General features: G+C 60.1%; 105 protein-coding genes, 1 pseudogene and 1 other annotated feature (2 of these 107 only partly in view). Of the genes and pseudogenes, 52 read left to right on the forward strand and 54 right to left on the reverse strand.

The window, feature by feature from the left end:
- The 7 genes from hisA to hisL form a co-directional block, all read right to left on the reverse strand.
- Window positions 1–642 carry the 5' portion of a 1-(5-phosphoribosyl)-5-[(5-phosphoribosylamino)methylideneamino]imidazole-4-carboxamide isomerase gene (hisA, locus tag AAIE04_RS03830; protein ID WP_004938806.1) on the reverse strand. The gene continues 96 nt to the left of window position 1, outside the view, so the window shows 642 of its 738 coding nt (coding positions 1–642); the start codon lies at window positions 640–642; its stop codon lies beyond the left edge, outside the window.
- A 5-nt stretch (window positions 643–647) separates the two neighbouring features.
- Window positions 648–1,238, reverse strand: coding sequence for an imidazole glycerol phosphate synthase subunit HisH (gene hisH / locus AAIE04_RS03835; RefSeq protein ID WP_063919082.1), 591 nt, complete (start codon window positions 1,236–1,238; stop codon window positions 648–650).
- On the reverse strand, window positions 1,238–2,305 hold the full coding sequence (gene hisB / locus AAIE04_RS03840; protein ID WP_198635507.1) for a bifunctional histidinol-phosphatase/imidazoleglycerol-phosphate dehydratase HisB: 1,068 nt from the start codon (window positions 2,303–2,305) through the stop codon (window positions 1,238–1,240). Before hisB ends, hisH begins: the two co-directional genes overlap by 1 nt.
- A complete protein-coding gene (hisC, locus tag AAIE04_RS03845; protein ID WP_015377255.1) occupies window positions 2,302–3,390 on the reverse strand; it encodes a histidinol-phosphate transaminase in 1,089 nt (362 codons plus the stop codon). Before hisC ends, hisB begins: the two co-directional genes overlap by 4 nt.
- Window positions 3,387–4,694, reverse strand: coding sequence for a histidinol dehydrogenase (hisD, locus tag AAIE04_RS03850; RefSeq protein ID WP_063919083.1), 1,308 nt, complete (start codon window positions 4,692–4,694; stop codon window positions 3,387–3,389). The genes hisC and hisD overlap by 4 nt, the downstream gene beginning before the upstream one ends.
- A 4-nt stretch (window positions 4,695–4,698) precedes the next feature.
- Window positions 4,699–5,598 carry an ATP phosphoribosyltransferase gene (hisG, locus tag AAIE04_RS03855; protein WP_015377256.1) on the reverse strand — a complete coding sequence of 300 codons (900 nt, stop codon included), beginning with the start codon at window positions 5,596–5,598 and terminating at the stop codon, window positions 4,699–4,701.
- Between the two features lie 71 nt (window positions 5,599–5,669).
- Window positions 5,670–5,796 (reverse strand) — a sequence feature (His leader region).
- The gene (gene hisL / locus AAIE04_RS03860; RefSeq protein ID WP_100396937.1) at window positions 5,772–5,819 is read right to left on the reverse strand and encodes a his operon leader peptide; all 48 of its coding nucleotides are present in this window, start codon (window positions 5,817–5,819) and stop codon (window positions 5,772–5,774) included. It overlaps the preceding feature by 25 nt.
- A 229-nt stretch (window positions 5,820–6,048) precedes the next feature.
- Here hisL and AAIE04_RS03865 point away from each other — a divergent pair, with 229 nt between their 5' ends.
- A complete protein-coding gene (locus AAIE04_RS03865) occupies window positions 6,049–6,873 on the forward strand; it encodes an SDR family oxidoreductase (protein WP_019454365.1) in 825 nt (274 codons plus the stop codon).
- Here the strand turns inward: AAIE04_RS03865 and AAIE04_RS03870 are convergent.
- Complete coding sequence (locus tag AAIE04_RS03870) at window positions 6,870–7,793, reverse strand: LysR family transcriptional regulator (RefSeq protein WP_063919084.1); 924 nt, start codon at window positions 7,791–7,793, stop codon at window positions 6,870–6,872. The two genes, AAIE04_RS03865 and AAIE04_RS03870, sit on opposite strands and share 4 nt — an antisense overlap.
- Window positions 7,794–8,042: 249 nt before the next feature.
- On the opposite strand from AAIE04_RS03870, the gene speB reads away from it, so the two are divergent.
- The 3 genes from speB (at window position 8,043) to AAIE04_RS03885 (ending at window position 11,352) form a co-directional block, all read left to right on the forward strand.
- Entirely contained in the window at window positions 8,043–8,975 is a 933-nt protein-coding gene (speB, locus tag AAIE04_RS03875) for an agmatinase (protein WP_498576535.1), read from the forward strand.
- A 77-nt stretch (window positions 8,976–9,052) separates the two neighbouring features.
- The gene (locus AAIE04_RS03880; RefSeq protein ID WP_498576536.1) at window positions 9,053–10,438 is read left to right on the forward strand and encodes a sodium:solute symporter family protein; all 1,386 of its coding nucleotides are present in this window, start codon (window positions 9,053–9,055) and stop codon (window positions 10,436–10,438) included.
- 104 nt (window positions 10,439–10,542) lie between these two features.
- Entirely contained in the window at window positions 10,543–11,352 is an 810-nt protein-coding gene (locus tag AAIE04_RS03885; protein ID WP_498576537.1) for a nitrilase-related carbon-nitrogen hydrolase, read from the forward strand.
- Window positions 11,353–11,415: 63 nt separating this feature from the next.
- Here AAIE04_RS03885 and corA read toward each other — a convergent pair whose 3' ends face one another.
- Together corA and AAIE04_RS03895 are read right to left on the reverse strand one after the other, a co-directional pair.
- On the reverse strand, window positions 11,416–12,399 hold the full coding sequence (gene corA / locus AAIE04_RS03890) for a magnesium/cobalt transporter CorA (protein ID WP_025920995.1): 984 nt from the start codon (window positions 12,397–12,399) through the stop codon (window positions 11,416–11,418).
- A gap of 11 nt (window positions 12,400–12,410) precedes the next feature.
- Window positions 12,411–12,830, reverse strand: coding sequence for a GNAT family N-acetyltransferase (locus AAIE04_RS03895; RefSeq protein WP_211129947.1), 420 nt, complete (start codon window positions 12,828–12,830; stop codon window positions 12,411–12,413).
- A 132-nt stretch (window positions 12,831–12,962) separates the two neighbouring features.
- On the opposite strand from AAIE04_RS03895, the gene AAIE04_RS03900 reads away from it, so the two are divergent.
- On the forward strand, window positions 12,963–14,063 hold the full coding sequence (locus AAIE04_RS03900) for a PQQ-dependent sugar dehydrogenase (RefSeq protein WP_019454616.1): 1,101 nt from the start codon (window positions 12,963–12,965) through the stop codon (window positions 14,061–14,063).
- 13 nt (window positions 14,064–14,076) lie between these two features.
- On the opposite strand, the gene AAIE04_RS03905 is transcribed toward AAIE04_RS03900, so the two are convergent.
- Both AAIE04_RS03905 and AAIE04_RS03910 read right to left on the reverse strand, forming a co-directional pair.
- Window positions 14,077–14,697, reverse strand: a complete 621-nt coding sequence (locus tag AAIE04_RS03905) for a glutathione S-transferase (RefSeq protein ID WP_019454615.1) — start codon at window positions 14,695–14,697, stop codon at window positions 14,077–14,079.
- 89 nt (window positions 14,698–14,786) lie between these two features.
- Window positions 14,787–15,443 (reverse strand): HAD family hydrolase, encoded by a 657-nt coding sequence (locus AAIE04_RS03910; RefSeq protein ID WP_019454614.1) that lies wholly within the window; start codon window positions 15,441–15,443, stop codon window positions 14,787–14,789.
- A 290-nt stretch (window positions 15,444–15,733) separates the two neighbouring features.
- Between AAIE04_RS03910 and AAIE04_RS03915 the strand changes: the two genes are divergently transcribed.
- A complete protein-coding gene (locus AAIE04_RS03915) occupies window positions 15,734–16,756 on the forward strand; it encodes an isopenicillin N synthase family dioxygenase (RefSeq protein WP_019454613.1) in 1,023 nt (340 codons plus the stop codon).
- 60 nt (window positions 16,757–16,816) lie between these two features.
- Here the strand turns inward: AAIE04_RS03915 and AAIE04_RS03920 are convergent, their stop codons facing one another.
- Together AAIE04_RS03920 and AAIE04_RS03925 are read right to left on the reverse strand one after the other, a co-directional pair.
- Complete coding sequence (locus AAIE04_RS03920; protein WP_019454612.1) at window positions 16,817–17,962, reverse strand: trans-sulfuration enzyme family protein; 1,146 nt, start codon at window positions 17,960–17,962, stop codon at window positions 16,817–16,819.
- Window positions 17,963–17,974: 12 nt separating this feature from the next.
- Window positions 17,975–19,342, reverse strand: a complete 1,368-nt coding sequence (locus tag AAIE04_RS03925; protein ID WP_309531064.1) for a pyridoxal-phosphate dependent enzyme — start codon at window positions 19,340–19,342, stop codon at window positions 17,975–17,977.
- 466 nt (window positions 19,343–19,808) lie between these two features.
- On the opposite strand from AAIE04_RS03925, the gene AAIE04_RS03930 reads away from it, so the two are divergent.
- Entirely contained in the window at window positions 19,809–21,014 is a 1,206-nt protein-coding gene (locus tag AAIE04_RS03930) for a serine hydrolase (protein WP_074054639.1), read from the forward strand.
- A 101-nt stretch (window positions 21,015–21,115) separates the two neighbouring features.
- Here AAIE04_RS03930 and AAIE04_RS03935 read toward each other — a convergent pair whose 3' ends face one another.
- The 3 genes from AAIE04_RS03935 to AAIE04_RS03945 all read right to left on the reverse strand — a co-directional run bounded on the left by AAIE04_RS03935 (window position 21,116) and on the right by AAIE04_RS03945 (window position 23,008).
- Window positions 21,116–21,607 (reverse strand): fimbrial protein, encoded by a 492-nt coding sequence (locus AAIE04_RS03935; protein ID WP_232094020.1) that lies wholly within the window; start codon window positions 21,605–21,607, stop codon window positions 21,116–21,118.
- Window positions 21,608–21,626: 19 nt separating this feature from the next.
- A complete protein-coding gene (locus tag AAIE04_RS03940) occupies window positions 21,627–22,598 on the reverse strand; it encodes a fimbrial protein (protein WP_235049938.1) in 972 nt (323 codons plus the stop codon).
- Window positions 22,599–22,678: 80 nt separating this feature from the next.
- Window positions 22,679–23,008 carry a hypothetical protein gene (locus tag AAIE04_RS03945; protein ID WP_019454607.1) on the reverse strand — a complete coding sequence of 110 codons (330 nt, stop codon included), beginning with the start codon at window positions 23,006–23,008 and terminating at the stop codon, window positions 22,679–22,681.
- 665 nt (window positions 23,009–23,673) lie between these two features.
- Here AAIE04_RS03945 and AAIE04_RS03950 point away from each other — a divergent pair.
- The 9 genes from AAIE04_RS03950 (at window position 23,674) to AAIE04_RS03990 (ending at window position 32,052) form a co-directional block, all read left to right on the forward strand.
- Entirely contained in the window at window positions 23,674–24,195 is a 522-nt protein-coding gene (locus AAIE04_RS03950; protein WP_019454606.1) for a fimbrial protein, read from the forward strand.
- Window positions 24,196–24,273: 78 nt separating this feature from the next.
- Window positions 24,274–24,810: a fimbrial protein gene (locus AAIE04_RS03955; protein WP_019454605.1), complete on the forward strand. Its 537-nt coding sequence runs from the start codon at window positions 24,274–24,276 to the stop codon at window positions 24,808–24,810.
- A gap of 46 nt (window positions 24,811–24,856) precedes the next feature.
- The gene (locus tag AAIE04_RS03960; RefSeq protein ID WP_498576538.1) at window positions 24,857–27,391 is read left to right on the forward strand and encodes an outer membrane usher protein; all 2,535 of its coding nucleotides are present in this window, start codon (window positions 24,857–24,859) and stop codon (window positions 27,389–27,391) included.
- Between the two features lie 81 nt (window positions 27,392–27,472).
- Window positions 27,473–28,237, forward strand: a complete 765-nt coding sequence (locus AAIE04_RS03965; RefSeq protein ID WP_019454603.1) for a fimbria/pilus periplasmic chaperone — start codon at window positions 27,473–27,475, stop codon at window positions 28,235–28,237.
- 74 nt (window positions 28,238–28,311) lie between these two features.
- The gene (locus tag AAIE04_RS03970) at window positions 28,312–28,950 is read left to right on the forward strand and encodes a fimbrial protein (RefSeq protein WP_019454602.1); all 639 of its coding nucleotides are present in this window, start codon (window positions 28,312–28,314) and stop codon (window positions 28,948–28,950) included.
- A gap of 50 nt (window positions 28,951–29,000) precedes the next feature.
- Window positions 29,001–29,555 (forward strand): fimbrial protein, encoded by a 555-nt coding sequence (locus AAIE04_RS03975; protein ID WP_498576539.1) that lies wholly within the window; start codon window positions 29,001–29,003, stop codon window positions 29,553–29,555.
- A 24-nt stretch (window positions 29,556–29,579) separates the two neighbouring features.
- Window positions 29,580–30,002 carry a YuaE family lipoprotein gene (locus tag AAIE04_RS03980; protein WP_019454600.1) on the forward strand — a complete coding sequence of 141 codons (423 nt, stop codon included), beginning with the start codon at window positions 29,580–29,582 and terminating at the stop codon, window positions 30,000–30,002.
- Window positions 29,999–31,390, forward strand: a complete 1,392-nt coding sequence (locus AAIE04_RS03985; protein ID WP_498576540.1) for an FKBP-type peptidyl-prolyl cis-trans isomerase N-terminal domain-containing protein — start codon at window positions 29,999–30,001, stop codon at window positions 31,388–31,390. Before AAIE04_RS03980 ends, AAIE04_RS03985 begins: the two co-directional genes overlap by 4 nt.
- Window positions 31,387–32,052 carry a response regulator transcription factor gene (locus AAIE04_RS03990; RefSeq protein ID WP_019454598.1) on the forward strand — a complete coding sequence of 222 codons (666 nt, stop codon included), beginning with the start codon at window positions 31,387–31,389 and terminating at the stop codon, window positions 32,050–32,052. The genes AAIE04_RS03985 and AAIE04_RS03990 overlap by 4 nt, the downstream gene beginning before the upstream one ends.
- Before the next feature lie 55 nt (window positions 32,053–32,107).
- On the opposite strand, the gene AAIE04_RS03995 is transcribed toward AAIE04_RS03990, so the two are convergent.
- The 4 genes from AAIE04_RS03995 to deoC form a co-directional block, all read right to left on the reverse strand.
- Window positions 32,108–33,475, reverse strand: a complete 1,368-nt coding sequence (locus AAIE04_RS03995; protein ID WP_004938700.1) for an L-serine ammonia-lyase — start codon at window positions 33,473–33,475, stop codon at window positions 32,108–32,110.
- Window positions 33,476–33,568: 93 nt separating this feature from the next.
- Window positions 33,569–34,867, reverse strand: coding sequence for an HAAAP family serine/threonine permease (locus AAIE04_RS04000; RefSeq protein ID WP_004938697.1), 1,299 nt, complete (start codon window positions 34,865–34,867; stop codon window positions 33,569–33,571).
- A 979-nt stretch (window positions 34,868–35,846) separates the two neighbouring features.
- Complete coding sequence (deoR, locus tag AAIE04_RS04005; protein WP_019454597.1) at window positions 35,847–36,611, reverse strand: DNA-binding transcriptional repressor DeoR; 765 nt, start codon at window positions 36,609–36,611, stop codon at window positions 35,847–35,849.
- A 152-nt stretch (window positions 36,612–36,763) separates the two neighbouring features.
- Complete coding sequence (gene deoC, locus AAIE04_RS04010) at window positions 36,764–37,444, reverse strand: deoxyribose-phosphate aldolase (protein WP_019454596.1); 681 nt, start codon at window positions 37,442–37,444, stop codon at window positions 36,764–36,766.
- A gap of 216 nt (window positions 37,445–37,660) precedes the next feature.
- Between deoC and AAIE04_RS04015 the strand changes: the two genes are divergently transcribed.
- A complete protein-coding gene (locus AAIE04_RS04015) occupies window positions 37,661–38,497 on the forward strand; it encodes an aldose epimerase family protein (RefSeq protein ID WP_498576541.1) in 837 nt (278 codons plus the stop codon).
- 39 nt (window positions 38,498–38,536) lie between these two features.
- Here the strand turns inward: AAIE04_RS04015 and ybjG are convergent, their stop codons facing one another.
- Both ybjG and AAIE04_RS04025 read right to left on the reverse strand, forming a co-directional pair.
- The gene (gene ybjG, locus AAIE04_RS04020) at window positions 38,537–39,142 is read right to left on the reverse strand and encodes an undecaprenyl-diphosphate phosphatase (protein ID WP_025159691.1); all 606 of its coding nucleotides are present in this window, start codon (window positions 39,140–39,142) and stop codon (window positions 38,537–38,539) included.
- Between the two features lie 5 nt (window positions 39,143–39,147).
- The gene (locus AAIE04_RS04025; RefSeq protein ID WP_197667417.1) at window positions 39,148–39,882 is read right to left on the reverse strand and encodes a phosphatase PAP2 family protein; all 735 of its coding nucleotides are present in this window, start codon (window positions 39,880–39,882) and stop codon (window positions 39,148–39,150) included.
- Between the two features lie 145 nt (window positions 39,883–40,027).
- Between AAIE04_RS04025 and AAIE04_RS04030 the strand changes: the two genes are divergently transcribed.
- The 6 genes from AAIE04_RS04030 (at window position 40,028) to AAIE04_RS04055 (ending at window position 45,431) form a co-directional block, all read left to right on the forward strand.
- On the forward strand, window positions 40,028–40,873 hold the full coding sequence (locus AAIE04_RS04030; RefSeq protein ID WP_498576637.1) for a 5'-methylthioadenosine/S-adenosylhomocysteine nucleosidase: 846 nt from the start codon (window positions 40,028–40,030) through the stop codon (window positions 40,871–40,873).
- 141 nt (window positions 40,874–41,014) lie between these two features.
- A complete protein-coding gene (eco, locus tag AAIE04_RS04035; RefSeq protein ID WP_004938683.1) occupies window positions 41,015–41,527 on the forward strand; it encodes a serine protease inhibitor ecotin in 513 nt (170 codons plus the stop codon).
- Window positions 41,528–41,959: 432 nt separating this feature from the next.
- Window positions 41,960–43,441, forward strand: a complete 1,482-nt coding sequence (locus tag AAIE04_RS04040; RefSeq protein ID WP_498576542.1) for a Tle-like phospholipase domain-containing protein — start codon at window positions 41,960–41,962, stop codon at window positions 43,439–43,441.
- Window positions 43,438–44,211 (forward strand): ankyrin repeat domain-containing protein, encoded by a 774-nt coding sequence (locus tag AAIE04_RS04045; RefSeq protein ID WP_498576543.1) that lies wholly within the window; start codon window positions 43,438–43,440, stop codon window positions 44,209–44,211. Before AAIE04_RS04040 ends, AAIE04_RS04045 begins: the two co-directional genes overlap by 4 nt.
- 89 nt (window positions 44,212–44,300) lie before the next feature.
- The gene (locus tag AAIE04_RS04050; protein ID WP_498576544.1) at window positions 44,301–45,044 is read left to right on the forward strand and encodes an ankyrin repeat domain-containing protein; all 744 of its coding nucleotides are present in this window, start codon (window positions 44,301–44,303) and stop codon (window positions 45,042–45,044) included.
- Window positions 45,045–45,296: 252 nt separating this feature from the next.
- A complete protein-coding gene (locus tag AAIE04_RS04055) occupies window positions 45,297–45,431 on the forward strand; it encodes a hypothetical protein (protein WP_255428167.1) in 135 nt (44 codons plus the stop codon).
- 88 nt (window positions 45,432–45,519) lie between these two features.
- Here AAIE04_RS04055 and AAIE04_RS04060 read toward each other — a convergent pair whose 3' ends face one another.
- A complete protein-coding gene (locus AAIE04_RS04060; protein WP_004938680.1) occupies window positions 45,520–47,208 on the reverse strand; it encodes an aspartate:alanine antiporter in 1,689 nt (562 codons plus the stop codon).
- Window positions 47,209–47,502: 294 nt separating this feature from the next.
- On the opposite strand from AAIE04_RS04060, the gene AAIE04_RS04065 reads away from it, so the two are divergent.
- Complete coding sequence (locus AAIE04_RS04065; RefSeq protein WP_074054629.1) at window positions 47,503–47,892, forward strand: inner membrane protein YbjM; 390 nt, start codon at window positions 47,503–47,505, stop codon at window positions 47,890–47,892.
- Between the two features lie 39 nt (window positions 47,893–47,931).
- Here AAIE04_RS04065 and AAIE04_RS04070 read toward each other — a convergent pair whose 3' ends face one another.
- A complete protein-coding gene (locus AAIE04_RS04070; RefSeq protein ID WP_004938676.1) occupies window positions 47,932–48,195 on the reverse strand; it encodes a GrxA family glutaredoxin in 264 nt (87 codons plus the stop codon).
- Window positions 48,196–48,426: 231 nt separating this feature from the next.
- On the opposite strand from AAIE04_RS04070, the gene AAIE04_RS04075 reads away from it, so the two are divergent.
- From AAIE04_RS04075 to rlmC, 9 genes are all read left to right on the forward strand, one after another.
- The gene (locus AAIE04_RS04075; RefSeq protein ID WP_074054628.1) at window positions 48,427–48,741 is read left to right on the forward strand and encodes a YbjC family protein; all 315 of its coding nucleotides are present in this window, start codon (window positions 48,427–48,429) and stop codon (window positions 48,739–48,741) included.
- 56 nt (window positions 48,742–48,797) lie between these two features.
- Window positions 48,798–49,700 carry a 30S ribosomal protein S6--L-glutamate ligase gene (gene rimK / locus AAIE04_RS04080; RefSeq protein WP_063919107.1) on the forward strand — a complete coding sequence of 301 codons (903 nt, stop codon included), beginning with the start codon at window positions 48,798–48,800 and terminating at the stop codon, window positions 49,698–49,700.
- Window positions 49,701–49,835: 135 nt separating this feature from the next.
- Window positions 49,836–50,315 carry a type III secretion system chaperone family protein gene (locus AAIE04_RS04085; RefSeq protein ID WP_019454584.1) on the forward strand — a complete coding sequence of 160 codons (480 nt, stop codon included), beginning with the start codon at window positions 49,836–49,838 and terminating at the stop codon, window positions 50,313–50,315.
- Window positions 50,316–50,722: 407 nt separating this feature from the next.
- Complete coding sequence (potF, locus tag AAIE04_RS04090; RefSeq protein WP_498576545.1) at window positions 50,723–51,832, forward strand: spermidine/putrescine ABC transporter substrate-binding protein PotF; 1,110 nt, start codon at window positions 50,723–50,725, stop codon at window positions 51,830–51,832.
- A 122-nt stretch (window positions 51,833–51,954) separates the two neighbouring features.
- Entirely contained in the window at window positions 51,955–53,088 is a 1,134-nt protein-coding gene (potG, locus tag AAIE04_RS04095) for a putrescine ABC transporter ATP-binding subunit PotG (RefSeq protein ID WP_498576546.1), read from the forward strand.
- Between the two features lie 24 nt (window positions 53,089–53,112).
- Window positions 53,113–54,075: a putrescine ABC transporter permease PotH gene (potH, locus tag AAIE04_RS04100; RefSeq protein WP_498576547.1), complete on the forward strand. Its 963-nt coding sequence runs from the start codon at window positions 53,113–53,115 to the stop codon at window positions 54,073–54,075.
- Complete coding sequence (gene potI / locus AAIE04_RS04105; protein WP_019454580.1) at window positions 54,072–54,917, forward strand: putrescine ABC transporter permease PotI; 846 nt, start codon at window positions 54,072–54,074, stop codon at window positions 54,915–54,917. Before potH ends, potI begins: the two co-directional genes overlap by 4 nt.
- A 104-nt stretch (window positions 54,918–55,021) precedes the next feature.
- Window positions 55,022–55,501 carry a YbjO family protein gene (locus AAIE04_RS04110; protein ID WP_025159686.1) on the forward strand — a complete coding sequence of 160 codons (480 nt, stop codon included), beginning with the start codon at window positions 55,022–55,024 and terminating at the stop codon, window positions 55,499–55,501.
- Window positions 55,502–55,570: 69 nt separating this feature from the next.
- Window positions 55,571–56,698 (forward strand): 23S rRNA (uracil(747)-C(5))-methyltransferase RlmC, encoded by a 1,128-nt coding sequence (gene rlmC / locus AAIE04_RS04115; protein WP_074054624.1) that lies wholly within the window; start codon window positions 55,571–55,573, stop codon window positions 56,696–56,698.
- Window positions 56,699–56,705: 7 nt separating this feature from the next.
- Here the strand turns inward: rlmC and AAIE04_RS04120 are convergent.
- From AAIE04_RS04120 to AAIE04_RS04155, 8 genes and pseudogenes are all read right to left on the reverse strand, one after another.
- A pseudogene (locus AAIE04_RS04120) lies at window positions 56,706–56,978 on the reverse strand (type II toxin-antitoxin system RelE family toxin); the annotation flags it as partial.
- Window positions 56,968–57,219 (reverse strand): type II toxin-antitoxin system Phd/YefM family antitoxin, encoded by a 252-nt coding sequence (locus AAIE04_RS04125; protein WP_498576548.1) that lies wholly within the window; start codon window positions 57,217–57,219, stop codon window positions 56,968–56,970. The pseudogene AAIE04_RS04120 and the gene AAIE04_RS04125, both read right to left, overlap by 11 nt.
- A gap of 104 nt (window positions 57,220–57,323) precedes the next feature.
- Window positions 57,324–58,058, reverse strand: a complete 735-nt coding sequence (gene artJ / locus AAIE04_RS04130; protein ID WP_498576549.1) for an arginine ABC transporter substrate-binding protein — start codon at window positions 58,056–58,058, stop codon at window positions 57,324–57,326.
- Window positions 58,059–58,257: 199 nt separating this feature from the next.
- A complete protein-coding gene (gene artM / locus AAIE04_RS04135) occupies window positions 58,258–58,926 on the reverse strand; it encodes an arginine ABC transporter permease ArtM (RefSeq protein ID WP_019454577.1) in 669 nt (222 codons plus the stop codon).
- The gene (gene artQ / locus AAIE04_RS04140) at window positions 58,926–59,642 is read right to left on the reverse strand and encodes an arginine ABC transporter permease ArtQ (protein ID WP_025159684.1); all 717 of its coding nucleotides are present in this window, start codon (window positions 59,640–59,642) and stop codon (window positions 58,926–58,928) included. The genes artM and artQ overlap by 1 nt, the downstream gene beginning before the upstream one ends.
- 9 nt (window positions 59,643–59,651) lie before the next feature.
- Window positions 59,652–60,383: an arginine ABC transporter substrate-binding protein gene (gene artJ / locus AAIE04_RS04145; protein ID WP_498576550.1), complete on the reverse strand. Its 732-nt coding sequence runs from the start codon at window positions 60,381–60,383 to the stop codon at window positions 59,652–59,654.
- 32 nt (window positions 60,384–60,415) lie between these two features.
- A complete protein-coding gene (gene artP / locus AAIE04_RS04150; protein ID WP_139285539.1) occupies window positions 60,416–61,144 on the reverse strand; it encodes an arginine ABC transporter ATP-binding protein ArtP in 729 nt (242 codons plus the stop codon).
- Between the two features lie 263 nt (window positions 61,145–61,407).
- Entirely contained in the window at window positions 61,408–61,950 is a 543-nt protein-coding gene (locus AAIE04_RS04155; RefSeq protein WP_498576551.1) for a lipoprotein, read from the reverse strand.
- Between the two features lie 159 nt (window positions 61,951–62,109).
- Here AAIE04_RS04155 and AAIE04_RS04160 point away from each other — a divergent pair, with 159 nt between their 5' ends.
- Window positions 62,110–62,433 (forward strand): heavy metal-binding domain-containing protein, encoded by a 324-nt coding sequence (locus tag AAIE04_RS04160; RefSeq protein ID WP_004928400.1) that lies wholly within the window; start codon window positions 62,110–62,112, stop codon window positions 62,431–62,433.
- Window positions 62,434–62,482: 49 nt separating this feature from the next.
- Here AAIE04_RS04160 and AAIE04_RS04165 read toward each other — a convergent pair whose 3' ends face one another.
- A complete protein-coding gene (locus tag AAIE04_RS04165) occupies window positions 62,483–64,009 on the reverse strand; it encodes a DUF3300 domain-containing protein (RefSeq protein ID WP_498576552.1) in 1,527 nt (508 codons plus the stop codon).
- A 187-nt stretch (window positions 64,010–64,196) separates the two neighbouring features.
- Between AAIE04_RS04165 and AAIE04_RS04170 the strand changes: the two genes are divergently transcribed.
- Entirely contained in the window at window positions 64,197–65,033 is an 837-nt protein-coding gene (locus AAIE04_RS04170) for an N-acetylmuramoyl-L-alanine amidase (RefSeq protein ID WP_498576553.1), read from the forward strand.
- Here the strand turns inward: AAIE04_RS04170 and AAIE04_RS04175 are convergent, their stop codons facing one another.
- Both AAIE04_RS04175 and AAIE04_RS04180 read right to left on the reverse strand, forming a co-directional pair.
- Complete coding sequence (locus AAIE04_RS04175; RefSeq protein WP_004928393.1) at window positions 65,034–66,044, reverse strand: 3-beta-hydroxysteroid dehydrogenase; 1,011 nt, start codon at window positions 66,042–66,044, stop codon at window positions 65,034–65,036.
- A 158-nt stretch (window positions 66,045–66,202) separates the two neighbouring features.
- Window positions 66,203–67,642, reverse strand: a complete 1,440-nt coding sequence (locus AAIE04_RS04180) for a DUF2867 domain-containing protein (RefSeq protein ID WP_211130023.1) — start codon at window positions 67,640–67,642, stop codon at window positions 66,203–66,205.
- A 150-nt stretch (window positions 67,643–67,792) separates the two neighbouring features.
- On the opposite strand from AAIE04_RS04180, the gene AAIE04_RS04185 reads away from it, so the two are divergent.
- Window positions 67,793–68,140 (forward strand): DUF1294 domain-containing protein, encoded by a 348-nt coding sequence (locus AAIE04_RS04185; protein ID WP_498576554.1) that lies wholly within the window; start codon window positions 67,793–67,795, stop codon window positions 68,138–68,140.
- A 28-nt stretch (window positions 68,141–68,168) separates the two neighbouring features.
- On the opposite strand, the gene ltaE is transcribed toward AAIE04_RS04185, so the two are convergent.
- The 5 genes from ltaE to AAIE04_RS04210 form a co-directional block, all read right to left on the reverse strand.
- Window positions 68,169–69,185, reverse strand: a complete 1,017-nt coding sequence (ltaE, locus tag AAIE04_RS04190; RefSeq protein WP_154746856.1) for a low-specificity L-threonine aldolase — start codon at window positions 69,183–69,185, stop codon at window positions 68,169–68,171.
- 75 nt (window positions 69,186–69,260) lie between these two features.
- Window positions 69,261–70,982, reverse strand: coding sequence for a ubiquinone-dependent pyruvate dehydrogenase (poxB, locus tag AAIE04_RS04195; protein ID WP_498576555.1), 1,722 nt, complete (start codon window positions 70,980–70,982; stop codon window positions 69,261–69,263).
- Between the two features lie 199 nt (window positions 70,983–71,181).
- Window positions 71,182–72,183 carry an NADH oxidoreductase gene (gene hcr / locus AAIE04_RS04200; protein WP_498576556.1) on the reverse strand — a complete coding sequence of 334 codons (1,002 nt, stop codon included), beginning with the start codon at window positions 72,181–72,183 and terminating at the stop codon, window positions 71,182–71,184.
- 55 nt (window positions 72,184–72,238) lie between these two features.
- On the reverse strand, window positions 72,239–73,888 hold the full coding sequence (gene hcp, locus AAIE04_RS04205; RefSeq protein ID WP_197667423.1) for a hydroxylamine reductase: 1,650 nt from the start codon (window positions 73,886–73,888) through the stop codon (window positions 72,239–72,241).
- Between the two features lie 181 nt (window positions 73,889–74,069).
- Complete coding sequence (locus AAIE04_RS04210; RefSeq protein WP_019454565.1) at window positions 74,070–74,966, reverse strand: LysO family transporter; 897 nt, start codon at window positions 74,964–74,966, stop codon at window positions 74,070–74,072.
- A gap of 187 nt (window positions 74,967–75,153) precedes the next feature.
- Between AAIE04_RS04210 and AAIE04_RS04215 the strand changes: the two genes are divergently transcribed.
- Complete coding sequence (locus AAIE04_RS04215) at window positions 75,154–76,812, forward strand: ATP-dependent endonuclease (protein WP_019454564.1); 1,659 nt, start codon at window positions 75,154–75,156, stop codon at window positions 76,810–76,812.
- 13 nt (window positions 76,813–76,825) lie between these two features.
- Here AAIE04_RS04215 and AAIE04_RS04220 read toward each other — a convergent pair whose 3' ends face one another.
- The gene (locus tag AAIE04_RS04220; RefSeq protein ID WP_498576557.1) at window positions 76,826–77,779 is read right to left on the reverse strand and encodes a VirK/YbjX family protein; all 954 of its coding nucleotides are present in this window, start codon (window positions 77,777–77,779) and stop codon (window positions 76,826–76,828) included.
- Between the two features lie 194 nt (window positions 77,780–77,973).
- Between AAIE04_RS04220 and macA the strand changes: the two genes are divergently transcribed.
- Together macA and macB are read left to right on the forward strand one after the other, a co-directional pair.
- Window positions 77,974–79,089 (forward strand): macrolide transporter subunit MacA, encoded by a 1,116-nt coding sequence (gene macA, locus AAIE04_RS04225; protein ID WP_019454562.1) that lies wholly within the window; start codon window positions 77,974–77,976, stop codon window positions 79,087–79,089.
- Window positions 79,089–81,035: a macrolide ABC transporter ATP-binding protein/permease MacB gene (gene macB, locus AAIE04_RS04230; protein WP_063919118.1), complete on the forward strand. Its 1,947-nt coding sequence runs from the start codon at window positions 79,089–79,091 to the stop codon at window positions 81,033–81,035. The genes macA and macB overlap by 1 nt, the downstream gene beginning before the upstream one ends.
- 87 nt (window positions 81,036–81,122) lie before the next feature.
- On the opposite strand, the gene cspD is transcribed toward macB, so the two are convergent.
- Window positions 81,123–81,344, reverse strand: coding sequence for a cold shock-like protein CspD (gene cspD, locus AAIE04_RS04235; protein WP_004928349.1), 222 nt, complete (start codon window positions 81,342–81,344; stop codon window positions 81,123–81,125).
- A 355-nt stretch (window positions 81,345–81,699) separates the two neighbouring features.
- On the opposite strand from cspD, the gene clpS reads away from it, so the two are divergent.
- Window positions 81,700–82,020 carry an ATP-dependent Clp protease adapter ClpS gene (gene clpS, locus AAIE04_RS04240; RefSeq protein ID WP_004928347.1) on the forward strand — a complete coding sequence of 107 codons (321 nt, stop codon included), beginning with the start codon at window positions 81,700–81,702 and terminating at the stop codon, window positions 82,018–82,020.
- A 27-nt stretch (window positions 82,021–82,047) separates the two neighbouring features.
- Window positions 82,048–84,327 carry an ATP-dependent Clp protease ATP-binding subunit ClpA gene (gene clpA, locus AAIE04_RS04245; protein ID WP_004928343.1) on the forward strand — a complete coding sequence of 760 codons (2,280 nt, stop codon included), beginning with the start codon at window positions 82,048–82,050 and terminating at the stop codon, window positions 84,325–84,327.
- 205 nt (window positions 84,328–84,532) lie between these two features.
- Here the strand turns inward: clpA and infA are convergent, their stop codons facing one another.
- From infA to AAIE04_RS04275, 6 genes are all read right to left on the reverse strand, one after another.
- Window positions 84,533–84,751: a translation initiation factor IF-1 gene (gene infA / locus AAIE04_RS04250; RefSeq protein WP_002211347.1), complete on the reverse strand. Its 219-nt coding sequence runs from the start codon at window positions 84,749–84,751 to the stop codon at window positions 84,533–84,535.
- Window positions 84,752–84,856: 105 nt separating this feature from the next.
- Entirely contained in the window at window positions 84,857–85,582 is a 726-nt protein-coding gene (aat, locus tag AAIE04_RS04255) for a leucyl/phenylalanyl-tRNA--protein transferase (protein ID WP_019454560.1), read from the reverse strand.
- A gap of 29 nt (window positions 85,583–85,611) precedes the next feature.
- A complete protein-coding gene (cydC, locus tag AAIE04_RS04260; RefSeq protein ID WP_498576558.1) occupies window positions 85,612–87,351 on the reverse strand; it encodes a heme ABC transporter ATP-binding protein/permease CydC in 1,740 nt (579 codons plus the stop codon).
- 2 nt (window positions 87,352–87,353) lie between these two features.
- On the reverse strand, window positions 87,354–89,120 hold the full coding sequence (gene cydD, locus AAIE04_RS04265; protein WP_498576559.1) for a heme ABC transporter permease/ATP-binding protein CydD: 1,767 nt from the start codon (window positions 89,118–89,120) through the stop codon (window positions 87,354–87,356).
- 240 nt (window positions 89,121–89,360) lie between these two features.
- Window positions 89,361–90,332 carry a thioredoxin-disulfide reductase gene (gene trxB, locus AAIE04_RS04270; protein ID WP_019454557.1) on the reverse strand — a complete coding sequence of 324 codons (972 nt, stop codon included), beginning with the start codon at window positions 90,330–90,332 and terminating at the stop codon, window positions 89,361–89,363.
- Between the two features lie 158 nt (window positions 90,333–90,490).
- Window positions 90,491–90,763 (reverse strand): hypothetical protein, encoded by a 273-nt coding sequence (locus tag AAIE04_RS04275; RefSeq protein WP_154746863.1) that lies wholly within the window; start codon window positions 90,761–90,763, stop codon window positions 90,491–90,493.
- A 223-nt stretch (window positions 90,764–90,986) separates the two neighbouring features.
- On the opposite strand from AAIE04_RS04275, the gene lrp reads away from it, so the two are divergent.
- The 5 genes from lrp to serS all read left to right on the forward strand — a co-directional run bounded on the left by lrp (window position 90,987) and on the right by serS (window position 98,809).
- Window positions 90,987–91,481: a leucine-responsive transcriptional regulator Lrp gene (lrp, locus tag AAIE04_RS04280; RefSeq protein ID WP_004928318.1), complete on the forward strand. Its 495-nt coding sequence runs from the start codon at window positions 90,987–90,989 to the stop codon at window positions 91,479–91,481.
- A gap of 120 nt (window positions 91,482–91,601) precedes the next feature.
- Window positions 91,602–95,246, forward strand: a complete 3,645-nt coding sequence (locus AAIE04_RS04285) for a DNA translocase FtsK 4TM domain-containing protein (RefSeq protein ID WP_498576560.1) — start codon at window positions 91,602–91,604, stop codon at window positions 95,244–95,246.
- Window positions 95,247–95,441: 195 nt separating this feature from the next.
- Window positions 95,442–96,053 (forward strand): outer membrane lipoprotein periplasmic chaperone LolA, encoded by a 612-nt coding sequence (gene lolA / locus AAIE04_RS04290; RefSeq protein ID WP_019454555.1) that lies wholly within the window; start codon window positions 95,442–95,444, stop codon window positions 96,051–96,053.
- A gap of 67 nt (window positions 96,054–96,120) precedes the next feature.
- Window positions 96,121–97,407: a replication-associated recombination protein A gene (locus tag AAIE04_RS04295; RefSeq protein ID WP_050439750.1), complete on the forward strand. Its 1,287-nt coding sequence runs from the start codon at window positions 96,121–96,123 to the stop codon at window positions 97,405–97,407.
- Window positions 97,408–97,516: 109 nt separating this feature from the next.
- Window positions 97,517–98,809: a serine--tRNA ligase gene (serS, locus tag AAIE04_RS04300; protein ID WP_019454553.1), complete on the forward strand. Its 1,293-nt coding sequence runs from the start codon at window positions 97,517–97,519 to the stop codon at window positions 98,807–98,809.
- 53 nt (window positions 98,810–98,862) lie between these two features.
- Here the strand turns inward: serS and AAIE04_RS04305 are convergent, their stop codons facing one another.
- On the reverse strand, window positions 98,863–99,228 hold the full coding sequence (locus AAIE04_RS04305; protein ID WP_498576561.1) for a DUF1801 domain-containing protein: 366 nt from the start codon (window positions 99,226–99,228) through the stop codon (window positions 98,863–98,865).
- Between the two features lie 163 nt (window positions 99,229–99,391).
- Between AAIE04_RS04305 and AAIE04_RS04310 the strand changes: the two genes are divergently transcribed.
- Entirely contained in the window at window positions 99,392–100,543 is a 1,152-nt protein-coding gene (locus AAIE04_RS04310; protein ID WP_025159681.1) for an MFS transporter, read from the forward strand.
- Between the two features lie 49 nt (window positions 100,544–100,592).
- On the opposite strand, the gene pflA is transcribed toward AAIE04_RS04310, so the two are convergent.
- The 4 genes from pflA to ycaO form a co-directional block, all read right to left on the reverse strand.
- Window positions 100,593–101,333, reverse strand: a complete 741-nt coding sequence (gene pflA / locus AAIE04_RS04315; protein WP_063919123.1) for a pyruvate formate lyase 1-activating protein — start codon at window positions 101,331–101,333, stop codon at window positions 100,593–100,595.
- Between the two features lie 280 nt (window positions 101,334–101,613).
- On the reverse strand, window positions 101,614–103,896 hold the full coding sequence (gene pflB, locus AAIE04_RS04320; protein WP_019454549.1) for a formate C-acetyltransferase: 2,283 nt from the start codon (window positions 103,894–103,896) through the stop codon (window positions 101,614–101,616).
- Window positions 103,897–103,943: 47 nt separating this feature from the next.
- On the reverse strand, window positions 103,944–104,810 hold the full coding sequence (focA, locus tag AAIE04_RS04325) for a formate transporter FocA (protein ID WP_498576562.1): 867 nt from the start codon (window positions 104,808–104,810) through the stop codon (window positions 103,944–103,946).
- A gap of 457 nt (window positions 104,811–105,267) precedes the next feature.
- Complete coding sequence (ycaO, locus tag AAIE04_RS04330; protein WP_498576563.1) at window positions 105,268–107,031, reverse strand: 30S ribosomal protein S12 methylthiotransferase accessory factor YcaO; 1,764 nt, start codon at window positions 107,029–107,031, stop codon at window positions 105,268–105,270.
- Window positions 107,032–107,179: 148 nt separating this feature from the next.
- Here ycaO and ansB point away from each other — a divergent pair, with 148 nt between their 5' ends.
- The 5 genes from ansB to rpsA all read left to right on the forward strand — a co-directional run.
- A complete protein-coding gene (ansB, locus tag AAIE04_RS04335; protein WP_063919126.1) occupies window positions 107,180–108,226 on the forward strand; it encodes an L-asparaginase 2 in 1,047 nt (348 codons plus the stop codon).
- Between the two features lie 302 nt (window positions 108,227–108,528).
- Entirely contained in the window at window positions 108,529–109,614 is a 1,086-nt protein-coding gene (gene serC / locus AAIE04_RS04340; RefSeq protein ID WP_025159680.1) for a 3-phosphoserine/phosphohydroxythreonine transaminase, read from the forward strand.
- 113 nt (window positions 109,615–109,727) lie between these two features.
- Window positions 109,728–111,014 carry a 3-phosphoshikimate 1-carboxyvinyltransferase gene (gene aroA, locus AAIE04_RS04345; RefSeq protein WP_063919128.1) on the forward strand — a complete coding sequence of 429 codons (1,287 nt, stop codon included), beginning with the start codon at window positions 109,728–109,730 and terminating at the stop codon, window positions 111,012–111,014.
- 266 nt (window positions 111,015–111,280) lie between these two features.
- Complete coding sequence (gene cmk, locus AAIE04_RS04350; RefSeq protein ID WP_025159679.1) at window positions 111,281–111,970, forward strand: (d)CMP kinase; 690 nt, start codon at window positions 111,281–111,283, stop codon at window positions 111,968–111,970.
- 184 nt (window positions 111,971–112,154) lie between these two features.
- On the forward strand, window positions 112,155–113,689 hold the 5' portion of the coding sequence (gene rpsA / locus AAIE04_RS04355) for a 30S ribosomal protein S1 (RefSeq protein WP_004928267.1). The gene runs 139 nt beyond the window's last position; only the first 1,535 of its 1,674 coding nucleotides appear in the window; it begins with the start codon at window positions 112,155–112,157; its stop codon lies off the right edge, out of view.

The raw sequence follows: 113,689 nt of genomic DNA on the forward strand, positions 1-113,689 counted from the left end.
CAGCTGGGCGATGTCGTCCAGATTGCCGATGCCGCCCGAAGCCTGAAAGGCCACCTGCGGATAGCGGCGGCTAATCTCCTGATACAGCGCCACATTGGAGCCGGCCAGCGTGCCATCGCGCGAAATGTCGGTGCACAGCACGTGCTTCAGGCCGTAGGGCAGGAACTGCTCCACCACCTGTTCCAGCGTGGCGTCGGAATCTTCCTGCCAGCCGCTGATGGCCACGCGTTTTACGCCCTGCGCATCGATGCGCACGTCCAGCGCCAGCACCAGTGCGTCGGCGCCATAGCGCTCGAACCAGCTTTGCACCAACTGCGGCTGTTTCACCGCGGTGGAGCCGATCACCACGCGCGTGGCGCCGGCCTCCAGCAGAGCGCTGACGTCCTGCTCGTTGCGGATGCCGCCGCCGACCTGCACCGGCACGTCAACCCCCGCCAGCAGCTTGCGCAGCAGCGGGATCTGGCGCGCGGCCGGATCCTTGGCACCGGTCAGATCGACCAGGTGCAGCACCTGCGCGCCCTGTTGTTGATAGTCCTGCAGGCGCAGCAGCGGATCGTTGCCGTAGTCGCGCTGTTGGCCGTAATCGCCCTGGTGCAAACGCACCACGTTGCCGTCGATCAAATCCAAAGCCGGAATAATCATGCTGCCTACATCTCCAGAAAGTTTTTCAACAGTTGCGCACCGGCTGCTCCAGAACGTTCTGGATGAAACTGCACGCCGAAGAAGTTGTCTTTTTGCACGGCGGCGGTGAAGGGCTCGCCGTAGTTCGCCTGAGCGATGGTGCTGGAGCATATCGGCATCGCATAGCTGTGAACGAAATAGAAGTAGGCACCGTCATCGATGCCGCGGAACAGATGGTGGCCCGCCTGCGCAGACACCTGGTTCCAGCCCATGTGCGGCAGCGGCAGGCCGAAGTCGGTCATCTGCTTCACCGGCGTATCGATGAGGCCGAGCGTGGTCACGCCGCCGTTCTCCTCGCTGCTGGTCGCCAGCAGTTGCATGCCGAGACAAATGCCCAGCACCGGCTGAGTGCAGGCCTTGATCAGCTCGATCAGATCGCGTTCGCGCAGCTGATCCATCGCCGCCTGCGCGGTGCCGACACCCGGCAGGAACAGCTTGTCGGCGCGCAGCACGATCTCCGGATCGCGGCTCACCTCCGGCTGATAACCCAGGCGCCGCACCGCGTAGGTGACGGAGGCCAGGTTGGCGCAGCCGGTATCCAAAATCACCACGTTCATCACAGCACTCCTTTCGAGCTCGGCAGGGTATTGCCTTCGACGCGGATCGCCTGGCGCAGCGTGCGGCCAAACACTTTGAACAGGCTCTCGACCCGGTGGTGGTCGTTTTTGCCCTTGGTCTTCAGGTGCAGAGTACAGCCCATGGTATAGGAGAGCGAACGGAAGAAGTGCTCGACCATTTCAGTGCTGAGATCGCCGACGCGCTGATAGTTGAACTCGGCCTTGTACTCCAGGTGCGGGCGGCCGGAGATATCCAGCGCGCAGCGCGCCAGGCATTCGTCCATCGGCAGCACGAAGCCGAAGCGGGCGATGCCGCGCTTGTCGCCCAGCGCCTTGTTCAGCGCTTCACCCAGCGCCAGACCGGTGTCCTCTACCGTGTGGTGATCGTCGATATACAGGTCGCCTTTGACGTCGATCTCCATGCGAAAGCCGCCGTGGGTGGCGATCTGATCCAGCATGTGGTCGAAGAAGCCGACGCCGGTTTTGATCTTGCTGCCGCCTTCGCGATCCAGCCAGACGTTGACGTCGATTTGCGTCTCTTTGGTCACGCGGTTAACCCGCGCGTGACGATCGCGCAGGGTCAGCTGGCGCACGATCTCTTTCCAGCCCAGCACGCCGCGCTGGTAGCGCAGCCCCTGAATGCCCATGTTTTCCGCCAGCTGCACGTCGGTCGGCCGATCGCCGATCACGTAGCTGTGGGCGGCATCCAACACGCCGGGTTCGAGATATCCCTTCACCAGCGCGGTTTTCGGCTTGCGGCAGTCGCAGTTGTCCGCCGGCAGGTGCGGGCAGATCAGCACATCGGCGAACTGAATGCCCTGCGAGCTGAGGATCTGCATCATCAGGTTGTGCGGCGGATCGAAGGTTTCCTGCGGGAAACTGGCGGTGCCGAGCCCATCCTGATTGGTGATCATCACCAGCTGATACCCCGCCTGCTGTAGCGCCAGCAGAGAAGGGATCACGTCCGGCTCGAGCGCCAGCTTGTCCAGGCGGTCAACCTGGAAATCTTCCGGTGGCTCGGCGATCAGCGTGCCGTCACGATCGATAAAGAGGATTTTTTGGCTCACATTGGCTCCTGGCGAGTCTGGTTGGCGCCGGGCAGGGCGGACAAGGCGTCCACCACGCGTTGACATTCGTCGCGGGTGCCTATGGTGATGCGCAGGCAGCCGGACAGCCCGGGCTGTTTGTTTTGGTCTCGTAAGATAATGCCCTGATCCCACAAGCTTTTAAACACATTACTTGAGGCGGTGAAGCGGGCCAGCAGGTAATTGCTGTCGCTGGCGAAAACCTGCTCGACGCAGGCGCATTTTTCCAGCTGTTGCTGCAGCCAGCTGCGGGTGGCTGCGATATCGGTGACGCGCTGACGCATGGTGCGGATGCCCTCTTCGCTCAGCGCCTGTGCGGCGATATCCGCCACCGGCGTCGAAAGCGGGTAAGGCGCGATCACCTTCAGCAGCAGGGCGATCAGATCTTCGTTGGCGAGCGTAAAGCCGCAGCGCAGGCCGGCCAGCGCAAAGGCTTTCGACAGCGTGCGCAGGATCGCCAGGTGCGGATAGTCGCTCAGCCAGCCCGCCACCGAAGCCTGCGGGCAAAACTCGATATAGGCTTCGTCCACCGCGACGATCGCCTTGCCTTTGGCCAGCTCCAGCAGGCTGCGCAGAGAGTCCGGGTCGATCAGGTTGCCGGTCGGGTTGTTCGGGCTGCAGACGTAGATCAACTTCACGTTGTCCAGGCTGTCTGCGATGGCGGGCAGATCCAGCTGCCAGTCCTCTTTGGCGGCCACGGTACGGCGCTCCACGCCAAAGGTTTCGGCGCTGACGGCGTACATGCCGTAGGTCGGTGGGCAGAACAGAATGGCGTCTTTACCCGGCTCGCAGAAGGCGCGGATCAGCAGCTCAATGCCCTCGTCGGCGCCACGGCTGACCAGCACCTGTTCTTTCTTCACCCCGGCGTAGGCGGCGTAGCGTTCGATCACCTGCGCCGGTTGGCACTCCGGATAGCGGTTGAAGGTTTGCGCGGTCAGCTGGAATTCCGGCGCGATCGGGTATTCGTTGGCGTTGAGCCACACATCGCCCTTACCGCCGAGGCGGCGCGCCGATTGATAAGGGGTCAGCTCGCGAACGTTGGCGCGCGCCAGTTTTTCGATGCTCATGCTTGCTCCTTCAGGGCGGCGACGCGCAGGGTCACGGCGTTCTTGTGGGCGATCAGCTGCTCGGCGGCAGCCAGCGTCTCGATGGTGGCGGCCAGGTTGCTGAAACCCTGCGGCGTCAGCTCCTGCACCGTCATGCGTTTTTGGAAGTCGGCCAGCCCCAGGCTGGAGCAGGTGGCGGTGTAGCCGTAGGTCGGCAGCACGTGGTTGGTGCCGGAGGCGTAATCGCCGGCGGACTCCGGCGACCAGTCGCCGAGGAACACCGAACCGGCGCTGGTGATGCCGTCCACCAACTCGCGTGCATTGCGGGTCTGAATGATCAGGTGCTCCGGGCCGTAGCGATTGCTGATTGTTACGCACTCTGCCAGATCGCGTGCCACGATCAGGCGGCTGCTTGCCAGCGCCTGGCGGGCGGTGTCGGCGCGCGGCAGCTCGGCCAGCTGGCTTTCCACCGCTTCGGCTACCGCCTGCGCCATCGCCGCGTCCGGCGTCAGCAAGATCACCTGAGAATCCGGGCCGTGTTCGGCCTGCGACAGCAGATCCGAAGCGACGAACGCCGGGGTGGCGCCGGCGTCGGCGATCACCAGCACTTCCGAAGGGCCGGCCGGCATGTCGATGGCCGCGCCGTCGAGGCGTTGGCTGATCTGCCGCTTGGCTTCGGTCACGAAGGCGTTGCCCGGCCCGAAGATCTTCGCCACGCGCGGCACGCTTTCGGTGCCGAACGCCAGGGCGGCGATCGCCTGCGCGCCCCCGACCTGAAACACTTCCTGCACGCCGCACAGCTGCGCCGCATACAGGATCTCATCGGCGATCGGCGGCGGCGAGCACAGCACCACCCGGCGGCAACCGGCGATGCGCGCCGGCGTCGCCAGCATCAGCACGGTGGAGAACAGCGGCGCCGATCCGCCGGGAATATACAGGCCGACCGAGTCGATGGGGCGGGTCACCTGTTGGCAGCGCACGCCAGGCTGCGTTTCGACGTCTACCGGCGGCAACCGTTGCGCGTTGTGGAAGGTTTCCACGTTGGCGACGGCCACTGCCATCGCCTGTTTGATGTCATCGCCCAGTCGGGCGCAGGCGGCGGCGATCTGCTCGTCGCTGACGCGCAGCGCGGCGACCTGCGCCTTGTCGAAACGGGCGCTGTAGTCGCGCAGCGCCCGATCGCCGTTGGCCTTCACGTTGTCGAGGATCTCGCTCACCGTGCGGGTGATGCTGTCGGAAGCGGCGATGGCCGGGCGCATCAGCAGCTCGGCCTGGCGTTCGGCGCTGCACGTTGCCCAATCGATCGGCGTGTTGAAGGTCGACATGGCGTTACTCCATCATCTTTTCAATCGGCAGCACCAGAATCGAGCTGGCGCCGAGCGCTTTCAGTTTTTCCATGGTTTCCCAGAACAGGGTTTCGCTGCTGACCATGTGCATCGCCACGCGGTTCTGCGCACCGGCCAGCGGCAGAATGGTCGGGCGTTCGGCGCCCGGCAGCAGCGCGACGATCTCGTCCAGCTTCTCGCTCGGCGCGTGCAGCATGATGTATTTGGATTCGCGCGCCTGGATCACGCCCTGAATACGGGTCATCAGGCGGTCGATCAGCTGCTGTTTGGCTTCCGGCATTTCGCCGTCGCGCTGGATAAGACAAGCTTTGGAGCGGTAGATTACCTCCACTTCGCGCAGGCCGTTGGCTTCCAGCGTGGCGCCGGTAGAGACCAGATCGCAGATGGCGTCGGCCAGACCGGCGCGCGGCGCCACCTCTACCGAACCGTTCAACAGACAGGATTTGAAGCGCACGCCCTGTTTGTCGAGGTATTGCTTCAGCAGGTGCGGGTAAGAGGTGGCGATGCGGGCGTCCTGCAGGCTTTGCGGGCCGGCGTATTCGGCGTCGAGCGGGGTGGCCAGCGACAGGCGGCAGCCGCCGAAATCGAGGCGGCGCAGGGTGAAGTAACGCGGGTCTTCACCCTGGGCGCGGCGGCTGAGCAGCTCTTCTTCCAGCACGTTCTCGCCGATGATGCCCAGATCGACCACGCCGTCCATCACCAGGCCTGGAATGTCGTCGTCGCGCACGCGCAGGATGTCGATCGGCATGTTCTCGGCGAAGGCGATCAGACGCTGCTGCTGCAGGTTGATCTTGATGCCGCAGCGCGCCAGCAGCTCCTGGGATTCATCGCTCAGGCGGCCCGACTTCTGCATTGCGATCCGTAAACGTGTCTTGTCCAGCATGGTAACCTCTGTTTAATCTGTAATTTTATGAATTTATTGTAAAAACTATTCTTTTCTGTCTGTCCGGAGCCAAAAAAAAACCCTCGGAAGAAATCTTCCGAGGGCTCTCTCTTGCGTTCTGCGCGCCACTGGAAGATTAACAAACCGTCTTCCAGCACTCATCGCCTGAAAGACTAGTCAGGGTGATGGTGATGATGGTGGTTGAACTGAACGCGTGTCATGGTGTTTTCTCTCAGCAAAAGTCGGTAAAAAACCGTATGCCAATTAAGCTAAACTATCCGCTGTCCGCCGTGCAACTCTTTTTTATCGTCATAAATTTAATTTATTGAAACAGGTTGGGTTATTAGCCATAGACGGCTTTACCTAACCTTAAGCCGGGCAGATTGTATCGCCGCGCGCAGTGGCGTAGCCTTAGAAGTAGAGCGCTGCATTCTTCAGGAGAGGAAGAGGATGAAAAAGGTAGCCATTATTGGCCTGGGTTGGTTGGGCATGCCGCTGGCGTTGTCGCTGATGGGCCGCGGGTACGATGTGGTCGGCAGCAAAACCACGCCGGACGGCGTCGAGGCCGCGCGCATGAGCGGTATCGAATGTTATCAGTTGGAGCTGACGCCGGAGTTGGTCTGCGATGCGGACGATCTGGAATCGCTGTTGCGCGTGGATGCGCTGGTGGTGACGCTGCCCGCGCGCCGCACCGTCGAAGGCAGCGAGAACTATTTCAATGCGGTGCGCATGCTGGTGGACAGCGCGATGGCCTTCGGCGTGCCGCGGGTAATCTTCACCAGTTCCACCTCGGTATACGGCGAAACGGCCGGCACGCTGCGCGAAGAGTCGCCGCTGCGGCCGGTCTCGCCGTCGGGCCGGGTCTTAGCCGAATTGGAACGTTGGCTGCATGAGTTGCCGAACACCTCGGTGGACATTTTGCGGCTGGCGGGGCTGGTGGGCGCCGATCGTCACCCCGGCCGCTTCCTGGCGGGTAAACTCGACGTGAAGGGCGGTTCGCAGGGGGTGAATCTGGTGCATCAGGATGACGTGATCGCCGCTATCCAACTGCTGCTGAAGCTGCCGAAGGGCGGCCATGTGTACAACCTGTGCGCACCGCGTCATCCGGCCAAACGCGAGTTCTATCCGGCGCTGGCCGAGCAGCTGCACCTGGAGCCGCCGCAATTCGCCGATGAAGCGGAGCAGGATGAGCGGCTGGTGGACGGCAATCGCATCTGCAATGAGCTGGGCTTCGAGTACCAGTATCCCGACCCGGCGCGCATGCCGGTCAGCTAAACGTCATCATGCCCCGCAAATGCGGGGTTTTTTTCGCCAGCGCGCACCAAATCCTCCAGCAGCGCGTTCAGCGCCTCGTCGGGCTCGACGGGGCGGCTGACCAGGCTGAGTACGGCGCGGTATGAGAGCGCCGCGCCGCCCAGCTGCCGCAGCAGCCCCTGTTCCACCCAGCGCGCCGCGTAGTGGGTGGGCAAATAGCCAAGACAGGTGCCGCTCAACACCAGATGGGCGACGCTCTCCATATGATGAGCCACCGCAGCCAGGTGGGGCGGCGCGATCGGGCATAACTGCTGCGCCAGCAGGTAGCCACGCTTAACCCAGCGCGCGTTTTCGATCTGCTCCCGCTCGGGGGTTTCCACTGCGAACAGCGGGTGATCCGCGCTGCAATAGATCGCCTGCGTCTCCTCCAGCCACGGCTGATAGCGCAGCGCCTCCAACTGCTGACCGAAGTAGCCGATGCCCAGATCGAGCTGCCGGTGCAGCAGCCCCTGTTCAATCTCGCTCGGTGAACAGATGCGGCACTGCAGCTGCACGTCCTGATGCCGGCGTTGAAAGTGTTTGATGGCCTGGCTGAACGGATTGCCCGGTAGCGAGACCAGATTATCTACCAGCCCAATCTGCAGATCGCCGGTCAGCAGGCCGTTCAGCGACTGGCTGACCCGGGTGAAGTCGCGGGCGGCGTTGAACAACGAGCGGCAGGCGATCAGCATGCGTTCACCCTTGGGCGTCAGCCGGAAGCCGGAGCGGCCGCGCTGGCACAGGCGAAAACCCAGTCGGGTTTCCAACGAAGCCAGGTGAGTGCTGATGGTGGACTGATTCATCATCAGCGTTTCCTGCGCGGCGCTGACGCCCTGGGATTCCGCCACCGCAACAAACACCCGCAGCAGTTTCAGATCGATATCGCTTAGGTTGGTGAGCATCTGCCCCTCCGCAGAGCATCGGCCGGTTAACTCATTTTTAACATTGCAAAAATGGGTTCGGCGCTGAAGATATGGCCTTCCTTATGGCATGAAGTTGAAATAAAAATCAATACTTCAATAGGTTAGTTACATCGCGTTTTTCGATGTTTACATGCAAAAGCGGGAATGGTAGTCGAGGCGGCCAACGGGGTAGTCTGCGAATGTTGCTTAAATGTTTCAATCCATCGCAGACTACGACAAGGAAACGCCATGCTGAACCAACCCCAAAGCGGCAACGACATGCCGCGCTTTGCCGGTATCCCCACCATGATGCGCCTGCCCGCCGCCGAACAGGCGCGCGGTCTGAACGCCGCCTTTGTCGGCATTCCGCTGGATATCGGCACCTCCAACCGCAGCGGTACCCGCTATGGCCCGCGCCAGATCCGCCAGGAGTCGGTAATGATCCGCCCCTACAACATGGGCACCGGCTCCGCCCCGTTCGAACGGCTGCAGGTGGCCGATCTGGGGGATGTCGCCATCAACCCCTACAGCCTGGCGGACAGCGTGCAGCGCATCGAGGCGGCTTATCACGAGATCCTGGCACACGGTTGTACGCCGTTGACGCTCGGCGGCGATCACACCCTGACGCTGCCGGTGCTGCGCGCCATTGCCCGTCGGCATGGCCCGGTGGGGCTGATCCACGTCGATGCGCATTCCGACACCAACGAGGAGATGTTTGGCGAGCGGCTGGCGCACGGCACCACCTTCCGCCGCGCGTTTGAGGAAGGACTATTGGCGCCGGAAAAGGTGCTGCAGATCGGTCTGCGCGGCAGCGGCTATGCGGCCGACGACTTCGACTGGTCGCGTCGCCAGGGCTTCCGCGTCGTGCCGGCCGAAGCCTGTTGGCACCGGTCGCTGACGCCGCTGATGGCCGAGATCCGCGAACAGATGGGAGACGCGCCGGTTTACCTCAGCTTCGATATCGACGGGCTGGATCCGGCCTTTGCACCGGGCACCGGCACGCCGGAGGTCGGCGGGCTGTCGGTCTGGCAGGGGCTGGAGATAGTGCGCGGCTGCCATGGGTTGAACCTGATCGGCGGCGACGTCGTGGAGGTGTCCCCGCCTTACGATCGCTCCGGCAACACCGCGCTGCTGGCGGCCAACCTGCTGTTTGAAATGCTGTGCGTGCTGCCGGTCCGCTGAGGCCAGCGCACTGACCCTACCGGCGGAGCGGTTGCGTCGGGCCCCCTGATAACAATAACAACGGTGTGGAGGTACCCATGAATCTCGATCTGCTGGTTGTGGTGTTTTACTTTCTGGTGATAGGCGCGGTGGGGTGGATGGGCATTCGCCGCGCCAATTCCAAAGAGGCGTATCTGGTCGCCGGGCGCAACCTGGGGCCAGGACTGTATCTGGGCACGCTGTCGGCGGTGGTGCTCGGCGGCGCGTCGACCATCGGCAGCGTCAAACTCGGCTACACCTACGGCATCTCCGGCGTCTGGCTGTGCGGCGCGCTCGGGCTGGGCATCGTGGTGCTGAGCCTGGTGCTGGCCAAGCCGCTGCTCAAGCTGAAGCTATATACCGTCAGCCAGGTGCTGTCGCGGCGCTATCATCCGGCGGCGCGCGTCACCAGCGGCGCGATCATGCTGGCATATGACCTGATGGTGGCGGTGACCTCGATCATCGCCATCGGCAGCGTGATGCAGGTGATGTTCGGCCTGTCGTTCGCCGCGTCGATTCTGCTCGGCGGCGGGCTGGTGGTGCTGTATTCGACGTTGGGCGGCATGTGGTCGCTGACGCTGACCGACATCATTCAGTTCATCATCATGACCGTCGGCATGATGCTGGTGCTGATGCCGATGAGCATCGTCAAGGCCGGCGGCTGGGAAGCGTTCGCCAGCCAACTGCCCGCCGGTTACTACCAGCTGTCGTCGATCGGGCTGGACACCATTCTGGTGTTCTTCCTGATCTACTTCTTCGGCATTCTGATTGGCCAGGACATCTGGCAGCGGGTGTTCACCGCCCGCAGCGCCAACGTGGCGCGCTTCGCTGGGCTGGGGGCGGGCGTCTACTGCGTGCTGTACGGCGTGACCGGCGCGCTGATCGGCATGGCCGGCAAGATCGTGCTGCCGTCGCTCAGCAATACCGATGGCGCCTTTGCCGCCATCGCGCAAGCGGTGTTGCCGGTCGGCGTCAGCGGGCTGGTGGCCGCGGCGGCACTGGCGGCGCTGATGTCCACCGCCAGCGCCTGCCTGCTGGCGTCCTCCACCATCGCGCTGGAAGACGTGCTGCCGGCCATTCGCCGCAAACCGTCCGGCGGGCTGGCCGCCGGGCGCTTTACCACGCTTTTCATGGGTGCGGTCATGCTGGGGCTGGCGTTTGTGGTACGCGACGTGCTGGCGGCGCTGACGCTGGCTTATAACCTGCTGGTGGGCGGCATGCTGATCCCGCTGGTGGGGGCGATCTTCTGGCCGCGAGCCACCAGCGTCGGCGCCATCGCCAGCATGCTGACCGGCAGCCTGTGTGTGGTGGGGCTGATGGTCTGGCACGGCATCGACGCTAACAGCCCGATCTACGGCGGCCTGTTGGGCGGCGGCGTCGCCTTCGTGCTGGGCAGCCTGCTGAGCCGCCCTGCGCCGCAGCTGCAGGCTCAAACTGAACGCTGAGGCGCGATCCGGGCTTTTATCACGGCGCCTTTACTGATTTACTGAGGAGCAGGGCGCATCGCCGCCCTGTCGGTTTAACGGTGAGGGTAAGGAGAAAGTGAGTCATGGGTAAAATCAGCGTCGCATGCTGCCAGTTAGCGCTGCGGGTAGGGGAAGCAGAGCATAATCGGGCGCTGTCTGCTCAGGCGATCCGTCATGCGGCGCAGCGCGGCGCCAACGTCATCGTGCTGCCGGAGCTGGTGAACAGCGGTTATGTGTTTCGCGATAAGGCGGAGGCGCTGACGTTGGCCGAGGCCGACGACGGGCCAAGCGTCAGCTTGTGGGTTGCCCTGGCGTGCGAATGGGATGTGGCGATCGTCGCCGGTTTCTGCGAGCGGCTGCCCGATGGCGGGGTGGCCAACAGCGCGGCGTTGATCGATGCGCAAGGCGTGAGGGCGATTTATCGCAAGGTTCACCTGTGGCATGAGGAGAGCACGATCTTTACCCCCGGCGATCGGCCGCCGCCAGTCGTCGAGACGCGCTTTGGCCGGTTGGCGGTGATGATCTGCTACGATCTTGAATTCCCTGAGTGGGTGCGGCTGCCGGCGCTGGCCGGTGCTCAGCTGCTGTGCGCACCGGTCAACTGGCCGCTGGCGCCGCGCCCACAGGGCGAACGGTCGGCGGAGATGGTGAAGGCGCAGGCCAACGCCGCCGTCAATCGGCTGTTCATCGCGGTGTGCGATCGCTGCGAAACGGAACGCGGCGTCGAGTGGATCGGCGGCTCGGCGATCGTCGACGCCGACGGTTACCCGTTGACGCAGAGCCTGGCTGGCGAAGGCATGGTGCTGGCGGAAATGGATATCAGTACGGCTGATGACAAGCGCATCGGCCGCTACAATCATGTGCATTGCGATCGGCGGCCGCTACTGTATTGAAGCGGCGGGGCGGGCTGCCCCGCCGAGGTTTTTTGCCGACGGGAACCGCCGCTGTTTTGGCGCTTACAGCCAGCCTGATTTCTTCAGCTTCTGATACAGGAAAATGCAGCCGACGGCGGTCACTCCCAGCGTGGCGTGATAGGCCCACGGGAATTTCAGTTCCGGCATGTCGGCGAAGTTCATCCCGTACAGGCTGAAGATCACCGTCGGGATAGCCAAAATCGCCCCCCAGCCCGCCAGCCGTTTCACCACTTCGTTCTGTTTGACCGTCACCAGCGCCAGATTGACGTGCATGGCGTTGGTCAGCATTTCGCGCATGTCGTCGATGTTGCTGACCACCTGATGCGCATGATCCTGCACGTCGCGCACGTAGGCGCGCAGCTCTTTCGGGATCACTTCTTCGTGCAGACGGATCAGCTGGTTGCAGATTTCATCCATCGGCAGCGCGGCGTTGCGCAGCGCCAGCAGGTGGCGGCGCAGAGTATAGACGTTCTCAATCGCCGCCTGATCGAACTCCGACTGGAACATGTTGGCTTCGATGTTCTCGATGGTGCTCTCGAAGCGCGCCACCACACTGCGGTAGTTATCCACCACGAAGTCCAGCACCGAATAAAGCGCGAAGCCCGGCCCGCGGCACATCTGCTTGTGATTCTCTTCCGCCTTGGCGCGGATCGGCGCATAGCTGGGCGAAGCGCCGTGGCGCACCGTCACCAGAAAGTTTTTGCCGACGAAGAAGTGCGTCTCGCCGTATTCGATTTCGTCGTTCTCGCCCCATTGCGCGGTTTTCACCACGATGAACAGCGAGTCGCCATAGGTCTCCAGCTTCGGCCGCTGGTGTGCGCACAGCGCGTCTTCGATCGCCAGGTCATGCAGCCCGAACTCTTCCTGCACCTTGCGCATAAACGCCGGCTCCGGCTGCCGGAGCCCCAGCCAGATGAAAGTGTCCGGTTGTTTGACCACCTCGCTGATATCGTCGATGGTCACTTCGCCCAGTCGTTGGCCGGCTTTGTACGCCACGCAGTTCACCACCATGCTTTTGCTGTCCATCGGTCCGTCCATTAATCAGTCAGGGTTTTGGTGAGAAAATAGCACTCATGTTCCACCGGATAATCTTTCAACGTCATTTGCAGTTGATAGCCGAGCTTTTCGTAAAACGGTCGCGCCTGGAAGCTGAAGGTGTCCAGACGGGCGTAGCGGCAGCCGCGCGCCTGCGCCTCTTGTTCGGCGGCGCGCATCAATCGGCCGCCCAGGCCGCTGCCGCGTTGGGAGTCTGCCACCCACAGCCACTCGACGCTCAGCCAGTTGCCCCAGGTTTCGGCGGTCAGCCCGCCGATCACCGTGCCGGCCTCGTCGCGCGCATAGACGCTGAGCGGCTTGCGGTGCCAGGCACCGATATACGGCAGGTTGTAAGCGCGCAGGCCTTGCCTGATCGCGTCAAGGGTTTGTTCGTCGATCGCGTCGGTAACGGTAATGTCCATGATTTCCTCCTGGGTGATGCGTTAACTTAAGCACACTACGGCTAAAAGGCAACCTGTTGAAATGTAATGTAAACGACCATTCCGACTGGGTGAGCTACACTAAACGGGTCATTTTATCCTCAGGAGGACGCCATGCCCCGATTGACTCTGCTGGCCGGGTTGCTGCTGTGCAGCGGCCTGCTGCACGCCGCGCCGACGGTCAGCCAACTGCAGGACGGCCTGGAACATCCGTGGTCGCTGGCCTTTTTGCCGGCGGAGCAAGGCCTGCTTATCACCGAACGGCCCGGCCGGCTGCGGCTGTGGCGGCAGGGCAAGGGCCTGTCGCCGCCGATCGCCGGTGTGCCGCAGGTCTACGCCGAGGGGCAGGGCGGCCTGCTGGAAGTGTTGCCGGCCCCCGACTTCAGCGCCAGTCGCCGGGTATATCTCAGCTTCGCCGAACCGGGCGAGGGCGGCAAAGCCGGTACGGCGGTCGGCTATGGCCGCCTGAGCGACGATGGCCGGCGGCTGGAAAACTTTAAGGTGATCTTCCGTCAGCAGCCCAAGCTGTCGGTCGGCAATCATTTTGGCGGCAAGCTGGCGTTCGACAGGCAGGGCTATCTGTTCATCGCGCTGGGTGAAAACAACCAGCGGCCGACGGCGCAGGAGACCGACAAACTGCAGGGCAAACTGGTGCGGCTGACCGCCGAAGGTGCGGTACCGCCGGATAACCCCTGGGTCGGCCAGGCCGGCAAACGGCCGGAGGTTTGGTCTTACGGCCACCGCAATCCGCAAGGGCTGGCGTTGAACCCGTGGAGCGGCGCGATCTGGGAACATGAGCACGGCCCGCGCGGCGGCGATGAGCTCAATATCCCGCTGCCGGGTAAAAACTACGGCTGGCCGCTGGCCACCTACGGCATCAACTATTCCGGCCAACCGATACCGGAGGCCAAAGGGGAACGGGTGCCCGGCACCGAACAACCGCTGCACTACTGGCGAGTCTCGCCCGGCCTCAGCGGCATGGCGTTTTATGACGGCCAACGCTTCCCCGCCTGGCGGCACTCGCTGTTCATCGGCGCGCTGGCGCAAAAGGAACTGATTCGCCTGACGCTGGAGGGCGACAAGGTGGTGGCGGAAGAGCGGCTGTTGGGCGATCGCGGCGAACGCATCCGCGAGGTGCGCAGCGGGCCGGATGGCTACCTGTATCTGCTGACGGACGAACGGAACGGCAAGCTGCTGAAGGTCGGGGCGTCGTAGCGCCCCGCATCGATTAGGTGAGCGCGCTCATTACGCCGCGCTGGTAGGCTGGGCGAGCGCGCAGCTGCTGATACCAGCGCTCCATGTTCGGCCGTGAGCGACGGACGATAGGCATTTCGAACCAGGCGTAGGCGAAGCTGCCGAGCGGAATATCGCCGAAGCCGAACGCTTCGCCGGAGAGGTAGGGCTGGCGCGCCAGCGTCTGTTCGATGACGTCGAAGTGTTTTTCCAGCGTGGCGATCGCCGCATCGATTTTCGCCATGTCGCGCAGCTCGGGCGCGGTACGCACCAGGCCCCAAAAGACGATGGTGAAGGCCGGGACGATGGTTGAGGTGGTCCAGTCCATCCATTTCTCGGCGGCGGCGCGCGCCTGCAGATCCTGCGGATAGAACGTCGCATCGCCGAATTTCGCCGCCAGGTAGCGCACGATGGTGTTGGATTCCCACAGTACGAAGTCATCGTCCTGCAGCAGCGGCACCAGGCCGTTCGGGTTCAGCGCGCGGTAGCTCTCTTCGTTTACCTTGCCGAACGCGCCGCCGGCGTTGATGTGGGTGAAGTTCAGCTCCAGTTCGGCGGCGCACCACAGCACCTTCCTGACGTTGTTCGAATTCTCACGACCCCAAATGGTCAGCATTGGATAGCTCCGTTAGCGGATTAAGGACCCTTAATACCTACGCCACAACGCGCTTTTTGTCACACCGCAGGGCACTTTTTGTCTGCCATTCAGCGTTCCCAACGGCACACTTCCCAGCCGCGTTCCACCGCCAGCGCGTTCAACTCGCTGTCGGGGTTGATCACCGTGGCGCTGTCGACGAATTGCAGCATTGCCTTGTCGTTGAGGGAGTCGCTGTAGCCGTGGCTATGCTCGAATTTCAGATGTGGATGCTGCGCCAGCCAGTGCTGCAGGCGGATCACCTTGCCCTGCTGATAGGTCATGGTGCCGTAAGTGTTGCCGGTAAAGCGGCCATCGCTGATTTCCACGCCAATCGCCAGCGCATCGTCGGCGCCGAGCTGTTCGGCTATCGGCGCCACCAGATGCTCGCCGGTGGCGGAGATCACCAGAATGCAGTCGCCGCGCTCGCGGTGCCACTGCAGGCGTTCACGGGCGGCGGGGTAGACGCGCGGCAGGATGTCGCGCCGGATATAACGCTGCACCCAACCGGCCACGGTTTGCACGCTCAGGCCGGTCAACGGCGCCAGCGTAGCCTGCATATAGTCCTCCATCGACAGCTTGCCCTGATAATAGAGCTGCATCAGCTGCTGCTCCTGCAGTTCAAGCTCCGCCGGCGCGAATCCCTGGCCGACCAGCCAGCGGATCCACAGGCTGGCGCTGTCATCGTCAATCAGGGTTTCATCCAGGTCGAATAAGGCTAAATCCATCAGTATTTCTCCGGCAGGCAGGGTATGAGGTCGTTTACAGGATAGCGGATAGCGCACGTCGCCAGCCAGCGGCGTCGGCGAAATTGCGCAGAGCATAAGAAACATTGATGACGCTTTTGCGACAGTTTGTTGAACGTTTGCATAACTTAGAACGCAACAATATTGGCCGCCCCGGCGAACGCGGTGCTAACTAGAAGACCAATGCAGCCACCCGCTGGGGGGAGTGACCATGTTGATTATTCGCCTGTATGGCAGCCCGATCGTGATCGGGGAAGACGAGGAACCGCAAGATGACGCACCTGACGACGCTGAAAACGCTGCCGCTGCTGGATCTTTCGCAGCTTGACGGCGATGCGCGCCAGCGGCGCGCCTTTCTTGACGATTTGCGCGCGGCGGCGCGCGACGTCGGTTTTTTCTATCTGCGCGGTCACGGCGTGGACGGCGCGTTGAATGCGCGGTTGCAGCACGCCGCGCGGCAATTTTTCGCCCTGCCGGAAGCCGACAAGCTGGCGGTGCAGATGGTGCGCTCGCCGCATTTTCGCGGTTATAACCGGGCGGCGGCGGAGCTCACGCTCGGCCAGCCGGACTGGCGCGAGCAGTTCGATATCGGCGCCGAACGTCCGGCGCTGACGCTGGCTGACGACACCCCGCGTTGGGCGCGCCTGCAGGGGCCAAATCAGTGGCCGACGGCGCTGCCGGCGCTGAAACCGCTGCTGCTGCAGTGGCAGCAGGCGATGACCGCCATGTCGTTGCGGCTGCTGCGCGCTTTCGCGCTGGCGCTGTCGCTGCCGGAGCAGGCTTTCGATCGCTTGTACGGCGATAAGCCCAACGAACACATCAAACTGATTCGCTACCCGGGGCGGGACGCTACCGGCAGCGCACAGGGCGTCGGCGCACACAAGGACTCGGGTTTTCTCAGCTTCTTGCTGCAGGATGCGCAAAAAGGGCTGCAGGTGGAGGTCAGCGAGGGGCGATGGATAGACGCACAGCCGCGTGAAGACACTTTCGTGGTGAACATCGGCGAGCTGCTGGAACTGGCGACCAACGGTTATCTGCGCGCCACGGTGCACCGGGTGGAAACGCCGCCGGCGGGGCGTGACAGATTATCGATCGCGTTCTTCCTCGGCGCGCGTCTGGACGCGGTGGTGCCGCTGTATCAACTGCCGCCGCAGCTGGCGGCGCAGGCGCGCGGCCCGGCCAGCGATCCGCTCAACCCGCTGCTGCGCGATGTCGGTTACAACTACCTGAAAGGGCGCATCCGCTCCCACCCCGATGTAGCGCATCGCTTTTATCAGGACGTTATCGGCCTCTGAATATCAGGCATAAAAAAGCCCGGCGTGGCGGCCGGGCTGAGAGGTGCGCTGATGCAGCGGTTATTCCGCCAGCGCTTGCTGCAGATCGGCGATCAGATCTTCCACATCTTCAATCCCTACCGACAGGCGTACCAGCTGTGGCGTGATGCCGGTTTGCAGGCGCTGTTCCAGCGGAATGGAGGCGTGCGTCATGCTGAATGGCTGGCTGATCAGGCTTTCCACGCCGCCCAGGCTTTCCGCCAGGGTGAACAGGCGCGAACGCTTGATGACCCGGCGCGCATAGGCGTCGTCGCCTTTCAACCGTACCGAGATCATGCCGCCGAAGCGCGTCATCTGGCGCGCCGCCAGCTCGTGCTGCGGATGGCTCGGCAGGCCGGGATAGTAGACGTTTTCCACCTGCGGCTGGCTCTCTAGCCATTGAGCGATGCGCAGCGCGCTGTCGCTGTGGCGCTGCATGCGCAGCGCCAGGGTACGAATGCCGCGCAGCGTCAGGAAGCTGCTGAACGGATCGAGAATACCGCCGACCGCGTTTTGCAGGAAGCCGAGCTGTTCCGCCAGCGCCGGGTTATCGCCCACCGCCGCGACGCCGGCCACCACGTCGGAGTGGCCGTTGAGGTATTTGGTGGCGGAGTGCACCACCACGTCAAAGCCCAGATCCAGCGGGCGTTGCAGATACGGCGAGGCGAAGGTGTTGTCCGCCACGCTGATAAGTTGATGCTTTTTGGCGATCGCGGCGATGGCGCTCAGATCCGCCAGTTTCAGCAATGGGTTGGTCGGGGTTTCCACCCAGATCATTTTGGTATCCGGTTCGATCGCCTGTTCCAGCCCGGCGAGATCCGCCGGTGACACGTAGGTGACGCGCAGGCCGGCGGTGCGGCTGCGCACCTTTTCCAGCAGGCGATAGGTGCCGCCGTACAGGTCGTCCACCGCGATCAGGTGGCTGTCCTTGTCGAGCAGCTCCAGCACCGTGGAGCAGGCCGCCAGACCGGAGGCGAAGGCGTAACCGCGGCTGCCGCCTTCCAGTTCGGCGATGGCGCTTTCCAGCGCGGTGCGCGTCGGGTTGGCGCTGCGGGAATACTCATAGCCGGTATGCTCGCCCGGCGCCGGTTGGGCGTAGGTAGAGGTGGCGTAAATCGCCGGCATCACTGCGCCGGTCGCATCCGGGGTGTAACCGGCGTGAACGGTCAACGTATCAAACTTGGCCATAATGGGTCCTTATTAACGTAATTTTTGGCGCCAGGCGTTAAGCACGTCTGTGCGGGTAATCAGGCCGAGGAAGCGCTCGCCGTCGAGCACCACCGCGACGTGGCCATGGTTGAAGGTGGCCTGCAGTTCCTGATAGCCGGCTTCCTTTTGCAGCGTATTGACCCGCTTGGTCATCGCGCTGCTGGCCGGCAGGCTGAAGTGGGCGGCGTCGGCCTGGACGGCATTCAGCAGATCCCACTCATCGATCAAACCGACCACCCGATCGCCTTCCAGCACCGGCAGCTGCGAGATGTCGTACAGCCGCATGCGGGCGTGTACGATCGCCAGCGTGTCGTCCGGCGCGGCGGAAACGGCGGCGCCCTCGTCGTGGCGGTAGGCGATCAGATCGCGCAGATCGCCGTGCTGCGGCTTGCTCAGTAAGCCCTGTTCCAGCATCCAGTGATCGTTATACATTTTAGACAGATATTTGTTGCCGCTGTCGCAGACGAAGGTCACCACTCGCTTGGGTTCGGTCTGTGCGCGGCAGTAACGCAATGCGGCGGCCAGCAGGGTGCCGGTGGACGATCCTGCCAGCACGCCTTCCTTGCGCAGCAGGTCGCGCGCGGTGGTGAAGGCTTCGGCGTCGCCGATGCGGTAAGCGTTGCGCACCTGGTTAAAGTCGCTGAGCGGTGGGACGAAGTCTTCGCCGATGCCTTCCACCAGCCAACTGCCCGCTTCGCCGACTTGGCCGTTGTCGAGATAGTCCGCCAGAATAGAGCCGGCAGGGTCGGCCAGCACGAATTCCGTCTGCGGCGATACTTCGGCGAAATAGCGGCTCAGCCCGCCCAGTGTGCCGCCGGAACCGACGCCGACCACGATGGCGTCTACGTCATGTTCCATCTGTCGCCACAGTTCGGGCGCCGTGGTGGTGGTATGGGCCGCCGGGTTGGCCGGATTATTGAACTGGTCGATATAAAAAGCGCCGGGGATCTCATCCGCCAGGCGTTTAGCGTAATCCTGATAGTAAGCCGGATGCCCCTTGCCGACGTCCGAGCGGGTCAACAGCACTTCCACGCCCAGCGCGCGCAGGTGGAAGATCTTCTCGCGGCTCATCTTGTCCGGCACCACCAGCAGTAGCTTATAGCCTTTCAATGCCGCCACCAGCGCCAATCCCAGGCCGGTATTGCCGGCGGTGGCTTCGATGATGGTGCCGCCCGGCTGCAGTTTGCCGTCGCGCTCGGCCTGTTCGATCATCGACAGCGCCACGCGGTCTTTGATCGAACCGCCGGGGTTTTGATTCTCCAGCTTGACGAACAGCCGGCACGGGCCGGTATCGAACTGGGTCAGTTCCAGCATCGGGGTATTGCCAATCATCTCGATGACGGAATGGGGGATCGCCATGACTCATCTCCAGGATTATTCGGTATAAAAGTCTTTGTGTGGATGATAGCGCTGAGGATAAGCGCTTTAAAAAGAACAAATAACGGTTCTATATGCCATTATGGAATATATTAATCTTTTTTAGACGTATGGATGCGCAGATGTTTAGCGGTTCAGATGCTTGGCCGTGTAGCCGTGAGTGGGCGGAGAAATAGACGGTGCGGCGCTTTTTTGAGCGATAAGCGGGGGCCTGCGTACAGTTATGTAAAAATGCTGAAAATTCACGCTAAACCCTGCAAAAATAAGATAAATCACATAAACTCACAGCAAGGGCATTTTCGGTGCGTTGCGTTACCCATTACGGGCGCCGCAGGGGGTTGCGGCCGGCACGCGCGCACCGGGCCACTCTCGCTGGTTGGCTTAAAACGTGAACATGTTTGAAAGTTAACGCTATTTCAATGGTTTGAATGGACACTCTGGCGACGTCATGATGAAAAAAAACTTATCCACTTCCCTGAAAAAACTGACCTTCAGCGTAGGCATCCTGTTGCTGGCCGCACCGGCCGTGCACGCGGCCGAGCCGCCGGCGCCGCCGCAGGTAGACGCCAAGGCCTTCATTCTGATGGATTACAACAGTGGCAAGGTGCTGACCGAAGGTAACTCCGACACCCGCCTCGATCCCGCCAGCCTGACCAAGATCATGTCCAGCTACGTGATCGGGCAGGCGATCAAGGCCGGCAAGATCAAGCCGGAAGACATGGTCACCGTCGGCAAAGACGCCTGGGCGCCCGGTAACCCGGCGCTGCGCGGTTCTTCGCTGATGTTCATCAAGCCGGGCGATCAGGTGCCGGTGCTGGAGCTGAATAAGGGCATCGTGATTCAGTCGGGCAACGACGCCAGCATCGCGCTGGCGGACTACGTGGCGGGCAGCCAGGATTCGTTCGTCGGCCTGATGAACAACTACGCCAAGTCTCTGGGCCTGCAGAATACCCACTTCCTGACGGTGCATGGCCTGGATGCGGAAGGGCAGTACAGCACCGCGCGCGACATGGCGCTGCTGAGCCAGGCGCTGATCCGCGACGTGCCGGACGAATACGCGCTGCATAAAGAGAAAGAGTTCACCTTTAACAAGATCCGCCAGATTAACCGCAACCGTCTGCTGTGGAGCAGCAACCTGAACGTCGACGGTATCAAGACCGGTTACACCAGCGGTGCCGGTCACAACCTGGTGGCGTCGGCCACCGACGGCCCGATGCGCCTGATCTCGGTCGTGCTGGGCGCGCCGAGCGATCGCGTGCGCTTCAGCGAAAGCGAAAAGCTGCTGACCTGGGGCTTCCGCTTCTATGAAACCGCAACGCCGATCAAGGCCGATAAACCGTTCGTTACCCAGAAGGTATGGTTCGGCGACGTCAGCGAAGTGCCGCTCGGCGTGGCGAAAGACGCCTCGGTCACCATTCCGAAAGGACAGATGAAAAACCTGAAGGCCAGCTACAAACTGACCCAACCGACGCTGGAAGCGCCGCTGGCGAAAAATCAGGTGGTCGGCACCATCGACTTCCAACTGGACGGAAAAACCATCGAGCAGCACCCGCTGGTGGTGATGCAAGAGGTGAAAGAGGGCAACTTCTTCAGCCGCATCTGGGATATGGTGATGATGAAGCTGAGCCAGTGGTTCGGTGGGATCTTCGGCTAAATACCCTGATGTGAGGAGCGCGCCTCAGGCGCACGATCCTTGACCAAGCCGCAACGGAGACGTTGCGGCTTTTTTTTCGCGAGTTGCTGAGATGCGGGTGTTTAAAAGTAGTCCACCAGCATGGTGGCGCCGCTGGTGAAATCACCTTCTGCCAGGGAGACGGCGCTGTTTTTTACCGGCACCGCATCAAGCGTCGGTGGATTGGCGTAATCGATGTTCAGCGGTGTATTGATGGCGAAGGCCTTGCCGTTGGCCAACAGCTTGATGCCCAAGCCATTAACGCTGCTGGTTAACACGCTGCCATCGAAGGCCGCCGCGCTGCCCATGATCTTCATTTTCAGCTGGCGGCTGTTATCCAGAAACTCGCATTTGATGCTGTAATCGATGCGTTGCATATAGCGAGTGCCGTCGATGCGCTTGATGCCGACCTTGCCGAAGTCGATATCGATGGTGCGACCGTCGTTGATCACGCAAGGCGGGGGCGCCACCACGGTGGCGGTGATGTTGACCTTGGTACCCTGGTCGGCGGCCTGAGCGGCGGCGCTCATCAGGCTTAGCGCCCACAGCAGAGCGCAGCTCTTTTTCCTCGTCATGTTCATCCTGGCTCCCGTCTCAAGGTGCGCTGAAAATCAGCGTGGCCGAACCCGACAGCGGGCCGGTGGCGATGCTGGTGTAAGGAACATTGTTCTTCACCGGCACAAAGGTCACGGTATCGTTGCCCAGACCGTTGACGATACGCGTTCTGAAGGCATTATTGGGCTTTACCACCGCGCCGTTGTACACCATGGCCACGCCGACGTTGGGGTTGCTGGTCTTGATAAAATCGCTGGAGAAACCGCTGGCGTCGCTGACCATGCGGATCAGAATATCCTGCGTCGCGCTCTGATCGTCGCATTGGTAGCTGAGCGCTTTGTCCTGTTTTATCTGGGCATCGCTGGCGCTCTGGGTCAGAAAGTCCTGGCGGATCTGGCCGAAGTCGACGTTAATTTGCTGACCGTTGTTGATGGTGCAGCTGGTGGTGACGAAGTAAGCGTCATTGTCGGCGATCAGGCGCCAGCGATAAACGCCGCACTGTGGGCAGCCAGGCTGATCGTTGGTCTGAATAAAGTTGATTTGGCCGATGACGTCGCCCTTATTCACCTTGATGTCCGGCGTTGGGAAACGGTTCAACACGATATAGACCCGGATGGCGACCGACTGGGTTTGCAGGTTGGTAAGGCTGAGTACGCTGATGCCTGATGGCACCGGGGAGTTGTAATCGCTGCCGTTGATGGTGGTGCCGCTGCCGATGGCGCCAAAAATGGCGCTGTTCATCGTCAGCGCCGGGCTGTCGGTTTTGAGATAGTCATACCAACTCGCGACGTCGTTTTTACAGGTGACCTGGCTGACGTTGACGATTTCGTTTTTGCCATAAGCAAGCTGTGGCCCGATGCGCACCCGGACGTCAACCGGCGTGGTCGACCCCCCAGGGGGAATCAGTCCGCCATCGGACGTGCGGCAGGTAAACGCATTGGCGTTGCCAAGCAGCAGGAAGAAAGATAATGCCAGGCAGCAGCGTAAAAATAGCAGGGCTGTTTTTATCACGATAATATCCCAATATATATAAATAGTGTGCGGCGTTACTCCGCAATGAAATATTGCCAATCAGGCCGGCTACGCCATATTTATTCCGTTAAAGAAGAATGGGGTGTATCTCTGTTGGATCTGTCGTCGTTATCCCCGCTCAACAATGCGGTGGGATACCACCTCAATGAGTTGTTGATGGAACCGTCCGTCACAATCACTTTTTGCCGGGCGACAAGATCCAGCAGCAGCCGCCGAGCCCGGTAAACACCGACGTTGACGGCATTGGCCAGTTGCCGCGTCGACAGCCATTGCTGCTGTGGCGGCAGCCCGGCGACGGGGCACTTGCGGGGTGACTGTGCGAATAATGTTTGCAGCAGATCATGCTGCAATTGCCGTATTTCCTTTTGTTTCGGAGATAACGCTTCCATAGCACTTCCTCTGTATTCCGATTGCCGTATTCCTAAGAAAAAACAAACTTTCGCTGCCTACCAACAACGAGGTAAAACGCGAACAAAGAAAATTCCTATCTATTTATCAGGATTGAAAAAAAAGGCGTTGCCCGCCCCGTTTTTACCTATGCCTAGGCAGGGGGGGCGTCACGCTGAAACCTAAAATTTTGGTTTATTATATTCACAAAGCGCCACTTTGCGATCTGATTACTTGGGAATCAGAGAAAAACAGGATATTGCTCTATAAAAGTATCTTTTACGATCTATGAGCCTAAAAATAACAGTAAATTAACTTCAATTAGGAAATAAATTGCGAATGTTCGCCTTGATCAAAAAAAGCCTTTTTTTGCTGAGAGGCATTTGCCAGAATATTCATCGCCGAACAAGAAGGGCGGATTAGAAAGTATTGGCCTCGGCTTGTTGTGATTTCGTTTATTTTTGAATGGCGATCTCATTAATGAGTGGGCTGCTGCGAACTTGCCGTTATCGACGAGTTTATTGTCGGTTTCCTTGGGTTTTGGCAGTTAACCAACCAGCAAGATGCTAAAGAATCAGGGCTGCGCACATATAAGCGCGAGCGGGTTTCCTGTTGCTCTTTTTCTTGATTGGAATATGCATTTTTTCTTATAAGGAATATAGGTTCTATGAAACTTAACAAAATCATGATGGCTGCAGTGATTGCATTTGGCGCAAGTTCTTTTGCACAGGCAGCCGATCAGGGACACGGTAAGGTCACCTTCACGGGCTCTATTATTGATGCGCCATGCTCTATTGCGCCTGAGTCGATCGATCAGACCGTAGATCTGGGCCAGGTTTCCAACGTGGCGTTGAAAAACGGCGGCAAATCCAACCCGCGTCCGTTTGAAATCAAACTGGAGCAGTGCGACATCACCACGCTGAAAACCGTTAAAACCACCTTCAGCGGCGTAGCGTCGTCTACCGACAAGGATCTGCTGGGTATCGCGGGCACCGCCAGCGGCGCCGGCGTCGCTATCACTTACGGTGGTCAGCCGATCAAACTGGGTGAGGCAACGACCGCGCAAACCCTGAACACCGGCAACAACACCCTGCATTTCGCTGCCTACCTGCAGGGCGAAGGCGCTTCCGCCGCCATCGTTCCGGGCGACTTCACTGCCGTAGCCGATTTCACCCTGGCTTATCAGTAAGTGAGTCTGAAGGCTTAATCAACCAGGCATGGGGTGCGCCGCATGCCTGGTGAATCTCCCTGTCAAAGGAATGTCGCGATGTTTTTACCAAGGAATCGAGCGGGTGCCGTTCTTTTGGCGTCGTTGGCGTTTGCGCCCGGCTATGCAACTTCCGCCGCGCAGGGGTGGGGCAAAGTCAACATGCACGGCGCCATTATCGACACCGCCTGCGCCATTGCCGCCGGCAGCCGCGATCAGACGATCGATATGGACACTATTCCTCTCGGGCAGATCATTCGTGACGGCCAGGGGATGACCAAACCTTTCAGTATCGAATTGGTCAATTGCATTTTGGAACGGCCGGAAAACAAGCCTGATTGGAAATTCTTTCAGGTCACGTTTGATGGTTATGCGGAAGGCGCTCTGTTTGGCGTACAGGGCGATGCGCGCGGCATCGCATTAAAGATAAAAGACAGCAGCGGCACGGTGGTTATTCCAGGGAAACCTTTGCCGATGGAGGGAGTAATACCGGGAAACCGAGTGCTGAATTATTCCATGACCTTGATGCCGAATCACCAGCCGTTGAAGGTGGGAGCGTATTTTTCCACAGTGCGTTTTAAGCTGGATTATTTTTGATTTTTTCTCGTACTGACGGTTAATTCGTTATTGAAAGGACTTTATTATGCTTTCACCGGCAGGGAAGTTATTTCGTCTTCAGGCCTTGGGGCTTTGCGTTGCCCTTTCTCTGGGAAATCCCATCGCGTTGGTTTATGCCGCCGACGTTATTCAATTCAATACCGACGTATTGGACATCAACGATCGTAAAAATATCGATCTGAGCCAATTCACGCGCAGCGGCTACATCATGCCGGGCGTTTATACCATGGTGGTGCACGTCAATAAGAACGATCTGGCGGAACAGCCGGTGACGTTTATGGCGCCCGAGAACGATCCTAAAGGCAGCGAAGCCTGTCTTTCGCCTGAGCTGGTCAACCAACTGGGGCTGAAAGAAAAGCTGCTGGGCTCGCTGAACTGGACGCACGGCGGCCGCTGTCTCGATGCCTCCAGCTTGTCTGGCATGGAGGCGCGCGGCGATCTTGCCAGCTCCTCGCTGTATCTCAATATTCCTCAGGCCTATCTGGAGTACAGCTCGGAAAACTGGGATCCGCCTTCGCGTTGGGATGACGGTATTCCCGGGCTGCTGTTTGACTATAACGTCAACGCCCAAACGCAAAAACATCAGAAAGGCGGCAGCAGTTACAGCCTGAGCGGCAACGGCACCGGCGGCGCCAACCTGGGCGCCTGGCGTCTGCGCGCCGACTGGCAGGCCAACCTTAACCATCAGACCGGCTCATCTGAGGCGACCGACAAACAGTTCGACTGGAGCCGCTATTACGCCTACCGGGCGATCCCGGCGCTGCGTTCGCGGTTGACGATGGGTGAGGATTACCTGAACTCCGACATTTTCGACAGCTTGCGCTTTACCGGCGTCAGTCTGCGATCCGACGACAGCATGTTGCCGCCCAACCTGCGCGGCTATGCGCCGGAAGTGACGGGCGTGGCGAAGACCAACGCCAAGGTAGTGGTCAGCCAGCAGGGGCGCGTGCTGTATGAAACGCAGGTGGCGGCGGGGCCGTTCCGCATTCAGGACATCAACGATGCGGTTTCCGGCGAGCTGGACGTGCGCGTCGAAGAGCAAGACGGCAGCGTGCAGGAGTTCAAGATGAACACCGCCAACATCCCTTATCTGACGCGGCCGGGTACGGTGCGCTACAAGCTGGCGACGGGCAAGCCCTCGGAGTGGGGCCACCATCTGCGCGGGCCGATGTTCGGCACCGGCGAGTTCTCCTGGGGGATCAGCAACGGCTGGTCGCTGTACGGCGGGGGCATCGCCGGCGGCGATTACAACGCGCTGTCGCTGGGGATTGGGCGCGATCTGATGGCGCTGGGGGCGCTGTCGTTCGACGCCACGCAGTCGCGTGCGCGTTTGCCGCAGGATGGCACGTTGACCGGCGGTTCGTACCGGCTGAGCTATTCGAAGAACTTCGATGAATACGACAGCCAGGTCACCTTCGCCGGTTACCGCTTCTCCCAGGAAGACTTCATGAGCATGGGAGACTACCTGGATGCGCGTTACGAGGGCGGCCGCAGCGGCAAGAGCAAGGAGATGTACACCATCACCTTCAACAAGCAGTTCCGCGAGCTGGGGCTCAGTACCTATCTCAACTACAGCCACCAAACCTACTGGGATCGGGCGCCGAACGATCGTTACAACCTGATGGTATCGCGCTACTTCGACATCGGCGATTTCAAGAACGTCAGCGTGTCGCTGTCGGCCTATCGCAATCGCTACAACGAGCGCAACGACGACGGGATGTATCTGTCGCTGTCGCTGCCCTGGGGCAGCGCGGGCACGCTCAGTTACAACATGACGCTCGATCGCGAAGAGAACGCCCACCGGGTCGGTTACTACAACCGGGTCGATGAACACAACAACTATCAGATCAGCGCGGGCGCCGCACGCAGCGGGGCGACGGCCAGCGGTTATTACAGCCATCAGGGTGACATGGCGCAGATCAACGCCAACGCCAGCTATCAGGCCGGTCGCTACAGCGCCGTCGGCATCGGCGCGCAGGGCGGCCTGACGATGGCGGCGGAAGGGGCGGTGCTGCACCGCGTCAATACGCCGGGCGGCACGCGCCTGCTGCTCGATACCGAAGGCGTCGCCGGCGTACCGGTGCGCGGCTACGGCAGTACGGTGCTGACCAACCGTTACGGCAAGGCGGTGGTGGCGGATGTAAACAGCTACTACCGCAACAAGGCCAGCATCGATCTCAACAGCCTGAGCGACAACGTCGAGGCGACGCGCTCCGTGGTGCAGGCCACGTTGACCGAGGGGGCTATCGGCTACCGCAAGTTCGAGGTAATTGCCGGCGAGAAGGCGATGGCGATCGTCAAACTGGCGGATGGCAGCGAACCGCCGTTCGGCGCCACGGTGCTGAATGCCCGCAAACAGGAGACCGGCATCATCAATGACGGCGGCAGCGTTTACCTGTCCGGCCTCAACCCCGGCGAGCGCATGAGTGTGCACTGGAACGGCGCGGCGCAGTGTGAAATCCAGCTGCCGGCGCCGCTGCCGGCCGAAATGCTGATGAACACGTTGCTGCTGCCTTGCCGTCCTCTCGCCGGCAACAAGCCGGCGGCTGACGCCAACTGACATACACCCGGCGGAGTGCGCTCCGCCGCTAAACCGCCGGGGCGGGCTTGTCCGCCGCCGGCCGACTGGAACCGTGAAGACATGATGAATCTGACTATGACCAGAAAAACCGTTTTCCTTGTGGGCCCGCTCGCCGCCGCGTTGATGGCCTGCGTGGTCAGCCTGCCCGCTCAGGCGGCTATTGCGCTGGATCGCACGCGTGTGATTTTCGACGGCGACCTGAAAACGGTCAGTCTCAACATCAGTAACCAGAACAAACAGTTGCCGTATTTGGCGCAGGGATGGATCGAAGACGATCGCGGCAACAAGATCCAAAGCCCCTTCACCGTGCTGCCTCCGGTGCAACGGGTAGAGCCGGGCAAACCGAGCCAGGTGAAGATCCAATCGTTGCCGGCGGCGCGTCAGCTGCCGCAGGACCGGGAGACGCTGTATTACTTCAACCTGCGGGAAATCCCGCCGCGCAGCAATAAGCCGAACACGCTGCAGATAGCGTTGCAGACCCGCATCAAAATGTTTTATCGCCCGGCGGCGCTCGCCCCGAAGAAGAATGCGGCGCCGTGGCAGGAGCAGCTGACGCTGACCCGGCAGGGTGACAAGTATGTGGTGAATAACCCGACCCCTTATTACGTGACGATCGTTGAGGCGAGCGCCGGCAAGGGCGGCAAAGGGGCGGCCGGCTTTGAACCGTTGATGGTGGCGCCGAAGGCCAGCGCCCCGCTGAACGTGCCTGCCGCGAGCCTCGGCAACGGTCCGTCGCTGGCGTACATCAACGATTACGGCGGGCGGCCGCAGTTGAACTTCCGCTGCGCCGGCAGTGCCTGCCAGGTCGTGCCGGTCGCCAAATGACGAGCCGCGCGCAAGCAGGGAAGACCGAGTCATGAACACAGCGGAGTGAACGAATCATGCAACGAAAGATCCCCATGCTGTTGGGAAAGGCCTATGAACGTCATCAGCGACGCACTATCGGCCTGACGGTGTTGGCCGCGCTGATGGTACCGCTGACGGCGGGCACGATGCTGATGCTGATGCCGCCGGCCCGCGCGGTGGACAACTGGGACGTGGAGGGCGCGAACGGCACGCTCCACGTTTACGGCGCCTTGACGGAAAGCGCCTGCAGTCTGGAAATGACCACCGCTCGTCAGGAAGTGTGGCTGGGGGAGACGGGAACGGCGCACTTCCAGCGCCCGGGCGATCGCGGCACGCCGGTGGCGTTCGAGTTGACGCTGAAAGACTGTCTGCGCGCGCCGGCGAGCAGCCGTGACGCCTGGACCGGGGTGTTGGCCTGGAGCGGCAGCCAGCCTGCGGTATCCGTGGCGTTTGCCGCGCCGACGGATGACGACGCGCCGGGGTTGATCAGGGTTGCCGGCGTCACCGGGTTGGGGTTGCAGCTGGCGGATGCCAGCGGCCTGCCGGTGCGCCTTGGTGCACGTAACAAACCGGTATTGCTGACGCCAGGGCAGAACACCCTGACGTATACGGTGACGCCGGTACGCACCCCGGCGACGCTGAGCGCCGGCGCCTACCGCGCGGCGATCGATTTCCGCCTTTATTACGATTAATACGCCGCTTGCGCCGGACCGGCGCAAGCATAACCAAAGGGAGTGGCGTTATGCGCGCGACAGAGACGAACCGGCGCCGGAGCGCGCTGTTGGGGGCCGGCATGGTCATGGCGGCCAGCATGATGGCTCAGCCGGCGGCCGCGGCGGAAAACATGCGCTTTCACGGTACGCTGGTGGCTGAGCCGTGCGTCATTCAGCCGGGAGATGAGGATATCCAACTGGATTTCGGCACCATCGTCGACAAATACCTGTATCTGAACACCCGCACCCATAGCCAAACCTTCGCGTTGCACCTGACCGAGTGCGATCTCAGCCTGGGCAATACGGTAGCCATCACGTTTACCGGCACCGAGAACATCAAGCTGCCCGGCCTGTTGGCGCTGGATGCCGGCAGCCTGGCCTCGGGGATCGGCATCGGGCTGGAGGACAGCAGCGGCAAGGCGCTGCCGCTCAATCACGCCAGCGATAAATTCCGCCTGAATGCCGGCAACACCACGCTTACGCTGCAGGCCTATGTGCAGGGGGAGCCGGAAGCCATCCAAACGAAGTCCATCGGCCGCGGCACCTTCAGCGCGGTGGCCACTTTTACGTTGGAATACGAATAAGCGTCTACAAGGACAAAAAACGCAATGATGATTAAGCCCCTCAATCGCGCCCTGCGCCTGGGTTTGCTGTGCCTATTGGCGCTGAGCGCCGCCGCCTGTCAAAGCCAAAAGTCGGGCAAGCCCGCCGTGAACGCCAAAAATCAGACTGTGCAAGCGCCGTCGGAAGAGGCTTTGCGCAAGCAGCGTGAGGCCGAGCAGCTGCAGCAGTGCCAGCAGCAACTGGGCGCATTGCGCGCGATCGACGAGAAACAGTATCAGCGCTATAAGCAGGCCTTCGACAGCCTGATGAGCGGCGCTTCGCAGTACGCCAGCCTGCGCGCCCGGGTAAACGGCGACACGCAGGAGACGGTGGATGCGCTGTATCGCTACAAGGTCAGCTATCTGTGCGCCGGGGTGAATCAGGCGGTGTTGAGTGGCTTGGCGGATCGCGGGGAGCAGGTTAAATGAGGCTGCGTCTGCTGGGCTGCGCCGTTTTGCTATTCACCGGCGTCGCGCTGGCGGACGACGGCGTGCCGGCGCTGCTGCAGTTTGCCGAGCAGTATCAACGGCAGAACACCGAACCGGCGAGCGAAGAAAAAGCGGCGCCGGCCGAACGCGAATCGGGGCAAAAAAAGCGTGAACCCGCGAAGCGCCCGTCGGACAACAATAAGCCAGCCTCACCGGCTAAAGCTTTTACGCTGAGCCAGGAATCATTGGTGCGCGATCAACAGCTGGCGCGCCAGCGAATGGAACTGACGATGCTGCGTCAGGAACTCGCTGCGCTGCGGGAGAGGCAAGCGACGCCATCCACCGCGACGCTGCCCGACACGTCATTGCTTCGGCAGTGGATCGCCGGGTTGGGCGCCGCCTGGCGCGGCTCACCCGATGCGCAGCGCGCCGAAGCGCTGCTGCGTCAGGCGACGCAGGAAACCGCCCAAACCCAAGCGGCGGCGGCGCAGGCCGAACGGCGCGCTGCCGAGCTGGAGTCTGCGGCACAGGCATCGGCACAGACGCTTGCACAACGCCAACGCGAGCACCAGGAGGAGCTGCACGCTTTGCGCGCCGCGTTGGAAGCGAGTGAGCAGAAGCGGGCCGGAGAGCAGAAGGTGACCCAGCAGACGCGCGAAGCGCTGTTGGCGCTGCGTAAGCGGCTGCAATGGGAGATAACGCCGGAGCAGTTGAAGGATGAAAGGAAGCGCTTGTCCTATGCGGCGGGCAGTGCGCTGGGGCGGGACATTCAGGGGGTAATGACGGAGCGCCAAGGTTGGGGCGTACCGGTGGATCGCGACAGCCTGTTGGCGGGCGTCATCGATAGCGTGTCGGGGCGTTTACAGCTGCCGCCGAATGAACTGACTGCGTTGACGGCGCAGGCGGACGCCGCCGCGGTGGCCGCGCGCGCGAAACGCGTTAACGAGCAGCAGCGGCGTGATGAAGATTATCTGGCGCAGTTCCGTCAACAAAAGGGCGTAAAGCCATCGGCGATGGGCTTCTGGTATCGGGTGGATTACGCCGGGGAGGGCGCGCTGGCGCCAACGGCGGTGGTCGATGTGGTCGTGAAAGAGACGTTGACCGACGGTACGGTGATCCAGGATATGGAACTGAGCGGCAAGGTGCTGTCGCAACCGCTTTCCGAGTATCCGCCGCTGTTCCGGGAGGCGATAAGTCATCTGCACAACCACGGATCGCTGACGATGGTCGTGCCGCCCGCGCTGGCCTACGGCGAAACCGGCTATCCGCCGAAAGTGCCCCCCAACGCCACCATGGTTTATGAATTGCGTATCGACAACAGTCAGGCGCCGGCAAAGGGCGTCCAGGCGGTTAAACGGGGAGCCGGAACGGCGGGAGGGCAGGGATGAACACGATGATAAAAATCGCGCTATTTGATGAGAATCGTTACTTCAGCGCCGGTTGGCAAGAGGCGCTGGCGCTGCATTTCAGCACTTACGGCAAGCGCATGCTGTTATTGGATGCGCAGCAGGTTCACGAAGCCGATCTGGTGTTCTGCTATTTTCCTCCCGGCGTGCAAAGCTGTTTTTGTCACTTCTCGGAGGCGCAGCCTGCGGGGCGAAAAACGCTGTATTTCTCGTTGCGAACGCCGGAAGGACGGCATAAACGCACTGTCGGCAACCGATGCGCGCTGGAGGCCGGTATCATCTACCACGATATGCCGCTGGTATCGGCGCTGTATCAGGTGAGCGCCGAACTGGAGCGGCACCGCAAATGGCCGAGCAGGCTGAGCTGTGGCACGAACTGCGTATGCCAACACCGGGACCTGACGCTGCGCGAACAGGAGATCATGCGCTGTATGACGCGGGAAATGGGGGTAACGCAAATCGCACGGCTGCTGGACATCAGCGTGAAAACCGTCAGCAACCACAAGATGAGCGTGATGCGCAAGATGGGGTTCCGGCGTAATGCCGAGCTTTACGGTTGGCTGCGGCACAGCGCGCGCCCTGGCGCCGTGGGGGCTCGAGCCGGCACAGCGCCGGGCGTTGCGGCAGGGAAGGGGCGGCATTGAGACGGCGCCGGCCAAATCGGGCCGGCCGGCGCTGTTAAGAGCCTCGCTGTCGCGATCAGTTGCAGGCCACGACCTTGATCGCCAGACCGCCCTGTGACGTTTCACGGTATTTGGCGTTCATGTCTTTACCGGTCTCGTACATGGTTTCGATCACCTTATCCAGGCAAACCCGAGGCTCGCTGGTGCGGCGCATCGCCATGCGCGCGGCGTTGACCGCCTTGACGGCGGAAATGGCGTTGCGTTCAATGCATGGCACCTGAACCTGGCCGGCGAGCGGATCGCAGGTCAGCCCCAAATGGTGTTCCATGGCGATCTCCGCCGCGATGCATACCTGCGCCGGGCTGCCGCCCAGCAGCTCGGTCAATCCCGCCGCCGCCATCGAACAGGCCACGCCGACTTCCCCCTGACAGCCCACTTCGGCGCCGGAGATCGAGGCGTTCATTTTGTACAATGCGCCAATCACGCCGGACGCCAGGAAGTAGCGGGTGTAGGAGTTGGCGTTCACCGGGCGGATGAACTTGTCGTAGTAGGCCAGCACCGCAGGGATGATGCCACACGCGCCGTTGGTCGGGGCGGTGACCACGCGGCCGCCGGCGGCGTTCTCTTCGTTGACCGCCAACGCGAACATGTTGATCCAATCGACTACGTTCATCGGGTCGATATTGTTCTTGTCTCCGGTCACCAGAATGCGGCGCAGCGCGGCGGCGCGGCGCGGCACTTTCATCGGGCCGGGCAGCAGACCTTCGGTATTGATGCCGCGCTCGATACCGGCGCTCATCACCTGCCAGACGTCGGCGAAGTGCGCGTCGATATCCGCCTTGCTGCGCAGCGCCAGCTCGTTCTGCATCACCAGGCCGGACAACGACAGCCCGGTCTCTTTACAATGTTGCTGCAGATCGTGCGCCGATTTGAACGGGTAGGGCACCGGCGTTGCACCTTCGGCAGACTGGCCAAAGTGTTCTTCGTCGACGATGAAACCGCCGCCGATCGAGTAATAGGTTTTGCTGTGCAGCAGGCGCTCACCTGCAAAGGCGCGGATGCGCATGCCGTTTTCATGCAGCGGCAGATTGTCGCTGTGGAAGTTCATGCCGCCGTGCAGCGGGAAATCCACCTCGTGGTGGCCGTTGGCCAACGGCAGGCGGCCGCGTTGTTCGACGTCGCGGATAAAGCCCGGAATGCTGTCGATGTCCACATCGTGCGGCAGGTTGCCAGCCAGGCCCATAATGATGGCGATGTCGGTGTGGTGACCTTTGCCGGTCAACGACAGCGAACCGTACACGTCGACCACCACGCGGGTGGTGTCCTGCAGCTGCTGGTGGGCGATCAGATCGTCGACGAACTGTTTGCCGGCCTTCATCGGGCCGACGGTGTGGGAGCTGGATGGACCGATGCCAATTTTGAAAATATCGAAAACGCTGACCATGGTCTCGCCTCCTTCTTCAGGTTTCAGGCGGTTAATACGGGAAATGGGGGCAGTGCGGGAGGGCCGGCGCGCTGCGGCGCCGGCCGGACGTGATTAGCCGAGCAGGCTGAACACGATTGCAGAGATGGCGATCAGACCCATCACAACCACGAACACGTTGCTGATGTGGCCGCTGTACTTGCGCATGGCAGGCACTTTACGGATGGCGTACATCGGCATCAGGAACAGCAGCATGGCGATGATTGGGCCGCCCAGGGTTTCGATCATGCCCAGGATGCTTGGGTTCAGAGTAGCGACGATCCAGGTGGTCACCAGCATGAAGATGGCGGTCATGCGGTTCAGTTTGGCGGTGCTGACAGTTTTGCCGCGGCTCTTCATCGATTTGGCGACCAGGCCGTTGAAGCCTTCACGGGCGCCCAGGTAGTGGCCCAGGAACGATTTGGTGATGGCGACGAAGGCGATAACCGGCGCGATGTACTCGATCATCGGGTTGTTAAAGTGGTTAGCCAGGTAAGACAGAATCGAGATGTTCTGCGCCTTGGCTTCCGCCAGGTTTTCCGGCGTCAGGCTCAGCACGCAGCTGAACACGAAGAACATCACGGTCAGCACCATCATGATGTGCGCGTAAGCCAGAATGCGTGAGCATTTCTTCTCGGCGTCTGCGCCGTATTCTTCGCGTTTGGCGACGGCGAAGGCGGAGATGATCGGCGAGTGGTTGAAGGAGAACACCATTACCGGGATCGCCAGCCACAGGGTCATGATCAGGCCGTGACCCATGCCGGTACCGCTGCCGGACAGCGACACGTTTTCGAAGATGGCGCCGGTCCAGTTAGGGATAAGATAGACGGCCAGCAGCATCAGCACCGCGACAAACGGGAAGACCAGGATGCTCATGGTTTTCACGATGGCTTGCTCGCCGAAGCGTACGATGGTCATCAGGCCGACGATCAGAATCAGCGACAGGATGGCGCGCGGCGGCGAGGTCATGCCCAACTGGTGGGTGATGAAGCTGTCGACGGTATTGGTGATCGCCACGCTGTAAACCAGCAGAATCGGGTAGATGGCGAAGAAGTACAGCAGGGTAATCAGTTTACCGGCGGTGATGCCGAAGTGCTCTTCCACCACGGCGGTGATGTCTTCACCGGGATTTTTGCCGGACAGCACGAAACGGCACAGGCCGCGGTGGGCAAAGAAGGTCATCGGGAAAGCGATGATGGCCATGATGATAAGAGGAATCAAACCGCCGATGCCGGCGTTGATTGGCAAGAACAGAACGCCTGCGCCGATGGCGGTGCCGTACAGGCCCAACATCCACATGGTATCCGTTTTACGCCAGGTACTGCTGGAGCCCGAGGCCGCAGAGGCAATTGTGCCGGTCTGTGTAGTGTCCATAAATATCTCCGAAGTGAACACGAATTTAAAATTAAAAGGCAAAACTTAAGGTTAAACCGTCAAACGTCCTATTCAGGCAACGCTTGCGGTAAGAATCAGGTGTTGCTTGCGGGGATGTTTTGGCGTCCCCCTGGTTGTTTATTGCGTTCATTACCAAGGCACAGCGCCGGGTAATTCACTAAAGACTTTTCACCGTCACGGGGTGATAAAAGTCGTTACCGCTGCCGACAGGTCTTTGCCTGTCGATTTTTGTTGGCGGCAAGATAACGATTTACAGTAGAAACAACCGTGATCCTGCTCTCAAATGCGCAATATGTGCAGTTATCCGCTTTTCCATCGATTTTTCGCGCATTTGTTGCGCATTTGTGTAAGATTTTGTGCTGAGAACGCTCTCATAAAAATTTCTGCGATTATGCGGTTTGTACAATAATTGGCCGTATAAAGCGCTGTGCTCAGCAGCAAGCCGAGCAATATATTTTATGCGTGGTTTTGGATCTAGCGAAAAACCCGGATTAAGCAGTTTTAGTGATGTAGATCACATTGTGTTTTTAAGTAAAATATTGTCTATATTTTTGTTTTTAAATGTTTTTATTTAAAAAACACCGCTAATAACGAAGGGAAATTACTTACGTGGTTAGCGGATAAAAATGCGTAACCATTCATCATATAAATAACAGATAACTAACAGCTATTGGCGATATTTGCTGCAATCGCTTAAACCGCTGTTTAATTAAACAATCCGGCCTTTGGCGTTATTTATCATATAAAAGCCATAAATAGTCGTTAATTCACCCAGCCGACGGCGGGTTTAGCCTGCCAGAAAATAATCACTCGGGTGACCTGTTGCATTTTATTAACCTGATGTTGCGTGCGGATAAGCGAAAAATGCGAATCGATTGCGCATTATTTGTTCATTTTCGGGCGGGGAAAAGGCGTGTTTCAGCGGTGCGCCGCCGGCATTGGCGGCGCTGAAGGCGTGTTAATAGCGGGCAGCGATGGCGTTATCGTTGAAGAACGCCATGAAGTCGGCGTCCGGTTGGCGATCGGTGATCACCCGATCGAACTGCGTCAATGGGCCGATGCAGGCCGGTTTGGTTTTGCCGAACTTGCTGTGATCCGCCACCAGGATCTTTTGCTGCGCCATCGCCATGGCGCGATGTTTCATCTCCAGTTCGTCGAAGTTAAAGCAGGTGGCGCCGTGCTGCAGGCTGAGGCCAGCAGCGGAGATAAAGGCGATGTTCGGGCAGATGTGATCGAACTCGTTGCGACCGCCGACGCTGGAAAAGATGTAGTTGTTCGGTTTGAACTCGCCGCCGCACAGGATCACCTTGCAGTTCGGTTTGTCCTGCAGCGCCAGGAAGGTGTTCAGCGAATGGCACACGGCGGTGAAAGTCAGTTCGTCGGCAATGGCGTCGATGATCGCCGGGGTGGTGGTGCCGCAGTCGAAAAACACCGTGTCGTTTTCATTGATCAGCGGCGCCGCCAGCAGGCCGATGCGTCGCTTTTCCGTCACCTGTTTGGCTTTTTGATCGGAAACGAAGTAGTTGGTTACGCCGTTGCTGCGCGGATCGGCCACCACGTAACCGCCCAGCAGCACCACTGCGGCCGGCTCGGCGCTCAGATCGCGGCGAATGGTCATCTCCGAGACCCCCAGCAGCACGGCGGCTTCTTTCAGGTGGATCTTGTCAGCGCGTTTTAACGCCTGAACTAGCCGGTTGATACGTTCTTCGCGCCGCGTTTCCATAGATCCGTCTTCCCACAGGTTGTAGAGGTAAAAGGCGTGCCGCCGTTTCCGGCGTTGAACACAACAATGCGGGCCAATATCGGGCCGCGTCAGCCGCCCGTATTGTCCCGCATCGAATGGTATAGGCTGCGCCCGCCAAGGCGCGCCGACGATCAGTAGCTGCCTGCCGCCGCCTGAGCGCCGGAGACGATGGCGACGCCGGAGCTGGTGCCGATACGCGTGGCGCCGGCTTTGATCATCTTCTCGGCGGTAGCGCGATCGCGCACGGCGCCGGAGGCTTTCACGCCCATTTCGCTGCCCACAGTCTCGCGCATCAGTTTGACGTGCTCTTCCCGAGCGCCGCCGGTGCTGAAGCCGGTGGAGGTTTTAACGAAGGCCACATCGAGTTCGCGACACATTTCACAAACCTGGACGATCTGCGCATCGCTGAGCAGGCAAGTCTCCAATATTACCTTCAACGGGATCGCCGCGCAAACCTCGCGCACGGCGGCGATGTCGGCTTTCACTTCGTCCAGCAGGCCGCTCTTCAGCCAGCCGACGTTGATCACCATGTCGATCTCTTGTGCGCCGGCGGCGATCGCCGCTTTGGCTTCAAAGGCTTTGGCGACGGTCAGGCCGGCACCCAGCGGGAAACCGATCACCGAGCAAACTTTCACGGTGCTTTCCTGCAGCAGCTGGGCCGCCAGCGGTACGTAGCCGGAGTTGACGCACACCGCATAGAAGTTGTGCTGCTGTGCTTCTTCGCACAGTTTGGCGATCTGCAGTTCGGTAGCGTCCATTGCCAGCAGAGTGTGGTCAACGTAGCTGGCGTAATCGATGTTTTCGGTGGTCATCGCGATTCCTTAGTGAGGTTAAGACAGTAAGCTGGATGAAATATGTGAAAATAATAACATTCCGATGTCGATAAACCTAGCGATGTTTCAAAAATGTCGACCCGATCGTCGCTATCAGGCTGTTATACGTATAACTTAAAGGCGAGTCATTTGTTATTAAAATAACATTTCAGGTGTGCTCGCGGTCTGAGCGGGCGAAACGTTGAGGGAAAAAAGATGAAGATCAATATCGATCTGGCTCCTGAAGCTTTCGGAACACAGCGGCAGGAACTGTTCCGCAATGCGGACTTCGCGGTGAGCGCGCAACGCTGTACTGCTCGTGGGCCGACGCTGACATTGGCGAATCGCCGTGGCGCGCTGACGGTCTTGCCCTATCAAGCCCTTGCGATCTGGGACGCCGAGTTTGACGGCTACTCGCTGAAGTCGGGCCGGCGCAGCGTGCGGGGCGGTGGAAGAAAACGCGATGATACCGCCGCGTTCTGCCCCGCCTGGCCTCATCAGGACGGTGCGCCGCTCCAGATGCAACGCGTGTGGCTGCAGCTGGCGGGCGACGAGCTGACGCTGCGCGGCGAGGGGGAGCGGCCGGGCGCATGCTGGCGCATTAGCCCGGCGTTGCGTTTAGCGGCGCAGAGTGCGCAGTTCACCATTGAGATGCAGGTCACCAACCTGGCCGATCGGCCGCAGCCGCTGCAGTATGTGTGCCGTCTCAATTACGATTGCATTCCCGATGCGGTGTTCCGCCAGAATCTGCCGACGCCGGCTCTGTTGGGCGATGCGCTCGGGCGGGAGCTGCTGTGCTCCGACGATCTGTCGCGCTACGTGGATCAGGCCGAGTTCTTCATGCTGGCGCCGCAAGGCCGGCGCTATGTGACGCGCTTCGCCACCGGGCAATTCAACTATGGTCTTCGACGCATCGCCGTTCAGGGCAACCGGCAGTTGCTCTCCTTTATCCAGCCGGCGAACTGTCGCCCGAATGCGCCGGAAGGAGAGGCGGGGGTGATGCTGGGAGCGGGAAAAACGCGGGCGTTCTGCGTGACCACCGGCGTGGTGTGAAAGAGACAGGGGCAGTAATACCCCTGTCATGTTGTGCGATTACTCTTTTACCCAGCCGCGGCGAATGGCGAAGGCGAACAGGAAACGATACAGGCGCGACAGCTTGTCGGCGATGACATCGCCGAACAGATTCCACACCAGTTGGGCAAACAAGCAGCCGACCATGCCGAGCAGGAAACCGCCGACCATATCCAGCGGCCAGTGCACGCCGAGGTAAACGCGCGACCAGGCGATGCCGGCGGCGACGATCATCAGCAGCACGCCGGACCAGACGCGGTGCCAGAACAGGAACGCCAGCGCAAAGGTAAAGATGGCGGTGCCGTGATCGCTCGGGAACGAGCTGTCCGGTGCGTGCGGCAGGAAGGTATAGCCGACGCCGGCGACGAACGGACGCTCATGCGGCAGCAGCGCACCGATGGTGGCGGCGGCGAGCATGGCGAACAGCAGCGCGATAGTGGTTTTCGCCACCACCTGGCGTTGCGATACCAGCTGGCTTTGCGGCCCCCACAGCCACAGGCCGACGATCAGCAGCGGCACGATGATGATCAGGTCGCGCGCCAAAAAGGTGGCGAAATCGATCATCCATTCAGGAGACGCCGGGGTCGCATTGATCCAGGCGAAAAGAAAATGGTTCAACTGTTCCATAACCGTTACCTCGTCTTGCGGCGCCAATAGCCGCTAACCGTCCAATAAATAGCCAACTGGCTTAACCAAACCCACCAACCTGCCCACAGGTTATGGGTAAGAAAATGTGCGCCGCGCATGATCTGGCCAAAGCCCATCAACATGCCGAGCGCAATGCCGCCGCACCAGCACCACCATGCCAGGCGCGGACGTTGCGGATAAAACAGGAAAAACAACGCCATGATCGCGAAACCGCTCGAGGCGTGCCCACCGGGGAAACAGCGGCCGGGGCCTGGCAGCGCTGGCTGCGCGCCAAACAGCGGGAAGGACATCGCCTTACCGCCGTATTCGATCAGATCCCACGGGCAGGAGTGCGCGCTGGTGGCCTTGAGAATACCCACCACCAGAGGACCGATGCCGATAAGCAGCATGGTCACGATCAGGCGCGCGCTGCGGCGATAGATACCCCAAAACAGCGTCAGCACCGCCCCAACAATCACAATCTGCTTCAACAGACGGTGGTTGATCAGATCCAGCCAATAATTGTTTTGCCACGGGAAATGCCCGCTGGCGGCATCGAACCAATAGTTGCTGATCGCCCAGTCCAGCTGTTCGTTGCGGGAGAGCCACAGGAACACCAGGCCGCTGAGCAGCAGGCCAAAAGCCTGCCAACGGTAAAAGGATGTCGGCAGGGAGTAAAGGGCGGTTGTCTTAATTTGCGGTGCCGTTGAGGATTGATTTAATGACGATTCTGGATTCACGCGCAGGCTCGGTGACAGGATTGAATGACGCCACTGTAATAATTCTGTCTTAAGAAAACCTTAGTCCGCCGGTAAGAAAACCCTATCCGACGCTACCGCCTTCGGCTAAGGTAATCGTTTGCTTTTTCGGGATGAGAGTGTGGTGATGAAGAATAAAGCGCGTGTCTTACTGTTGGCGGCTGCCGGTGCGGCCTTTTCTCCGCTGAGCTTTGGCCAACCTGCGGCCACCGGGCCAATCGTGGTGCAGGGCGCAATGCCAGTGGAAGCGGAACGTTTCGCCCAGCGGCTGGAGAACCCGCGTGAGGAGCAGATCGGCGGCTGGCGCTTTTGGCACGGCACCGTAGACGGCTACCCGGTGGTGGTGTCGGAGACCCTGAAGGGCATGTCCAATGCGGCGGCGGCCACGGCGATTGCCGCCACGCAGTTCCATCCGGTGGCGATCATCAACCAGGGCACTGCCGGCGGTCACGATCCGGCCCTTAAGGTGTATGACATCGTGCTGGGCAAATATTCGGTCAATCTTGGGGCGTTCAAAACGCCGGTCAAGGCGTTGGGGGAAGGCAGCGACTCGCGGAAGTGGCAGCCGATGGATCTGTTGGCTTCCAAGGGCAGCGCCGGTGAGGACCAAAAGGCGCACAGCCTGCGTCAGTTTCCCGCCGACCCCAAACTGCTGGCGATTGCGCAAAGCGTTAAGAGCGATTACCGACAGGGCAAAGTAGTGGAAGGGGTGATCGGTTCGGCCGACGTGTGGAACAGCGAGCTGGATCGCATTCGCTATTTCCACGACAGCTACCGGACGTCGGTCGAAGAGATGGAGACCGCCTCCGCTGCGCAGATTGCCGCCGAGTTCAAGGTGCCGTTCGTCGGCATTCGCGTGTTGTCCAACAACATCACCAATCAGGGCAAATACGATCCGCAAACCGGGCTGGCGTGCCAGGATTACGTCTATCAGGTGGTGAAGGCCTATATCGCCCAACTGAAGACACACTGAACCATTGCTCCAGATAATCGACGATACCAGGCGATTGTCACTATTTATCGCCTATTGTAAAGAAGATTAAACCTGTGGCGAGCTTGGCGGTAGTGTATTAGTTTATAGGCGGATTATTTGACAAAAAGTGTAGGGATAAACATGAACAAGGCATCCGTTGTATTTTCCGGCCTGCTGATGGCCGTTTCCGCCAGCGCCATGGCGGCTACCTCTGGCGATGACGCGGATATCAGCAAACAGCCGCTGGAAAAGGTCGCGCCTTACCCGAAAGCCGAGAAAGGCATGAACCGCCAGGTGATCTACCTGCCGAAGCAAGAGCACGAAGAGAACTATAAGGTCGAGCTGCTGATCGGCAAGACGCTGGAAGTGGACTGCAACCGCCATATGATTGGCGGCACCCTGGAGACCAAAACATTGTCTGGCTGGGGCTACGACTACCTGGTGCTGGAGAAGCTTTCCGAGCCGGCCTCGACCATGATGGCCTGCCCGGATAACACCAAGACCAAGAAATTCATCGCCGCTAACCTGGGCGACGCCGCGATGCAGCGCTACAACAGCCGCCTGCCGATCGTGGTGTATGCGCCGAAAGACGCGGAAGTGAAATACCGCATCTGGAAAGCGGAAGACACCGTAAGCCAGGCCGAGCAGAAATAACCGCCGCCTGACGCCGCTGACGCCGCTGACGCCGCTCCGCTAACCATCCCCGGTTGGCGGAGCCTTTCTCCTTCCTGTCTCCTTATCATTCCCGCATCGTTGACACTCGACTGATTGCTTTCGGACGTGGCTTTTAGCCGCGACCTGACAACGAAATACGCAAGTGAATACCTCTTCACAAGGGCGCTGGAAGCACGCTGCTGCACGGATGGGAGAAGATGCGTGCGTATAGAAATAGAGCAAAGAAATCTTTACTGAATTGTGATAATTTTGCCCATACCCTATTCAGGAGTGACACAGAAGATAAGGATATCCAATGCGTTATCGTTCGCTAACGCTCGACGAGCACCGTAACAACTGCACACCTGCCGAGTTGCGCAATGAGGGGGCGCCGGTGCCGGCTACGGAACCCTGCGAGTGGGCAGGCACCGTATGAAACTGATTCATTTCTCCTCTGAACACACGGCGCCGGAAAGCTTTTGCCGGATACTCAACCCAACAGCAGCGCGGCATGAGCTGGAACGGCATTATCTGTTCGGCGGCGCGGCCGGCATATCGATAAGCAGCCGGTATCCGATTACCCGCAATACTCAATCCGGTATTGGCGTCACCGGTTATCGTGAGGATGCGGCGGTGAAGCGCAGCGCTCTCGATGATATCAACCGGGGCGGCTTGCTGGCGATTGATGAGGGTATGGGTGCCTGGACGCCGACGAAATATGCCTTTTACGTCGATGCGGAAGGCCGATTACAGCGCTATCCAGGTAGCTCTCTTCCCGCCTTTTATCCTACCGGGCGCGTGATAGCCCGCTATGAAGAAATGGTCAGCCGCTATGGCCACCGGGCAAAACCGACGCTACTGCCGGCGAGGCAGAATACGACCCGCAATCCCCCGCTGCAACAAGCGATCGCGACCGCAGTGGCAACCGTCGCCGCCACGGTGCAGGCTATCCGTCCGATGACCAAGGCAGAACGCTGGCAAGAACGCCAGTATCTGATAGGGCGAGGCAACCGCAGCATTTATCCGGATGCGCGCATGGCGGCACAGCGCCTGGCGGAGAACAACGTTGCCGTCGAAAAGGCGAAACTGGCTGAGAATGTTTACAAGACCACTAACCCGCTCAAGGACACGATCGATATCCCCGAAGGCTGGAAGGATATCAGTAACAATGATGGGGCGCTGGGTAAACTCGGTTTAAGCAAAGATATGCTCTATGACGATGAGGATACACCGGGCTTTCTGGCTCGGGTTTATCAGCCAGATGAGAGGGTCTTTGGTAAAGCGATGAATCCGACGGTAGTGTTCCGCGGATCGCGTGCGCCCGAATTTCCGGAGGGAATAAGCAAGGCTGCCCAGAAAGCGTTATTGAACGGCGATTTGTCAGGGATTAAAAACCTGAGTGACTGGTCAAATAACGGCGCTCAGGGGTTGGGGTTTAATTCGGAATACTACAAACAAGCCGTTATAATTGGCGATAAAATTTCGAAAGTATCAAATATTGACGTTGCAGGTCATTCATTAGGCGGTGGCATGGCTTCCGCGACTTCCATGGCCAGCGGCAAACCGGCTTGGACGTTTAATGCAGCAGGCCTGAATGCGGGAACCGTCGAAAAATACGGCGGTTCGATAATAGGCAGCGCCGATAATATTCAGGCGTATCGCGTAAAAGGGGAGCTGTTGACCAAGCTGCAGGAGGTTGATTTGTGGGAGGATGCCAAAGACCTCAAATTTTATCCGCCTGCGGTGATGGCGAAAGAACGGCTGTCCATGTTGGCACCTGACGCTGTGGGAATAAAGCACACGCTTCCCGGTGGAACAGGCTCACTGCTTGACAAGCACGGTATAGACCAGGCGATACAATGCATTGAAAATGAAAAAGACGATGACATTGCCACAATCAAGGGAAGAATATGAAAAAAATCATACTCATTATCACGATGGTAGTGTCTACGCTCATCATGCAGGGGTGCAAACAAGGTATGGATTTACAACCACAGGATTATTTTGAAGGGACGCAGCTGGACATCGCCAACATCATCTACGAGGGTGACAGACAAAAGCTGGATAAGGTTTTACCGACGGTAAGTAAAGAAACGTTAAACCGGCCGGGCAAGGCGGAGATGACGTTGCTATTCTGGGCGATAAATAACGCTATCTTTGACAAGAACACGCCAGAGCGACTCAAGATCATTACGGATCTGGTCAAGGCGGGGGCAGACCCATTGCAGCCAAGGCCGGAAGGGAGAAGCAGTCCCGCTGAGTATGTTATGAAAGCAGATAAGGGAATCTGGATAAAATCTATGTTAGATGGAGGGCTATCTCCTAATGCAAAAGATAAAATTAACAATAAACCCATTATATTTAAAAGTATTCTCGCGAAGAATACAGAGACATTAAAGGTCATGTTGGAGCATGGCGCTGATATAAATATAAGAAATTCACTGGGTGATACGTTACTCATCGATGCTTTAGATTATCACTCCTATGACCACGTCATTCTTCTATTAGAAAAAGGCGCCGATAGCGATATAAGAGGCAACTCGGGTTGGACGATGGGCAATCAACTGCAACGGATGATTAATAGAAGTCAGGACGGCAGCGAGGCGAAAGCGTCTCTTGAGCGCATCAAAGACGAGCTAATTAAGCGTGGTGGGAAATGGCCGCCTGCTCCTGTCAGTCAATAAGTCGTTCTCAGTATCCCAAGGGTGTAGAGGGATACTGATACGGTAATAAAGCTAAGTTGGTCCGTGGTTATGTTAAAAATGGAGATGGCATGAGGCACAGCGCTCTTATCATTATCATGTTGCTGTCGATGCTCATGATGCAGGGATGCGAACAAGGTAGGGATCTACAGCCACAAGATTATTTTGAAGGGACACAGTTGGCTATCGCAAAAGTTATCTACGAAGGCGAGAGACAGAAGCTGAATGCGATGTTACCGACGGTAAGCAAAGAGACGTTAAACCGGCCGGGCAAGGCGGAGATGACGTTGCTATTCTGGGCGATAAATAACGCTATCTTTGACAAGAACACGCCAGAGCGGCTCAAGATCATTACGGATCTGGTCAAGGCGGGAGCAGACCCACTGCAGCCAAGAGCTGAGGGGGGGAGTAGCCCAGCTGAATTTGTTATGAAGGCGAATAAAGGCGTATGGATACAAGCTATGTTAGAGGGCGGACTTTCTCCAAATGCTAGGGATAAGGTTCATAATCAGCCCATTATATTTGAAAGTTTTGATGCGGCGAACACCGAAACATTAAAGATGTTAATTGCATACCAAGTTCATGTTGACATCAAAGGCGCGATGAACAGAACGCCATTAATTAATGCGTTGTATAACAGTTGCCCAGATCACATTGAGGTTCTTTTGGCTCATGGGGCTAATCCGTTAGCCGAAGATGACTTTAATGACAGCTTCCTCTCTCTGATTTCTGCGGAGGTAGATAAAGGGGATAAGAGCAATGCGTATATAAAAAAGCTAATTAAAATTAAAGAAAAAGTAAAACAGGTGAATTAGTTCGCCTCGGCTCTCATGGGGGACAATGCTGGTCTTCTTCCGGTGCAGTACCATGACGTGATGACATACAGGAAGATGACGGGATGAGCCACCAAAGAGCACCAGCCGACAGCGACGAGAGCGCTGTTGTTAAGTACCGTTTGTGACGCCATCTCTTTGAACAGTGGCGAACCCACAAGCAGCGTTTCTATGTTGAAACCTGCACATTGATGGGGATGCTGGCGTAAGCGACACCCAGAGGCAGGATGCTTTATGCCTGACGACGAGGCAGCGACAGCAGGTATGTGGGCTGTTTCAGGCAACAAAAAACCCGATAATCTTGAACCTAAAAGGCGGGATTATCGGGCTCCACAAAATGGGGACATCAAAGAAAAGCAGTGGCACTAATTCAGACTGCGGCCCCAAACGAAAGTTCTGGCCGGCGACAAAAAAATCAAAATATTTTTATCGCCGATCCATCTCTCCTGCTAATCGATCAGCCGAGTATGCCCGGCCATAGCACCACGATGAGTGAACCCGCCAGCGTTAACAGCACGTTAGCGATGGCGTAGGTGCCGGCGTAGCCCAACGCCGGGATGTTGCTGCGCGCGGTATCGCTGATAATTTCCATCGCCGGCGCGCAGGTGCGGGCGCCCATGATGGCGCCAAACAGCAGGGCGCGGTTCATGCGCAGCACGTAGGCGCCGAACAGGAAGCAGATAATCACCGGCACCAGGCTGACGATCAGCCCGGCGATCAGCATCTGGCCGCCGACCGCGCCCAGGCTGTGGCCGATGCCGGCACCGGCGCTCAGGCCCACGCCCGCCATAAACACCATCAGGCCAAACTCTTTCACCATGTTCAGCGCGCCCTGCGGAATGTAGCCGAAGGTCGGGTGGTTGGCGCGCAGGAAGCCGAGCATGATGCCGGACATCAGCAGGCCGGCGGCGTTGCCGATGCCGAACGAGAAGTTGCTGAACTGAATGGTGATCTGGCCGATCAGCAGGCCGATGATGAAGAAGGCGCAGAACGCCAGCAGGTCGGTCACCTGGCTGTGGATCGAGATAAAGCCAATCTTCTCCGCCACGCTCTTCACCCGGCGCGCGTCGCCGCTCACCTGCAGTACGTCGCCTTTGTTGAGCACGATGCTGTCATCGATCGGCATTTCGATCTGGCTGCGGATCACGCGGTTGAGGAAGCAGCCGTGGTCGGTCAGCTTCAGCTGGCTCAGGCGCTTGTTCACCGCGTTGCTGTTCTTCACCACGATCTCTTCGGTGACGATGCGCATGTCGAGCAGATCGCGATCGAACACTTCCTTGCCGTTGCGGAAGCTCGGGTCCAGCCGCGCGTGGGCGTCCGGGTAGCCGACCAGCGAAATCTCATCGCCCACCTGCAGCACCGCGTCGCCGTCCGGGTTGGCCAGAATGCCGTTGCGGCGGATGCGTTCGATGTAGCAGCCGGTCTGGCGATAGATGCCCAGCTCGCGCAGGTTCTTGCCGTCGGCCCAGGCCACCAGCTCGGGGCCGACGCGGTAGGCGCGGATCACCGGCAGGTAGACCTTGCGTTGGCTGTCGGTGTCCAGGCCGCGCTCGCGGGCGATCTGTTGGGCGGAGGTGGACAGATCCTGGTGCTGCAGCTTCGGCAGGTAACGCGCGCCGAAGATCAGGCTGACCAGACCGATCAGGTAGGTGAGGGCATAGCCGAGGCTCAGATGATCCTGCGCCGCCAGCAGCGCCGGGCCGTTGACGATGGTGTTGCGCAGCGTATCGCCGGCGCCCACCAGCACTGGGGTCGAGGTCATCGATCCGGCCAACATGCCGGCGGTCAGGCCGATGTCCCAGTGGAACAGCTTGCCGAGACCGATGGCGATCACCATCGCCGAGCCGACCATCACCAGCGCCAGCATCAGGTAATTTTTACCGTCGCGGAAGAAAATCGAGAAAAAGTTGGGCCCGGCTTCCACGCCGACGCAGAAAATAAACAGCATGAAGCCGAGATTCAGCGCCTCGGTGTTAATGGCGAAGTGTTGCTGGCCGAGCAGCAGCGAAACCACCAAAACGCCAATGGAATTACCGAGTTGGACGGAGCCCAGACGGAGTTTACCGAGGCACAGCCCCAGTGCGAGTACCACGAACAGTAACAGAATGTAGTTACCGTTTAACAAACTAGCGACGTTTATGTTCACGGAGGATAACTTATTGTTTACCAGTAAGTGCTTGATATAGATAACTATAAGAGATAAATTCAGCCTTAAAACGACGTCATAAATCACCACCAGCGTAAGGCGAAGCGAACCATCGTTCGGCGGCGTTCATTCTAGACGCTATGACCGATGACAGCCAGCACAGAAAGCTGATTTCCTGCGCCGCCGTGCGCATTTAACTCTCTTTTGACCAAGGAAAAAATTCGGTTCAGCGTCACCGCACGGGTGACCGGACTGATTTCTATTGATGCAGTAATTGGGCGGGGGAGAATTCGCATGACGAGTTATAGATATTGGCTGGGCATTCTCAGCTGTTTTCTGTTGTTCAGCCTGGTGTTTCTCGGCCAGCAAACCGGCCTGTTCGGCAGCACGGATCATGAGCACCACGGCGAAACCGGCCTGCTGCTGTTCGTTGTCCCCGGTGCGATCGCCAGCTATCTGTCGAGCCGCAAGCGGCTGCTTTGCCCGCTGCTGGGCGCGCTGTATGCATTGCCACTGTGCCTGGTGATCCGCCACTTCTGGCTGACGCCGTCCTCTTCGTTCTGGCAGGAGCTGGCTTACGCCACCAGCGCGGTGTTCTGGTGCGTGTTTGGCGCGATGCTGATGCTGTTCGCCCTCGGTCTGTTGCAGGCGCTGCAACAGCTGCACCGGCGGCAGCGGCAATAAAAAAAGGCGCGTTAAGCGCCTTTTTCGTCGTTCAAGAACTTACTGGAACAGGTTCAGGTGTTCTTTCGCGTAAGCTTCGAAATCAGTGCAACCGCCGATGTGCTTCTCATCCAGGAAGATCTGCGGCACGGTTTCAACCGGTTTGCCGACGGTTTTTTCCAGATCGGCCTTAGTGATGCCTTCCGCGTGGATGTCAACGTAACGGAAGTTGAAATCGTCGCGTTCTTCAGTCAGTTTTTCCGCCAGCTCTTTAGCGCGGACACAATAAGGACAGCCAGGACGCCCGAAGATTACTGCAAACATGCAACGCTCCTTAGATTGGATTTTCAATAAATTATTCGCGATCGCAACGACATCCCGTCACCGAAAAAGTCATTACCCGCATCAGATGGCGCCTACTATGCCCGTTGAAGCCATGAAAAAAAAGCAGGAATTACCTGTTAATCTGATTCATGTAACCAATTAGTCCACCGGGGCTGTCGCCGTTGACGGGAATTCACTACACTGGGGGCAGACCTTCTGGAGAAGAAAAATATGCGTTCATTCGGAGACTTACCGCGTCCGGTGCTGGTGTTGGAAGGGCTGGGCATCGTGATGTTGGTGCTGGCCTACCTCAGCATTCATGGCCACCTGCAGTTGCCGGGCTGGCTGGCGTCGCAGCAGGCGGCGGTCGGCATGATTTTCCTCGGCGTGGCGCTGATGGTGCCGGCGGCGGCGTTTCTGGTATGGCGCGTGGTGCAGGGCTTCGGGCCACTGATGCGCGGCGGCCTGCCGCCGGAAAACGATCGCCGCAGGCCGCATGATACGGACGCATCGAAAAAACATCAGGACAGCGATCCGCGCGCCTGAACGCCGCGGCCGCTAACCCGCCTGCGGGGCAGGCGTTGGCCTTTTTGGAGTGACGAGTGAAAATTGCCATTCTTTCTCGCGACGGAACGCTGTACTCATGCAAGCGGCTGCGTGAAGCGGCGGAAGATCGCGGGCACAGCATCGATATCATCGATCCGCTCTCCTGTTATATGAACATCAATCCGGCGGCGCCGACCATCCACTACCGCGGCCGCCAGCTGGAACGCTATGACGCGGTGATCCCGCGCATCGGCTCCGCCATCACCTTTTACGGCACCGCAGTGCTGCGCCAGTTCGAGCTGCTCGGCAGCTATCCGTTAAACGAATCCGTAGCCATTACCCGCGCCCGCGACAAATTGCGCTCGCTGCAGTTGCTGGCGCGGCAGGGCATCGATCTGCCGATCACCGGCTTCGCCCATTCACCGGACGATACCGGCGATCTCATTGAGCTGGTCGGCGGCGCGCCGCTGGTGGTCAAGCTGGTGGAAGGCACGCAGGGCATCGGGGTGGTGCTGGCGGAAACCCGGCAGGCGGCGGAAAGCGTGATCGACGCCTTTCGCGGGCTGAATGCCCACATTCTGGTGCAGGAGTACGTGCGCGAGGCGCAGGGGCGCGACGTGCGCTGCCTGGTGGTGGGCGGCCGGGTGGTGGCCGCCATCGAGCGCCAGGCCAAGCCGGGCGAATTTCGTTCCAACCTGCACCGCGGCGGCACCGCGCGCAAAGTGACCATCACCGCCAGGGAGCGGGCGATCGCGGTCAAAGCGGCGAGCACGCTGGGGCTGGACGTCGCCGGGGTGGATATCCTGCGCGCCGAGCGCGGCCCGCTGGTGATGGAGGTCAATGCTTCACCGGGGCTGGAAGGGGTAGAAACCACCACCGGGCTGGACATCGCCGGCATGATGATCGACTACATCGAGCAGCGCGGTCGGCCGGGATTCCGCCTGAAATCGGGCGGTTGACGGGGTGGGCGGCGCGCTTTTCCCGCCGTGCAATATCTGAAATAGTGAATTAAGCCGCATTGATCGTGGCGTATCGGGTGAATATTCCGTAAGCTATGCGCCTTTTCACGTTTTGAATATTGTGAGGCTGGCTATATGGATTCACTCATTGTCCCCGATTTGGCGCTGTTGCGGCGCTGGCTGGATCAGTCGGGCATTTCTTTCTTTGAGTGCGATTCCTGCCAGGCGCTGCACCTGCCGCACATGCAGAACTTCGACGGCGTGTTCGACGCCAAGATTGATCTGGTGGACAACGTCATTCTGTTCTCCGCGTTGGCCGAGGTGAAGCCGACTGCGCTGATCCCGCTGGTGGCGGATCTGAGCCAGATCAACGCCAGTTCGCTCACTATCAAGGCGTTTGTCGACATTCAGGACGACAACCTGCCGAAGCTGATCGTCTGCCAGTCGCTGAGCGTGGCGGTCGGCGTCACCTACGAGCAGTTCACCCACTTCATGCAACAGGGCGAAGAGCAGGTATCGATGGTGATCCTCGAAGCACGGGCGAACGATCTGCTGTTTATGGGGGACGAAGAAGAGATCCCCGCTGGCGCCGTGCGCCAGCCGATGCTGCACTGATCCTCGCCGTACATTAAGCATGCCGCTGTTTCCGGCGGCATGCAGCCGTTATTTCCCTCCGCAATAAGATATTCTGCACTTTGGCCTTTGCCGCCCGATCTTTCTCGCCGTTTACGCCGCTAATGGCGTATCACATAGAGAAAAACTGCATAAAAAATCGATAAAAGGCGTTTTTTCCTCCAGGGGCTGGCGGGTTCAGGCCGCAGCGGCTATGCTGCTGATTCTGCTAAGGGCTTGCGATTTCCCTTGTGACCACGCGAGCAGGGCAGTGCAAAAAGGCGTATGCAATCATATGCATAGCCATTCAGTTCGCGGTTGCAACGATTGCGCTCAATCAGGAAAGGTTTTGTATCGCTGCAGATACAAGTTCAATTCTATGATTCACCCTGTTTTGGAGGAAGTTACGGATGGTCACCCAACGTAAAAAGTGGTTATCGGGTGTGGTTGCCGGCCTGCTGATGGCCGCGTCCGTCACGGCGTCAGCCGAAGAGAAAACGCTGCACGTGTATAACTGGTCCGACTATATCGCGCCGGATACCCTGGCCAAATTCCAGAAGGAAACCGGTATCAAGGTGGTGTACGACGTCTTTGACTCCAACGAAGTGTTGGAAGGCAAACTCATGGCGGGCAGCACCGGTTACGATTTGGTCGTCCCTTCATCCAACTTCCTCGAGCGTCAATCGCAGGCCGGCATCTTCGAGCCGCTCGACAAGAGCAAGATCCCCAACTACAACAATCTCGATCCCGAGATGCTGAAGCTGGTGGCGCATAACGACAAAGACAACAAATACGGTATTCCGTACATGATGGTGACCACCGGCATCGGCTATAACGTCGATAAGGTGAAAGCGGCGCTGGGCAAAGACGCGCCGGTCAACAGTTGGGATCTGATCTTCAAGCCGGAAAACCTCGAGAAGCTCAAGAGCTGCGGCGTTTCCTTCCTCGATGCGCCGAGCGAGGTCTACGCCACGGTGCTGCATTACCTGGGCAAGGATCCCAACAGCACCAACGCGGCGGACTACACCGGCGCGGCCAACGATCTGCTGCTGAAGCTGCGGCCTAACATTCGCTATTTCCACTCTTCGCAGTACATCAACGATCTGGCGAACGGCGATATCTGCGTGGCCATCGGCTGGTCCGGCGACGTGATGCAGGCGGCCAACCGTGCCAAAGAGGCGAAAAACGGCGTGAACGTCGCCTACGCAATCCCGAAAGAGGGCGCATTGACCTATTTTGACATGTTCGCCATGCCGGCGGACGCCAAGAATAAGGACGCCGCCTATCAGTTCCTGAACTTCCTGCTGAAGCCGGACGTGATGGCGGACATCAGCAACCATGTTTACTACGCCAACGCCGTGAAGGACGCGACGCCGCTGGTGAGCGCCGAAGTGCGCGATAACCCGAACGTCTATCCGCCGGCCGACATCCGCGCCAAGCTGTTCACGCTCAACGTGCAGTCGCCGAAGCTGGATCGTGTCATTACCCGCGCATGGACTAAAGTTAAAAGCGGGAAGTGATGATGGGGAATATCCCCTGAATATCGGTAAACCGGCAGGCGGGTACCCCCCGCCTGCATCGCCGTTTTGGGCCACGGCGCGCGCCGTGGTGTTGTAGCGCTTTACGCCGGAGAGCACCCCGATTGAACGACGCCATTCCTCGTCCTCAAACCAAGTCGCAGAAGGTTTTCACCCCTCTGCTGGAAATTCGTAACCTCACCAAAACGTTCGGCGGGCAGAACGCGGTCGAAGACGTCAGCCTCACCATCTATAAAGGCGAGATCTTTGCGTTGCTCGGCCCGTCCGGCTGCGGCAAGTCCACCTTGCTGCGCATGCTGGCCGGCTTTGAGCAGCCGTCGGAAGGGCAGATCGTGCTCGACGGGCAGGACATGTCGCATGTGCCGCCGTACCAGCGGCCGATCAACATGATGTTCCAATCCTATGCGCTGTTCCCGCACATGACGGTGGAGCAGAACATCGCCTTCGGCCTGAAGCAGGACAAAATGCCACGGGCGGAGATCGCCGAGCGGGTGGCGGAAATGCTGGCGCTGGTGCACATGCAAGAGTTCGCCAAACGCAAGCCGCACCAGCTTTCCGGCGGCCAGCGGCAGCGGGTGGCGCTGGCGCGCAGCCTGGCCAAGCGGCCGAAGCTGCTGTTGCTGGATGAGCCGATGGGTGCATTGGACAAGAAGCTGCGCGATCGCATGCAGCTGGAAGTGACCGACATTCTGGAGCGTGTCGGCGTAACCTGCGTGATGGTAACCCACGATCAGGAGGAGGCGATGACCATGGCGGGGCGCATCGCCATCATGAACCGCGGCAAGTTCGTGCAGATCGGTGAACCGGAAGAGATCTACGAGCATCCGAACAGCCGCTTCAGCGCCGAATTCATCGGCTCGGTCAACGTCTTCGACTGTGTGCTGCTGGAGCGCCACGACGACGCGCTGATCCTGCAAAGCCCTGGGCTGCGCCATGCGATCAAGGTCGATCCGGACGCTTCGGTGGTGGACGGCGTGCCGATCCAGGTGGCGCTGCGGCCGGAAAAGATCCTGCTGTGCGAACAGGTGCCGGAAGACGGCTGCAACTTCGCGGTGGGGGAAGTGGCGCACATTTCTTACCTGGGCGATCTGTCCATCTACCACGTGAAATTGCACAGCGGCCAGATCATCAGCGCCCAGCTGCAAAACGGCCACCGTTTTCGCAAAGGGATGCCTACCTGGGGCGATGAAGTGCGTTTGTGTTGGGAAACCGACAGCTGCGTAGTGTTGACGGTGTAGTGGAGCCGGTGAGGAGTAACCCGTATGACCCTGCTTTCTGAACGCACGCCGGAACCGCCGGCCAAAACGCCCGGCGGCCTCAAGGCGCTGTTCCACCGCCTGCTGATGGCCCACGGCCGCAAGCTGGTGATCGCACTGCCGTATTTATGGCTAACGCTGCTGTTTATGCTGCCGTTCCTGATCGTGTTCAAGATCAGCCTGGCGGATCTGGCGCTGGCGGTGCCACCCTACACCGAGCTGCTGAGCTGGGCGGACGGCAAGCTGAACATCGCGCTTAACTTCGCCAACTACCTGCAGCTGACCGACGATCCGCTGTATATCGACGCCTACCTGCAGTCGCTGCGCGTGGCGGCGGTCTCGACGCTGTGCTGCCTGTTCATCGGCTATCCGCTGGCCTGGGCGGTGGCCCACAGCAAGGCCTCGACCCGCAATATTCTGCTGCTGCTGGTGATCCTGCCTTCCTGGACCTCGTTCCTGATCCGCGTTTACGCCTGGATGGGCATTCTGAAAAACAACGGCACGCTGAATAACTTCCTGATGTGGTTAGGGGTGATCGATCAGCCGCTGGTGATCCTGCATACCAATCTGGCGGTGTATATCGGCATTGTCTATTCCTACCTGCCGTTTATGGTGTTGCCGATCTACACGGCGTTGATCCGGCTGGATTACTCGCTGGTGGAGGCATCGCTGGATCTGGGCGCCCGGCCGCTGAAAACCTTCTTCAGCGTGATCGTGCCGCTGACGCGCGGCGGCATCATCGCCGGTTCGATGCTGGTGTTCATTCCGGCGGTGGGCGAGTTCGTGATCCCGGAACTGCTCGGCGGGCCGGACAGCATCATGATCGGCCGCGTGCTGTGGCAGGAGTTCTTCAATAACCGCGACTGGCCGGTGGCCTCGGCGGTCGCCACCGTCATGCTGGTGCTGCTGATCGTGCCAATTTTGTGGTTCCACAAGCATCAGAACAAGGAAATGGGGGGGCAGGAATGAACAACTTGCCGGTAGTGCGTTCACCGTGGCGTATCGCCATCCTGACGATCGGCTTTACCTTCCTGTATGCGCCGATGCTGATGCTGGTGATCTACTCTTTTAACAGCTCCAAGCTGGTGACGGTGTGGGCCGGCTGGTCCACGCGCTGGTATACCGAACTGTTCCACGATTCGGCGATGATTAGCGCGGTGGGGCTTAGCCTGACCATCGCCGCCGCTTCCGCCACCGCTGCGGTGGTATTGGGCGCTATCGCCGCCGTGGTGATGGTGCGTTTCGGCCGCTTTCGCGGTTCAACCGGCTTCGCGTTTATGCTGACCGCGCCGCTGGTCATGCCGGACGTGATCACCGGCCTGTCGCTGCTGCTGCTGTTCGTGGCGATGGGGCACGCTTTCGGTTGGCCGTCGGAACGCGGCATGTTCACCATCTGGCTGGCGCATGTCACCTTCTGTACCGCTTACGTAGCGGTGGTCATCAGCTCGCGCCTACGCGAGGTGGATCGTTCAATTGAAGAGGCGGCGATGGATCTGGGGGCGACGCCGCTGAAGGTGTTCTTCGTCATCACCTTGCCGATGATCGCGCCGGCGCTGATCTCCGGCTGGATGCTGGCGTTCACCCTGTCGCTGGATGACCTGGTGATCGCCAGCTTCGTCTCCGGCCCGGGCGCCACCACGCTGCCGATGCTGGTGTTCTCCAGCGTGCGCATGGGGGTGAACCCGGAAATTAACGCGTTGGCCAGTTTGATCCTGCTGGTGGTGGGCATTATCGGCCTGATCGCCTGGTGGTTTATGGCGCGCTCGGAAAAACAACGATCGCGCGAATTGCAGCGGGCGGCCCGTAGCTGAATCGTAACAAACCTGCTATTTTTGCAATCAATAAGTATTGCAACTAACTACCTGACTTTACATGCGCCACCTGTATTGGTGGCGCGTCGTAGCGGAACACGGATATGTCAGACATGCTGAAAAGCGGGCAGGGAATGAGATCGACTGCAGATGCGCCGGTGCCGGTGATGGTGGCGGGTACCGCCATGGTCGCGATCAAGTGCATCAGCGTGGTGCTGTTGTTGGGCGAACTGGGTGTCGATGGCGCGCAGGAGTTCGTCAACACCAGCGCGCAGGCGTGGGATTCCACCTTTATCTTTCTAGCCGGCCTGATGCTGCTGTGCCTGCAAATCAGCTGCGGTTTTGCGGTGATGCGCGGTCGCAACTGGGGGCGCTGGGCTTATGTGGCCTGCCAGTGCATCGTGGTGCTTTACCTGTTGTTGGCCACCATCGGCAGCGTCTTCCCCGAGGTATTCACCGTGGAAGGGGAAACCAGCGGCCAAATCCTGCACGTTCTGATCCTGCAAAAAATCCCCGACGTGGTGATCCTGGCGCTGCTGTTCGTTCCTGCCGCCAGCCGCCGCTTCTTCGCCGCGCGCAAGTGAGATTTTAGGCGCGCGGAGTGGTAAACTCTGCGCCCTTAATTCGTCATCCTGAACTTCACGGTAACCTTCATGCATTGCGCTTTGTATACGGCGGGCACCTGCCGTTCCTGTCAGTGGCTGGAAAAGCCCTATCCGCAGCAACTGGCCGACAAACAGCATCACCTGCAATCGCTGCTGGCCGGGCGCGACGTCGCGCAGTGGCTGCAGCCGGCGGCGGGGGAGCTGAGCGCATTTCGCAATAAGGCCAAGATGGTGGTCAGCGGCAGCGTAGAGCGCCCGCTGCTCGGCATGCTGCACCGCGACGGCACGCCGGTCGATCTGAGCGACTGCCCGCTGTACCCCGCCGGCTTTGCGCCGATGTTTGCGGTACTGAAAAGCTTTATCGCCCGGGCGGGCCTGACGCCGTATAACGTGGCGCGTAAACGCGGCGAGCTGAAATACCTGTTGTTGACCGAAAGCACGTTAGACGGCGGCGTGATGCTGCGCTTCGTGTTGCGCTCGGAAACCAAACTGGCGCAGCTGCGCGCCGCGCTGCCGTGGCTGCAGCAGCAGTTGCCGCAGCTCAAGGTGATCTCCGCCAATATTCAGCCGGTGCATATGGCGATCATGGAAGGGGAGCGTGAGATTGCGCTGACCGAACAGCAGGCGCTGGAGGAACAGTTCAATCAAGTGCCGCTGTTCATCCGTCCGCAAAGTTTCTTCCAGACCAACCCGCAGGTGGCCGCCGAGCTCTATGCCACCGCCCGCGACTGGGTGCGCGCACTGGGCATCGACAGCATGTGGGATCTGTTTTGCGGCGTCGGCGGTTTCGGCTTGCACTGCGCGCAGCCGCAAACGCGCCTGACCGGCATCGAAATCAGCGCGGAAGCGATCGCCTGCGCGCGCCAATCGGCGCAGCGGTTGGGGTTGCAGCACGTTGATTTTCAGGCCCTCGATTCCACCCGCTTCGCCACCGCCGAAGGTCAGGTGCCGCAGCTGGTGCTGGTCAACCCGCCGCGGCGCGGCATCGGCCAGGCACTGTGCGATTATTTGAGCCGGATGGCGCCGGAATATATTCTCTATTCCAGCTGCAACGCCGAGAGCATGGCGAAAGATATCGAGATGTTGCCGGGCTACCGCATCGAACGGGTGCAACTGTTCGACATGTTCCCGCATACCGCGCACTACGAAGTGCTGACGCTGCTGGTGCGGCGTTAAAGGCGCTTTTGGCAGAGGTGTAAGCCGCTGAACGTTCGCGTTTGCCTACAGAAAGGACCAGAACCACGATCTCCGTCTCTATGACGCGATAGACCAAACGAAAGCCTGAGGCTCTGAGTTTGATTTTGTAGCAATCGGGCAAACCGGCGAGTTTGTTGGCTGGGATGTGGGGATTAACCAGCACCGATGCCAGCTTTTTTTTGAACTGTTCCCGGATCACCGGGGACAGTTTTTTGAATTCCTTCAGTGCATGTTCTTCGAATTCAAGCTTATAAGTCATCCAAATTGACCTTAACGCGTTTGCCGTTCATCCGTGAACGAACGATTTCAGCGAGTTCGATATCTTCAAGGTATTCCGCGATCGCCTCCCAGGTTTCCGGTGAGACGTAATATCCCGAAATTTTACCGTTGGTCAGGACGGCGACCGGTTGTCCGTGCGCTTCTTTTAGGGCGGCATTGGGCGATTTTTTAAAATCGCTGATGCTGACCGCGGAATCGGCGAGAATAGGCTGAACCGTCATGATGTTATCCTTGATGCTAAATTTAGTGTCAAATTTAGCACTAACTGGATGGTGTCGCAATCAGAGGAAGCCGCCCGCCAAAGGAAGGCGGCTCCACGCGAGACTTACTGCGGGAACCACTTGTCGCTGATGGCCTTATAGGTGCCGTCGGCCTTGATGGCGTCCAGCGCGGCGTTCAGCTTGGCCAGCAGCGCCTGGTTGTCCGGGCGCACCGCGATGCCGAGACCGGTGCCGAAGTACTGCGCATCGGTGATGTGTTCGCCGACCGGCGCCAGCTGCGGATTGGTTTTCAGCCACTCGTTCACCACGGCGGTGTCGCCGAACACGCCGTCGATGCGGCCGTTTTTCAGCTCCAGAATGGCGTTCTGGTAGCTGTCGTACGAGACGGTGTTAATCTCCGGGTGCTTGTCCTGCATGTATTTCTGGTGGGTGGTGCCGTTTTCCATGCCGAGCTTTTTGCCTTTCAGATCCGCCAGCGAGCTGAACTTGCCTTTTTGCGCGATCACGATCGCCGAGTTGGCGTAGTAAGGCTGGGTGAAGGCGACCTGTTTGCTGCGCTCCGGCGTGATATCCATGCCGGAAATCACCGCATCGTATTTCTTGAATTTCAGCGCGGCGATCAGGCTGTCGAACGCCTGGTTGGTGAAGGTGCACTGCGCCTGCATCTGTTTGCACAACGCGTTGGCCAGATCGATATCGAAACCGACGATCTGGTTGTTGGCGTCCAGCGATTCGAACGGTGGGTAGGTGGCAGAGGCGGCGAAGCGGATGGTTTCGGCCGCGGTGGCGTTAAAGGTCATCCCGGCCAACATCGTCGCGGCAAGCAGCAGTTTTTTCATGCGTAGAGCTCCTGTCTGGATCCTGAAAGTGATTATTCGCTATCGTTTGTTTTTACTGGTAATCGCCAGAGGTTTTTACGTGTGCGTCTGCTGATAACCCTGCCATTGAGTGAATTAAAATGCAATATAAATGATTAAATATTGCCATGGGGATAAAAAAAGCCCCGCTCAGTGGCGGGGCTTAGGGGGGGAGGTGGCCTCAGTTACGGCGCTCAAACGCCAGCGCGCGGCGTTCCACCAGGCGCATCAGCAGCGTCAGCAGGCCGTTGACGCACAGGTACACCAGGCCGGCGGCGCCGAACACCATCACGTCGTAGGTGCGGCCGTACATCAGCTGACTGTAGCCCATCACTTCCATCAGCGTGATGGTGTAAGCCAGCGAGGTGCTTTTGAACACCAGCACCACTTCGTTGGAGTAAGACGACAGCGCGCGTTTGAAGGCGAACGGCAACAGAATGCGCAAGGTCTGCCGGCGCGACATGCCCAGCGCCTCGCACGACTGCCACTGCCCGGCGGGAATGGCGCGCACCGCGCCGTAGAACAGCTGCGTGGTATAGGCCGCGCTATTCAGCGCCAGCGCAATCATCGCGCACAGCCAGGGCTGCGACAGCAAGTTCCACAGCCACGGGTAGTCGCGGATCGCCGGAAACTGCCCGGGGCCGTAGTAGATCAGGAAGATCTGCACCAGCAGCGGCGTGCCGGTGAACAGCGTTACATAGGCTTTGACCAGCGGCGTCAGGATCGGCGTTTTCAGCGTCAGGATCACCGTCAGCAGCAGCGACAGCGCCAGCGCGACGATCAACGCGGCGACGGTCAGCGTCAGGCTGGTGTGCAACCCCTTGAGGATTTCCGGCAAGTATTCAAACATCAGACCGGCCCCCGCTCAAAGCGCGTGGCGCGCAGCTCAATGCGTTTGATGACGTATTGGCTGAACAGCGTCACCAGCAGGTAGATGGCCGCCGCGATCACATACCAGGTAAAAGGCTCCTGGGTGCGGGTGGCGATGCTCTTGGTTTGCAGCATCAGATCGTTCACGCTGATCAGTGACACCAGCGCGGTGTCTTTCAGCAGCACCAGCCACTGATTGCCGAGGCCGGGCAGGGCGTGGCGCCACATCTGCGGCATGATCAGGCGGAAGAAGATCGCCGCCTTACCGAGCCCCAGCGCCTGGCCGGATTCCCATTGCCCCTGCGGTACCGCTTTGAGCGCGCCGCGCAGCGTCTGCGAGGCGTAGGCGGAATAGAGCAGGGCCAGAGCGATCACCCCGCACAGGAACGGGCTGACTTCGAAATTGTCGATCGCCAACTGAATCGGCAGCTGGAACAGACCGAGGTTGAGGGTAAAGCCGTCGGAGAGCATCAGCAGCAGCTGCGACGAGCCGAAATAGATAAACAGCACCACCAGGATTTCCGGCAGGCCGCGCAACACGGTCACCCAGGCGGTGCCGAGCCAGCTGACCGCTTTCCAGCGGGACGATTCCCATACGGCGAACAGCATCGCCAGAATCAGCCCGAGGATCAGGGCGCAAACGGCAAGGCCGACGGTCATGCCGGCGGCGCTTGCTAAAGGTTGTAATTCATTCATTTGGGCGTATTACTGCTGGAACCATTTTTTGTAGATGGTTTCATAGGTCCCATCCTGCTTGATCTTGTCCAGAGCGGCGTTGAACTTGCCCTGCAGATCGGTGTTCTTCTGGCGCACCGCGATGCCAAGGCCGGTGCCGAAGTAATCTTTGTCGGTCACTTTGGCGCCCACTGCCGCCAGCGCGTCATTCTGCTTCAGCCACTCGTTGACCACTGCCGTATCGCCGAACACCGCATCAACGCGGCCGTTCTTCAGATCCAAAATGGCGTTCTGATAGCTGTCGTAAGGCACGGTGGTGATTTCCGGGTGCTTGTCGGTCAGGTATTTCTGGTGGGTGGTGCCGTTTTGCACGCCCACTTTTTTGCCTTTCAGCGCCGCCACGTCGGCGATTTTGCCTTTCTGCGCGATGAACAGCGCCGAGTTATCGTAGTAAGGCTTGGTGAACAGCACCTGCTTCTCGCGCTCCGGCGTAATGTCCATACCGGCCATCACCGCATCGAAACGCTTGAACTTCAGGCTCGGGATCAGGCTGTCGAACGCCTGGTTGGTGAAGGTGCACTCGGCCTGCATTTCTTTGCACAGCGCGTTGACCAGATCGACATCAAAACCCTGAATCTTGTTGCCGGCGTCAATAAATTCAAACGGAGGATAGGAGGCTTCGGTAGCGAAACGGATAGTTTCGGCTGCGGAGGCGGAAACGCTGATGCCAGCCAGAACGGCGGCGATTATTAGTTTTTTCATCGCAAACTCCCCAAATTACAGCAAGTTAATTGTTAGTGTGATAAGTAATTAGCAAACTCGGTGGTCCGCGGCTGCGTGAAGTGGCTGCTGTCGCCTTGCTCCACTACGTGGCCGTTTTCCATGTACACCACGCGGCTGGCGGTTTTGCGCGCCACTTCCACTTCGTGGGTGACGATCACCTGAGTGATGCCGGTGCCGGCCAGTTCGCGAATGATGCTGACGATCTGGGCGGTGATTTCCGGATCCAGCGCCGCGGTCGGTTCATCGAACAGCAGCACCTGTGGTTCCATCATCAGGGCGCGGGCGATCGCCACGCGCTGCTGCTGGCCGCCGGAAAGGTGCAGCGGGAAGCGATCGGCGAAGTCGGTCAGGCGCAGACGCTTGAGCAGCTTGTCGGCGCGCTCCATCGCCTGAGCCTTGGTCAGCCCCAGCACGCGGCAAGGCGCTTCGATCAGGTTCTGCACTACGGTGAGGTGAGGCCACAGGTTGTATTGCTGGAACACCATGCCGACATTTTGACGCAGTTCGCGAATGGCTTTCTCGCCCGGCGCCTGCCTGAAGTCGAATTGGTTGCCGGCGATCTGCAATTGGCCCGAACGCGGCATTTCCAGCAGGTTCAGCACCCGCAGCAATGAACTTTTCCCGGCGCCGCTTGGGCCAAGCAGCACCAGGGTTTCCCCGGCTGGACAATCCAGCGTGATGTCAAACAGCGCCTGGTGAGCGCCGTAATAGCAATTGATACCGTTAAGTTGAATACTCATGCGCCAGAATTGAATAGACATTGATGCCGCAAATGTTAACTTCCACAGAATACTTATGCAATCTTTGTGCGTTAAAATTTATGAGTGTGCGGCGGGACAGTAAAAGATTAGCACAAGATACCGCGACTCAAGCCGAGGGAGGGGATTTGTGGCGCAGGCTGTGAGATCGGTAGCGAAATTTTTTCTCTTGGACGAAATCTGAGCGGAAGACGCGGGGAACGGGTGACCGACGCGGCAAGCCCGCGTCGGCCGGGGAAGGCGGGTTACTGGTTTTCCAGCACCTGACGCACGCTGCCGTTGGTGGCGTGCGCTGGAATATTCAGGTAGCGAATATCATCAACCACCCAGCAGGTGCCTTCGCGCACCATCAGCACTTCGTCTTGCCAGTTCACGGTGCTGTTGGCGTCTTTCTGGTAGCTCAGGTCAACGCGCAGCGGGATGTTCTTCGCATCGGTGTTAGGAATGGTCGAGGCGCTGGCGACGGATGCGCTGCTCGGCCCCTGTGCATTGCCGGAGAACAGATCGCCGGTTATCTGATGTTTGCCGGGATTCTGGCCGGCGCTGACCAGATCCTGATACAGCACTTTGCTCAGATAAGGTTGCAGCTGCGCCAGGCGGTTGCTGTCCGGCAGGCCGGTGCCCTGCTGGATGCGCAGGTCATAGAACTTTTGTGCGACCGTATCCGGGCCGCCTTCCACACAGCTGCCGCTGCGGGTGCCGATATCCTTGTATGCCGGTTCCACCGTGGTACAGGCACTCAGCAACAGCGCTAAGGGTAAAACAGCCGCAATCGTTTTTGTTTTCATCTTATTACCTTATGTGAAAGTCTCTACCATGAAGACCGATAGCTTACAGTATAAATGCGTTTTTTGGCCTTGCATTCGTACTGCGTGCCATTGATTAAGCGAACATAACGCCAATCTTCTGGTCATAGATACGTTGAATTAATCAAACAAGGAATTCTGATGCAGCTTTCAACTACCCCGACCCTGGAAGGGTTCACCATTACCGAATACTGCGGCGTCGTCACCGGTGAAGCGATTCTCGGCGCCAACATTTTCCGTGATTTTTTCGCCGGCGTGCGCGACATCGTCGGCGGCCGTTCGGGCGCGTATGAGAAAGAGCTGCGCAAGGCGCGCCTGATCGCGTTCGAAGAGCTGGAAGATCAGGCGAAAGAGCTGGGCGCCAACGCGGTGGTGGGTATTGATATCGATTATGAAACCGTTGGCAAAGACGGCAGCATGCTGATGGTGACCGTCAGCGGCACCGCGGTGAAAGTCAGCCGCTAACGCCATTCTCCGCGCCCCGGCCGTTGCGCCGGGGCGACATCCCGTTGGTTTATCCCTCTTTATGCGGCGGCTCGACGAACGGGCGGTGTTCCTGCGGCTTGACCGGTGCAGATTCCTGGCGATGCGGCATCTGTTGAACGGTCGGCTGATGAACCTGCGGCGCCGGTGCCGGGTGCGGCATGACGCGCTCTTGCGGCACCGGCGCTGGGCGAACCACCGCCGGATGCAGCGTTGCGGCCGGCTCATGCACTACCGGCTGCACGACGTGCGGCGCCGCCTGAACCTGTGGTCGCACGGTGGATTGATGTACTGGCGCGGCGGTCTGCATCGGATGCGTCTGTACCGGCGCTGAATGCACGGCCATCGGTTGCTGCGCGTGAGGCGCTGCCGGCGCGGCATGCGTGAACGTCGGCATGCTCATCGGTTGCTGCACATGGGGCGCGTTGACCGGTTGTTGCACGTGTGGGGCGGCAGCCACCGGCTGAGTATGCGCAAAGTTCGGCATGGTCATCGGCGCGTGGGCCGCAGGCGCGACGCGCGGCTGTTGCGGCGCAGCGTTAGGCACCGGTTGGCTGAAACGCGGCGTCGGCGCGGCGGTGGTATTGTAGTTGTTCACCGTGCTGGTGGTGCTGCGATTCACATTGTTCACGTTGTTATATTGGTTGATGTTGGTGACGCGATTCACCACGGTGGTGGAATGCGACACGTAGGGCGCATTGCGGTAGACCACCGGCTGGCGCCGATCGTCCCAGCGCATATCCCAGTTGTGCCAGCCGCTGTTGTGTTGGTTGAGCAAAGAGGCGACCGCGATGCCAACGCCGAAGCTGATCACGCCGGCTGCCAGCATATCGCCGCCGCTGTAACCTGAAGGCTGATATTGATAGCTTGGATAAGCTTGGATCGGCGTGCCGTAGGCCTCCCAGGGATCGTAATGCGGAACGTAAACCGTATCCGGCTGGCTGGGCTCGATGACGATGGTTTCGCCCGGCGCCGCCACCACGCTCTGGCGATAGGACTGCTGCTCAACGTAACGGGTCGTCGGCGCTACGACGATGCGCTGCTGTGGGGTGTTTTTCAACGTGCCCTGGCTGGCCGCTCGTTGACGCATCACCTGAATGGCGTTCATCACGTCCGTAGGATCGTTGAGGTAGGCGCTGCCCAGAGCGGTGGTCCAGGGGATGTTTTTCGCCATCTGATCGAGCACGTCGGGGAATTGCACCAGGCCGCGCACGCTGGGATCCCAGGGTTGAGCATCCGCCGCCGAGCTGAGCGCCGCCGGTTGCAGCCCGCGGTTTTGCGCCAGCCAGGCATCCGCAGCGCTGATTTGGTCAGGATAGCCCGCGCCGGCCAACACTTGCGCCAGCAGCTTGTCGGGGAACAGCGCCACCGGGCTGACCAACTGGTACAGCTGGTCTGCGGTCAGTGGCGTATAGGCCGGCGCACTGGCACTGGCGGCGGGAGCGGCAGGGGGCGGAGTGCCCCCACCCATCGCGCCGGCGACTTTTTGCTGATCGCAGCCGCTGAGCGGCAGCATGGCGGCACAGAGCAACCAGGACAGATAGCGTGGTGTGAACATGTTCGACTCCGCTCTTTCAGCGTAGATGATACTTTGAGACTATCATGGGCGTGAGAGCTCGCCAGTTGGGAGAAACACTCGCTTGCACATCGGCGCTTTCTGTCATTATTTCTCGATTAGCGTGATGATTGGATACAGGTTAATCGCGTCGCGTTACACCTTTCACGGACACAAATCAGGAGGATAAGTGAAAATTTGGCCAGGGATCATCGCCGCCGCGCTGTTGGCGGGGTGCCAAAATCCGCAGCAGGACACGCTCGTCGATCGCGGCGCTTACCAGCTCGAGACGCTGCACCAGGCGCAGGGCGCCGATCAGCGCATTCGTTTTTTGGTGATGCACTACACGGCGGAAGACTTCCATTCATCGCTGAAAACGCTGACCGACGAACACGTCAGCGCGCACTACCTGTTGCCGGCGCATCCGCAGCGTGAACACGGCAAACCGACGGTGTATCGGCTGGTGCCGGAAGCGATGCGCGCCTGGCATGCCGGCGCCAGCGCCTGGCGCGGCCGCAGCAGCCTCAACGACACCTCGATCGGCATCGAAATCGTCAACAAGGGGTTCACCCGCAGCATGCTGTTCACCCATTGGCAGCCTTATACGGCGGAGCAGATCGCCGTGCTGATCCCGCTGAGCCGCGACATCATCCAACGCTATGGCATCCAGCCGCAGGACGTGGTGGGGCACAGCGACATCGCACCGCAGCGCAAACAGGATCCCGGCCCGCTGTTCCCTTGGCGACAGCTGGCGCAGGCCGGCATCGGCGCCTGGCCGGACGAACGAGACGTGCAGCGTTTGCTGGCGGGGCGCGATCGCCATGCGCCGGTGCCGATGGCGCCGCTGCTCGATAGGCTGGCGCGTTACGGCTACGCGGTTGATTCGTCATGGGATGCGCGGCAGCAGCGCAATGTGTTGGCGGCGTTTCAGATACATTTCCGGCCCGACGATGTTCGCGGTGAGCCGGATGCAGAGAGTGAAGCGATTATCGATGCGCTGCTGTTGAAGTATGGCGCGTGGCGTTGATTACAGGCCGTGCAGTTTGCCGTGATCTTTCAGCCAGCGGGCGGTGCGCGCGATGCCCTCTTCCAGCGAGACGATCGGCTGATAGCCCAGCTCTTGTTGCGCACGGGTGGTATCGAGCGTGAGGTCGAAGTTGAGTTTGGCGACGCCGTAGTGGGTCAGCACCGGCTCCTTTTCGCTTTTGCTGCCCAGACGCTCCATGCCGCGCGCCATCATGTCGAGCATCGGATAGGGCACGGAGCGAATGCGGCATTTCATGCCAAGATCGTCGATCAGCTGCTGCACCACGGTGCGCAGCGGGCGCGGCTGCTGGTTGGTGATGTTGTAGGCGCGGCCGGACGGCGTATCTTCTTTTAACGTCGCCAGCCACATGGCGTGCACCGCATTCTCCAGATAGGTCATGTCCACCATCGCCGCGCCGCCGCGCGGCAGCAGCAGGTTGCCGTAGCGTTTGATCATCTGCAGCAGCCGCGGCAACATCACCTTGTCGTGCGGCCCGAACAACCCCTGCGGGCGCAGAATGGTGAAATGGGTCTGTGGATTGGACAGCGCCAGTTGCTGGATCACCTGCTCGCCGGCGGCCTTGCTGCGCGCGAACTCATTGGCGTAGCGCTGCGGGCGGAAATCTTCGGTCACGTTGCGGTGATGGTGGTAATCGAAATAGATCGCCGGGGAAGAGATGTGAATGAACTGCGCTACGCCGTAGGCTGCCGCCCATTCACCAAGGCGGCGAGTGGCGCGCACGTTGGCCAGTTCGAAGGCTTCTTCGGTGCCCCAGGGCGAGGTAAAGCTGGAGCAGTGCCACAGCACGTCGACGTCCGCCAGCATCGCCTTGGCCTGCGAAGAGATCAGGTTGGTGAGATCGGCATGAATGAACTCCGCGCCCATTTTTTCCAGCAGGCCGCCCATCGCCTGGTTGCGACCGGTGGCGCGCACTTTGATGCCCTGGCGGCGCAGATATTCAACGGCGTTACGGCCTAATCCACTGGTTGCACCGGTGACCAATACCTTCATAACGGACTCTATTCTCACCCAAAATCGGAAGACCGGCGGGCGCTTGCGGCGCTCCCAGCAAATAAGATGCCATTCTTCCGTGATTTCGTGCGCTATGCAATCGGAAAGCCCCGAAGCACAGCGGCAAACTGTGCGGTTGATCGACAAATGAGCGCCGTTTAGCGGCGTTGGCGGTCCAGGCCCTCGGCAAGCTCGGCGATGCGTTTCGCCATGCCGCGAAAAATAAACAGATGCGCGGGCATCATGGCGAACCAATACAGCAGCCCGCTGAAGCCGGCCGGGTGCCACCAGGCACGCACGTCCAGCGTGCGGCGATCGCCGTGATCGGTGATGGTGAAGCTTAGCCGCCCCAGGCCGGGCGCCTTCATGCCAAACAGCAGCGCCAGCTGCCGCAGCGGCTTCAGGGTAATCACTTTCCAGCCGTCGATTTCGTCGCCCAGCGCCAGGGCCGCGCGCGCCGGGCGGCCATAGACCACGCCGTTGCCGATCATGTCGTCCATGCGCGCGCGGATCCGCCACAGGATATTGGCGTAGAAATAGCCTTCTTCTCCTCCCAGCTGCTGCACCGTTTGCCACAGGGCCTGGCTGGAGGCGGCGGTATCCAGCGAGCAACCGGCCTGTTTGGGGTAGTAGCCGTAGCCGGGGCGCCAGCGCGCCTGCGCCGCCGGATCGTAGCCCCAGTCGGCGGAGTCGACCACTTCCAGCTCGCGCTGCAGCGTGGTGGTGACCGCCTGATCAAAGGTGTGCAGCCGTTGTGGGATCAGGGCCTGCAATGGCCGGCCATCGGCGGGCAGATCGTGCTTCAGTCCCTGGATCAGCGCGCGGGCGATCGGCGTCGGCACCGAGGTGATCAGGCTAATGAACCACACCGAAATCAGCCGCGTCGGCAAGGGGATCGGGATCAGCCAGCGCCGTTTGCCGCTGATGGCGATAAAGCGTTTGAACATGTCCTGATAGCTGAGGTATTCCGGCCCGGCGACGTCGAAGATGCGGTGTTCCTGCGCCGGATGCGCCAGCAGATCGGCCAGATAAACCAGCAGGTTCTCCAGCGCCACCGGCGACGATTTCGAACGCACCCAGCGCGGCGGCGTCAGCACCGGCAGGTTATAGACCATATCGCGCATCACTTCGAACGCCGCCGAGCCGGGGCCAACGATGATGCCGGCGCGTAGCTCGGTGACCGGTACACCGCTTTGGCGCAGGATCTCGCCGGTCAGGCGGCGTGCCGCCAGGTGCGGCGAACTGTCGTCGTTCGGCTGCAGCGCGCCAAGGAAGATCACCTGCTTGACGCAGGCATTGCGCAGTGCGTCGCGCAGATTTTCCGCCGCCTGGCGTTCCTTTTCGATGAAGTCGTCGCCGTCGCCCATCGCGTGCACCAGATAGTACAGCGTATCTATCTCCCACAGCGCCGCGCTCAGGGTTTCCGGGCGGTACAGATCGGCATACAGGCAGTTGACCTGTGGCCAGTTCTGCTCCTGCAGCCACTCGATGCGCCGCGCGGCGGCGGTAATCTGGTGCCCTTGTTCGATAAGGTGCGGGATCAGGTTCTGGCCTATATAGCCACTGGCTCCAAGAACCAGTACGCGTTGGGGTGTCATCGTGCCGCCTTGTGCGGTGAAAGAGTCGCAGAACGACAGGATGCCAAATTCAGGGTTTAAATGCACTTTCTGTATGGGTATAAGCCGGTTGCATCCGCCGTAGCGCAGGTTCACACTACGCGCCCCTTATCGAATGAAAAACCGGATGCCATGAAACTCAATGTGATTTGTTACGCCCTGCTGGGCCTGGCGCTGATCGCCAGCCTGTTCTCGCCGCATCCGGTGTGGATGTGGCTGCTGTCGGCCAATCTGCTGACGTTTCTGATCTATGGCGGCGATAAGCTGGCGGCGCGCAAGGGGTGGCGGCGGGTGCCGGAGGCGACGCTGTTGCTGTTCGGCGCGCTGAGTGGGTGGTTGGGCGCACTGGCGGCGCAGCAGCTGTTTCGCCACAAGACCCAGAAACAGCCGTTTAAAACCTGGTTTATTCTCAGCGTGGCGCTCAACCTGGCGGCGGTGCTGGGGCTGTGGTACTGGGTTTACGGCCGCTGGATTTTCTGATGCGGGGCGCGCCGTGCGCCCCGAAGGATCAGGCGTGCTGCTGCAGGAACTCCCGCCACAGCTCGACCACCCGCTGCAGGTCCTGGCGGCTGACGTCGAGGTGGGTCAGAATGCGCGTCAGCGGGCCGCTGCTGATCAGCACGCCGCGTTCGCGCATCCACGGGCCGAATTTGGCCGCCAGCTCAGGGGATTGGCGCAGATACAGCACGTTGGTCTGCGCGCCGGGTTCGGCGATCTCCACGCCGATCTGCCGCAGCTGTTGCTCCAGCCAAGCCGCGTTGTCATGGTCTTCGCGCAGCCGCGCGACGTTATGCTCCAAAGCGTAAAGACCGGCCGCCGCCAGAATGCCGGCCTGACGCAGCCCACCGCCGGTCATTTTGCGCCAGCGCAGCGCGCGCTGAATGAAGGCTTCGCTGCCGCACAGCAGCGATCCGACCGGCGCGCCTAATCCCTTCGACAGGCAAATGGTGAAGGTGTCGCAGTATTGCACGATCTCTTTCAGCGGCAGGTTCAGCGCCACGGCGGCGTTGAAGATGCGCGCGCCGTCGATATGCAGCGCCAGCTGGCGCTCGCGGGTAAACTGCCACGCCTGCTGCAGGTAGGCCTGCGGCAAGACTCTGCCGCTGATGGTGTTTTCCAGGCTCAGCAGCCGGGTGCGGGCGAAGTGGATGTCGTCGGGTTTAATGGCGGCGGCGAGCTTGTCCAGCGGCAGCGTGCCGTCCGCGTCGGCCTCGATCGGCTGCGGCTGGATGCTGCCCAGCACCGCCGCGCCGCCGGCTTCGTATTTATAGTTGTGCGCCTGTTGGCCGACCAGATACTCGTCGCCGCGCTGGCAGTGGCTCAGCAGCGCCACCAGGTTGGCCTGGGTGCCGCTGGGCAGAAACAGCGCCGCTTCTTTGCCTGACAGGCGCACCGCCTCGGCCTCCAGTGCGTTGACCGTCGGGTCATCGCCGTAAACGTCGTCGCCGACCTCTGCCTGAGCCATCGCCTGGCGCATGGCGGCGCTGGGGCGGGTAACGGTGTCGCTGCGTAGATCGATAAGCATAGGGTTCCTGGAATGTAAGGGAGAGGAAAAGGGTACATGGCATCATATACCCTTTATTTTACCGGGGCAGCTTGCTTAGCGCAGCCAGTTGGTTTTCGCCAGCTCGACCACTTCATCGCCGCGGCCGTTGATGATGGCGCGCAGCATGTACAGGCTGAAGCCTTTCGCCTGTTCGAACTTGATCTGCGGCGGCATCGCCAACTCTTGCTTGGCGGTGACCACGTCCAGCAGCGCCGGACCGGGATGCGCCAACATCTCCTGCAGCGCGCCATCCAGTTCCGAGGCTTTTTCCACGCGGATGCCCTTGATGCCGGCGGCGTTGGCGATTGCCGCAAAGTCCGGGTTATGCAGATCGGTGCCATCGGTCAGGTAGCCGCCGGCCTTCATCTCCATCGCCACGAACCCCAGCACGCTGTTGTTGAACACCACGATCTTCACCGGCAGCTTGAGCTGCGCCAGCGACAGGAAGTCCCCCATCAGCATGGTGAAACCGCCGTCGCCGCACATGGCGATCACCTGCTTATCCGGTGCGGTGGCCTGGGCGCCGATCGCCTGCGGCATGGCGTTGGCCATCGAACCGTGGTTGAACGAACCGAGCAGGCGACGCTTGCCGTTCATTTTCACGTAGCGCGCGGCCCATACCGTCGGCGTGCCGACGTCGCAGGTGAAGATGGCGTCGTCGCTGGCGTAGTGGCTGAGCTGCTGCGCCAGATACTGCGGGTGGATCGGTTGGTCGTCGTTGGCGGTCGCCAGCCCGTCGAGATCCTGGCGCGCGTTGCGGTAATGCTCCAGCGCCTTGTCGAGGAACGCCCGGTCGCGCTTCGGCTCCAGCTGCGGCAGCAGGGCGGTGAGCGTGGTGTGGATGTCGCCCACCAGCGCCATATTGACCGGGCAGTGCGCGCCGATGCTGCCGGGATTGATGTCGATCTGAATGATGTTGGCGTTGGTGGGGTAGAACGCGCGATAGGGGAACTGGGTGCCGAGCAGCACCAGCGTGTCGGCGTTCATCATGGCGTGGTAGCCGGAGGAAAAGCCGATCAGCCCGGTCATGCCGACGCTGTAGGGGTTATCCCATTCGATATGTTCTTTGCCGCGCAGCGCATGCACTACCGGCGCCTGCAGCAGTTCGGCCAGCTTAACCACTTCATCGTGCGCGCCGGCACAGCCGCTGCCGCACATCAGGGTGATGTTCTTCGCCTTATTCAGCGTTTCCGCCAGCTTGTTCAGCTCGCTCATCGGCGGCTGCACCAGCGGCAGCGCTGGGGTATGCCAGGTCAGGGTCGCGTCTTCCGGCGCCATGCGCAGCGCCACGTCGCCCGGCAAGACCACCACCGAGACGCCGCGGTTGAGGATCGCCTTGCGCATGGCGATCTCCAGCACGCGCGGCAGCTGTTCCGGGTTGGAAACCAGTTCGCAATAGTGGCTGCATTCGCGGAACAGCTCCTGCGGATGCGTTTCCTGGAAGTAGCCGCTGCCGATTTCGCTGGAAGGGATATGCGCGGCGATAGCCAGCACCGGCACATGGTTGCGGTGGCAGTCGAACAGGCCGTTGATCAGGTGCAGGTTGCCGGGGCCGCAGGAACCGGCGCACACCGCCAACTGGCCGGTGAGCTGGGCTTCGGCGCCGGCGGCGAAGGCGGCCACCTCTTCATGGCGGGTGCCCAGCCATTCGATGGTGCCCATGCGATGCAGGCTGTCGCTAAGGCCGTTGAGCGAATCGCCGGTCACGCCCCAAATGCGTTTTACGCCGGCTTGGTCCAGCGTTTTGGCGATCAGTGTGGCTACGGTTTGCTTCATGGTTCCCCCAAACATGGTTTGAAAAACAATGTGTACTCGATCCGGTGAGTGTCAGCAGAACAACTGCAAGCATAGCTTACCGGCGTTGGACGAGATGCGGTCAGGAAGGGTAAAGAGCGTAGGACGGAGGAAAGTGTAACCGGGCCGGGATGGGGGAACTTGCCGATAAATGCCCCATCGCGGCGATGGGGCCAGGGGATCACGCCAGCGTGACGTCGCCCTGCAGCTGGCAACTGCAGGCCAGCACGTAGCCCTGCGCTACCTCTTCCTCGCTCAGCGTCATGGTGCTGGTGGTGGTGTAGTCGCCCTCGAGGATACGGGTTTTGCACGAGCCGCACACCCCGGCGCGGCAGGCGGCGTTGACCGGCAGGGCGTTGGCCTCCATCGCCGCCAGCAGCGTGCTGCCGACCGGCACGCGGAACTCGCGCAGCGGGCGGGCGGCGCGCAGCGTCAGCCCTTCAGCCGCGTCGCTCTGCGCCGCCGGCGTGTGGAACTGCTCTTTATGGAAGCGCTCGGCCGGCACGCCGAGCTGACGGCACAGCTGCTCCACCTGGTCCATATAGGGCGCGGGGCCGCAGGTCATCACCGTGCGTTCGGCGATATCCGGCGCCGCCTGCCGCAGCGCCTGTTCATTGATGCGGCCGCTGAGGTAGCCGGGTTGCAGATCCTGCTCGGCCATCAGCGTCAGGCGCAGCTGCGGATGGGCGGCGCACAGCGCGCGCCATTGATCGGCGAAGATCGTGTCGGCGGGAGTGCGCACGTTAAAGATCACGGCGATATCGCAGGCCGGGCGGTTAGCGGTCAGCCAGCGGCACATCGAGACGATCGGCGTCACGCCGCAGCCGGCGGCCAGCATCAGGTAACGATCGGCCGGGTGGCGTTCGCAGCTGAATTCGCCCTGCGCATCGGACAGCCACAGGGTGTTGCCGGGCTTGACCTCTTGCGTCAGCCAGCGCGATCCGACGCCGTCCGGCAGGCAGCGCACGCTGATACTGAGAAAGCGGCTCTGGCCGGGCGAGGAGGAGAGCGTATAAGCGCGCAGCGTCTCCTCGCTGTTACGGATGCTGACCAGCGCAAACTGGCCGGCCTGGTAAGGGTAGAAAACGTCGCAGATCAGGTTCAGCGTCCAGACGTCGGCGGTTTCACGCTGGATGGAATGCACCTGCATGCGGTTCGGGCAAAGCGGAGTGGGTTGAGTCATCGGGCACCTCAAAAAGCAAAGGGGCCGGCGCAAGCGGCCCCATAACGTAACGGCATCAGGCGAGCAGCGCGGCGATATCCTGCTCGACGGTGGTGATCGGACGCAGGCCGAATTTCTCGTTGAGGATCGCCATCAGGTTATCGGTCAGGAAGCCCGGCGCGGTCGGGCCGGTGACGATGTTTTTCACCCCCAGCGACAGCAGCGTCAGCAGAATGACGATCGCCTTCTGTTCAAACCACGACAGCACCAGGCTGAGCGGCAGCTCGTTGACGCTGCAGCCGAGGGTGTCGGCCAGCTTGACCGCTAGCATGATGGCGGAGTAAGCGTCGTTGCACTGGCCGACGTCCAGCAGGCGCGGCAACCCCTCCAGCGTGCCGAAGTCCAGCTTGTTGAAGCGGTACTTGCCGCAGGCCAGTGTCATGATCAGGCAGTCTTGCGGCACGCTGCGGGCGAAGTCGGTGAAGTAGCTGCGTTCGTCGCGGCTGCCGTCGCAGCCGCCGACCAGGAAGACGTGGCGCAGTTTCTTTTGCGACACCAGGTCAATTACCGTGTCGGCGGCGTTAAGCAGTGTCTGGCGACCGAAGCCGACGGTGATCAGATGCTCAATCTCGGTATAAGGGAAGCCGTTCATGCCTTGCGCCTGGCGGATCACGGCGCCGAAGTCATCGCCTTCCAGATGGTTGACGCCCGGCCAGCCGACGATGCTGCGGGTCCAGATGCGGTCGCCGTAATTGCCGACGTTAGGATCGATGATGCAGTTGGAGGTCATCACGATCGGGCCGGGGAATTTGGCGAACTCGGTCTGCTGGTTCTGCCAGCCGCTGCCGTAGTTGCCCACCAGGTGCTTGAATTTTTTCAGTTCCGGATAGCCGTGCGCCGGCAGCATTTCACCGTGGGTGTAGACGTTGACGTTTTGCCCTTCAGTTTGCTCGAGCAGCATGCGCAGATCTTTCAGATCGTGGCCGGAAATCAGAATGGCTTTCCCGGCTACCGGGCGCACGTTGACCGCGCTAGGCTGCGGATCGCCGTAGGCCTGGGTTTCACCGCGATCGAGGATCGCCATCACGTTGAAGTTCATCTTGCCGATGCCCATGGCGTTGTTCAGCAGGGTGTCGACGTCGCGCGGCCGGGTGCCGAGCCAGGCCATAAAGGCGTGGTAGTCGGCATAGAGTTGCTCGTCGAACTGGCCAAGCACGTGCGCGTGTTCCATATAGGCCGCTGCGCCTTTCAGGCCATACAGGCAAAGCATGCGCAAGCCGTGTACGTCGTCGCCCACCTCGGCTTTGTCGTCGTTGAGGGCAAACTGCGCCGCCTGTTGCAGCAGCGCAGGCATATCGTCACCGGCCAGCTGCAGCGCCGCCATCGGATGCTCGACGCGCACGCCGGCGTCCAGCAGCCGGCAACGGGCGGCCAGCGAGTCGCGCAGCAGCAGGGTTTCCCGCGCGTAGCCGATGATGCGCTGGGAGTCGAAGTTGACGTTGGTCAGAGTGGAGAAGAAGGCGCGCGGGGCGAAGCTGTCGATTTCGTGGTCGACGATGCCCAGAGAACGCGCCTGCAGCGCCCAGGCGGAGAGACCCTGCAGTGCCGCCACCAGCAGATCCTGCAGATCGGAGGTTTCCGCCGTTTTGCCGCACATGCCCTGAGCATACGAGCAGCCGTTGCCTGCCGGGGTACGAATGGTTTGTTCACATTGCACACAGAACATAGTCGCTTCCTTTTATTTTTAAAGTTGCATTTATAATGCTTGTTTAAAAGCATAGATCGGCGATTGGGGTTGCAAAAGGCTTTTGTGCGACTAGTGCGGGTAAGATTGATTTAGCGCAATTTTGCCGTGCGGATGGGAATTATTACCTATTGGGGGCCGGTCGGCCCCCCTGGGGAAAGGATCAGGAGAACAGAGCGATCAGCACCGGCGCCAGCAGGCTCAGCAGGAAGCCGTGCACGATGGCGGGCGGCACCATGTCCAGCCCGCCGCTGCGCTGCAGCACCGGCAGGGTGAAGTCCATCGAGGTGGCGCCGCACAGGCCGAGGGCGGTGGAGCGGCTGCGGCGCACCAGCGTCGGGATCAGCATGATCGCCACCAGCTCGCGCGCCAGATCGTTGAAGAACGCGGCGCTGCCCATCACCGGGCCGTAGGCATCGGTGATCAGAATGCCGGACAGCGAGTACCAGCCGAAGCCGGAGGCCATCGCCAGCCCGGCCTTCACCGGTAACCCCAGCAGCTGAGCCGCCAGTGCGCCGCCGGCCAGCGACGCAACGGCCACCACCAGCGCCACCAGCGTGCCGCGGCGGTTGAGTATGATCTGGCGCAGCGTCATGCCGCTGTTGCGCAGCTGGATGCCAACCAATAGAAGCAGGAAGATCAACGCATATTCGCTGCCTTTATGGGCGAACTGCAGCCATGACCACTGCGTCAGGCCGAGCAGGAAGCCGCCGAGCACCACGCCGCACAGCTTGAGCGACTCCAGCGCCATGTGCACGCGCGAAGGCAGTTTTTCCTGTTTATGGCTACTGCGCCACGGCATGCGCCGCTCCAGCAGCGCCAGCAGCAGCAGGTTGGCGCAGAGAATGCAGAAGAAGAACACCGCGCTGTACTGGAAGATCAACACCAGGTTGCTGCTGAGGTTTTCCATAAACGCCAGGCTGATGCCCATGAAAAACAGGATCACGTACACCATCCAGCTCAGCAGCCGGTTGATCAGCACCAGCAGCGGACGATGGCGCAAAGGTATGAGGTAACCGACAATCAGCGGTAACAGAATAATCAGCAGTCCTGAGTACATGGTGCAGCTTGTGTCCTTGAGTATTGAAGCGCGCCGAATGGCGGCGAGGAGCACACGCTAACCAAAAGCCCGGCCGGAGTAAAGCGGCAGATTTGACGTTGGCCGCTTGACCTGCAAGGGGTTTTTTGACCATGCTCTGTGAAAGTCACCTCATTGAAGAGCTGGCGACACGCACGGGAGGCGGCGGATGTTCTTGGAGCGTATCGAAATTGTAGGTTTTCGTGGCATTAATCGGCTGTCGCTGATGCTGGACGACAACACGCTGTTGCTTGGCGAAAACGCCTGGGGTAAATCCAGCCTGCTGGATGCGCTGACGCTGTTGCTGGCGCCGGAGCAGAAACTGTATCGTTTTGAAGCGCACGACTTCCATTTCCCGCCGGGTGAAGAGGCGGCCAAAGAGCGCCATCTGCAGGTGGTGTTCACCTTTTGCGAGAAAGACATCGGCCATGCGCACCTGCCGCGCTATCGCCATCTGACGCCGCTGTGGGTCAAGGGCGAAGATGGCCTGAGCCGTATTCATTACCGCTGCGAGGGCGAGCTGGCCGACGACGGCACGGTGTGTACCTGGCGCGGTTTTCTCGATGCCGACGGCAACGCCTTTCAACTGCACCATATTGAACAGCTGGCCCACGCCATCATCCGCATCCACCCGGTATTGCGCCTGCGTGACGCGCGTTTTATTCGCCGCTTGCGCCCCAGCAGCCTCGGCGATGAACGCAAACCTGATACGCAGGCGCTGGCGCAGCAGCTGGATCAGCTGACGCGCGAGCTGGTGCGCAATCCGCAGAAGCTGACCAACAGCGAGCTGCGCCAGGGGCTGGCGGCCATGCAGCAGCTGCTGGAGCACTATTTCGCCGAGCAGAGTTCGCAGGTGGCGCGGCCGCGTCGTCGCGGCGGCGAACCGGAGCAGGACGCCTGGCGCGCGCTGGACGGCATCAACCGTATGGTGGCCGAACCGAACAGCCGCAGCATGCGTCTGATCCTGCTGGGGATGTTTTCTACCCTGCTGCAGGCCAAGGGCGACGTCAAGCTGGATCCTCATGCCCGGCCGCTGCTGCTGGTGGAGGACCCGGAAACTCGCCTGCATCCGATTATGCTGTCGGTGGCCTGGGGGCTGCTCAATCAGCTGCCGTTGCAGCGCATCACCACCACCAACTCCAGCGAACTGGTGTCGCTGGTGCCGGTGGAACACGTATGCCGGCTGGTGCGCGAGTCGGGGCGGGTCGCGACCTATCGTCTCGGGCCGCGCGGGCTCAGCGCCGAAGACGGGCGGCGCATCGCGTTTCACATCCGTTTCAATCGGCCGTCGTCGCTGTTCGCCCGCTGCTGGCTGCTGGTGGAGGGCGAGACCGAAGTGTGGCTGCTGAACGAGCTGGCGCGCCAGTGCGGCTACCATTTCGAGGCGGAAGGGGTGAGGGTCATCGAATTCGCCCAGTGCGGCCTGAAGCCGCTGCTGCGCTTCGCCCGCCGCATGGGCATCGAATGGCATGCGCTGGTGGACGGCGACGAGGCGGGTAAAAAGTACGCCAACACCGTGCGCAGCCTACTGGACAATCATGAAGACAACGAGCGCGATCGGCTGACCGCGCTGCCGGCGCCGGACATGGAGCACTTTATGTTCCGCGAAGGGTTCGGCCCGGTCTATCACCGGATGGCGTCGGTGCCGCTCAACGCGCAGATGCCGGTGCGCAAGGTGATCCTGAAAGCGGTCCACCACTCCTCGAAGCCGGATCTGGCGATCGAGGTTGCGATGCAGGCCGGCGAATGGGGCACCGATTCGGTGCCGCCGCTGCTGAAGAAAATGTTCTCACGGGTGATCTGGCTGGCGCGCGGCCGGGCGGACTAACGGCCGCCGGGCGTTATCGGGCGCAGAAATGCGCCGCCAATCCCTGTTCCAGCTCGTCCAGCAACTGATAGCGGCGGCGATATTCGGCGCGTTTTTTGCTGGCAATCTCTTCGACCGGCTTGCGGGCAATGCGCTCGGGCAGCAGGAAATAGCCGCTATCGAGCGGTTTGGCACCCATCGATAGCCAAAACTGATCGTAATCGGCGTGCAGTTTGTCTTTCTTTTTACTTTGGTAACGCCAGTTTTGATAGATATGGGTGGCGTTGCCGACCGCCACGATCTGGCGGATGCCGAGGTGCCGCGCCAGCGTGCAGATGCCTTCCAGCACCAGCCGTTTGGGGAACAGGCCATGACACTCTTTGGTGGTGTGCTGGATCTCGGCGTGAGGCACGTCATGGTTCGCGCCCTGCAGGCCGCCGATGAACAGCGTCGGCTGCTGCTGATAATGCATCAGCGCGAAGGTGATCTCCGCCAGCATCACGCCGTTGGCGTTGCGCAGCAGCAGCGTGGCTTCCCCTTCCTTATTCAGCTTGTCGATCGCCGCCAGCTCCAGCGTGATCGGCACTTCGTTCTTGCCCATCGCGCTGGCCAGCACGAAAGGCTGTGGGCTGAGGTGGCCGAGACGTATCTTCAGCGGCATGCGCTGTACGATGAGATCGTAGTGATCGCGCAGGGCGAACAGACATTCGATCTTGCTCATGTTGGCCGCCAGGTACGGGCGATGCAGTTTGCACGGCAGGTTCGGCTGCGCGCTCAGGATCTCTTCCAGCAGCGGGTTGCTGGCCAGAGTGCTGAGCAGGCCGCTGGTGGTGCGCCAGTTGAGCAGCGAACGGCCGAGAAACTTCAGGCGAAACGAGGTTTTTTTCCAGGCATTGCTCGGCGCCTTCTCGCCATTGATCAGCGCCGTCATCAGTTGCCAGCCGTTAAGCGGCTGGGCGGAGGCGAGTGGGTAGCTGAGCTGTGACATGATGAAATCCTTGGCTGTGTTGAATGGCGCTATTTCATCAAGGCTTCACTAAACGGGAGTTCAATGCCGAACTGTAACCAAGCGTGTCTCCACATTGTGTTGAGCTAAGGTTTAGTTATTCCCTGCGGTGCATGCTAATTTAGCTCCGCCGCCGCAGTGGGCGGTCGATATTCACAAGCACAGGCAGGTCAATTTTGACAGGGTTTAAAGGACATAAACGCCGCTGGATACTTGCTCTGGCGGCGATCGCGGCGATTGCCGCGGCGGCCGTTTGGCACTTCCGCCATCCGGCGCCAATCGATTTCAAAACGGTGAAAGCCACTCAGCGCGATCTACAGCAGAACGTGTTGGCGACCGGTCAACTGGACGCGGTGCGCAAGGTTGATGTCGGCGCGCAGGTTAGCGGCCAGTTGGAAAAGCTGTATGTCGAGATCGGCGACAAGGTGAAGAAAGGCCAGTTGCTGGGGGTCATCGATCCGCAACAGGCGCAGAACAGCATTCGCGAAGGGGAAGCGACGCTGCGCGAACTGCATGCCCAACTGCTGCAGGCGCAGGCCGAGCAGCAGCTGGCGGCGGTCACGCTGCAACGCAACCAGGCGCTGGCCAAGCTGCAGGCGGTATCGCGCCAGGATCTGGATCAGGCGGCGACGCAGCTGGCGGTGAAGAAAGCGCAGGTGGGCACCATCAATGCGCAGATCGCCCGCAATCAGGCCAGCCTGGATACCGCCAAGATCAACCTCGCCTACACCCGCATCGAAGCGCCGATGGATGGCGACGTGGTGCAGATCACCACGCTGCAGGGCCAGACGGTGATCGCGGCGCAGCAGGCGCCGAATATTCTGACGCTGGCGGATCTCGGCACCATGCTGGTGAAAGCGCAGGTATCGGAGGCCGACGTCATTAACCTCAAGCCGGGCCAGCAGGCCTGGTTCACGGTGCTTGGCGATCCGACCCGGCGCTTCGACGGCGTGCTGAAAGACATTCAGCCGACGCCGGAAAAGGTCAACAACGCCATCTTCTATTATGCGCGTTTCGAAGTGCCCAACCCTGAGAGGCTGCTGCGCTTGCAAATGACGGCGCAGGTGCATATTCAACTGGCCGGCGTCAAACAGGCGTTGGTGATCCCGCTGGCTGCGCTGGGCGATCAGATCGCCGACAATCGCTACCACGTCTCGGTGCTGAAACAGGGCAAGGAAGAGAAGCGCGAAGTGGCCATCGGCCTGCGCAACAATATCGACGTGCAGATCCTCAGCGGGCTCGAGGCGGGTGATGAGGTGATCGTCAGCCGTGGCGGCGTGGAGGCCGGCTGATGGCGGCGCTGTTGCAGCTGAACGGCATTCGCCGTAGCTACCGTTCCGGCGAGCAGACGGTGGAGGTGCTGAAGGGGATCAGCCTGAGCATCGACGCCGGTGAAATGGTGGCGATCATGGGGGCCTCCGGCTCCGGAAAATCGACGCTGATGAACATTCTCGGCTGTCTGGACAAGCCGAGCGCCGGCGTGTATCGGGTAGCCGGGCAGGATGTGGCGACGCTGAGCGACGATGCGCTGGCGCAGCTGCGGCGCGAGCATTTCGGCTTTATCTTTCAGCGCTATCATCTGCTGCCGCACCTGAGCGCGGCGCACAACGTCGAAGTGCCGGCGGTGTACGCCGGGCTGGGCAAAGCGGCGCGGCGCGAAAGGGCGGTAGCGCTGTTGCGGCGTCTGGGGCTGGGGGAGCGCGTCAACTATCGGCCGAGCCAGCTTTCCGGCGGCCAGCAGCAGCGCGTCAGCATCGCCCGCGCGCTGATGAACGGCGGGCAGGTGATCCTGGCGGATGAGCCGACCGGCGCGCTCGACAGCCATTCCGGCGAAGAGGTGATGGCGATCCTCAAGCAGCTGTGCGCCCAGGGCCACACGGTGATCCTGGTGACTCACGATCCGGCGGTGGCGCGCCAGGCTGAACGGATCATCGAAATCCGCGACGGCGAGATCATTGCCGATTCGCGGCCGGCACCGCAGGAGAATGCGCAGGCCAAGCCGCTGGCGCTGGCCGCCGCTGCGCCTTCCTGGCGGCAGATGGGCGGCCGCTTCCGCGAAGCGCTGGTCATGGCCTGGCGCGCGATGGCGGCCAACAAGATGCGCACCGCGCTGACCATGCTCGGCATCATTATCGGTATCGCCTCGGTGGTCTCGATCCTGGTCATCGGCGACGCCGCCAAGCAGATGGTGCTGGCGGACATCAAATCGATCGGCACCAACACCGTCGACATATACCCCGGCAAGGATTTCGGCGACGACGATCCGACCTACCGGCAATCGTTGAAATACGGCGATCTCGATGCGCTGCGCGAGCAGCCTTACATCAGCGCGCTGTCGCCGAGCATCAGCAGCAGCATGCGGCTGCGGCTGGGCAACGTCGACGCGGCGGCCAACGTCAACGGCGTCAGCGAGCAGTTCTTCCGCGTGTACGGCATGAGTTTTACCCAGGGCGTCGGCATCGATCCGATGCAGGTGCAATCGCAGGCGCAGACGGTGGTGATCGACGCCAATACCCAACGGCGGCTGTTCCCGCACCAGAAGAACGTGGTGGGTGAGGTGATCCTGGTCGGCAACATGCCGGCGACGGTGGTCGGCGTGGCGAAGGAGAAGCAGTCGATGTTCGGCAGCAGCAAAACGCTGAACGTATGGGTGCCTTACAGCACCATGGCCAACCGGCTGATGGGCAACAGCTATTTCGATTCGATCACCGTGCGCATCCGCGACGGTTACGACAGCAAGGAAGCGGAGCAACAGCTGTCGCGTCTGTTGACGCTGCGCCACGGAAAGAAGGATTTCTTTACCTATAACATGGACAGCCTGGTGCAAACCGCAGAGAAAACCACCCGCACGCTGCAGCTGTTCCTGACGCTGGTGGCGGTGATTTCGCTGGTGGTCGGTGGCATCGGCGTGATGAACATCATGCTGGTGTCGGTGACCGAGCGCACGCGCGAGATCGGCATCCGCATGGCGGTGGGCGCCCGTTCCGGCGACGTGCTGCAGCAGTTCCTGATCGAGGCGGTCTTGGTCTGCCTGGTGGGGGGCGCGTTGGGGATTACGCTGTCGTTCGCCATCGGTCTGGCGGTGCAGTTGGTGCTGCCGGGTTGGCAGATCAGCTTCCCGCCGGCGGCGTTGCTGAGCGCCTTCCTCTGCTCCACCGGCATCGGCGTGGTGTTCGGTTATCTGCCGGCGCGCAACGCCGCGCGGCTGAATCCTATCGATGCGCTGGCGCGCGAATAAGTAAAGGGCATAAAAAATGCCAGTCACACGGCGGCTGGCATTTTTATCGCAGTCACGGTCAGTGCAGCGCGACGCTGCAGGAAGCGTTTAGGACAGCGCCTCGCTTTCCACCGGCACAATAAGACTGGCATGGTTGCCTTTGGGCCCTTGATGCACGTCGAAGCTGACCTGCTGGCCCGCCTTCAACGTTCTGTAACCATCCATCTTGATTGTGGAATAATGCGCGAAAATATCTTCGCCACCGCCGGCTGGGCAGATGAAGCCAAAACCTTTGGCGTTGTTAAACCATTTAACAGTACCCGTCTCCATGCTTTTACATCCCTCGCAACGCTATTTTAAGTGAGATGAATAACTGATTTCGCACTCGCCATGGGCGAGTAGCAGCGTGGACAAGGGGTGGTTAAAAGACCACCAGCCACGAATTTACACTCTAGAGCAAATGATCGGGGCGTCAAGCGATCGGCTTTTGTCGGCGGGGAGCAGTTCACCAAAGTTTGAAGCAGGTAACGCTATTGCCACGATTCAGTCACAATTGGCCCGTTTTTTTGCGCACGTTACAGTGCGGCGGGACGATGCCGAAGATGATAAAATAGTAACTATCCCCACTTTGAATAACCGAAACCTGTCCCCATATCAGAGGACAGAGCAGAGAAGATGAGCAGCGATGGGCAATAACAACGATTGGCTAAATTTTGAACATTTGGCCGAAGAAAAACAAATCGATGCGGTAAAACCGCCGTCTATGTATAAAGTTATACTTAACAACGACGATTACACACCGATGGAATTTGTGATTGACGTTCTGCAAAAGTTCTTTTCTTATGATATTGAACGCGCAACGCAACTGATGCTCACGGTCCACTATCAAGGCAAGGCGATCTGTGGTGTTTTTACCGCCGAGGTGGCGGAAACCAAAGTCGTCCATGTGAACCGGTACGCAAGGGAGAACGAGCATCCGTTGCTTTGTACGCTGGAAAAAGCCTGAATAAGGCAATCTATTGGGGAGGTGCTTATGCTCAATCAAGAACTGGAACTCAGTCTCAACATGGCTTTCGCCAGGGCGCGTGAGCACAGACACGAGTTTATGACCGTGGAGCACCTGTTGCTGGCGTTGCTGAGCAACCCTGCCGCGCGAGAAGCGCTTGAGGCATGTACGGTGGATCTGGCCGCGTTGCGCCAGGAGCTGGAAGCCTTCATCGAACAAACCACACCGACGCTGCCCGCCGGCGAAGAGGAGCGCGACACTCAGCCGACGCTCAGCTTCCAGCGCGTGCTGCAGCGCGCGGTCTTCCATGTGCAATCTTCCGGCCGCAGCGAAGTCTCCGGCGCCAACGTGTTGGTGGCCATCTTCAGCGAGCAGGAGTCGCAGGCGGCTTATCTGCTGCGCAAGCACGACGTCAGCCGTCTCGACGTGGTGAACTTCATTTCACATGGCACGCGTAAAGACGAGCCGGGCCAAGCGCCGAATGCGGAAAACCCGGTGAACGAAGAGCAGTCCGGAGGGGAAGACCGTATGGAAAACTTCACCACCAACCTCAATCAGTTGGCCCGTGTGGGCGGCATCGATCCGTTGATCGGCCGCGATCGTGAGCTGGAGCGCGCGATTCAGGTGCTGTGCCGCCGTCGTAAAAACAACCCGCTGCTGGTCGGCGAATCCGGCGTCGGCAAGACCGCCATCGCCGAAGGCTTGGCCTGGCGCATCGTGCAGGGCGACGTGCCGGAAGTGATGGCGGACTGCACGCTGTATTCGCTGGATATCGGTTCACTGCTGGCCGGCACCAAATATCGCGGCGACTTCGAGAAGCGCTTCAAGGCGCTGCTCAAGCAGCTGGAGCAGGATCAGAACAGCATCCTGTTCATCGATGAAATTCACACCATCATCGGCGCCGGTGCGGCTTCCGGTGGGCAGGTGGATGCCGCCAACCTGATCAAACCGCTGCTGTCGAGCGGCAAGATCCGGGTGATCGGCTCGACGACCTACCAGGAGTTCAGCAACATCTTCGAAAAGGATCGCGCTCTGGCGCGCCGCTTCCAGAAGATCGACATCACCGAGCCGACGGCGGAAGAGACCGTTCAGATCATCAACGGCCTGAAGGCCAAGTATGAAGCGCACCATGACGTGCGTTATACCGCCAAGGCGATCCGCGCCGCGGTGGAGCTGTCGGTGAAATACATCAACGATCGTCATCTGCCGGACAAGGCGATCGACGTGATCGACGAAGCGGGCGCCCGCAGCCGGTTGATGCCGGCCAGCAAGCGCAAGAAAACCGTCAACGTGGCCGATATCGAATCCGTGGTGGCGCGCATCGCCCGCATCCCGGAGAAAACCGTGTCGGCCAGCGATCGCGACGTGCTGAGAAACCTGGGCGATCGCTTGAAGATGCTGGTATTCGGCCAGGATCAGGCGATCGAAGCGCTGACCGAAGCGATCAAGATGAGCCGCGCCGGTCTGGGCCACGAGCGCAAGCCGGTCGGTTCCTTCCTGTTCGCCGGGCCGACCGGGGTCGGGAAAACCGAGGTCACCGTGCAGCTGGCCAAGGCGATGGATATCGAGCTGCTGCGTTTCGACATGTCCGAGTACATGGAGCGGCATACCGTCAGCCGTCTGATCGGCGCGCCTCCGGGCTACGTCGGTTACGATCAGGGCGGGCTGCTGACCGATGCGGTGATCAAGCATCCGCATGCGGTGGTGCTGCTCGATGAGATCGAGAAGGCGCACCCGGACGTGTTCAACCTGCTGCTGCAGGTGATGGACAACGGTACGCTGACCGATAACAACGGCCGCAAGGCGGACTTCCGCAACGTGATCCTGGTGATGACCACCAACGCCGGGGTGCGGGAAACCGAACGCAAGTCGATCGGTCTGGTGCAGCAGGACAACAGCACCGACGCGATGGAAGAGATCAAGAAGGTGTTTACGCCAGAGTTCCGCAACCGTCTGGACAACATCATCTGGTTCAACCATCTGTCTACCGAGGTGATCCAGCAGGTGGTCGACAAGTTTATCGTCGAACTGCAGGCGCAGCTGGATGCGAAGGGCGTCTCGCTGGAAGTGAGCGACGAAGCGCGCGATTGGCTGTCGGTGAAGGGTTACGACCGTGCGATGGGCGCTCGTCCGATGGCGCGCGTCATGCAGGAAAACCTGAAGAAACCGTTGGCCAACGAGTTGTTGTTCGGTTCGCTGGTGGACGGCGGTTCCGTGAAGGTCGAGCTGGACAAGGACAAAAAACAGCTGACTTACCACTTCCTCAGTGCCGCCAAACGCAAGGCGGACGAGGGTGCGGTGCACTAAGGCCGCCTTCAGGCAAAGAAAAAGCGATGCTTCGGCATCGCTTTTTTTATGGGTGAGATTCACCGTACAACAGAAACGAGTGAGCCCTCTCAGTTTACCTGCGCACCTGCAACCCGTTGTTTAACGTCGCTGCGGGGGTAAACGGAAAGGGCTCCCGAGGGATTACATCCTCGATGCCGCCAGCGTGTGGCGCGCGGTGAGCCGATTAACGGCTACGGAAGACAATGCGGCCTTTGCTCAGGTCGTACGGGGTCAGCTCTACAGTGACTTTGTCGCCCGTCAGGATGCGGATATAGTTTTTACGCATTTTACCGGAGATGTGTGCGGTTACCACGTGCCCGTTTTCCAATTCAACGCGGAACATGGTGTTCGGCAGCGTATCAAGAACGGTGCCCTGCATTTCAATATTGTCTTCTTTGGCCATCGAATCCTCTAGGTTTAACTACCTTAGTTTTTAACCGGCAAGATAATGCCGAAAAACCCCCATTATGTAAAGATGTGTCGGTGAACATTGCACCGTTTCCACCAATTAGTTTGCTGGGGAGGGCGGTTCAACCGGCTGTGGGGATATGACTTGCGCCTCCCAGCACGCCGGCGCCAGGGGCCGCCGTTGAAGGGTGCTGAGCTGCTGCAAAAATTGACGGCGCGGAATTTCACGCGCGCCAAGGCGGGCAGTGTGAGCGTTCAGCACCTGGCAGTCAATCAATTCCCCGCCATAAGCGGCAAAATGGCGGCAAAAGGCCATTAATGCGCATTTGGAGGCGTTGGTGACGCGGCTGAACATCGATTCGCCACAGAACAACGCGCCCTGCGCCACGCCGTACATGCCGCCAACCAATTGATCATCCTGCCATACCTCCACCGAGTGGGCGTAGCCGAGACGGTGCAGGTGCAGATAGGCGCGCTGCACCTCCGGGCCGATCCAGGTGCCTTCGTCCGGGCGATGGGCGCAGGCGGCGATCACTGCGGCGAAGTCGTGATTGAGCGTGATGCGAAACGGATCGTGGCGCAGAAAGCGTTTCAGGCTGCGGTTGAGATGAAACTCGGCCGGGAACAGCACCGCGCGCGGATCGGGCGACCACCACAATATCGCTTCCCCCGGCGAGTACCAGGGGAAGATGCCGCGCTCGTAGGCCGCCAGCAGCCGCGGCGCCGTGAGGTCGCCGCCGATCGCCAGCAGGCCGTTAGGATCGCGTAGGGCGCCCTCAGGCGAGGGAAACGCCAGCGACTGCGGGGAGAGCTTAACGATGCGCATACAGGGCCTCTGCGTCCTCTACGGGCCGATTACGGCGCCAGGTTGCTGATACGGTTGCGAAAGCGGGCATAGCGGCCCTGCTGGCTCATCAGGGTGGCGTGATCGCCCTGTTCGACAATCTGGCCGTCGTCCATTACGCAAATGCGAGCGAGATGCTCCAGACCATACAGGCGGTGCGTCACCAGAATCAGCGTCTTGCCCTGACAATGCTGGCGCAGCAGCGCCAGAATCTGCTGCTCGGTCTCGGCGTCCAACCCTTCGGTGGGTTCGTCAAGCAGCAGCAGCGGGGCTGGGTGCAGCAGCGCGCGGGCGATGCCCAAACGGCGCTGTTCACCGCCGGACAACTGGCGGCCGCCTTCGCCCAGCCAGGCGTTCAGCCCGCCGTCACTGTCCAGCAGTTTGCCCAGCCCCACCTGCTGCAACACCTCGCTCAGGCGAGCGTCGTCGGCATCCGGTGCGGCCAGCCGCAGGTTTTCCCGCAGCGTATCGCTGAAGATGTGCACCCGCTGGCTGACGACCGTGGTCATCCGGCGCAGCGTGGTTTCATCATAATCCTCCAGCGGTTCGCCGTTGAGCAGAATTTTTCCGCCGTCGGTGCGCCATGCACGGGTCAGCAGCTGCAGCAGGGTGGACTTGCCGCAGCCGGTGCGGCCGAGTAAGGCGATGTGTTCGCCGGCTGCGACTTCGAGCGTAACGTCGCGCAGCACCGGCTGCGGCTGATCGGGGTAGGTGAAGCTCAACTGCTGCAGGCTGAGCTGCGCCCGATCGGCGGCGGCCGGACCGGCGGCCGGGAAGGTCACTTCCGGCTGGCGATCGATAATCTGTTTGACCCGCGTGGCGGAGGCGATCACCTGGCCGAGGTGCTGGAAGGCGCCGGCGACCGGCATCAGCGCTTCAAACGACGCCAGCGCGGCGAAGACAAACAGCGCGATCAGCGCGCCGGGCTCGGCATCGCCGCCGATGCCGGCGGCGGTCAGCCACAGCAGCAGCGTCACCGTCAGCCCGCTGGCGAGGATCATCAGCGCCTGCGCCTTGCCGCTCAGCGAGGCCTGCTGCCACTGGCGGCGTTGCCACAGCTGCTCGGTGGCGTTCAGCGTCTGGCGGAAGTCGTTGACGGCGCCGAACACCACCAGCTCCGCCTGCCCCTGTAGCCAGGCAGTCAGATCGGTGCGGTATTGGCCGCGCAGGGCGGTGAGTTGGCCACCGATCGGTTTGCCGGCGCGATAGAATACCGGCGGCACCAGCAGCAACAGCAGCAACAGAATGCCGCCCAGCGTCAGGGCGAGCGCGGGATCCAGCCAGCTCAGGCCGTAGGTGACCACCAGGATCACCGCCGCCGCACCTACCAGCGGTGAAATCACCCGCAGATAAAGGTGATCCAGCGTGTCCACGTCCGCCACCAGGCGGTTGAGCAGGTCGGCCTGGCGGAAGCGGGCGATGCCGCCCGGCGTAAGCGGCAGGATCTTGCTGAAGGTGAATACCCGCAGATGCGACAGCACGCGGAAGGTGGCGTCGTGGCTGACCACGCGCTCGGCGTAGCGCCCGGCGGTGCGGAAGATCGCCGCGCCGCGCACGCCGGCGGCCGGCAGCATGTAGTTGAAGGTCAGCAGACCCGCCAATCCGGCCAGCGAAGAAGCGGCCAGGAACCAGCCGGAGAGCGCCAGCAGGCCGATGCTGGCCAGCAGGGTGACGATCGCTAAAAGGATGCCCAGGCTAATCAGCAGGCTATGGCGGCGATACAACGCCAAAAACGGCAGCAAAACGCGCATGATTAAAGCTCCCCGCGGCGATGGGCGATCAGACTGGCGAACAGGCCCGGTTGGGCGCTGAGGGTGGCGTAATCGCCCTGTTGCGCGATACGCCCATTATCCATCACCCAAATCTGGTCGTAGTCTTCGGTATCTTCCAGCTGATGCGTCACCAGCAGGGTGGTTTGCTGATGCGAAGCGGCGTTCAGCGCCTGCATTACCCGCTGTTCGCTATGGGCATCGAGGCTGGCGGCCGGCTCATCCAGCAGCAGCAGGCGGCGCGGGCCGATCAGCGCCCGGGCGACCGCCACGCGCTGCGCCTGGCCGACCGACAGGCGGGCGGCGTTGTCGCCCACTTCGGTGTCGAGCCCCTGCGGCAGATAGGGCAGCAGTTCGCTGACGTAGGCGTGTTCCACCGCCTGCTGCAGCTGCGCTTCGTCGGCCTGTGGGCAGCCCAACAGGATATTGGCGCGCAGGGTTTGCGCCGGCAAATGCGGGTTTTGCCCGACCCAGCTGAGCTGTTGACGCCAGTTTTCTGCGGACAGCTCGCGCAGCTCGACGCCGTTGACGGTCAACGACCCACTGTAGGGCAGGAAGCCGAGCAGCAGGTTGAGCAGCGAGCTTTTACCGGCGCCGCTCAGCCCGACCAATGCTACGCGCTGTCGCGGCTGCAGAGTGAAATTGAGCGGCCCGGCCAGCAGCACGCCGTTCGGCGACAGGATTTCCAACTCGTTCGCCTGCAGCGTCAGCGGCTGATCGGCGGGCAGCTGCCGCGTGCCGTTGCCCATCTGCTCGCCTTCGGCGCTGAGGAAGGTTTCCAGCGCTTCCGCCGCGCCGACCGCCTGCGCCTTGGCATGGTAAAAGGCGCCGAGATCGCGCAGCGGCTGGAAGAACTCCGGCGCCAGAATCAGCACCAGAAAACCGGAAAATAGCGTTACGCCGAGGCCGTAGCTGCCGAAGTTGAGTTCGCCGAGGTAGGAAAAACCGAAATACACCGCCACTACGGCGATGGAAATCGAGGCGAAGAACTCCAGCACGCCGGAAGAGAGGAAGGCCATGCGCAGCACTTCCATGGTGCGGCTGCGGAAGTCTTCGGAGGATTTGGCGATCTGCGCGGTTTCGGCCTGTGCGCGATCGAACAGCCGCAGGGTGTCCAGGCCGCGCAGGCGGTCGAGGAAGTTGCCGCTCAATCGCGCCAGCGCCACGAAGTTGCGGCGGTTGGCGTCGGCGGCCCCCATGCCGACCAGCGCCATGAACAGCGGAATGAGCGGCGCGGTCGCCAGCAGAATGATGCCTGCGGCCCAGTTGATCGGGAAGACGGCGATCAGGATAAGCAATGGGATGAACACCGCCAGATACATTTGCGGCAGATAGCGCGAGTAATAGTCCTGCATATCCTCGATCTGCTCGACGATGATGCTGGCCCAGCTGCCTGCCGGTTTGCCCTGGATCCACGCGGGGCCGAGCTGCTGGAGTTTATCCAGCACCTGCTGACGCATGCGCTGACGGATCACCTGACCACACAGGAAACCGACCCGCTCCCGCAGCCAGCTCAACAGCGCCCGCAGCGCAAACGCGACGATCAGCCAGATAAACGAAGGGATCAGCTGTTCGCGCGGAGTGTGCTCGATGATCAGGGCGTGCAGCAGGCTGGCCAGCAGCCAGGCCTGCGCCACGATCAGCAGGCCGCTGAATAGCCCCAACAGCATGGAAAGGCGCAGCCAACGCTGCGCTAACGAACTCTGGGTTTTAAGCCAACGGGTTAACTGTTGCTGTCTGGTTTTTTTCATCAGATATGCGTCTGCGTCGCCGGCGCCCGTTTGTTACGAGCTGGGTTAACGTACTGTTAAATAATAGTGTTTGGCGCAATCGGCGACAAACAAGCGAGGGCTCATGTTACCTCGTCACCCGGCAGACTGAAAAGAATAAAGCGGGCGAAAGTGGCTATAACAGATGGGAGAGGGCGATTGCAGAACGCAGAAACAAAAAAAGCGGCTCGAGAGCCGCTTTTTGCTGATGACGAGAACGTCTTAGCAGACTTCGGCGCCGGCGATGCCGTCCAGGTAACGCTCTGCATCCAGCGCCGCCATGCAGCCGGTGCCGGCTGAGGTGATCGCCTGGCGATAGATGTGATCCATCACGTCGCCTGCAGCGAAGACGCCGGGGATAGTGGTTTGGGTCGCATTGCCGTGAATGCCGGACTGCACCTTGATGTAACCGTTTTCCAGCTCCAGCTGGCCACCGAAGATGCCGGTGTTCGGGCTGTGGCCGATGGCGATGAACACGCCGGCCAGCTCCAGTTCACGGGTTTCGTTTTCCGCTTTGGTGCTGCGGATGCGCACGCCGGTCACGCCCATTTCATCGCCCAGCACTTCGTCCAGCGTGTGGTCGGTGTGCAGCACGATGTTGCCGCTTTTCACTTTTTCCATCAGCCGGTCGATCAGGATTTTCTCCGAGCGGAAGCTGTCACGGCGGTGGATCAGATGAACCTCGGCGGCGATGTTGGACAGGTACAACGCTTCTTCAACGGCGGTGTTGCCGCCGCCGACCACCGCGACTTTCTGGTTGCGGTAGAAGAAACCGTCGCAGGTCGCACAGGCGGAAACGCCTTTGCCCTTGAACGCGTCTTCGGAAGGCAGACCAAGATAGCGGGCGGAAGCGCCGGTCGCGATGATCAGCGCGTCGCAGCTGTATTCGCCGCTGTCGCCGAACAGGCGGAACGGACGCTGCTGCAGATCGACGCTGTTGATGTGGTCGAAGACGATTTCCGTCTGGAACTTCTCTGCGTGCTCGCGCATGCGTTCCATCAACGCCGGACCGGTCAGGCCTTCGGCATCGCCCGGCCAGTTTTCCACTTCGGTGGTGGTGGTCAGCTGGCCGCCCTGTTCCAGACCGGTAATCAGCACCGGGTTCAGGTTGGCGCGCGCCGCGTAGACGGCGGCGGTGTAACCGGCCGGGCCGGAGCCCAGAATCAGTAATTTGCTATGTTTAGCCGTGCCCATGAATAACCTCTTTATTCCACAATGGCGGACAATGAAGCCGATTGTAGGGAAAATGACGCAGTAAAAAAAGCGCCGGGCGACGTTGTTAACGATTTGTATGATAGTTGTCGCCTATTAATGCGTCCATTGTCGGCAAATCGTACGCCGAACGCAGAAATTTAACTTATCAAAGCCGCCGTCCGCCAGCGAATCACCCACCGCGCAAAAACGGCGCATTCTGCGAGTTCAGCCGCTTCCGCCCGGGGTTTATCTGCCAGCGATTCATAACCAAAAATGGGATGCAGACTTTTCATGACGGTACGTTGTTCTGATTTTGCTTCTTTTACTTTGACAATCCGCTGCGCATTTGCGAAAACATCATAGGAAGAAGAAATTATCCCCGTAACACCAGCAAATCGTACGTATTTACGCCGTAAGGCGGCAATACGCACCAGGTGTGCGGAGCAGGGCGCGCAAGCGTTTGCTGATTTTTTCTCGACCGAAACGTCGTTACCGGCGCTGCGCGGGGTTGGACAGACAGGCTGCGCGGCGTGGAATGATGGTAGTGAAGAAGCATATGACAGGCATCGGGTCTTCGCTTGGAACGAACCCTTACACATTGACGTTGGCTAGGGTGTGGCAAGTGCACGGAAGAAAATAAGAGAGACAATAATAATGGCAGACAACAAGAAACGCCCGGGTAAAGATCTTGACCGTATCGACCGCAACATCCTGAATGAGCTGCAGAAGGATGGGCGTATTTCGAACGTCGAGCTTTCGAAGCGCGTGGGGTTATCCCCGACACCATGTTTAGAACGCGTGCGCCGTCTCGAGCGCCAGGGTTTCATTCATGGCTATACCGCATTGCTCAACCCGCATTATCTGGATGCGTCCCTGCTGGTTTTCGTGGAGATCACGCTGAACCGCGGCGCGCCGGATGTGTTTGAGCAATTCAACTCGGCAGTGCAGAAGCTTGAAGAGATTCAGGAGTGTCATCTGGTTTCCGGCGATTTCGACTACCTGTTGAAAACCCGCGTACCGGACATGTCGGCTTACCGCAAACTGCTGGGCGAAACCTTGCTGCGTTTGCCGGGGGTTAACGACACCCGTACCTACGTAGTGATGGAAGAAGTGAAACAGAGTAACCGTCTGGTTATCAAAACACGGTAAGGTGCAGGTGCAAAACCTGATTAAATTGGTTACACTCCTGTTTATTCATACAGTTTCGGCGCCGGGGAAGCTTCTCGGCGCTGTTGCTATGTCAGCTAACAGGAACCTGGAGAGCCTTTCTTGAGCCAGGAATATACAGAAGATAAAGAAGTTACCCTGAAAAGACTCAGCAGTGGCCGGCGTTTGCTGGAAGCTGTGTTGATCGTGGTAGCGATTTTTGCCGTTTACCTCATGGCCGCGTTGGTCAGCTTCAATCCGTCTGACCCAAGCTGGTCGCAGACCGCGTGGCATGAGCCGATTCACAACCTGGGCGGCGGTGTTGGGGCCTGGTTGGCCGACACGCTGTTCTTCACCTTCGGGGTGCTCGCCTACGCGATACCGCCGATCATGCTGGTTCTGTGCTGGGCGGCCTACCGCCAACGCGGCAACCGAGACTACGTCGACTATTTCGCGCTCTCACTGCGCCTTATCGGCACTCTGGCGCTGGTGCTCACCTCCTGTGGGCTGGCGGCGCTGAACGTTGACGATCTTTATTACTTCGCTTCCGGCGGCGTGATCGGCAGCCTGCTGAGCAACGCCATGTTGCCGTGGTTCAACGGCATCGGCGCCACGCTGGCGCTGCTGTGCGTGTGGGCGGCAGGCCTGACGTTGTTTACCGGCTGGTCCTGGCTGGTGATCGCCGAGAAGATCGGCGGTGCGGTGCTGGGCGTCGCGACGGTGATGACCAATCGCTCACGCCGCGAAGAACGCTATTTCGAGGATGACGAGCGTTACGTTGACGACGAGCCTGAGCAGGCAGGGAAGGGCGCCGCCGCAGCGGTTGCCGCGACCGCCGCCGGAGCCGCGGCCGCCGATGACGACGTGCTGTTCTCCGCGCCTTCGGTCACCGAAAGCGCCAAAGCGGCAGCGGAAGACGCTGCCGATCCGTTGCTCAGCGGCCTGCGCGCCGACGATGACGAAGTCGACGCTGAAGCGGCGCCAATCGCGCCGGCGGCTCCGCCTGCACCGGCGGCAACGGCGGCGGTCCACGAGCCCGTTGCTGCACCGGTTGGCGTTCAGGCGCCGTCGGTGACGGTGGCACCGGCCGCCCCGGCCTCGGTCAACCAGCACCCGGTAAGCGCCCCGCCACAAGACGCTACGCCGCCGCTATATTCCTTCGAGATCCCGGAAGAAACGCCGGCGCCGAAGGCGACGCGTCCGGTCGATCCTTATCAGGATGACGATGAGCCGCGCCTTGGCAACTGGCAAGAGCCGGCTGCGCCGCAACCGCAGGCGCATTCTCCCTTTGATTTTAGCGCTGCGCAGCGCGACAGCGTCGACCTCGGCGGTTCGGGCGGTTTCAGCGCCACCGGCGCCAGGCCGCAGCTGGACACGGCGGCGGCCACTGCCGCGGCGGGTGCAGCAGCAGCCACCTTCATGCCTGCTTTCACGGCGACCAGCGACGGCAATCCGCAGGTTAAACAGGGTATCGGCCCTGAGTTGCCGCGGCCGAATCCGGTGCGTATCCCGACCCGTCGTGAGCTGGCTTCTTACGGCATCAAGCTGCCTTCGCAGCGTGCGGCCGAACAGGAGCTGCGCCAGGCCGAGGCGGAGCCTCAACAGCCGGCGGCGGTGAACCCGCAGGAAGAAGAGGCGCTGCAAGAAGCCGCGCTGCGTCAGGCGTTTGCCGAACAGCAAAGCCAGCGCTACGGCGAAAGCTACGCGCCGGAGCAAGATGATGAGAGTGCATTGCAGGAAGCCGAGCTGAGCAAGGCGTTTGCCGAACAGCAGAGCCAACGTTACGGCGAAGAGTATCAACAGGACGACGAAGAGGCGCGGCAAGAAGCGGTGCTGCGTCAGGCGTTCGCCGAGCAGCAGCAGGCGCGCTACGGCCAGCAGGAGTCTGCCCCGCAGGCACCGGCCGCCAGTGCGGTCGATACCCGCAATGCTTTCAGCTTCTCGCCGATGGCGGATTTGGTGGACGATGGCCCTAGCGAGCCGATGTTCACGCTGTCGCCGCAGCTTGAAGAGCGCATTGAACTGCAGAGCGAGCAAGAGGACGATGTGCCGTTCGGCCAGTTTGAGCCTGCGGAGCCGGCTGCCCAGCCTCAGCAACCGTACCAGCAGCAGTACCAACAGCCGCAGCAGCAGCCGTATCAACCGTCGCCGCAGCAGCAATATCAGCAGCCGCAGCAGGCACCGCAACAGTCTCAGCAACCGCAGGCCGAGCAGCATCCGGCGATGGACAGCTTGATTCACCCGTTCCTGATGCGCAACGATCAGCCGCTGCAGAAGCCGACCACGCCGCTGCCGACGCTGGATCTGCTGACCGAAGCGCCGAAAGAGGTGGAGCCGGTCGATTCCTTCGCGCTGGAACAGAAGGCACGCCTGGTAGAGGCCAGCCTGGCTGATTACCGCGTGAAAGCCGACGTGGTAGACATCCTGCCGGGGCCGGTGATCACCCGCTTCGAGTTGGATCTGGCGCCGGGGGTTAAAGCGGCGCGCATTTCCAACCTGTCGCGCGATCTGGCGCGCTCGCTGTCGACTTCGGCGGTGCGCGTGGTGGAAGTGATCCCTGGTAAGCCTTACGTCGGTCTGGAGCTGCCGAACACCAAACGTCAGACGGTGTATCTGCGCGAAGTGCTGGATTGCCCGGCCTTCCGCGACAACCCGTCGCCGCTGTCCATCGTGTTGGGTAAGGACATCTCCGGCGAACCGGTGGTGGCGGATCTGGGTAAGATGCCGCATTTGCTGGTTGCCGGTACCACCGGTTCCGGTAAATCGGTCGGGGTCAACGCCATGATCCTGAGCATTTTGTATAAGGCCACGCCGAAAGAAGTGCGCTTTATCATGATCGACCCGAAAATGCTGGAGCTGTCGGTTTACGAAGGCATCCCGCATCTGTTGACCGACGTGGTCACCGACATGAAAGACGCGGCCAACGCGCTGCGCTGGTGCGTGGGCGAAATGGAACGCCGCTACAAGCTGATGTCAGCTCTGGGTGTACGTAACCTGGCCGGTTACAACGAGCGTGTCGATCAGGCCGAAGCGATGGGGCGTCCGATCCCGGATCCGTTCTGGAAGCCGACCGACAGCATGGACATCACCCCGCCGGTGCTGGAGAAAGAGCCGTACATCGTGGTGATGGTCGACGAATTCGCCGACCTGATCATGACGGTGGGCAAGAAGGTTGAAGAGCTGATTGCTCGCCTGGCGCAAAAAGCACGTGCGGCGGGCATCCACCTGGTGCTGGCGACCCAGCGTCCGTCGGTGGATGTGATCACTGGCCTGATCAAGGCCAACATTCCGACGCGTATCGCCTTTACCGTGTCGAGCAAGATCGACTCCCGCACCATCCTCGATCAGGGCGGCGCCGAGTCCTTGCTGGGGATGGGCGACATGCTCTATCTGGCGCCGAACTCCTCGATTCCGGTGCGTGTACATGGTGCATTCGTGCGCGATCAGGAAGTGCACGCGGTGGTCAAGGATTGGAAAGCGCGCGAGCGGCCCCAATATAAAGAGGGCATTCTCAGCGGCGGCGAAGACGGCGAGGGCGGAGCCGGCGGTGGGATGGACGGTGACGAAGAGCTGGATCCGCTGTTTGACCAGGCGGTGGATTTCGTGGTGGATAAACGCCGCGCCTCCATCTCTGGCGTACAGCGCCAGTTCCGCATCGGCTATAACCGCGCCGCGCGCATCATCGAACAGATGGAAGCGCAAGGCATCGTCAGTGAGCAGGGGCACAACGGCAACCGCGAGGTGCTGGCGCCGCCGCGGCATGACTGATGCTTTAGCCATTGCAATTCAATAAGAAAGGGCCGCTTAAGCGGCCCTTGTGCAAAGAAGCGTAAACCCGTTTCTTCTCGGAACATTGGCCTACCGACCGGCCGCCGGCTTCGGGTAAAGTAACGGGGTAAAGGGTTGATTTGACCCGCACGGCGTCGCCCTGCGGTTAACGCATTTCATAAGGTATCTGGAATAATGAAAAAACTGTTAGTTGCCTGCTGTCTGCTTTCGGGATTCGCTTCTACCTCCGTGCTGGCCGACGCCGCACAGGATCTGCAAAGTCGCCTGGCGAAGGTGAACAGTTTCCACGCCAGCTTCTCGCAAACCGTAACCAGCGCCGACGGTGCCGCGGTGCAGCAGGGGGAAGGCGAGCTGTGGGTGAAGCGGCCGAACCTGTTCAACTGGCACATGACGTCACCTGATGAGAGCGTGCTGGTCTCCGATGGCCAGACCCTGTGGTTCTACAACCCGTTCGTTGAGCAGGTGACGGCGACCTGGCTGAAAAACGCCACCGGCAATACGCCGTTCATGCTGATCACCCGCAATAATGCCAGCGACTGGAAACAGTACAACGTGAAGCAAAAGGGCGATGACTTCGAACTGACGCCGAAATCCGCCAGCGGCAATCTGAAGCAGTTCGCCATCAGCGTGACCAACAGCGGTACCATCCGTAGCTTCGCCGCGGTGGAGCAGGACGGCCAGCGCAGTTCCTACACGCTGAAAAGCCAGCAGAACGTCGCCGCCGATCCGGCCAAATTCAAATTTACCCCACCGAAGGGGGTGACGCTGGACGACCAGCGCCAGTGAGGTGCAAGTGAGTAATAATCTGTCGCTCGACTTTTCCCAGAACGAGTTCCAGCCGTTGGCCGCGCGCATGCGGCCGACCACGCTGGCGCAATACATCGGCCAGCAGCATCTGCTGGCCGCCGGCAAACCGCTGCCGCGCGCCATTGAGGCCGGGCAGCTGCACTCGATGATTTTATGGGGGCCGCCGGGCACCGGGAAGACGACGCTGGCAGAGCTGATCGGCCGCTACGGTCAGGCGGATGTCGAACGAATTTCTGCCGTGACCTCCGGCATCAAGGAGATCCGCGAGGCGATCGAACGGGCGCGGCAAAACCGCGACGCCGGCCGCCGTACCATCCTGTTCGTCGACGAGGTGCACCGCTTCAACAAAAGCCAGCAGGACGCTTTCCTGCCGCACATTGAAGACGGCACCATCACCTTTATCGGTGCCACCACCGAGAATCCGTCGTTCGAGCTGAACTCGGCGCTGCTGTCCCGCGCCCGAGTCTATCTGTTGAAGGCGCTGACCGCCGAAGATATCGGCCAGGTGCTGGATCAGGCCATGAATGACAAGACGCGCGGCTTTGGCGGCCAGAATGTCGAGCTGCCGGCGGAAACGCGTCGCCTGCTGTCGGAGTTGGTGGGCGGCGATGCGCGCCGGGCGCTGAACAGCCTGGAAATGATGGCGGACATGGCGGAGTTAGACGCCAAGGGCGTGCGGGTGCTGACGCCGGAACTGCTGAAAGAGGTGTCGGGCGAGCGCAGCGCGCGCTTCGACAATAAGGGCGACCGTTATTACGATCTGATTTCCGCGCTGCATAAATCGGTGCGCGGTTCGGCGCCGGACGCCGCGCTGTATTGGTATGCGCGCATCATTACCGCCGGCGGCGACCCGCTTTACGTGGCGCGCCGTCTGTTGGCGATCGCCTCTGAAGACGTGGGCAACGCCGATCCGCGCGGCATGCAGGTGGCGATCGCCGCCTGGGATTGTTTTACCCGCGTGGGGCCGGCGGAGGGCGAGCGCGCCATCGCGCAGGCGATCGTCTATCTGGCCTGCGCACCGAAGAGCAACGCGGTTTACACCGCGTTCAAAGCCGCCATGCGCGATGCCAAAGAGCAGGCCGATTATGACGTGCCGGAACACCTGCGCAACGCGCCGACCAAGCTGATGAAGGAGATGGGGCTGGGGGCGGAATACCGTTACGCCCACGACGAACCCAACGCCTACGCCGCCGGCGAGAACTATTTCCCGCCTGAAATGGCCAAGACGCGCTACTATCAACCGACCTCGCGCGGGCTGGAAGGGAAAATCGGCGAAAAGTTGGCATGGCTGGCTGAGCAGGATCAAAATAGCCCGACAAAACGCTACCGCTAGCCTGGCCGTTGCGGTAAGGTTAGCGGGTATCACTCTTCTTTTATGCGGCTATAAATCAGCCGCATAGAACAACAACACTTCTTTCAATAACAACAAGCACAGGATTAGCATGCTCGATCCCAATCTGCTGCGTAATGAGCTAGACGCAGTCGCCGTCAAACTGGCTCGCCGAGGCTTTAAACTCGATCTGGATCTGCTGCGTTCGCAGGAAGAACGCCGCAAAGTTCTGCAGGTAGAAACTGAAACGCTGCAAGCGGAACGCAACTCCCGATCGAAATCCATCGGCGCGGCCAAAGCGCGTGGGGAAGACATCGAGCCGCTGCGTCGCGAAGTGAACGAGCTGGGTGACAAGCTGGATGCCGCCAAGGCGGAGCTGGATGCGCTGCAAAGCGAGATCCGCGATTACGCCCTGACGTTGCCTAACCTGCCGGACGACGCCGTGCCGGATGGTAAAGACGACAGCGAAAACCTGGAGGTCACCCGCTGGGGTGAACCGCGCCAGTACGACTTCGCGGTGCGCGATCACGTCGACCTGGGCGAAATGGCCGGCGGGCTGGATTTTGCCGCCGCGGTCAAGCTCACCGGTTCGCGCTTCGTGGTGATGAAGGGGCAAATCGCCCGCATGCACCGTGCGCTGTCCCAGTTCATGCTGGATCTGCACACCGAGCAGCACGGCTACCTGGAGGCCTACGTGCCTTACCTGGTTAACCACGCCACGCTGTACGGCACCGGCCAGCTGCCGAAGTTCGGCGAAGATCTGTTCCATACCCGTCCGCTGGAAGAAGAAGCCGACAGCAGCAACTACGCGCTGATCCCAACGGCGGAAGTGCCGCTGACCAACCTGGTGCGCGACGAGATCGTGGAAGAGGAATCTCTGCCGCTGAAGATGACCGCGCACACGCCATGCTTCCGTGCGGAAGCCGGTTCTTATGGCCGCGACACCCGCGGTTTGATCCGCATGCACCAGTTCGACAAGGTCGAGATGGTGCAGATCGTTCGTCCGGAAGATTCGATGGACGCCCTGGAAGAGCTGACCGGCCACGCGGAAAAAGTGCTGCAACTGCTGAACCTGCCTTATCGTAAGGTGCTGCTGTGCACCGGCGACATGGGCTTCGGCGCTTGCAAGACCTACGATCTGGAAGTGTGGCTGCCGGCGCAGGATACCTACCGCGAGATCTCGTCCTGCTCCAACATGTGGGACTTCCAGGCGCGTCGCATGCAGGCGCGCTGCCGCAGCAAAGCCGACAAGAAACCGCGTCTGGTCCACACGCTGAACGGTTCCGGCCTGGCGGTTGGCCGTACCCTGGTGGCGGTGCTGGAGAACTACCAGCAGGCCGACGGCCGTATTCAGGTGCCTGAAGTACTGCGCCCTTATATGGGTGGCCTGGAATATATCGGCTGAACAGCCAATCACTAGAAAAAAGCGCCTGCGGGCGCTTTTTTTATGTCGAGAATTCAGTCTTCCGCCAGCGCGTAAGCCTGTTTAATGTAGTCGGCCAGATGTTTGCTTTTCACCTCGGTGGGTGAGTGGAGCTTGATGTGCCGCCGATACTGGCCGCTGCCTTCAAGTTGGTGATGGCGATCTGTCAATCGGTAGCCGTGGCCGAATTCCACCGTAACGTGGTTGCGATAGGCGAAAACGCCGCAGAAAAATTGGCGATGCGAGAACATGATGCCACCGTATTTGACCGATTCGGTGACGCCATCGCCGCTCGCGGCAGCGGCCCGGCGAACCTGTTGCACTATCTCCAGCAGCTCGCCGTGCGTGCTGCCGATGTCCTCCAGCAGGGCTGCAACCGCCGCATCATTTGCCTGACTCATCCTGTTTCCTTATCGTCAAATACGCACTGCGCTGAGCATAGCGCTTTTTCAGTCGGTTAGCCGGAAACAAATCGTGCGGTGGAATGATAAGAGGCGATTGACTTTTTTATCGCCAGTGGCATGATGCGCGCACTCTCATTGCGCGTTCGGTCACAATTTCACTATGTCCGCATACTCCCGCCCGGTGCTGTTATTGCTCTGCGGCCTCTTGCTGCTCACGGTATCCATTGCCGTTTTGAATACGCTCGTGCCCCTTTGGTTAACCCATGCTCAGCTGTCGACCTGGCAAGTGGGAATGGTCAGCTCTTCTTATTTCAGCGGCAACCTGTTGGGCACGCTGGTGGCGGGCAAACTGATCCAACGCGTCGGCTTCACCCGCAGCTATCACCTTTCTTGTCTGGTATTCGCCGCCGCGACCGCCGGTATGGTGCTGTCGATCGATTTCTGGAGTTGGCTGGGTTGGCGCTTCTTCGCCGGCGTCGGCTGCGCCTGGATTTGGGTGATCGTAGAGAGCGCGCTGTTGCGCAGCGGCAACCTGAGCAACCGCGGCCAGCTGCTGGCGGCCTATATGATCGTCTATTACCTCGGAACGGTGACCGGCCAATTGCTGTTGAGCATGACCTCGACCGAATTGCTGCACGTGGTGCCGTGGGTGACCGCCATTGTGATCAGCGCCATGCTGCCGATGCTGTTCGCGCGGGTCAACCGTCATGAAGATGAGCCGCAGCAGGCGGCGGTGTGGTCGATGCTGAGACGCCGCAGCGCGCGCCTTGGCATCAACGGCTGCATCATCTCCGGCATTGTGCTCGGTTCGCTGTACGGCCTGATGCCACTGTACCTCTCTCATCAGGGCATGAGCGACGCCAACGTCGGTTACTGGATGGCGCTGCTGGTCAGCTCCGGCATCGTCGGCCAATGGCCGGTTGGACGCCTGGCCGATCGTTACGGGCGTCTGCTGGTGCTGCGCATTCAGGTGTTCGTGGTGATCCTCGCCAGCGTGGCGATGCTCGGCAACTATGCCATGGCGCCTTCGCTGTTCATCCTCGGTTGCGCCGGCTTTACCCTGTATCCGGTAGCGATGTCCTGGGCCTGTGAGAAGGCGATGCCACACGAGCTGGTGGCGATGAACCAGGCGCTGTTGATGAGCTACACCATCGGCAGCCTGCTGGGCCCATCGATGACGGCGCTGCTGATGCAAAACTACTCCGACCGCGTGCTGTTTGTGATGATTGCCGCCGTGGCGCTGGTTTATCTGCTGATGCTGCTGAAAAAGCAGAAACCGGATCACCACCACACGCCGTTCGCCGCCGCCTGAGCATAAAAAAACCGGCCATGAGCCGGTTTTTTCTTGTGGTGCGCGCCAATCAGTAGATCACTTTGTGGCCGTAGCTTTCCAGGATGCCTTTGACGCGATCCATGGTCTCGGCTTTCGGCGGATGCACGCCATCCAGCTTGTACTCTTCCCCCATCGCCACCCATTTGTGCTTGCCCAGCTCGTGGTAGGGCAGCAGCTCGATTTTCTCGATGTTGGCCATGTCCTTGGTGAACTCGCCCAGCAGATGCGCCGACTTATCGTCGTCTGACCAACCCGGCACCACCACGTAGCGGATCCAGGTGCGCTGGTTGCGTTTCGCCAGGTAGCGGGCGAATTCCAGCGTGCGGTGATTGGAGACGCCAACCAGGTTCTGGTGGATCTCGTCGTTCATCTGTTTCAGGTCCAGCATCACCAGATCGGTGGTATCCAGCAGCTCGTCGATCACCGGATCGTAGCGGCGCACGAAACCGTTGGTATCCAGGCAGGTATTGATGCCTTCGGCATGGCAGGCGCGGAACCAGTCGCGCACGAATTCAGCTTGCAGAATCGCTTCGCCGCCGGATGCGGTCACGCCGCCGCCAGAGGCATTCATGAAGTGGCGATAGGCCACCGCGTCTTTCATCAGTTCTTCGACGGTCACTTCTTTGCCGCCGTGGGTGTCCCAGGTGTCGCGGTTATGGCAATAGAGGCAGCGCATCAGGCAGCCCTGGAAGAAGACGATAAAGCGGATCCCGGGCCCATCGACGGTGCCGCAGGATTCGAAGGAGTGGATGCGACCAGTTACTGACATTGCGGGGTTTTCTCCAATATTGACTGTCAAACGCAGTCTAAAAATAGGCGCGTGGCCGCCGGCCAGGTATCTGCGATGCAGCGGCGGGATGAGCCCGCCACCGGGGGTAATGATGCCTGTCGGCCGGTCAGTTGCCGGATAACTGTTTTGCCGGCTATCCATTCAGTATAGATGTCCGGCAAAACAGACTCGCACAGAGTCAGGGGAGAGCGGTGGGAGAAAAGGGCCGGAAGAACCGGCCCGACGTTGCTACCGGGCGGTTTCCCGCCCGGCTGGCGCATTACATCGTTTGAGTGAAGGTACGAGTAATGACGTCCTGCTGTTGCTCTTTGGTCAGCGAGTTGAAGCGCACGGCGTAACCGGAGACGCGGATGGTCAGCTGAGGGTATTTCTCAGGATTTTCCATCGCATCCAGCAGCATTTCGCGGTTCATCACGTTGACGTTCAGGTGCTGGCCGCCTTCGATGGAGGCTTCATGGTGGAAGTAACCATCCATCAGGCCAGCCAGGTTGGCTTTACGCACGTCGTCGTCTTTACCCAGCGCGTTAGGCACGATGGAGAAGGTGTAGGAGATCCCGTCTTTCGCGTAGGCAAACGGCAGTTTGGCTACCGAGGTCAGGGAGGCTACTGCGCCTTTCTGGTCGCGGCCGTGCATCGGGTTGGCACCTGGGCCGAATGGTGCGCCAGCGCGGCGGCCATCCGGGGTGTTACCGGTTTTCTTACCGTATACCACGTTGGAGGTGATGGTCAGTACGGACTGAGTCGGTACCGCGTGGCGGTAGGTGCGCAGTTTCTGAATTTTCTTCATGAAACGCTCAACCAGGTCGCAGGCGATGTCATCGACGCGGGCGTCGTTGTTACCGAACTGCGGATACTCGCCTTCCACTTTGAAGTCGATAGCCAGGCCGTCTTCGTCGCGAATGGTGGTGACTTTCGCGTACTTGATGGCGGACAGGGAGTCGGCCGCAACGGACAGACCGGCGATGCCGCAAGCCATGGTGCGATAAACGTCACGGTCATGCAGCGCCATCAGCGCAGCTTCGTAGCTGTACTTGTCGTGCATGTAGTGAATGATGTTCAGCGCGGTCACATACTGCTTGGCCAGCCAATCCATAAAGTGGTCCATGCGGGCCATGACTTTGTCATAGTCCAGCACTTCGTCCATCATCGGCGCTTCTTTCGGGCCGACCTGCATTTTCAGTTTTTCGTCAACGCCGCCGTTGATGGCGTACAGCATGGTTTTCGCCAGGTTGGCGCGGGCGCCGAAGAACTGCATTTGTTTGCCGACGATCATCGGGCTGACGCAGCAAGCGATGGCGTAGTCATCGTTGTTGAAGTCAGGGCGCATCAGGTCGTCGTTTTCGTACTGTACGGAAGAGGTGTCGATGGACACTTTCGCCGCGAATTTCTTGAAGTTCAGCGGCAGCTTCTCAGACCACAGGATGGTCATGTTCGGTTCCGGAGACGGCCCCATGGTGTACAGGGTGTTCAGGAAACGGAAGCTGTTTTTGGTGACCAGGGTACGGCCGTCGACGCCCATACCGGCCAGGGACTCAGTCGCCCAGATTGGGTCGCCGGAGAACAGCTCATCGTACTCAGGGGTACGCAGGAAGCGCACCATACGCAGTTTCATCACCAGGTGGTCGATCAGTTCCTGCGCTTGTTCTTCGGTCAGTTTGCCCGCCTTGATGTCGCGCTCGATGAACACGTCGAGGAAGGTGGACACGCGGCCGAAGGACATGGCAGCGCCGTTCTGGGATTTCACCGCGGCCAGGTAGCCGAAGTAGGTCCACTGCACCGCTTCTTGCGCGCTGGTGGCCGGGCCGGAGATGTCGTAACCGTATTTGGCGGCCATCTCTTTGATTTGAGCCAGAGCGCGATGCTGTTCAGCGATCTCTTCGCGCAGCTGGATGGTCATTTCCAGGTCTTCGCCGTTTTCCAGTTTTTCCTGCAGCGATTTGAACTGGTTCAGCTTGTCGGCCATCAGGAAGTCGATACCGTACAGCGCCACGCGGCGGTAGTCGCCGATGATGCGGCCGCGGCCGTAGGCATCTGGCAGACCGGTCAGCACGCCGGATTTACGGCAGTTCAGGATGTCTTTGGTGTAAACGTCGAATACGCCCTGGTTGTGGGTTTTGCGGTATTCGGTGAACACTTTTTTCAGCTGCGGATCCAGTTCGCGGCCGTACACTTTGCACGAACCTTCGACCATTTTGATACCGCCGAACGGGATCAGCGCGCGTTTCAGAGGGGCGTCGGTCTGCAGACCCACGATGGTTTCCAGCTCTTTGGCGATGTAACCCGCGTCGTGAGAAACGATGGTTGAAGCAACGTTGGTGTCGAAATCAACCGGCGCGTGAGTGCGGTTTTCCAGTTTGATCCCTTCCATAACCTTGTCCCACAAGGTGGTGGTGGCTTGAGTAGCGCCAGCCAGGAAGGATTCGTCACCCTCATAAGGCGTGTAGTTTTTCTGGATGAAGTCACGAACGTTGACTTCATTCTGCCAGTCACCCTTGCTGAAACCTTCCCAAGCGTTGGCTAATTTCTCGTTAAGTTCGGTCATTGTACACCTACCTTTGATTGTGGATTTCTAACTCTGCGCGCGGTAACTCACAGCTTAGTGCTGCTCGCGGCCCCGCGCAGATAAATTACCCAGTAAGTCAACCCAACCAGCAGACCGCCGCCGATGATGTTACCAATGGTGACCGGAATCAGGTTGTCGATGATGAAGTTGCTTACTGTCAGATGAGCGAATTGCTCAGGTACCGCCCCTACGGCTTGCCAGAATTCCGGCGTGGCGAAGTGTTTGACCACGATGCCCATAGGGATCATAAACATGTTGGCGATGCTGTGTTCGAAGCCGCTGGCGACAAACATACCGACCGGCAGCACCATGGCGAGCATCTTGTCGGTCAGGGTGCGGCCGGAGTAGCTCATCCAGACCGCCAGGCAGACCATCAGGTTGGCCAGAATGCCGAGGCACACGGCTTCGATGAAGGTGTGATGCAGCTTATGGTCTGCGGTTTGCAGGACATTCAGGCCCCACTGGCCGTTGGCGACCATATACTCGCCGGAGAACCAAATCAGCGCCACGAAGAACAGCGCGCCGACCAGGTTGCCGAGATAAACGTTCAGCCAGTTGGCGCCAAGCTGGCCCCAGCTGATGCGGCCGCTGGCCTTGGCGATGACGATAAGTACGGTAGAGGTGAACAGGTCGGCGCCCGACACCACCACCAGCATTAACCCGAGAGAGAAGCAGATGCCGCCGACCAGTTTCGCCAGGCCGAAAGGCACGCCGGCGGTGCCGGTAGTCGCCGTGATGTAAAAGACGAAGGCGATGGAAATAAAGACACCAGCGGTGATCGCCAAATAAAACGTTTTCAGCGGATGTTTGGTGGCTTTATACACGCCGGCATCCTCAGCGATTTTCGCCGTTGCCGCAGGTAAAATCAGATCGAAGGGGCTGTCAGTTTTCAAACTAACTCTCGCTCTTAAGGGTTAAAACAACGCAATGAGATACTAGCAAAGCAGTATAGGGGAAAATTTGATTTGGATCATAAGGCGGGGAAGTAGAGCGGCAAAATGACGTGTTTTTTGTGTGGTTTTTGTGGTTAATTAATTGATTTTTAATAAAAAACAATTTTTTAATGTTTGCAAATTTTTTTGAATAAGCAGGGTGGGCCGCAGGCGCTAAAGTTAAATTTTTAGACGTTTTGTCGCTGTTCGTCGCTGAAAGTTTAATTATCGGTTAATTATTATTTCACCGTCCGGCAACAATCGCCGGTTTATTTCTTTTTATGGCCGTTTAACCGCCTGCTTTCCAGCTGGAAAATAAGTCAGAATACGTTGAAATAACGCGCAAAAATAAAAACGCCGCAACGGAGTGCGGCGTTCAGCAACAGGGGTACTCCCAAAGTGGCAGCCCCCGATGGCGTTAGGCCTTGGCCCAGTGGCGACGTTTGGCCGCTTGCAGCTTATCGTAGGCCGCCAGCAGCGCCTGGTGGGCCGGCAACGCTTTCAGATCGGCATCGACGGCGAACAGCCCGTTGAAGCGCTCTTCACCGCTGATGGCGGCGGAGGCTGCGTCAACCGCTTCCTGGCCGTACATCTTCACGAACGCGGTATAGTACTGCGCCGCTTCGCGCTCAGGCTCCTGCGCCAGCAGCAGCAGCGTTTGCAGGCAGCGGTAGTAGTTGCTGCGCGCCGGGCTCAGCACCGAGGCGTTGAAGTCCTGCGTCCATTCTGTCCAGATCAGCGCCTGATCCAGATCGCCGCCCGCCAGCGCCAGCATCGACTTCAGCTCGCCGACGCGCAGGGTATGCCAGGCGTTGTCTTTGCCGCTGGCAATGCCCAGCAGTTCGCGCACGCGGGTGAAATCGTCCAACCCTTCGTCGTCCAGCTGTTCGATCAGCGCCAGGTATTCTTCCGGCTCCCACTCGCTGCCCGGCAACGCCAGCAGGGTGTCGCGCAGGTGCGCGCCCATGCTGTTGTTGGCCAGCAGCAGGTCTTCCGCCGGATAAATGTCGGACATGCCCGGCACGATGATGCGGCAAGCGTAGACGCCCAGATGCTCGTAGTCGGCGATGTACACTTCCGCGTCTTCTTTGTCGAAGATGCTCATCAGGGTGACGAACTCTTCCTGCGTGCTGCCGCTGAAGCTCCAGTCAACGAACGGATAATCCGCGTCCTGCTTGAACAGATCCCAGGAGATCAGGCCGCTGGAATCGATGAAGTGCGTTTCCAGGTTGGTGTGTTCCGCCACTTCTTCGTCATCGAAGGTTGGCGCGGTGAACACGTCGAGATCTTTCAGGCTGCGGCCCTGCAGCAGTTCGGTCACCGTGCGCTCCAGCGCTACGCCGAAGTCCGGGTGCGCGCCGAACGAGGCGAAGCAGGTGCCGTTGGTCGGGTTGAACAGCACCACGCAGATCACCGGGTAGTTGCCGCCCAGCGACGCGTCGTAGGAGAGGATCGGGAAACCTTCCTCTTCCAGCTTGGCGATGGCTTCCACCACGCCCGGGTAGCGGTTCAACACCTCGTCCGGGATCGCCGGCAGGCTGATGGATTCGGCGATGATGCGGTTTTTCACATAGCGCTCGAACACTTCCGACAGACCCTGCACGCGCGCTTCATTAGCGGTGTTGCCGGCGGACATGCCGTTGGACACATACAGGTTGCCGATGATGTTCATCGGGATATACACGGTTTGCTGGTCAGACTGACGGGTAAACGGCAGCGCACACACGCCGCGATCGGCATTGCCGGATTGCAGATCGACAAGATCGCTGGCGCTCAGCTCTTGCTGCGGATCGTAGAAGGCGTGCAGACGCTCGTCGAGCAGGCCGGCCGGCAGCGTATCGTCCGCCGGGATCGGGAACCATTTCTCATTCGGATAGTGCACGAAGTCGCCTTCGGCGATCTGCCGGCCCAGGTAGAAATCGGCGAAGAAGTAGTTGGTGGACAGGCGCTCGAAATATTCACCCAGCGCCGAGGCCAGCGCGGCTTTTTTGCTGGCGCCTTTGCCGTTGGTGAAGCACAGCGGGCAATCGCGATCGCGAATGTGCACCGACCATACGTGCGGCACCGGGTTCAGCCAGGAGGCTTCTTCGATGTTGAAACCGAGATCGCTCAGTTTCTGCTGGAAACGGGCGATGGAGTCTTCCAGGGCGGCGTCTTTACCGGGGATAAAAGTTTGCGTCATTGTCTTCACTTTTTGCGCGTACTAAAAACGCGCAATGATACGGGGTTTTACGCCGGAGCTCCACGTATTCCTAAAGCGGCGGCAAAGTCACAGTTTTTTTAAGGATAAAGGCCATAATTCAGCGAGTTATCTGTCAAGGAGAAATCTAATGAAATCAGTGAAACTCAGCGTGTTAACCCTTTTGTTGACTGGCGTCAGCGCCTCGGCGCTGGCGCTGCCCAACATCACCCTGCTGGCAACCGGCGGCACCATCGCCGGCGGCGGCGACTCGGCGACCAAGTCCAACTATACTTCGGGCAAATTGGGCGTCGAGGCACTGGTCGATGCGGTGCCGGCGCTGAAGGACATCGCCAACGTGCAGGGGGAGCAGGTGGTGAACATCGGCTCGCAGGACATGAACGATCAGGTCTGGCTGACGCTGGCGAAGAAGATCGACGCCGACTGCGGCAAAACCGATGGCTTTGTCATCACCCACGGCACCGATACGCTGGAAGAGACGGCCTATTTTCTCGACCTGACGGTGAAGTGCGACAAGCCGGTGGTGCTGGTCGGGGCGATGCGGCCGGCGACGGCGATGAGCGCCGATGGTCCATTCAACCTGTATAACGCGGTGGTGACGGCGGCGGATCCGCAATCGGCCAATCGCGGGGTGCTGGTGGCGATGAACGACAGCGTGCTGGACGCGCGCGACGTCACCAAGACCAACACCACCGCGGTGCAGACCTTTCAGTCGCCGAACTTCGGCCCGCTGGGGTATATCCACAACGGCAAGGTCGATTACCAGCGCTCGCCGCAGCGCAAACACACCCGCGATACGCCGTTCGACGTCAGCAAGCTGAACGAACTGCCGAAGGTCGGCATCGTCTACAACTACGCCAACGCTTCCGATGCGCCGGCCAAGGCGCTGATCGCCGAAGGCTACCAGGGCATCGTCAGCGCGGGGGTCGGCAACGGCAACCTGTATAAAACGGTGTTCGACACCCTGGCGACGGCGGCGCACAACGGCGTGGCGGTGGTGCGTTCTTCGCGCGTGCCGACCGGCGCCACCACCGAGGACGCGGAAGTGGACGACGCCAAGTACGGCTTCGTCGCAGCCGGCACGCTGAATCCGCAAAAAGCGCGCATTCTGCTGCAGCTGGCGTTGACGCAAACCAAAGATGCGAAGCAGATCCAGCAAATGTTCAATCAGTACTGATCGTTTTCTCTCCTGCGGGCGCCGGCCGGGCTCCCGCAGCCATCTCGGCTGAATACAGCATAAAACACCGCGTTAACCCGCTGAATTTCCCCATGTCGCAGGGTTTTATCGTCCAAACAATCGCGACGGCCGCAGAGCCTGTCATCACCCGGTGCGGCCGTTTGCCGCCGACGGGTGAATAAGCGTTGCAGCCATGGGGCGTGAGTGATAAAACCGAAGGGTTGGTTAACGCGAGCGTTAACTTCGGGCGTCTTTTCGACAGGTCGCTTTTCTGCGGCGAACAGTGAATGTGGTGAGGGGAAATGACTCAGGTTTATAATTTTAGCTCTGGCCCGGCGATGCTGCCGGTGGAAGTGTTGCGTCGTGCGGAACAGGAACTGTGCAACTGGCACGGTCTGGGAACGTCAGTGATGGAGATCAGTCACCGCAGCAAAGAATTCATCGCCGTTGCCGAGCAGGCGGAACAGGATCTGCGCGATCTGCTGAAAATCCCCTCCAACTATAAAGTGCTGTTTTGCCACGGCGGCGCCCGCGGTCAATTCGCCGCGCTGCCGCTGAACCTGTTGGGCGACAAGACCACCGCCGACTATATCGACGGCGGCTATTGGGCGCATAGCGCCATCAAGGAAGCGGAAAAGTATTGCGCCCCGAACGTCATCGACGTGAAAACCCGCATCGACGGCCTGAGCGGCATCAAGCCGATGAAAGAGTGGCAGCTCAGCGCCGACGCCGCCTATGTGCACTATTGCCCGAATGAGACCATCGACGGCGTGGCCATCGATGAAACGCCGGACTTCGGCGACAAAGTGGTGATTGGCGATTACTCCTCGACCATCCTGTCCCGCCCGCTCGACGTCAGCCGTTTCGGCGTGATTTACGCCGGCGCGCAGAAAAATATCGGCCCTGCCGGCCTGACTCTGGTGATCGTGCGCGACGATCTGCTGGGCAAGGCGCGCAAAGAAGTGCCGTCAATCCTCGATTACACCGTGTTGGCCGAGAACGATTCGATGTTCAACACGCCGCCGACCTTCGCCTGGTATCTGTCCGGGCTGGTGTTCAAATGGTTGAAAGAGCAGGGCGGCCTGGTGGAGATGCAGAAACGCAATCAGGCCAAGGCCGAGCTGCTGTATGCGACCATCGATAAATCCGACTTCTACCGCAGCCAGGTGGCGATCGCCAACCGTTCGTGGATGAACGTGCCGTTCCAGCTGGCCGATGCGGCGCTTGACAAAGTGTTCCTCAGCGAAGCCGAAGCCATCGGCCTGCAGGCGCTGAAAGGCCATCGGGTAGTTGGCGGCATGCGCGCTTCTATTTACAATGCCATGCCGCTGGCCGGCGTGCAGGCGCTGACCGACTTCATGGCCGACTTCGAACGTCGTCACGGTTGATCCCGGCAGCTCGCCAGGTGCGAGCTGCTCAGGCTGTTGTCCTTTTGCATTAAAGCGGCTCCGGCATTATCCCGGAGCCGTTTCGTTTATCAGAATTGGAGAGTTTTGTTCACATGGTGGATTCCCTGACGTTACAACCGGTTGCCCTGGTCAATGGCACCGTCAACTTACCCGGCTCCAAGAGCGTTTCTAACCGCGCTCTGCTGCTGGCTGCGCTGGCGAAAGGAACGACCCGGCTGACCAACCTGCTGGACAGCGACGACGTGCGTCATATGCTGAACGCGCTGCAGGCGTTGGGCGTGAGCTATCAGCTTTCCGCTGACCGCACCGTGTGCGAAGTGACCGGCGTGGCCGGCCCGTTGGTGGCCGAACGGCCGCTGGAACTGTTCCTCGGCAATGCCGGCACCGCGATGCGCCCGTTGGCGGCGGCGCTGTGCCTCGGCGAAGGCGACGTGGTGTTGACCGGTGAACCGCGCATGAAAGAGCGCCCGATCGGCCATCTGGTGGATGCGTTGCGCCAGGGCGGGGCGCAGATTGACTACCTCGAGCAGACCGATTACCCGCCGATTCGCCTGCGCGGCGGCTTCCAGGGCGGCGACGTCACCGTCGACGGCAGCGTCTCCAGCCAGTTCCTGACCGCGTTGCTGATGACCGCGCCGCTGGCGCCGCAGGATACGCAGATCCACATCAAGGGCGAGCTGGTCTCCAAGCCGTACATCGACATCACGCTGCATCTGATGCGCACCTTCGGCGTAGCGGTCAGCCACGACAACTATCGGGTGTTCCATATCCAGGGGCGCCAGACGTATATCGCGCCGGGCGATTACCTGGTTGAGGGCGACGCCTCTTCCGCCTCTTACTTCCTGGCGGCGGCGGCGATCAAGGGCGGCACCGTGCGCGTGACCGGCATCGGTCGCAAAAGCGTGCAGGGCGACACCAAGTTCGCCGACGTGCTGGAGAAAATGGGCGCGCGCATCACCTGGGGCGACGATTTCATCGAGTGCAGCCGCGGTGAACTGCGCGGCATCGACATGGATATGAACCACATTCCGGACGCGGCGATGACCATCGCTACCGCGGCGCTGTTCGCCGAGGGGCCGACCACCATCCGCAATATCTACAACTGGCGGGTGAAGGAGACCGATCGTCTGGCGGCGATGGCTACCGAGCTGCGCAAGGTAGGGGCGGAAGTGGATGAAGGCGAAGACTACATTCACGTAGTGCCGCCGGCCAAGCTGCAGTTCGCCGAGATAGGCACCTACAACGATCACCGCATGGCGATGTGTTTCTCGCTGGTGGCACTGTCGGATACCCCGGTCACCATTCTCGATCCGAAATGCACCGCGAAAACCTTCCCTGACTATTTCGAACAGCTGGCGCGCATCAGCCAGCCGGCTTAACCCGTCAAATCGTTTATTTTAAGGCCCCTTTGCGGGCCTTTATCATTTTTAACCTTTGGCGACCGGCGTTTCTTCTATACTTTTTCGCGGTTGTGCGCTTATTTTCAACAACCGGACAGTTCCAGGGTAACAGATCGCCGTAGGGCAGCGTATAATACGCCACCGTATTTGCCCCTGATTGGGCAGGTGACAGAGAGTGCGGCGCGCGGGCCTTGAGCCGAAGCACGCCGTGTCTCTGTGAGGTTTTCTACCTGAAGGAGAGAGAAATGACGGCTACAGCCCCGGTGATAACCGTTGATGGACCAAGTGGCGCAGGCAAAGGCACGCTGTGTAAAGCGTTGGCCGAGTCCCTTGGTTGGCGTTTGCTGGACTCCGGCGCGATCTATCGCGTGCTGGCGCTGGCGGCGTTGCATCATCAGGTGGATATCACTTCTGAGGAAGCGCTGGTTCCGCTGGCCGCACATCTCGATGTTCGCTTCGTTGCCCAGGACGGCAAGCTGCAGGTGATTTTGGAAGGTGAGGACGTCAGCAACGAGATCCGCACCGAAACCGTCGGCAACACCGCGTCGCAAGCGGCGGCGTTTCCGCGCGTGCGCGAGGCGCTGCTGCGCCGCCAGCGTGCATTCCGCGAGGCGCCCGGCCTGATTGCCGATGGCCGCGACATGGGCACGGTGGTGTTCCCGGACGCGCCGGTCAAGATTTTCCTCGACGCCAGCTCGGAGGAGCGCGCGCACCGCCGCATGCTGCAGTTGCAGGAGAAGGGCTTTAATGTTAACTTTGAACGTCTTTTAGCCGAGATAAAGGAACGGGACGACCGTGACCGTAATCGGCCTATCGCGCCTCTGGTGCCCGCTTCAGACGCCCTCGTGCTGGATTCTACCAGCATGTCGATCGAAGAAGTAATCCGGCAGGCGTTGACGTATGCACAGAAAGTGTTGGCGTTGCCGCAGCGATAAGCGCGGCGGCGCTATTGGCTTTTTGTCATATTTGTCATAGCGGTATCGCAATATATCGGGTAAAATTTTACCCCTGTAACCTTAAACCCTGTCGGCATGGAGCCAATGGCGGGGTATGTGAAACAACCCCATTCGGCGGGATGCTAAATGGACGTTAAACTAAAGAACCCTGAAGATTAACAACATGACTGAATCTTTCGCTCAACTCTTTGAAGAATCCTTAAAAGAAATCGAAACCCGCCCGGGTTCCATCGTTCGTGGCGTCGTTGTTGCTATCGACAAAGATATCGTACTGGTTGACGCCGGTCTGAAATCTGAGTCTGCCATCCCGGCTGAGCAATTCAAAAACGCCCAGGGCGAGCTGGAAATCCAGGTTGGTGACGAAGTTGACGTTGCTCTGGATGCTGTTGAAGACGGCTTCGGTGAAACCCTGCTGTCCCGTGAGAAAGCTAAGCGTCACGAAGCTTGGATCACGCTGGAAAAAGCCTACGAAGAAGCTGAGACTGTAACCGGTGTTATCAACGGCAAAGTGAAGGGTGGCTTCACCGTCGAGCTGAACGGCATCCGCGCGTTCCTGCCAGGTTCCCTGGTTGACGTGCGTCCGGTACGTGACACTCTGCACCTGGAAGGCAAAGAGCTTGAGTTCAAAGTCATCAAGCTGGATCAGAAGCGCAACAACGTTGTCGTTTCTCGCCGTGCGGTTATCGAATCCGAGAACAGCGCTGAGCGCGATCAACTGCTGGAAAACCTGCAGGAAGGCATGGAAGTTAAAGGTATCGTTAAGAACCTCACTGACTACGGTGCATTCGTTGATCTGGGCGGCGTAGACGGCCTGCTGCACATCACTGACATGGCTTGGAAACGCGTTAAGCACCCAAGCGAAATCGTCAACGTTGGCGATGAAATCACTGTTAAAGTGCTGAAGTTCGACCGCGAGCGTACTCGTGTATCCCTGGGCCTGAAACAGCTGGGCGAAGATCCATGGGTTGCTATCGCGAAACGTTACCCAGAAGGCACCAAGCTGACTGGTCGTGTAACCAACCTGACTGATTACGGCTGCTTCGTAGAAATCGAAGAAGGCGTTGAAGGTCTGGTACACGTTTCTGAAATGGATTGGACCAACAAAAACATCCATCCGTCCAAAGTTGTTAACGTGGGCGACGTAGTGGAAGTGATGGTTCTGGACATCGATGAAGAACGTCGTCGTATCTCCCTGGGCCTGAAGCAGTGCAAATCCAACCCATGGCAGCAGTTCGCAGAAACCCACAACAAGGGCGACCGCGTTGAAGGTAAAATCAAGTCTATCACTGACTTCGGTATCTTCATCGGCCTGGACGGCGGCATCGACGGCCTGGTTCACCTGTCTGACATCTCCTGGAACGTTGCAGGCGAAGAAGCAGTACGTGAATACAAGAAAGGCGACGAAATCGCTGCGGTTGTTCTGCAAGTTGACGCAGAGCGCGAGCGTATCTCCCTGGGCGTGAAGCAACTGGCTGAAGACCCGTTCAATAACTACCTGTCTATGAACAAGAAAGGTGCTATTGTTACTGGTAAAGTCACTGCAGTTGACGCCAAAGGTGCTACAGTTGAATTGGCAGGCGGCGTAGAAGGTTACCTGCGTGCATCTGAAGCCTCTCGCGACCGCATTGAAGATGCAACTCTGGTTCTGAACGTAGGTGACGAAGTTGAAGCTAAATTCACCGGCGTTGACCGTAAGAA

Source organism: Serratia sp. Ae19-1 (genome assembly GCF_059801225.1).

Bases quoted from the DNA above. Each gene is read 5' to 3' on its own strand.
- hisH (WP_063919082.1), bottom strand. From the start codon at position 1,238: ATGAACGTGGTGATTTTGGATACCGGCTGCGCCAACCTGGCCTCCGTC.
- hisC (WP_015377255.1), bottom strand. From the start codon at position 3,390: ATGAGCATCGAAAAACTGGCGCGCGCCAACGTTCGCGAGCTGACCCCT.
- hisD (WP_063919083.1), bottom strand. From the start codon at position 4,694: ATGTCGACCTTCAACACGCCGATCGATTGGGCAACGTGCAGCGCCGAA.
- hisG (WP_015377256.1), bottom strand. From the start codon at position 5,598: ATGCTGGACAAGACACGTTTACGGATCGCAATGCAGAAGTCGGGCCGC.
- AAIE04_RS03865 (WP_019454365.1), top strand. From the start codon at position 6,049: ATGAAAAAGGTAGCCATTATTGGCCTGGGTTGGTTGGGCATGCCGCTG.
- AAIE04_RS03870 (WP_063919084.1), bottom strand. From the start codon at position 7,793: ATGCTCACCAACCTAAGCGATATCGATCTGAAACTGCTGCGGGTGTTT.
- speB (WP_498576535.1), top strand. From the start codon at position 8,043: ATGCTGAACCAACCCCAAAGCGGCAACGACATGCCGCGCTTTGCCGGT.
- AAIE04_RS03880 (WP_498576536.1), top strand. From the start codon at position 9,053: ATGAATCTCGATCTGCTGGTTGTGGTGTTTTACTTTCTGGTGATAGGC.
- AAIE04_RS03885 (WP_498576537.1), top strand. From the start codon at position 10,543: ATGGGTAAAATCAGCGTCGCATGCTGCCAGTTAGCGCTGCGGGTAGGG.
- corA (WP_025920995.1), bottom strand. From the start codon at position 12,399: ATGGACAGCAAAAGCATGGTGGTGAACTGCGTGGCGTACAAAGCCGGC.
- AAIE04_RS03895 (WP_211129947.1), bottom strand. From the start codon at position 12,830: ATGGACATTACCGTTACCGACGCGATCGACGAACAAACCCTTGACGCG.
- AAIE04_RS03900 (WP_019454616.1), top strand. From the start codon at position 12,963: ATGCCCCGATTGACTCTGCTGGCCGGGTTGCTGCTGTGCAGCGGCCTG.
- AAIE04_RS03905 (WP_019454615.1), bottom strand. From the start codon at position 14,697: ATGCTGACCATTTGGGGTCGTGAGAATTCGAACAACGTCAGGAAGGTG.
- AAIE04_RS03910 (WP_019454614.1), bottom strand. From the start codon at position 15,443: ATGGATTTAGCCTTATTCGACCTGGATGAAACCCTGATTGACGATGAC.
- AAIE04_RS03915 (WP_019454613.1), top strand. From the start codon at position 15,734: ATGACGCACCTGACGACGCTGAAAACGCTGCCGCTGCTGGATCTTTCG.
- AAIE04_RS03920 (WP_019454612.1), bottom strand. From the start codon at position 17,962: ATGGCCAAGTTTGATACGTTGACCGTTCACGCCGGTTACACCCCGGAT.
- AAIE04_RS03925 (WP_309531064.1), bottom strand. From the start codon at position 19,342: ATGGCGATCCCCCATTCCGTCATCGAGATGATTGGCAATACCCCGATG.
- AAIE04_RS03930 (WP_074054639.1), top strand. From the start codon at position 19,809: ATGATGAAAAAAAACTTATCCACTTCCCTGAAAAAACTGACCTTCAGC.
- AAIE04_RS03935 (WP_232094020.1), bottom strand. From the start codon at position 21,607: ATGACGAGGAAAAAGAGCTGCGCTCTGCTGTGGGCGCTAAGCCTGATG.
- AAIE04_RS03945 (WP_019454607.1), bottom strand. From the start codon at position 23,008: ATGGAAGCGTTATCTCCGAAACAAAAGGAAATACGGCAATTGCAGCAT.
- AAIE04_RS03950 (WP_019454606.1), top strand. From the start codon at position 23,674: ATGAAACTTAACAAAATCATGATGGCTGCAGTGATTGCATTTGGCGCA.
- AAIE04_RS03955 (WP_019454605.1), top strand. From the start codon at position 24,274: ATGTTTTTACCAAGGAATCGAGCGGGTGCCGTTCTTTTGGCGTCGTTG.
- AAIE04_RS03960 (WP_498576538.1), top strand. From the start codon at position 24,857: ATGCTTTCACCGGCAGGGAAGTTATTTCGTCTTCAGGCCTTGGGGCTT.
- AAIE04_RS03965 (WP_019454603.1), top strand. From the start codon at position 27,473: ATGATGAATCTGACTATGACCAGAAAAACCGTTTTCCTTGTGGGCCCG.
- AAIE04_RS03970 (WP_019454602.1), top strand. From the start codon at position 28,312: ATGCTGTTGGGAAAGGCCTATGAACGTCATCAGCGACGCACTATCGGC.
- AAIE04_RS03975 (WP_498576539.1), top strand. From the start codon at position 29,001: ATGCGCGCGACAGAGACGAACCGGCGCCGGAGCGCGCTGTTGGGGGCC.
- AAIE04_RS03980 (WP_019454600.1), top strand. From the start codon at position 29,580: ATGATGATTAAGCCCCTCAATCGCGCCCTGCGCCTGGGTTTGCTGTGC.
- AAIE04_RS03985 (WP_498576540.1), top strand. From the start codon at position 29,999: ATGAGGCTGCGTCTGCTGGGCTGCGCCGTTTTGCTATTCACCGGCGTC.
- AAIE04_RS03990 (WP_019454598.1), top strand. From the start codon at position 31,387: ATGAACACGATGATAAAAATCGCGCTATTTGATGAGAATCGTTACTTC.
- AAIE04_RS03995 (WP_004938700.1), bottom strand. From the start codon at position 33,475: ATGGTCAGCGTTTTCGATATTTTCAAAATTGGCATCGGTCCATCCAGC.
- AAIE04_RS04000 (WP_004938697.1), bottom strand. From the start codon at position 34,867: ATGGACACTACACAGACCGGCACAATTGCCTCTGCGGCCTCGGGCTCC.
- deoR (WP_019454597.1), bottom strand. From the start codon at position 36,611: ATGGAAACGCGGCGCGAAGAACGTATCAACCGGCTAGTTCAGGCGTTA.
- deoC (WP_019454596.1), bottom strand. From the start codon at position 37,444: ATGACCACCGAAAACATCGATTACGCCAGCTACGTTGACCACACTCTG.
- AAIE04_RS04015 (WP_498576541.1), top strand. From the start codon at position 37,661: ATGAAGATCAATATCGATCTGGCTCCTGAAGCTTTCGGAACACAGCGG.
- ybjG (WP_025159691.1), bottom strand. From the start codon at position 39,142: ATGGAACAGTTGAACCATTTTCTTTTCGCCTGGATCAATGCGACCCCG.
- AAIE04_RS04030 (WP_498576637.1), top strand. From the start codon at position 40,028: ATGAAGAATAAAGCGCGTGTCTTACTGTTGGCGGCTGCCGGTGCGGCC.
- eco (WP_004938683.1), top strand. From the start codon at position 41,015: ATGAACAAGGCATCCGTTGTATTTTCCGGCCTGCTGATGGCCGTTTCC.
- AAIE04_RS04040 (WP_498576542.1), top strand. From the start codon at position 41,960: ATGAAACTGATTCATTTCTCCTCTGAACACACGGCGCCGGAAAGCTTT.
- AAIE04_RS04045 (WP_498576543.1), top strand. From the start codon at position 43,438: ATGAAAAAAATCATACTCATTATCACGATGGTAGTGTCTACGCTCATC.
- AAIE04_RS04050 (WP_498576544.1), top strand. From the start codon at position 44,301: ATGAGGCACAGCGCTCTTATCATTATCATGTTGCTGTCGATGCTCATG.
- AAIE04_RS04055 (WP_255428167.1), top strand. From the start codon at position 45,297: ATGCCTGACGACGAGGCAGCGACAGCAGGTATGTGGGCTGTTTCAGGC.
- AAIE04_RS04065 (WP_074054629.1), top strand. From the start codon at position 47,503: ATGACGAGTTATAGATATTGGCTGGGCATTCTCAGCTGTTTTCTGTTG.
- AAIE04_RS04070 (WP_004938676.1), bottom strand. From the start codon at position 48,195: ATGTTTGCAGTAATCTTCGGGCGTCCTGGCTGTCCTTATTGTGTCCGC.
- AAIE04_RS04075 (WP_074054628.1), top strand. From the start codon at position 48,427: ATGCGTTCATTCGGAGACTTACCGCGTCCGGTGCTGGTGTTGGAAGGG.
- AAIE04_RS04085 (WP_019454584.1), top strand. From the start codon at position 49,836: ATGGATTCACTCATTGTCCCCGATTTGGCGCTGTTGCGGCGCTGGCTG.
- potF (WP_498576545.1), top strand. From the start codon at position 50,723: ATGGTCACCCAACGTAAAAAGTGGTTATCGGGTGTGGTTGCCGGCCTG.
- potH (WP_498576547.1), top strand. From the start codon at position 53,113: ATGACCCTGCTTTCTGAACGCACGCCGGAACCGCCGGCCAAAACGCCC.
- potI (WP_019454580.1), top strand. From the start codon at position 54,072: ATGAACAACTTGCCGGTAGTGCGTTCACCGTGGCGTATCGCCATCCTG.
- AAIE04_RS04110 (WP_025159686.1), top strand. From the start codon at position 55,022: ATGTCAGACATGCTGAAAAGCGGGCAGGGAATGAGATCGACTGCAGAT.
- rlmC (WP_074054624.1), top strand. From the start codon at position 55,571: ATGCATTGCGCTTTGTATACGGCGGGCACCTGCCGTTCCTGTCAGTGG.
- AAIE04_RS04125 (WP_498576548.1), bottom strand. From the start codon at position 57,219: ATGACGGTTCAGCCTATTCTCGCCGATTCCGCGGTCAGCATCAGCGAT.
- artJ (WP_498576549.1), bottom strand. From the start codon at position 58,058: ATGAAAAAACTGCTGCTTGCCGCGACGATGTTGGCCGGGATGACCTTT.
- artM (WP_019454577.1), bottom strand. From the start codon at position 58,926: ATGTTTGAATACTTGCCGGAAATCCTCAAGGGGTTGCACACCAGCCTG.
- artQ (WP_025159684.1), bottom strand. From the start codon at position 59,642: ATGAATGAATTACAACCTTTAGCAAGCGCCGCCGGCATGACCGTCGGC.
- artJ (WP_498576550.1), bottom strand. From the start codon at position 60,383: ATGAAAAAACTAATAATCGCCGCCGTTCTGGCTGGCATCAGCGTTTCC.
- artP (WP_139285539.1), bottom strand. From the start codon at position 61,144: ATGAGTATTCAACTTAACGGTATCAATTGCTATTACGGCGCTCACCAG.
- AAIE04_RS04155 (WP_498576551.1), bottom strand. From the start codon at position 61,950: ATGAAAACAAAAACGATTGCGGCTGTTTTACCCTTAGCGCTGTTGCTG.
- AAIE04_RS04160 (WP_004928400.1), top strand. From the start codon at position 62,110: ATGCAGCTTTCAACTACCCCGACCCTGGAAGGGTTCACCATTACCGAA.
- AAIE04_RS04165 (WP_498576552.1), bottom strand. From the start codon at position 64,009: ATGTTCACACCACGCTATCTGTCCTGGTTGCTCTGTGCCGCCATGCTG.
- AAIE04_RS04175 (WP_004928393.1), bottom strand. From the start codon at position 66,044: ATGAAGGTATTGGTCACCGGTGCAACCAGTGGATTAGGCCGTAACGCC.
- AAIE04_RS04180 (WP_211130023.1), bottom strand. From the start codon at position 67,642: ATGACACCCCAACGCGTACTGGTTCTTGGAGCCAGTGGCTATATAGGC.
- AAIE04_RS04185 (WP_498576554.1), top strand. From the start codon at position 67,793: ATGAAACTCAATGTGATTTGTTACGCCCTGCTGGGCCTGGCGCTGATC.
- ltaE (WP_154746856.1), bottom strand. From the start codon at position 69,185: ATGCTTATCGATCTACGCAGCGACACCGTTACCCGCCCCAGCGCCGCC.
- poxB (WP_498576555.1), bottom strand. From the start codon at position 70,982: ATGAAGCAAACCGTAGCCACACTGATCGCCAAAACGCTGGACCAAGCC.
- hcr (WP_498576556.1), bottom strand. From the start codon at position 72,183: ATGACTCAACCCACTCCGCTTTGCCCGAACCGCATGCAGGTGCATTCC.
- hcp (WP_197667423.1), bottom strand. From the start codon at position 73,888: ATGTTCTGTGTGCAATGTGAACAAACCATTCGTACCCCGGCAGGCAAC.
- AAIE04_RS04210 (WP_019454565.1), bottom strand. From the start codon at position 74,966: ATGTACTCAGGACTGCTGATTATTCTGTTACCGCTGATTGTCGGTTAC.
- AAIE04_RS04215 (WP_019454564.1), top strand. From the start codon at position 75,154: ATGTTCTTGGAGCGTATCGAAATTGTAGGTTTTCGTGGCATTAATCGG.
- AAIE04_RS04220 (WP_498576557.1), bottom strand. From the start codon at position 77,779: ATGTCACAGCTCAGCTACCCACTCGCCTCCGCCCAGCCGCTTAACGGC.
- macB (WP_063919118.1), top strand. From the start codon at position 79,089: ATGGCGGCGCTGTTGCAGCTGAACGGCATTCGCCGTAGCTACCGTTCC.
- cspD (WP_004928349.1), bottom strand. From the start codon at position 81,344: ATGGAGACGGGTACTGTTAAATGGTTTAACAACGCCAAAGGTTTTGGC.
- clpS (WP_004928347.1), top strand. From the start codon at position 81,700: ATGGGCAATAACAACGATTGGCTAAATTTTGAACATTTGGCCGAAGAA.
- clpA (WP_004928343.1), top strand. From the start codon at position 82,048: ATGCTCAATCAAGAACTGGAACTCAGTCTCAACATGGCTTTCGCCAGG.
- infA (WP_002211347.1), bottom strand. From the start codon at position 84,751: ATGGCCAAAGAAGACAATATTGAAATGCAGGGCACCGTTCTTGATACG.
- aat (WP_019454560.1), bottom strand. From the start codon at position 85,582: ATGCGCATCGTTAAGCTCTCCCCGCAGTCGCTGGCGTTTCCCTCGCCT.
- cydC (WP_498576558.1), bottom strand. From the start codon at position 87,351: ATGCGCGTTTTGCTGCCGTTTTTGGCGTTGTATCGCCGCCATAGCCTG.
- cydD (WP_498576559.1), bottom strand. From the start codon at position 89,120: ATGAAAAAAACCAGACAGCAACAGTTAACCCGTTGGCTTAAAACCCAG.
- trxB (WP_019454557.1), bottom strand. From the start codon at position 90,332: ATGGGCACGGCTAAACATAGCAAATTACTGATTCTGGGCTCCGGCCCG.
- lrp (WP_004928318.1), top strand. From the start codon at position 90,987: ATGGCAGACAACAAGAAACGCCCGGGTAAAGATCTTGACCGTATCGAC.
- lolA (WP_019454555.1), top strand. From the start codon at position 95,442: ATGAAAAAACTGTTAGTTGCCTGCTGTCTGCTTTCGGGATTCGCTTCT.
- AAIE04_RS04295 (WP_050439750.1), top strand. From the start codon at position 96,121: ATGCGGCCGACCACGCTGGCGCAATACATCGGCCAGCAGCATCTGCTG.
- serS (WP_019454553.1), top strand. From the start codon at position 97,517: ATGCTCGATCCCAATCTGCTGCGTAATGAGCTAGACGCAGTCGCCGTC.
- AAIE04_RS04305 (WP_498576561.1), bottom strand. From the start codon at position 99,228: ATGAGTCAGGCAAATGATGCGGCGGTTGCAGCCCTGCTGGAGGACATC.
- AAIE04_RS04310 (WP_025159681.1), top strand. From the start codon at position 99,392: ATGTCCGCATACTCCCGCCCGGTGCTGTTATTGCTCTGCGGCCTCTTG.
- pflA (WP_063919123.1), bottom strand. From the start codon at position 101,333: ATGTCAGTAACTGGTCGCATCCACTCCTTCGAATCCTGCGGCACCGTC.
- pflB (WP_019454549.1), bottom strand. From the start codon at position 103,896: ATGACCGAACTTAACGAGAAATTAGCCAACGCTTGGGAAGGTTTCAGC.
- ycaO (WP_498576563.1), bottom strand. From the start codon at position 107,031: ATGACGCAAACTTTTATCCCCGGTAAAGACGCCGCCCTGGAAGACTCC.
- ansB (WP_063919126.1), top strand. From the start codon at position 107,180: ATGAAATCAGTGAAACTCAGCGTGTTAACCCTTTTGTTGACTGGCGTC.
- serC (WP_025159680.1), top strand. From the start codon at position 108,529: ATGACTCAGGTTTATAATTTTAGCTCTGGCCCGGCGATGCTGCCGGTG.
- aroA (WP_063919128.1), top strand. From the start codon at position 109,728: ATGGTGGATTCCCTGACGTTACAACCGGTTGCCCTGGTCAATGGCACC.
- cmk (WP_025159679.1), top strand. From the start codon at position 111,281: ATGACGGCTACAGCCCCGGTGATAACCGTTGATGGACCAAGTGGCGCA.